The sequence below is a fragment of the Parafrankia irregularis genome, from assembly GCF_001536285.1.
Lineage (GTDB): Bacteria > Actinomycetota > Actinomycetes > Frankiales > Frankiaceae > Parafrankia > Parafrankia irregularis.
This window is the reverse complement of sequence record NZ_FAOZ01000025.1, coordinates 1-115343: the sequence shown is the minus strand read 5'-3', so window position 1 is coordinate 115343 and position 115343 is coordinate 1. Positions and strand designations below refer to the sequence as shown.

Here is a 115343-nt window from a genome sequence, read left to right as displayed (position 1 = left end):
CGCGGGTCGGTGGACGTATCTGTACCGGGCGGTTGACCAGCATGGCCAGGTCATCGACGTCCTCGCCAGTACCCGCCGCGACCAGGCCGCTGCCCGGCGCTTTTTCGTTCGAGCGTTGGCGCAGGGGCGCCGGCCGGTCGAGGTCACCACCGATAAGGCGCCGGTCTACCCGAAGATCCTCGACGAGCTGCTTCCCGAGGCCTGCCATGTCGACGGCGCCCGGGAGAACAACCGGATTGAAGCCGACCACGGCCGGTTCGAAGCACGGCTCCGGCCGATGCGCGGACTGAAACGGATGCGTTCGTTCCAGACCGTCAGCGCCGGACACGCCTTGGTTCAGAACATTCGCCGCGGCCACTACGAACTCGGAATCGACAGCAACCCGCAGCTCAGGCTGGCCGCCGCGTTCACCGAACTCGCCGCAGCCGTCTGACCTGCAGACGCCCGGGCCGCTGGCACGCCCAGCTTCCCCGTAACGCAACAGCGTCCTCCGGCATGATCGGCATGGCCGCCCGCCACGACGCCATCGAGCGCAACGTCGTCAGGGACGCAGGCCCCATCGCAAGCGCGACACCGAAGCGTGCGCCGCACGCGCTCACCATCGCCCAGCTTCGGCAGCTCCGCTGCTTCCTCACCTACGACGACGTGGCGATCCGCAGAGACATCCCTGACTTCGTGAACTTCCTGATGAGCACCGGCGTCCGGATCGGTGAGGCCGCCGGCCTCACCTGGGGCGCGGTCAACCTCGACGAAGGATGGATCGAGATCTGCTCAACGGTCGTCCGCATCACTGGACAGGGCCTCATCAACAAGCCGAAGCCCAAGACGAAGAGCGGATACCGGCGGCTCGTCCTGCCGGCCTGGATGCTCGCCACCCTGCGACGCCGCCATGACGATCAGTCCGCCGAGACGCCTGTCTTCCCGGCACCGCTCGGCGGACTATGAGACCCATCGAACACTCAGGCGGACCTGCGGGACGCCTTCCGCAAAGCCGGCATGGAGTCAGCGACGTCTCACGTCGTCGGACGGAAGTCCGTCGCTACAGCCATGGACATCAGCGGCCTCACTGCCCGTGCGGCAGCCGATCAGCTCGGCCATTCGACGCCCACCATCACACAGGACCGCTACTTCGGCCGCAAGGTAGCTGCCACCGGCGCCGCAGAAGTCCTAGAAGCGCTCACGTTCTGATCGCGGGAGAGCAGCCCTACAGATCCCCCAGCAGCTAGTCGAGCACTTGAAGCTCCGGACGAACAGACTGCTCCTGGCTGGAAACCTGCGCGCCAGGAGCTTCACCTTTCCCCGGCTCCGACATCCTAATCTACGCCGCCCTCAGTCGGCCGAGATGACAGAATCCACCGACAGAAACCATGATCGAGTGGCTGACGGTTTACTACAGTCTGGGCGACATTTATTAGAGCCGTCCCGCGCTAACGTGATAGGCGATGGGTTAGTGATCGAGTCAATCACGACGAGCCCGACGGGCGCTTCGAAGCGCGGTCGATCTCCTGCTCCACGTGGGTCGGCAACGCCTTCGCTGTCAGATTACTACTGTTGGCTGACTACTTACTGCCGTCGTGGACTGGGCCGCAGGTATTTCGATATGGCACATTCGACAGATATCGATCCCACTCTTTTTCATTTAGGCCGCCGCCGGCACGTTGGCAAGCAGTCTCCACCACGTCCGCCCGAAGCTGACGCAAACTACTGACGTCCCACAGCCGTACAGTGGTATCCCAGCTGGCGGTGGCGAGAAGGCCGTCGGGCCCGAACGTCAGCCAAGATATCGAGTCGGTGTGACCGGCGAGGGGTTTGCCGACTTGGTGAGGGTTAATTGGATCGGATACGTCCCAGAGTTGCACTGTCCTCTCATCGGCAGTCGCGAGGAGGCCATCGGATCCGAACGCCACCTTCGCATCAGCATTGGTGTGGCCCGTAAGAGAGCCGCCAACCTGGTGGGAGCTATCTAGATCGGACACGTCCCACAGTCGTACCGTCCCGTCATCGCTGGCGGATGCCAAGATCCCATTCGGTCCGAAAGTCACAGAGGTCACAGAGCTGCCGTAGGTGGTGGTAAGCGGCTCGCCGCGCTGGTAGGGATGATTTGGATCAGTGGCGTCCCACAGTCGTACTGTGGTGTCCCAGCTGGCGGTAGCGATGATACCGTTGGGTCCAAACACCAGTGTTGACACATCGTCGGTATGACCGGTAAGACTGCCGCCCCTTTGAGGGCTCGCCGGGTCGGTGACGTCCCAGAGCTGCACCGTCTTCCCGTTGACGGCGGCGAGGACGCCGCCGGGTCCGAATACCAGATCGTCTGCGGAGCCGATAAAAGAAGCGTCGAGTTGCTGGGGGTTGTCCGGATCAGTGACGTCCCAGAGCTGCGCTCCATTCTCGCCGACTGTGGCAATGAGTCCGTTGAGACTAAATGTCATTGCGGTCAGGCCGGCATCGCCAGTAGAGAAGCTGCCCACCTGGCGGGGGTTGACTCCGTCAGCGACATCCCATAGTAGGACCGTTCCATCATTAGCAGCGGAGGCAAGTATTCCATCAAGTCCAAACGCCGTCACCCAAACTTGGCTAGAGTGGCCAGTGATGGTGGTGCGCAGAGTCGGGGTGTCCGCCAAGATGCCGAGCAGATTGCCACGGATTCGGTCTCGGTGACTACGGGGGCCGACGTCGTAAGCGGCTACCACAAGACGAAGTGCCAGGGCCGGATCCTTAACACGGATACTGTCAGCGCGGACAAGCAGCTGATCGGCGATCCTAGCGCGGTCGCGTTCTTCCGCCGTATCCCTCATCTGAAGCCCATAAACCGCAAGAACGATGAGGACGACTAGGAGGCCGACAACCACGGTCCAATTACGGGTGCGCACGCGCCTGCCTTGGCGGCAGCTATCGATCAAAAAGGCATGGGTGATGGGTGTGAGGTCGTCTGAGTTGAAAGTAGCGAGGGCTTCACCGGCCAGGGGAAGGCTCCACAGCCGTTTGAGCGGACGACCATAATAATCCCAATCGGCGGCAGCCGTATCGGCCTGGCTGCGTAGCCGGAGTTGGTCGGACCTCTGGTCGATCGCTGTAGCGAGAGAGGACCAGTCGGCGAGGAGCCGCTCGTGGGCGATATCGATGGTCGCCGGGCCGCCGGGGGCAGCGTCAACGGTAAGCAGCCGGTGGGCGATGAACGGTGCGAGCGTACTGTGGATGCGATCGTTTAGGCCGTCTAGAGGAAGACGGTGGCGGGTGGGTCGCCCGTCGGTGTCGACGCTGACCAGTTGAAGCAGGCCATCCAGCACCTCGTCACGGCTGCGCCCAGTAGCGGTGGCGGCCTTGTCGAGGGCGACGTTAGCGTGCTCGATAAGCGCACTACGCACCCCGCCGGTAGTTTCATACAGAACATCAGACAGAGTGGTCGTGCCCGCCCGACAGGCTTGGACGTAGAGCCGTTGCAAGATGAAGGCGAGTAGCGGCAGGGCTTGCCCGTCTCCGGTGTCGGTAACCAGACGAGCGACCAACTGGTCGTCGATGGTCAGCCCGGCCAGTCGCGCCGGCTCGCTGACCACCAGACGGAGCATTTCTTGAGTCAATGGGAGGATCGCCTCAGTACGTACTGGAAGCCCTACCTGTGCAGCCTCCTCAACAAGCCTGCCGAGATACTCCGAACGCACAGTAGCGACCACTCGCACCAGTCCGGCACTTGCCGCAGCGAGCACGGCAAGAAACTCTTTCCTGCTGTTCGGGCTGGCTCGAACCAACAACTCTTCTGCCTGATCAATGACAATCAGAAGTCGCGGCGCGGGGCGAGCTGCGGCGAGGAGTTCTCGCGTAACCTCCGCGATTGCACCCGGCTCGGTCAGCTGGCTAGTCAGCTGTTTGCGATCCCAATTCAACCCGTGATCGCGGGCTACCTCGGCGAGGGCATCTGCCAGTGCTACCAGCGGCCGATTACCGGGAGCCAAGGAAGGTACCACTAGCCAGTGGTACGGATCTTCCGTCACAGTCGGGACAAGCCCGGCCGCGACCAAAGACGACTTGCCGCACCCGGACTGACCCACTACCGCCACCAGCCCCGTGCTGTCTCCTGCCGGGCTGGTCAAGGTGTCCACAAGCCGTCTGATGTCGGCATCTCTGCCCCTGAATACCGCGGCCAGGCTGGCATCGAAGGCAGCCAGACCGGGAAACGGTGACCTGCCCGGCGGCCAGGCCGAGCCCCGCTCCTGGTACTGACCTGGGAAGTATGGCGCCTTCCGGCCGACGCCGATATCCGGCTTGCCTGGGAACGCCGGGACGTATTCAGGCTTCTTCGCGCCGTGTACGGCCGCCAGTAGCCTTTCACGGGCGGTCGTCTCATCGATTCCGAAGAGGTCGGCACTGACCCGATCGAGAAGCAATCCTTGCAGGGAGAAGTCTTCTACCCGTATTGGCAGAAGCTTGGGACGATCTCCCGGCAGGCTCTCCGCCAACGCGGCTTGCCATTCCGGCGCCTTGCGTTTCGAGGCCAAATAGGAAGCCGAGACAACTGCTACGATCCGCTTTGCCTCCACCAAGGCGCGATGCTGCTCCCCAGTCCGGTGCATTCCAACCGAGAGGTCCCACGCCTCAAATCGAACCCTGAAGCCAGCCTCCTCCAACTGCCAGGCTATCCAGGCCGCCCACTCCTCGTCGGTTTCTATGTATGACACGAGAAAATCTACGCCGCCGCCAGGCTGCGGGGCAGCAGGTGCGTCAGCTTTGGTCACCACCCGTCCAGGGTCCCACACCACTCTCCAGTCAAAGAAGGCGGCCCGCAGCGGTCTCAATCTTCGCTCGGAGCAGCGCGTCACTGAGAAGCGCCCCGGGGCAGGAGGTGGGCCCGCGTCGGAGAACCGCTCCCAGGCCGCCTGCTTCAGGTACACCGAACGCTGTTCCGAAACGAGTCCAGCTGACACCCCGGCCGCGCAGTACGCCTACGTAGTCCCGGGCAGCCGCATCGGCCTGGGTAACCGCCTGAACCTCGGCCAGGCCGGTCAGCAGATCGTGGTCCGGCCAGGCGTCCCGCTGGCCGAAATCCGGGCGTGTCTCCGATGCGGCTTCGAACGAGCTGGTCGGGAGGTCGCCAAGGAAATGACAGGCCGGCGAGAGGTTCCAGACGACAGATCGGTGAGAACCGAGCTAGCAACCATAGCACGAGTTACGCGGCCTGATGGGGGATGGGAACCTACAGGTGACCAGCACTGGCTAGTCGTCCCCGGACTGTCTCCGACAATCCGCGCACCACAATGCCCACGTTAAACTGATTAACTTTTGCGAGAATAGCATGACTTCGATGGCCTGAAAAATTGGGCAAATAAAAGCATCAGGATGTCCCAATAGCCCAGATCGGGGTTAGCCGGCGCGCCATCCAGGGCGATTTGAGTCCAGCCATGCTTCGACGTCGATCCGTCGCCAGAGCCGCAGTCGCGGGTGGTCGATCAGGGGATCGGGGAAGCCTTTTCGGCTGGCCACCGATGTGGCGTAGCTCCGGCTGACGCGCTCCCGGCGGGCGGTGCCCGCGCCGAGGAGCGAGCGAAGGTCGTCGATGTCGACCAAGGTGCGGAGTTCCGCGCGGCTGATCATCTCGTCGTCGCTCTGACCAGACACTCAGCCGACGCTAGGAGCGTACCCACGTCCACAACGTGGGCGCTGTACTTACGCTTCAATAGTGACTACCGTGCGGTGTGTCAGGAACAGGTCGGGCCGGCCCGGTGTGTCACCACCGGAACCGGCCCTCGGCACCGGCCGACTTGGGAGGTCGACACCGTGTCCGACATGCTGTCAGCTCCACCGCACACCGGCCCTGGGAGAAGCGCCCGGGAAGGCGATCCCGTCGTTCGTGAGGAGGGCACCGGGCCGTTCAGGTGCTACTCGGTGTCGGTGCCGTCGGGTGTTCATCCGGCGGCGATCGCGACGACGCTCCGCACGCTTCCCCTCGGATGTGTGCTCACGTCGATGACCGACGGCGAGATGAGGTTCAAGCCGGCGGAGCCCCACCACGGTTCGGGACGGAACTCCGGACCGGCGACTCGCGAAGCCCCGCTGGATCGATCGTGACTTAGGCCAGCCGGATCCTCCGACGCGACGGCAACGCTGCCGTCCCGTTGGGGCATCCACGCGGTCGGCGCGGTCACAGCATGAGCAGGCCGGTCCCGAGGCATCACTCGGGACCGGCCCTTGTCATGTCAGGGCCACGTTCCGATGCGAGGCACGGCACCGCCGGTGCAACCTCGAACTCCACCGCGAATGTCACGGAAAGTTGCTAAATTGCGGCTGCCGCCCGGCGTGAGCACTGCTAGACCTAGCACCCCCATCTGTCTAGGTCTAGCAGCACCTCTAGCAGGAGAAAGTGCCTCTGACCTGGGGTCTAGAGGCCTAGCAGGGTGGTGCGGAGTACCAGCGAAACGCGCCGAATCCCGCCTCTCGGACCCTCCCGCCGGCGGCTAGGCACGCCACAGCAGCCGCGACACAGCGTTACTTTCGTCCGCCGTACCGCGTCGTCCCTGCCCGTCCCGCCTACCTGTCGGGCGCGCGCCTTCTACGCCCGGCGATCCGACCCAGCTGGGAAGAACGACGGCCCACGAAAGTCGACGATGGTCACTGACAGTGATGCAAACCGTGGGGTAACCGTGGGGTTTGAGATCTTGAGCGAGTGACCAAACGGCGAAAGTGCCTGTGCTACAGCCACTTTGGAGCCGGCGAGGGGACTCGAACCCCTAACCGCTCGATTACAAGACGAATCCCCGCGTATCGGATCATACCGGAACGTGCCGCCCCGTGCCGCAAAATCCGAGGTCAGGGCGATTTTCGTGCCGGAACGTGCCGGCGCATGCCGCGTCGTGCCGCGACATCCGCGCACACAATGCGCACACACGCCACCGGCGACCCCTCGACATAAGAGTCATATCAGTCGATACCGGACACGAAGGTGCGTCGATTACACCAGGTAACCGAACCCGAACGAGGAAGCGTCTACCTGACGTCCCGGCAACGAACGCAGCGGGCAACCGGCGACCGAATGCGGGCCGGACCGACGGTTACTGCTTGCGCTCGTCCACGGCGCCCCCAGCGAAGGCGCCCAGCTCGCCGGGCGTAAAGCCAGGACGGGGACCCCAGCGCCACACCTTCCGCGTCACGCTCCGATGCGATGCGGCCGGATGCGGGCTGACTGGAAACGGAGGCACGCGGCGCCGCGAACGGCCAAGAGCTGGTGGACACTGCGAGCGCACGAGCTGCGTGGCACCCTGTGGACGGCCAGCCGCGTTCCGAGACCGCGGATGCCAGGCGCCCGCAAGGGAGGAACCAGCATGGTGGATGGCACCGGTTCGGCACAGATTGCAGTGCTCATCGACGCGGATAACATCCCGCGGTGGGCCGTCGAGCCACTCATCACCGAGAGCACCCACTACGGGAAGGTCCGGATCAGGCGTGCCTACGGTGACTGGTCGAGCTCGCTGAGGAGCTGGAAGACGACCCTGCAGGAGCTGTCCATCCGGCCGGTGCAGGTCTTCGCCGCCGTCAAGGGGAAGAACGCGGCGGACCTGGCGTTGACGATCGACGCGATGGATCTGCTGCACTCCGGCTCCGTCGACACGATCTGCATCGCCTCCTCGGACAGCGACTTCACCCGGTTGGCCGAACGGATCCGCGAGAGCGGACTGACCGTCCACGGGTTCGGCGAGGAGACGAAGACGAACCCGGGCCTGCCCGCAGCCTGCGACACCTTCGTCTTCGTCGAAACCCTCACGGCGAACACGCCACCGACACGCACCACGAAGCCCGACCAAGCGCTCGTACCCGCCCAGGCCGCCCCGCTGCCGCGCCTACATGGGACGAGCGGCGCAACCGCGACGGCCATACCGAGCGTGGACACCGGCACGCCGCAGGTCACTGTCGCCGCCCCGCAGGCAAAGAAGAAGGGGCAGACCGTGCTGGTCGCGCCTCACACCCGGGCGACGACCGACGACCTGCGCGCGGACACCGCGCTTATCAGCCGGCTCCGCGACGCGGTAACAACGAACACCGGTCCCGACGGCTGGGCCCACCTGTCGGCCGTCGGCCTGGCCATCCGTAAGCACCCCGCGGTCGTCCTGAAAACCTACGGCTACTCCCGTCTCACGGACCTGATGGTCGCGACCGACCTGTTCGAGCTCCAGCGGCACGACCCTGGCACGTCCGGCCCCGTCCACGCACGCCTCAAATAGGCACTTCGAGCACCACGGCGACGGTGACCCGCCCACCGTGCTCGCAGCCGCACCAAGGGACCGGACCAGCTCCGCCTCCATGCCAGTAGACGCGAACCGCGAGTCCCGCACGAGCCGCCGGGGACAACGTCGACCTCGAAAGGGGAAATTACATGGTTCAGCCTTGATCACCACAGGCAAATGACCCTGTGAGGGCGGGGGCAACCTTCACCGCCATTCACGAACCGTATTGTTTCGGCCAGATCCCCACGCGTGCGGGGACGACGGAGGCTTGCTGGGTCGCCGCGAGACCCTGGTGGGAAATCCCCGCGGTGCGCCCGGACGACTCGCCCTCCCTGAGGCGTGCCGAGCGGGCTGGCAGAAGCCCCGTACCCAGCGTCCTCCAGCTCAGCAGCGAGACGGTTTCCGTCCCAGTCGGGATACACCTCTTCGCCGAGGTTGCGCAGCCCCACCAACAGGTCCTCGGTCCGCATCCGCGCACGCTGACCGAAGCCTTCCAGCACGTCACCGACGACGGCCGGGATGACGTGGCCGACCGCTGCCGCCGCCGGCCGGTGAGGAACGTGAACCCAGCCGTCCCGTCCGCGCCTCCAACAGTCGCGGCTAAGCAAAATTTGGTCGAATCCGCCCTCTAAGAGGCATGGGTTAACCGAGATGATATCTCTCGGTGATTTTTGCCCGCCGAAATTTCATTGGTGTGATGCTGGGTTTGCGCGATGGTGAGACTTCGTCACCTACACCTCCGGGGGGAGAGGCGTGACTGCGATCATGCACGGTCTGGGATGTTTGCTGCGGAAACAGAGAAAGCACAGGCCAGCCGCAGAACTCTTCTCCATCCACCGTCGCAGCATGAGTTCGGCGTGCGGACTGACGATGCCCGGACGCCGATTGTCGTCGGCGTGCGGCTACGATCCGCTCGCTGGTGGGCCCGCAACCGCTGACCGATCCGATCGGTGGGAAACGCCGTCCGGGACCAAGTCGCGGCGGCTCCTGGGACTGCGGGGACCTCGGTCGAAAGGCCTCACCACACATGCCCTCCGCCAATCGGTGCGGAGAAAGGCGACCTACTCCTGACCGGGAGAGGTTTCCCCACGCAACAAGACTGGAGATCACCATGCCGGACATCGACCTCGGACTGGCCAGCGACTGGGAGGAGGGTGACACCCACGGCCGGATCCGGCTGCGGGACAATCAGGTCTACCCCAACTCGCCCAAGAAGGACGTGCTCATCAGCTCGCCGGTGAGCATCGAGCTTTCGGTCAACACGAACTACTCCTCTTCCCAGGAGGCAGACAAGATTATCTTCACGACCCATCACGGTAATCAGAAGAAGATCATCGCGGTGCTGGACTCCCAGGGAGATCTGTACATCGCTGGCCGCGTGATTCAGGGACAGACCAATCTGTCCTACACGTAGGAACGAGCGCGCCACCAGCATGCTGCCTGCGACAGGGCCAGTGGCAGCAACCCCGGATCGAAGGCCAAGTCGGCGATCTGGTCTGGGTTGTCATGAAGGTCGTGTGTGGCCAGGACGTCGGTGAGGTAGGTGACGGCCTGGCCCCCGTTTATCGACGTGAATGTGCAGCCCGGTGTCCCCGGTGAGGCTTGCTTTCCTCACCGGGGACGCGTCAGCGTGTCAGGCCGCCGCCTACATGGCCGATCTTGAACTGGACTGCGCGACCTACCGCCACCGACTGGACAAGCGACCCGTAGCCTGCCAGCGCTGATACCGATACGGAAAGAGGTGGTACCCGATAGGAAAGCCTGCCGGACGGTCAGAGGGTAAAGCTGCCCCGGTCTCGTTCACAGGTAGGGCTTTGAACGAATGAGATATCCGTTGGCGGATTGGCGGCATCGCCGTTTGTAGAAGTCCTCGATGAAGTCGAAGATGGCGGTGCGAGCCTGGTCGTGGCTGGCGCAGCTGGTGCGGTCGAGGAGCATTTCGAGGGCGGCGAAGAACGACTCGGTGACCACGTTGCCTACTACACGGTGGCTACCGTGCGGGCTGGTAATCTTGGGGACCTCGGCGTGATCGGTCAGCGCTCGATTTCAAGTTTGGTGCTTATATCTTCAGGCGCGGCGCCGCGATCTCGATGTGCTCGGCCTGGCTCCGCTCGGTCTTCGCCAGCCGGATGGTGAGCACTCCGTCGGCCAGCGAGGCGCTCACCGACTCCGGATCAACGTCGCCCGGCACAGTGATGCGATGCTCGAACCGGCCGACCATACGGCTGCGGCGACGGGCCACTTCCGTGCGTTTCCGCTCTCTGATTTCGCCGGTAATGAACAGTTCGCTGCCGCGTAGCTCCAGGGAACGTCGTCCCGGGATACCCCGGGAAGATCAAGCTCGAGGACGAGCGCAAGTCTGTCACCACTGCGTTTGGCCGGCTCCACATTCCTGCTATCCGCATCCCACCGAACCAAAACTGCGGCGGGTGACCCGGTCAGTTGAAATCGGTGGCGGTCGTGCGCGGCGACCCTTGGAAGAACTGGGCGGAACGGACATGCCGGCTGGTGGTCCGCCGCCCCCAGCGGGCGGCATGTGATGACCGCCGGCGTGGTCGTGGCCGCCACGCCGCGGGTCCACGACGGCAGGGGGCGGCCCGACCCCCGGTGACCGCGAGGGGCTCCTCGGCCATCTACCTGCGATGGTGCCGCCGCTCCGCGAGAATCGCCGAGGCGGTGTTGTCGCTGCCTACCTGCACGGTCTGCACGGGCGATTTCGTCCCGTGTGAGGGCAGTGCCCCGGTCCGAGTGCCGCAGTGGCCGCCTCCACGGTGACCCGGCTGACAAACAGCTGGCAGTTGCCTACCAGACGTTCACCCATCGACCCGGCCGGCGTGGACTATGCACCCATCTGGGCGGACGGCATCCACGTCACCATCCGTCCGGACAAGGACCGGGCGTGCCTGCTCGTCCTCATCAGGCCGCGCCGACGCCGGCCCACTCGGCGAACAGTACGGTGGCGTCGTCCCGGAGGCGGCCGTGGTGGTAGTCGAGCAGGGCGCGCATGAGACGTCGCAGGGTTTCGGGAACAGCCAAACCGTCGGCGTGGTGACGCACGACGAAGTCCACGAACCGGGTCAGGCCGAACTCGCGGCCGGTGGGGTCTCGGGCTTCGATGACACCGTCGGTGTAGAGCAGTAGCCGGTCGCCGGGTTCGAGTTGTTCCTGGCACAGGGTGGTGGTCAGGCCGAGGTCAGTACCCAGCGGATGCGCGGGCGGGCAGGACAAGATGCCGACCCACCTCCCCCCACGGATGATGACCGGCGGGTGGTGGCCATGGTTCACCCAGCTCAGTAGTCCGCTGCGGGTGTCGAGGTCAGCCAGGACCGCGGTCACATACCGTCCGGGGTCGAACTGGTCGATCAGCATCCGCTCGATCGCCTGACCGACCTCTACCAGCTCCCTGCCCTGGCGGCGCTGGTTACGGCAGGTCGCTACCGCGAGGTTCGCAGCGAGTCCGGCGGAGGCGTCGTGACCCATCGCGTCGAACACCGCCAGGTGCAGGACGCCGGCGGCCATCGCGTAGTCGAACGCGTCCCCACCGATCTCATAAGCCGGTTCCATTCCCGCTCCCACCACCACATCCTGGTTGGCGAACGATGTCGGCGGCGTCAGATGCCACTGCAGCTCGGCGGCGATTGTCATCGGACGGGTACGCACCAACCGGGCGAAGGAGTCACTGAACTCCCGCTTGCTGACGAGCAGTAGTCCGATCAGCGCGGCGAGGTCGCCCAGACCCGCGAGAGCCTCGTCGTCACCGTCGACCACGCGGGCTTTGAGAACACCGAGTCGTTCCGTTCCGTCTATGAGCGGCGTCCAGTAGACCCATCGTGCGTCGGAGGCGGACGCGTGGCTGGGCAGGGTGCCTATGCCCTGGAACACCCGGCCCGGCAGTGTCCCTTCCACCGGGATCGTCTCGCCGCCCGCGCCTGCGTCGAGTCCGTGCCCCGTCAGTTCCCGCAGCACCTGTCCCTGCAGATCCACCAGATAGATCCGCGTATCCGCCAGACCCGCCACCTCGGCCTGCTCCCTGACCAGAGCCGGAAGCTGCTCCAGCACGGCCAGCCGGCCCAGTTCCAACAGCGAGCTGAGCATCCGATATGTCGCGGTGCACATTCCGCACCATCCTCGATAAAGGGCCACGTATACCCAATTGCCGACCACGCGACACTAGGTGCACCCACGCAACCATCAATCGGATGGCTGTCTCGCTCACCGTACCCGCAGGACCACGACCCCGACGACCTCATCGGCATGCCCACGGCACTGCCCACCAACCTCGCGCCGCTCTCATCGGAGACGCCGATCGCCGCACTCTCCCAGCTCCCTGACCACCCGCTCCCGCAGCCCTACGACCGGTAGGCCACCGGACACAGCATCCGTACCAGCGACCTACGTTGGGGCCGTCGCCGGGCTGCCGTGACCCGCTCGCCCGGCGGATCCGGCTCCTGTCACCATCGCCCACAACGTCGTCGAGGCCGTCGTCGCGCTGACGCTCGGCGCGGCAGCGTCATCCACCGCCTCATCTCCGCAGCGGCGGCCGTCTGGCGGTTCTCCGCTGTCGATCACACCGTTCGGGAAGCTCCGGAACACCTCACGCTGCGGATCATCGCGGTGCCGTTCGTCGCCGCGCGGGCCTTGGACCGGTGGGGACGATGCGGGTCGCTCGGTGCCCGAGATCGTCCTCGCCGCAGTGTCACTGGCGGTGGTGCCGCTCCTGCCGCCGCACAGCGCCGCGCCGGCAGCGAACTCGGCTCCGTCTCCGCGGTGGCGGACTCCGTGAGGGCAACGGTGTAACCCCGATCAAGGAGTGACACCTGATGACGATCATCACCGACGCGGCGGACACTGCTGTGGTGTCCCTGGAGGAGCCGACCACGGAGCGGCGCGGCGGACCAGAGGGAACGCGTTTCAGGTCGAGGCGTCGCTGGATCAGGATCAGGTGAATCGGTGGGCGAGGTCGCGCAGGGTGCGGGCGGCGGTCTGGGCGCGGTCACCGCCGCCCAGGGGCGCTGACTGTTCGATCCTGGCGGCGTAGCGCAGATGCCGGTCTCGGGCGTGCTCCCGGCACGGCAGGCAGGTGACGCGTTCGGGGCGTGAGGAGGTCGCCGCGTACGGGACGTGCTGGCCGCATCCTGTCCGTACGGTGCGCGGTGAATCGGCGACGAGCCCGAAGACCGCTGCCGTCACCGTGCGTACGTCGGCGCTGGTGTTCGGCGTGCTCCACTCGACATGCACATGCGGGTCGCCCATGGTGCGAGCCAACTGATCAACCCCCGGGGTGTGGGAATTCCATGAGTATGGCCGGCCCCGCAGTTCAGGAGTTCCTGGCCAGTGCTGGTGTGCCCTTTCTCGCCGTAGTTGGCCCACGCCGCCGGCGGCCGGCGGGCGTGGGGCCTGGTCGGTGGGTGCCGGACTCGGGTTCGTCGCCAGCGGGTCGGGGCGGGGTCAGCGGACGGTGATCCAGAGCCGGGGCGGTGGGTGGCTGTCCGTCACGTCGCCGAGGAAGACTGGTGGCCCGGTGTGCCAGGCGGACCGGGCTGGCTGGGAATGCTTCTGTGCGAGGCGGTCGTGGTCCCGCCGGGCGTGTGCGGCGCGGCTGGCGTCGTAGTCGGCTCGCTGGCTGGGGTCGCGCAGCACGGTGTAGGCGGCGATGACCTGTTGGAGAGCGGCGTCGTGGTTCTGGTGGGGGCCGGATTGCGCGGCCTGTGGCGCTGGCTTGCGGGTGTCCGGGTGATGGCGGCGTATCAGCGTGCGGTAGGCGTGGGTGATGCGGCTGGCCGAAGCCGAGGGCTCGACCCCGAGCACCCGATAGGGGTCCTGGTCAGTCGCCATGTGCCCGTGTCCTCTACCTGCGAGGGAGGCGGGCCGGGCCCCCGGTCAGTGGCCGGGGCCCGGCCCGCGCCCGCATCGATGTGCCGAGGGGTATTCCTAGGTGTCGTGAGCGGTGGCTATGACTCCCTTCTGTGCCGTGTGGTCGGTGTCGAGGGTCGGACGGCCAGGCGGCGCCCGCTGCCGCGCTCGGCGTTGGAGCCGCCGGCAGCCCTGCGCCCGGCAGGGCTGCGGGTGCGGACGGCGCGGGATCCTCGCTGGCCCCGGCGACGGTGGCCGCGGCGCGGCTGGCCGCTGTGGCCTGCCCGGCGGAACGTCGCTGCCCCACGCGGCCGAGATGATCGCGTCGAACTCGGCGTGCAGCAGGTCGGGGTCGGAGCAGATCAGATCAGCCAGCTGCGCACAGGCCGGCCGGACCGGCGCCGCCCCGCACAGGGTCGCCATCGGTCCCGCCCCGGGTCACGCGTGGATGGCCCGGCGGTCGTCGCTGGACACGTCGATCGCGATCTTCCGCGGCTTGGCCTTCTCCGCGACGGGAATCCGCAGGGTCAGCACGCCGGCGTGGTAGCTGGCGGTGATCTTCTCCGTGTCCAGGTTGTCACCCAGGATCAACTGGCGGCTGAACACCCCGCGGGGCCGCTCGGCGACCAGGACCTCGCGGTCCCCGTTCAAGGCCGGCCGTTCCGCCCGGACGGTCAGCACGTTGCGTTCGACGTCCAGATCCACGGTGGCCGGGTCCACCCCGGGCAGATCGAACTCCGCCACGAACTCCTCACCCTCGCGCCACGCGTCGATCGGCATCCCGGTCGGCCGGGCTGCCGTGCCCAAGGCGCCGAGCACCTGCTGGCTGAGCCGATCCAGTTCCCGGAACGGGTCGGTGCGCACCAACATCGGAACTCCACCTCCACGATCACGATCCTGTAGACCAGAGCGTTAGACCATCCACTTATCTGTGGTGGCTGGCCTAGATTTTTATATAGCACCGGTGGCAGACTGAGGCAAGTCCCCGGCCGGTCCGACCGGGCGGAGTCCTGGAGTCGCCCCGTGAGCTCGTCCGATGTCGACCCGGCCCGGGGGGTGTACGGCATCTCGGTCGCCGCCGATCTGGTCGGCATGGACCCGCAGAGCCTGCGCCTGTACGAGCGGCGCGGTCTGCTGGAGCCGGCCCGCACCGGCGGCGGCACCCGCCGCTACAGCAGCGACGACCTGGCCCGACTGCAACGGATCGGGTATCTGCTCGCGGCCGGGTTGAACCTCGCCGGGATCGCCAGGGTTCTCGAACTGGAGACCGAGAACGCCCAGCTGCGCGCCGACCTCGAACGGACACAGGCCACGGACATGGCGCCGGCTCCTCAGCCGGCCCCCGTCGAAGCACGGGCTGAGACAGGAAGACCACGCCCGAAACACCGACCGGCACGGTGAGCGTCGCGAGTACGAGCCCGAGGAAGCTCGCCCTCACCCCCGGTCGATCTTTCCGTCTCTCCCGCGCGAGCCAGCACGGTGACCGTACCGAGTTGAGGGTCGGGCGATATCGGAGGTTACTGGTTGAACTCATTCGGTTTCCCGTCGGTGAAGGCGTCCGGCTCGCCAGGTGTGCGGACCATGCCCTCCGCGACGCGTCGTTGCTGGAAAGAACGGGTACGCGGTCGCAAGAGCGCCCGGTGGCGGGTTGAGCATGCTGGCCGACCTGGACTGTGGAGCTCGACCTGCAGGTCTTTGCGTGAGCGGGCTTTCTGTTGGCCCTGTCGGCAGCCCAGGGCGCAGGCTACCGCCGCTGAGGCGCTCTCCGGGGCCCGTCACCGGACTGTGTGCAGCCGGGTCCGAGCAGCGACGGTCATGTGCTGCCGCTCCAGCTCGCAGAGGCGAGCCGAAGTCAACACCTCCCCACTCGTAGCGGCGAGGAACTGGTTGATGTCCCGGAAAGCGGCGGGTGCGATGAAGTCCATGCTGTGCTCGCCGGGCTCCGCGGCAGGCAGCATGCCGTCCACCGTGATGAAGTTTCCTTCTGGGGAAACATGGACTATGCGGGCAACTCCCGCGAAGTCTGGCTGTCCCCGCGCCGTGGCCACGACCAGGCGGGCGACGTCTCCGACCCGCGGCTTCGTATGGATGTAGTCGGAGTCGTGCGGCGTGATGTCGCGGTGCCGGGCGACCCGAACGATGGCTCTCACCAGCCGAGCTCCTTCAGCTTCTCGGCAAGCCGCGTGGTGGACTTCGACGCGGCATTTCCTGTTGTTCCCGTCGACGGGGCCGCTCGTCGGTCATCTTCGGCGATCGGACGCATCAGCGGTGGCGTCGAACGGCAGGACGTAGCTCGTACCAGTACCCGGCGGAGGCGCGCGGTCGTGTGGGAAGCCGAGGACGGACACCTACATCACCGAACTCGCTGACGAGCGTGGCTGCGGCGAGCTGACCCATAGTGATCATCGGGCGCAGGAATCGTGCGATCTCGCGGTCACGGCCGACTGGTCCGGGCGTCTCAGGCCGAGGTTGAGCCGCCGGGCGCGATCGAGCGGATCAACACCCTGATCGAGCGGGTCATGGAAGATCAAAGAGTTGGGGGCTCGACTCGCCGAGGCCGAGGCCAGGCCGAACATCCTTGGGTGTCAGCTGTCCTTGCCGTGTTCGGCTGTGCGTCGGGCGGTTGCCCGTAGGCGGTGGAGGGTGAAACGGGCTCCGGCGGTGAACAGAGTCACCGAGCGGCGGATGATGGGGTCTACCTGTGTCAGGGGGCGGGTCCACCGTACCGCGACGAAGCCGAGCAGACCGCCTTCGTCCGGCATCGGCACCACCAGCGCGGAACCGATGTCCAGTTGGCGTGTCCGACTGGACGGGATGAGCGGTGTGCCGGCGGGGTCAGCGATGAAGATCGGGGCCCGTAGGTGGGCCAACGCGGTGAGCGCGGCCTCGTCGTCGGGATTGGCCCGGGCTCCCACGTGGGTCAGCGGCTCGGTGCCCGGGGACACCGACGTGCCGGCCGCCTCGAACACCGTCGCACCCGGCATCGTCGCCAGCATCACCGCGACGGCGTCCGCGACGGCGAGGGAGCGGACGACATCGGCGGTCAGGCCGGCCGCGGCGGGAAGGTCGTCGGGGTACCAGAGCTGGTCGAGCCGCTGGAGCGCGTCTGCGACCTCCTCGTTCATCAGCCGTTCCCGGCGGGCGTCGCACAGCAGCATCGTCTGGGCCGCGAGATCGTGCAGCGAGCGGCGCTGCCCGGGTGTGAGCCGGCGGGGCATCCGGTCGCAGACGCACAGGGCGCCGAGCGTGCGTCCTTCGGATGTCCGCAGCGGCATCCCGGCGAAGAAGCGCCGCGGGGCGTTCGGGTCGGCGTGGACCGTGGGGGCGAAGCGCATGTCCCGTGCCGCGTCGGCGACCTCCAGATACTCACCCGACCCGACCGTGTGGGAGGCCACGCCCACCCTGCCTGCGACCTCGGCGGTCTTCAGGCCATGCCAGGATTTGATCCACTCCCGCTCGGCGTCCACGAGCACCACATGGGCGTCGGCGCAGGCGGTGAGCTCGGCGGCGAGGGCGGCGGCCTGGTCGAACTCGGGCTCCGGAGGGGTGTCGAGGAGCCGATGACTGCGCAGGGCGGCCAAGCGGTCGTTTTCGTCGGCGGGCACGGACGCGATCAGGCCACCCTCGCCCCAGCGGCCGTTGCCTTTCTCGGTGGCCATGGTGGTGTATGCGGGCCTGCCGTTGTCGTCCTTCGTAGCGCCGGCCTGCCGGGCGTGCCCGATGCCTTCGTCGACCGGCTGCCCGGTGCTCCGATCGCCCGGCGGCCGGGTATCCCGCGACAGTCCGGCGCGCGGCGCGGGCGGCGCCGCCAGCGCGGCGGCGGACGAGCCGCACCGCTTCGGGTCGGTGAGCAGGGGTGTGAGGTCCCGCGCCGGAAGTGGGGGCGAGAACGCGTAGCCCTGGAGGACGTCGCATCCGAGCTCGGTCAGGATCCGTTCGCTGGGTTCGTCCTCGATGCCCTCGCCGACGACGCGTAGCCCGAGTCGGTGGCCCAGGTCGACGACGGACCGCACGATCGCGACGTCCGGCAGGCTGCCGTGGGCGTCCGCGACGAAACTCCGGTCGATCTTGATCTCGTCGAGGGTCAGGGCCTTGAGGATCTCCATCGAGTTGTAGCCGGTCCCGAAGTCGTCCATCGACAGCTTCACCCCGGAGACCCGCAGGTCGCCGAGCATCGCGGCAGCCCGGGCCGGCTGGGAGACCAGCGCGTTCTCGGTGATCTCGAGGGTGAGGATGTCGGGGGGAAGATCGTGGGCTGCCAGGCGTTCGGCGACGATCTGCGGGAGCTCGTCGATGACCAGCAGGCGGGGAGAAAGGTTCGCCGAGACGGGCACCTGTATGCCTTCCGCCCGCCAGCGGGCGCACTGGCGCAACGCCTCTTCCAGCTCCCACCAGGTCAGCTCGACGATCAGTGAGGATCGTTCGGCCATCGGCAGGAACGACGCGGGCGGCAGCAGCCCACGGGTGGGGTGCCGCCAGCGCATCAGCGCCTCGACGCCGACGGTCCGACCGGTCGCCGCTTCCCGCATCGGCTGGTAGTGAAGCTCCAGCTCGTCCCGTTCAATCGCCGAGCGTAACTGGGCCTGCAGTTCGAGTTCCCACGGCTGTACCGCGGCCATCCCGGTCGTCCACACCCTGACCGGCTCACCGCGGCGTCTGGCGTCGGCGAGTGCCGTGTCGGCGCACGACAGGAGGTCGGTGATCCGGTTCCCGCAGGACGGTGCCGCGGCGAGACCCGCCGTCGCCTCCACCTCGACCTCGACTCCGTTGATCCGCAGACAGCCGTTGATCCGCAGACAGCCGTCGACCTGTCGCAGGAGGGCTCGGCCGAAGTCGGCAAGCGGGGGATCCGCCGACGACGGTGGACTTTCCCCGCCATCGGCTGCCACGGCCGCTCCAGGTACCAGCAGGGCGAACGTGTCGCCGCCGAGACGGGCGCTGAGCCTCGGGGCCGGCCTTACCAGGCGGAGCCGGCGCGCGAACCTCCTCAGCACCTCGTCGCCCGTCTCGTAACCCCACGCGGTGTTGATCTCCTTGAAGTGGTCGAGATCGACGACCATCAGTACGGCCTGACGCCCGGTCGCGAGGATGTCGGCGACAAGCCGATCACCGGCCTGCTTCAGTCCCACGCGGCTTGCCAGCGCTGTCAGGGGGTCAGTGAGGGTACGGTCCCGTGCCCGGTGGAGGGACGTGTGGGTGAGGACCGCGGCGGCCCAGATGCCCATCGCGCAGCCCGCTCCCGCGAGGGGAAACTCCGTGAACCACCCGTGCAGACTGAACGCGCCGAGCGCGACAGCCGCCACAACGGCCGCGTGCACCCCGACGGCGTCGAGCCGGGACCATGCGAGAGCTACCTGGCTGCCCGCCCACGGAAACCAGAACAGCAGGGTCAGCGCAAGCTCGGCGGACTCCGCCGTGGCCAACGCGACCGTGACCGCTGTGACGGTCGCCATGGAGGCGACCAGGGCCAGCGGACGCAGGTCCGTCGCCGCGGCGACGGACATCGCCGCGACGGTCGCCAGCCCGAGCCCGGCCCCCACCGCGACAGACGGGTCCAGGTGGCCCGGCGAGCCGGGGACAACCACCAGAAGCAGCAGAAGGACGGAGCCGACAAGGGGCGAAGCCACGAAGAACCCACGGTCGCCGACGGCCCTGATGCGACGCTGCCCATCCCCGCCCGTCGGGATGCCCCGACCAAACCGCTGGACATTCGGCGGCAGATCGCCGCGAACACGGGCGCGGGAGCGGCCCTCCGTGCCCGGGCGAGCGTTCGTCCACAGCCAGGCCATGCCCCTCCCATACCCGGTGACGAGTCGTCGGAGCGTGTACCCGGGATGAGTCGTTGGAGCGTGCAGCGGGCCGACTTCGAGGGGATTTACCCGCCAGCACCGCCGATGCGCAGTGGAGTCCACTGACGTGGTGTACGGATCGCGATCGTCTAGCGACTCGCCGGAGTGGCGGTCCGTGACGTAGAGCGACCACCGCGTGATCCTCACGAGAAACCTGCGAAAGCGACTCGATGAGGAGATACGCGATGGCCGTGCGTCCGACTGTGGCCGATGCCGAGGGGTTCGGCAAGGAACTGCTGGCGGCGAGTCCGGATCTGTTGGGCTCGATGGTGAAGGCGTTCGCGGAGGCGTTGATGAGCGCCGAGGCGGACAGTGCCTGTGGCGCCGAATACGGCGAGATATCACCGGATCGAACGAATCGCCGCAACGGCTACCGGACGCGCGAGTGGGATACCCGGGCCGGGACACTTGATATCGCGATTCCGAAGCTGCGGACCGGGTCGTACTTCCCGGAATGGCTGCTGACCCGCCGCCGGCGGGCGGAACAGGCCCTGATCTCGGTCGTCGCGACGTCATATCTTCTCGGGGTGTCGACCCGCCGTGTCGACAAACTCGTCGAGCAGCTCGGGGTGGCACACATCTCGAAGTCGCAGGTGTCCGAGCTCGCGAAGCACCTCGACGGCCAGGTCGAGGCGTTCCGGTCGAGACCGTTGGACGCCGGTCCGTACCGGTTCGTGCAGGCCGACGCGTTGACGATGAAGGTCCGCGAGGGCGGCCGTGTGATCAACGTGCACTGTCTGCTCGCGGTCGGGGTCAACGGTGACGGGCACCGGGAGATCCTCGGCCTGGACGTCGTGAGCAGCGAGGACGGTGCCGGTTGGCTGGCGTTCTTCCGTGGTCTGGTCGCCCGGGGCCTGTCCGGGGTGCGGCTGGTGACCTCGGACGCCCACCGCGGTCTGGTCAACGCGATCGGAGCGACCCTGCCCGGCGCCTCGTGGCAGAGATGCCGGACTCATTACCTGCGAGACCTGCTCGTCCTGACACCGAAATCGTCGCAGCCGTGGGTCGCCACCGTCGTGCGAACAATCTTCGATCAGGCTGACGCGAACGAGGTCGTCGTCCAGTTCGACCGGGTCGTCGACGGACTGGCCGAAAAACTTCCTCGCGCTGCGGAACATCTCTCCGAAGCGAAAGTCGACCTGCTCGCGTTCACCGCCTACCCGCGGGAGATCTGGCGGCAGATCTGGTCCTCGAACCCGCAGGAACGCCTGAACAAGGAAATCAGGCGACGCACCGACGTCGTGGGTATCTTCCCTGACCGTGGAGCCATCATACGTCTCGTCGGTGCGGTTCTCGCCGAACAGCACGACGAGTGGATCGAAACTCACCGCTACTTCGGCGTGGAAGTCCTCGCGAAAGTCGACGCCGCGAACAACCCATCCGACACACCCGAGATCCGCGTGACACCCGAAGCCCTCGCCGCATAACCTTCAGTCAGGATCACGCGGAGTCACTCTCCGTACACCACGCCCCTGGACGTGACCCGATGCGCCTTGGCGCGTACGCTCGCCCACGCCCTCGGCACGACGCTGTCGTGCCGTCCGGCAGTCCAGGCCGTCAGATAGCCAGGGTTCTTCGTCGGGGTTTCGCCCGCCTGCGCTTCGCGTCATACATACGGGTATCGGCCTGATGGAGTATCTGTTCGGCGGAGGTGGAGGGCTGCCGCCCGTCGGCGATCGCCAGACCGATACTGATCTGTATCCGCGCAGGGCGACCGGCCAGGGTGATGGGCCGGAGCATGCCGATCGCGATCCGTCGGGCGCACTGCTCGCCGACAGTGTGGGGGCTGGCGTCGGTACTGGTGCCGGTGAGGAGGACGGCGAACTCGTCGCCGCCGAGACGGGCGGCGAGGTCACCGTCGCGTATGGCGGTGTGCAGGCGGGCTGCGACCGTACGGAGGAGTTCGTCGCCGGCGGAATGGCCATACGTGTCGTTGACGGTCTTGAAGTGGTCGATATCGCAGAACAACACGACGACGGGTGTTCCGTGTCGGCGGTGCGCGGTCACCGCCTTCTCGAGCTCGCGGGTGAACAGGACGCGGTTGGCCAGGCCGGTCAGCCCGTCGTGATGCGCCTGGTACTCAAGCCGCTGGTGCGCACGCCGTACATCGCTGACCAGCCGGCGGTTCTCCGCGATTATGACGATCTGGCGGAGGCTGACCAGCATGGCGAGGCAGATCGCCAGGTAGAGGGGCAGCCCGTACAACCCACCGTCGCGCAGGGCGCTTGCCAGGACGAGCGCCGCGGCGACGCTGAGCGGCAGATAGGGCAGATAGGCGTGCAGCCAGTGACGGACCTCCTGCCCCGACCAGAGGAATCGGCTGGCTGTGGGGCAGGCGACCGCAGGCGCGGGTGGCCGGCTGTCCCGCTCGGGGGCGATCATGGCGAGGGCGACCAGCAGTGGACCCGCGGCCGCTCCGAGCCATGTCGGCATGCTGCCCTCCGCGCCGTCCGGGTCAGGCAGGCTGAGCTGGACCAGCACCGTTTCGGACGCGGCGAGCACGACGAGGCCGGCACCGAGCAGGGCGACCGCGCGGCCGTTGCGGGGCCGGCGGAAGGTCGCCACGAGTACCAGAACCACCACCGGCAGCGCCAAGACGACCACGAAGGTGACCGCGATGACGAACGACGTCCCGCTGATCCTGCTGTGGGTGATGTCCCGCAGCACAGCGAACCAAGCGATCATGAGGATGGACAGGATGATCATCAGGCTGTCCAGTGCGATGACCGCGTGGGAGTACCGCGGCCACCAGCCACTGTCCGGAGGCGCTCGGGTCGGCCCGTCGCCGGTGCGGGCGGGCACGCAGATCAGGCCTGCGACCGTGAGGAGCGGAGCGATCAGGAACAGGCTCTCGCTGGGCGTCAGCTGAAGTTCCAGCGGATCACCGGAAGAGTACTGGCGTGTCCATTCGACCGCGCTGGGAAGCGCGGAGAGTGGGCCGGCGGCGACCAGCACCCGCCACCTACGGCCGATGCCGCGTGTGCGCGCGATGCCGATGACCGCGAACACGGTCGACGCCACGCCGCAGACGAACAGAGCCGTCGCCTGGGCGACCAGCCGCGGCTGACCGGAGAAGGCCAGCTGGCCCGCGGCCGCTGGTACGAACAGCGCCGTCACCAGCGCCAGCAGGATATGGAAGGTCCGATCCGTGACGGGCCGAGCCCGCACGCCGCGCACCCGGCCCGCCGAGGGCGTCCTGTCCCCTCGGGTCTCGATGCCGCCATCCGTCAAGGGCCGGCCTCCTTCAGCCATGTAGGCCCACGATGACCGCTCCGGAGATGACGCGCATGTCCGACGATCACGTTGCGCGACGTACGTCGATATTCATGATCCTCTTTATCGGCTCTGGCTCGCCTTCGGTGGTGACGGAGCATGGTCCACGGCTAGGCCTCACGTTGGAAGGCGGCCGATCCGCTCGGCGTGAGGCGACACGATGGTCATGTCGGGAACGAATCGTCTGGTTAAGCTGGTGTTTCCGGGTCTGTCGCCGCTGGTCATCGAGGATGCGGCCGGCGAGGGCAGTCTGGTCCGGTCCGAGTGCGGGCCCGGACATCTGAGGGGCCGGTGGCCTGCCCGGGTTGCGGGGTCGTGACCTCGCGGGTGCACAGCTATCACGAGTGGACGCTGGCGGATGTCGCGATCGACGCCCGCCGGGTGCTGTGATCGTGCGGGTCCGTCGGCTAGTCTGCCCGACCGTGGCTGCCGGCAGACCTTCCGCGAACAGCTGCCCGGGGTGCTGGAGCGGGGTCTGTTGCGTTGGGGGAAGGCAGGGCATGGTTGCCCCTGTCGAGCGGGTGATCAGATCGCGAGGGTGAGCTCGGTAAACGCGGCTGTCAGCCGTGCGTGCGGGTCAGTGCCGATCCCAAGTTCGTAGTGGCCGCGGCGGATGTTCTGGACGAACGATGCGACGACGAAGTCGCACAGAGTGAGTGAGACCAGTGATGGAGGGCCGGTGATCGGTACTGAGTCTCCGGGCTAGTGCTCGGGAGCCCGTCCCCGCCCTGGCACGCGCGCCGCATGCACCCCATGCGGCTGGGTGTGAAGCCCGGGGAAAAGCCCAAGAACCGATGTCCATCCGTCGGGAACAGGCGAGGGGAAGGCCGGAAGGGTGAATAAGGTGAACCCTTGATGGAAGCCTCGTAATCAGAAGCGCCGGAGATGGAATACAAGACCGGCGTCCAGGGCCTGCCGCTGGGAGACGGCGATGGCGGCTGGGGTTCTTTCCTCTGGCCGTATGAGCACCATGGCCCCGGGGTAGAGAGGGCACCCAATCCCGGCTGTATCTCACATGTGTGGAACGCGGAAACCCCGTCGAGGTCCGGAGAGCTGACCGGCTCCGGTAAGCCGACCGTGAGGGGGGCTTAATACTGTGGCGGGAAAGGATGACTCAAGAAGCGAAGGGCGGCAGCCGAAAGGTGACAGGAAGGCGGGTGCAGATGGCGGGGCCTTCAACCGGCCGCGCCCGCATAACTGGCCGTATACCAGGCCTGACCCGTGCCTGGGCCCGAAAGGGAGCTGACGTGAGCCAGGTGGCCCTTTGAACACACCGATGACCAGGAACCGCCCGAGTCCGAGGGGCACGTTGGGCGCTTCGGTGAAGGACACGACCAGCACCGCCGTGGTGGCGGTATCGGCCGTGCCCGAAGCCGGGGTGAACGGACCCGAGGACCTACCGGACTGGGATGCCCTCGACTGGTTGTCTCAGGACAGGCAGGTAGCGCGGTTACGGCAGAGGATCTTCAAGGCGACGCAGGCAGGCGATATGAAGCGCGCCCGAAATCTACAGAGACTGATGTTGCGCAGCCGTGCCAACACGTTGGTCAGCGTGCGGCAGGTAAGCCAGCGCAACTCCGGCCGAAGGACTCCGGGAGTGGACGGCGAGGTCGCCATGACCTCTCGGCAGCGGGCCTCGTTGGCCCATTGGCTGCATCGCTGCGGATCGGGCACGGTCCCACTCCCCGTCCGACGGGTGCACGTCCCCAAGAAAAATGGAAAAAGCAGACCACTCGGTATACCCGTCATCGCGGACCGCGCCCAGCAGAACCGGGTCAAGAACGCGTTGGAACCCGAGTGGGAAGCCCGGCTGGATGCCAGCCAGTATGGCTTCCGGCCCGGACGAGGCTGCCATGACGCGATCGAGAAGATCTTCTCCCTGCTGGGAAAGAAAGGGGCGAAACGCGGGTGGATCCTCGACGCGGATCTACAGGCCGCGTTCGACAGAATCGACCATCGCCACCTGCTCGGCCGCCTCCGCGGATTCCCTGGGAAGGATCAGATAGCAGGGTGGTTGCGGGCAGGGGTGGTGGACAACAACCGATACGCCCCGACCCCGGAAGGAACTCCCCAGGGCGGGGTCATTTCGCCGCTGCTACTCAATATAGCGCTGCAGGGCATAGAGGAAGCCGTCGGGGTCAGATATCGGAAGAATGGAGAACTGGCCCGGGACTGCCCCGCCGTCGTCGTCTACGCCGACGACCTGGTCGTGCTGTGCCACAGCCGGGAACAGGCCGAAGCGGCGCGGGAGTGCCTTGCTGTGTGGCTGGCTCCGAAGGGTCTGCGTCTCAACGACGCAAAGACCCGGATCACCACCGACACCGAGGGCTTCGACTTCCTCTCATTCAACGTCCGCCGTTACCCGACGAAGGACGGCCCGAAAATTCTTATAAAACCCAGCGAGGAGGCGCTGGTCAGGATACGGCGGCGGATGAAGGCCGAACTGCGGGCGCTGCGGGGACAGCCCGCCTCGGCCGTGATAGGCAAGCTGAACCCCGTCATCAGGGGGCAGGCGGCCTACTACCGGACAGGGGTGGCAAAGAAGGCGTTCAGCGATCTGGACCGGGTCCTCTGGGTGCAACTCGACCAGTGGGCTCGGGGCGCCCACCCCAACAAAGGCCGACAGTGGATCATAAAGCGCTACTGGGGCCCATTCAACGAGTCCAGGAACGATCAGTGGGTGTTCGGAGACCACAAGACCGGCGCCTACCTGCATAAATACGCCTGGACTCCGATCATCCGGCACGTCATGGTCGCGGGCCGGTCGTCACCGGACGACCCGGCCCTTGCCGATTACTGGGCCGACCGACGTCGGCGGCAGACCCGTCACAGCCCACCATTGGCATCGTCCATCCAACACGCCCTGCGCGTACAGGACGGCAGGTGCCCGGGTTGTGGCCACAGTCTGCTGTTCGCCGACCGCACCCCGAACCTCCCCGGCGAATGGGAGAACTGGTTCCGCGCAATCCGCAAGGCGATCGAACGAAAGGACATCATCACAGGAAACGCGGACGGCCGGGCTGGACGCCACACAAGCACGACCCAAACCATGCACATGGGGATATACATGCACGCTGACTGCGCCCGCCGCCAACCCGGCAGCAGACGCAGTTGACACGGACAGCAACTGCAGAGACTGCAAAGCCAAAATGGGCTGCTTGAGCCGTGTGCGTTGGAAGGCGCACGCACGGTTCTGAGGGGACGGGGACGCAGCAATGCGCCCCCGTTACCCGACCATGCCCTACGCTGATCGTCTGGGCAGAGCGCAGGCGTTTCAACCCGCGCATGGGTCGGAGTCTGGCTTTCAGGCGGCTGTGGTCGGATTCGATCCGGTTGTTCTCCCGCGCGGCGTCGACGTGGCGGGCGCCGGGAAGCAGCTCGTCGAGGACCCGAGGGTAGACAGGGGCCTTGTCGGTGGTGACCTCGACCGGCCGGCGGCCGTGAGACAGCGCCGCGGTGAAGAACTTTCGGGCCGCGGCCTGGTCGCGTCGTTCGCTGGCGAGGACGTCGATGACGTGTCCGTGCTGGTCAACCGCCCGGTGCAGGTACGTCCACCGGCCGGAGATCTTGACGTAGGTTTCGTCGACGAACCACCTGTCCCCAGGGCGGTGCCGACATGGCCGCGCGGCGTCGACCAGCAAGGGCGTGAAGCGTTGGACCCATCGGTACACAGTTACGTGATCAACTTCGATGTCGCGCTCAGCGAGCAGCTCCTCGACGTCCCGGTACGACAGCGCGAACCGTAGGTACCAGCGGACCGCCAGCACGATCACCTCGGGCGGGAACCGGAACCGACGAACGCCGACGTCGGAACCGGTGGACGGACACGACGTCGGCGCATCGTTCGATCATGACTGATCCGCAGCCGCGTGATGGCGGACTTCGCCGATGCAACACTGCCGCGCGAACCACCTGCCCGTGGTTCTCGATGCCTTCAAGGCGTCGCGCTACCCGGAGTGGTTCGAGGCGCAGGAATACATCCTGAACAGGTTGTCGAGGGAGCACGCCGCCGGATGCGCCTGGCGTGATCTGCCGCAGCAGGCACGCGACCAGGCCAATACCATCGGGCTGATCTATGACGACCTTGGTAAACTCATCGCGCACCAGGTGATCAGCGAAGACCTGGTTATCGGCTCCTACGGCGAATCGATCGTGTATCTGTGGGACGCCCTGGCACCATACGTCTACGCAGAGCGAGAACATATACCAAACTTCTGGGTCTACTTCGAGGACCTCGCGGCACGGACCGCCAAGACGTCGACCCGGGCCGTTTACGCGAAACTACGTCTCCGCAAGCGCCCGCCACGCCGGCAACCAGATGCGGCCTGATTCAGCCAGGCACCAGTGTCGACCGGAACTCCCTTGCCGGCGGGGCCGGCGGACCCGACCCCTCACACCCCACCCACATTAATGATCCCTTTCGGTATCCCTTACCTCCTCCTCGATCGGCGAAGAAGACGTGATTCGTCCAACTGGCAATCTCCTGCGAGTTGTTTGCGCGTGTCTCCTCGTCTCTTCGCCCCGTTGACTCAAGGTCGATGGTCAGAGGCGGGTCGGGTGGCGCCCAGGTAGATGTCCGCACCCCAGGCGACCCCTACGGTCGGGAACGCCTCGACCCGGATGACGGCGCGCCTCGATGAGGCGCGTCCACCATCACCGGCCGGCCGTCCCGGACTCCCAGGTAGAGGCCGACATGAGTGACTCCGCCGGGCCGCCACCAAAGAACACCAAGTCACCAGGCCGCAGTTCGGCACCAGCCGGAAGGCGGGGCCATGCGTCGAACTGGCCCTGAGCGTGATGTACGACGCCTACGAGCGTGTGTGTTCACTCGCTGTGGGCTTCGGTTTCGAGCGGTGGAGGCCCACTGGGTCGTGCTCGTGCCGGCATTGCCCGGCTCGCACGCGCTGCTGCCGAGGCAACCCCTGCGCGGGTGGAGCGCCGCGCCGTCGGTCAGGCTCACGGTCGGTGATCGCGAGCGAATCGATGCCGGCAGGGACCGACCGCGGTTGCCTTTCTCGTGAGCGGAACGGGATGGCGCCCCGGCAGGTCGCGGAGCGCCATCCCCGTGGCGGTGGTGAAATCGGAGCTATCGCTTTTTCTGGTCACGGCCTCAGCCGAACTCGCCCTTTCGCGCGCCGTCCAGGAACGCCGTCCACTCGGCCTCGGTGTAACGCAGCATTGGGCCGTCCGGGTCCTGCGAGTGACGGACAGCCCGACCGCCGTCGGGCAGCTTAGCGACCTCGACGCATGCCCCCTTGTCGTTGGACGCGGTCGCCTTCACCCAGGTCAGCCCGCCCGGGAGTTCCGTGCTCATCCCCTTACAACTCCTTCATCACACTTGCGATCTTGTCGGTTGACGCCTCAGCCGACAGAGCCTCTGTCTGTAGCCGATCGAAGATATGCTGGTAGTGCCTCACTTCTTGCGGCTTCTCGATGTACAGGCTTCCAGTCGGGATCTCTATGTACACAACGTCAGGATCATCTTCGTCGGTGAACCCCAGATACGTGAAAGGCGTCCCGAGCGGGGGGTGCGCCCCGATGCTGTACGGCGCGACCTGGATCGTGACATCGTCACGGCTGCCCACATCCAGGAGGTGGCCGAGCTGGGACCGATGGACGTGCCGGCCACCGACTGGTCGCCGTAGTACGGCTTCGTCAAGGACGACATCCACCTTCGGCGGGTTCGTTCCGAGTACCCTCGCCTGCCTGTCGGCCCGCAGGTCGAGACGCTTCGCTACCTCCTCCTCAGCGGCAAGCCAGTCCGTACGGATCACGGCATTGGCGTAGTCCCGCGTCTGGAGGAGACCGGGCACGACCGCGGAGTGGTAGTCCTTGATCTCCGTGGTGTCGCCTTCCAACCCGATGTAGACCTGGAGCCACCGGGGCACGACATCACCGTACGGTCGCCACCAGCCTTGCTGAGTCGTGGTCTTCGCCAGTTCGAGAACGGCTTCGCGGGTCGCAGCGTCGGCGACGCGGTACAGGGCAAGAAGATCGTTCGCATCCTTCAGCCTGACCGACACCGCGCCATTCTCCTGGCGGTAGATCGTCTGTACGGAGCAGCGGAGCACCTCCGACGCCCGCTCCACGGATACGTTGGCCGCCTCGCGCAACCGGCGTAGCTCTCGACCGAGCCGGCGGCTGCGGACGGTAGTTCCCGACGCTTGACGCGCCAACGCTTCCTCCTGTCTGGAACGTCTGGGCTGACTTTCCCGTGCTGGGCGAGTCTCCCACCCCTCGTCCTCCGGCGTCGGGTAGGACCACACCGCCACAACTACAGTACAGATGCACTTGCATCTAAAGCTGTAGTGCTTCATCATTATGCTGTGAGCAGGTCCCCCTCAGCGCTCCGTTACCCCCGCTCGGTGGGATGGAGACAGCCGGGGTGCGCGCCGCCATGATCAGCCTCCCGGCCCTCACCGCGTGCCGTCCCCCGAGGGCTAGGAGCTGATCCCCCACCTCCACTGGCAAGGGCATGGCAGGGAGAGCGTGATGGACGACTCGGGAGAGACCAGGCAGGAACCTGCCAAGGCAGGCCGAGGGGAGAGGGCTAAAGATGATCGCCGGTTCGTGGTGTGGGAGCCGGACGCGCTCGGGGCGTTCGCCGACTTCGACAGCGCCCACGTGTCTGCGCACGGGCGAATGCGGCAGGCACGTACCCGTCTTTCCCTGACCGTTGATGACCATGTGGCGAAGGTCAGCCGCCGCCTGTCCCACGCGCGCTGTGAGCTGGTGGCCTGGGCTGAGTTCGTCGTCCTGCCTGGCTGTGACCTGCGGTCACTGCACGCGCCATCAACAGCGACACCGGCCAGTGCATGCATGAACGTCACGATCATCGGCATCCGCACCAGTCGTGCGCCGGCCGCAGCGTGAGGGGCTCGGCGTGACAGCGGCCGACCGGTCGCCGATGATCCGGGTGGCGGTGGCGCATTTCCCGCCGACCGTGGCCGCTGTGCCCGAGGTGCGCGCGAGGACCGCAGGCACGCTGATCGGGTGGTCGGTGGACACCGACGCCGTGAGCACCGTCGAACTCGTCGTGGGAGAGCTCGCCTCCAACGCCGTGAAGGTGAGCCGTCCGCAGGATGTGGTGGCCGTGCGGCTGACGGCGACGAGCGGGCAGGTCGTGGTGGAGGTGTGGGACAGCAGCGACGTCGGTCCCCGGATCGGGAGTCCGGAGGCGTTCAGCGAGGACGGACGTGGCCTGGTCCTGGTTGATGCGCTGTGCAGCACATGGTCGTGGTATCGGGTCAAATCGGGCGGAAAAGTCGTCTGGGGTGAGATACGGGCGGAACTGCAGCCGATGCAACCGGGGACCGAGGCGGGGCGGCTGGAACAGCGCACGGCACAGCCCACCCCAGATCCGATTAGGCCGGTGACCTTTGAGGAGAATCCGGCGCTGCTGCGCCGGGTCGTCGACGGGCTACGAGCCCTGGACGACTGGCACCTTCCCGGCGCCAGGGCCGCCCCGCCCAGGACGCCCCCACCCGCCACCGCGGTCGGACAGCCAACCCGCACGGCAGCGCGACGTGCGTGATGACCAATCCCAGTCCCACCACCCGTGCCCTGCCGCTCAGCCCAGGGGATGGGACGGCCCCGCCCGTGTCGAAGACCATCGACCATGACACCGGCGTCCACCGGGCGATACGGGCTGTGCGGATCGCGTGACCCCCCACGTTCCTCTCGTTCCAGTCGCCCTACGCCCGATCGTGCTCACCGCGCGCATGGCGGCCCTGCCCGAGATCACCCCACCGGGGGATATCGCCCGGATGCTCGCGCTGTTTACCCCGCCCATCGACCCGGCCTCACCGGAATGGACCGCGCTACGCGCCGCCCTCGACCGCTACGACGCCGCGCAGAACCAGGCCAGCCGCGACGCGGCCCGTACACAGATCCACATCGCCGCCGTCATCCTGCTCACCAGCGCGACCAGCGCGACCAGCCCGCACCATGTGCCGACACAGCGAACACCGCGGAACCCGGGAGTCGCACATGACCATTGATGACCCTCCGGTCATCAAGAGGAACCGCAATCTCACGGCGATGGCCGCCACCGACCTACGGCAGCCGCGTGCTACGGCCCTCAGCGAGTTTGCCTGTCTGACCATACCGGTCACCGGGTCCGCCGGCCCGCAGCTCTGCATCGGCTTGCCGACGGTGCCCTGGCGGCGGAGGTGCCTCCCGCAGCGGGGAGCCGAGATCTCGGTGTCCGTGTCGTCACTGAGGATACCGACCAACCCCGCCCACATGCCCGAGCGAGGCATGGATCAACCAGTCCCCGCGATCATCGGGACCGAAGCTGCTCCACCGACCAACCAAGCCGCCGCCTGATGTCTCACCGGGGTTGACAGGCTCTGCCCAGACTGACAAGGAGCGTGGAGACCATGGAAAGCCGCCTCGGCGTAGATGCACGCCGGGTCCATCACTCGCGCCGTACGAGGACCGCCGTTGTCGACCAGCACGCTACGTGGATCGCGGTGAACCCCATCCAGGGCTGTCCAAAGGCCTGCTCGTACTGTTTTCTGAATGAGCGCGGGCAGACCGCCGTCCGGCCCGAGCAGTTGGCCACTCCGGTGGAAACGGTCGACATGCTAACCGCCTCGCCGTACTACGCGCCGGATCGCCCGGTGGCGCTGTACACCTGGACCGATGTGATGGCGCTGCCGAGTTCCCGCGCGCACCTCGCCGACCTGCTGGCCGTGCTGGTAGAGCGGCAGATCTCCAACCCCCTCGTGCTGATCACCAAATGCCCGATCCCCGATGAAACACTCCATGTGGTGACCACGGCTCGCCAGGCCGGACTACGGACGATCGTGTATTTGAGCTATTCGGGCCTGGGGCGCGACATGGAACGTGGCATCCGGCATGACCAGTTGAAGGCCACCTTTCCTCGGCTGGCCGACGCGGACGTCCCCGTCGCGCACTACTGGCGGCCCGCGTTCCCGGAGTCCGCGACCACTGGCACGATGGAAGCGGTCTTCGACTGGGCGGCGGAGTACGCACGCTGCACCGTGGCTGCCGGTCTGAAGGTGGAGTCCGCCGCGTTGGCCCGACTCGCCGAGCTGTGGTCGGAGCTGGCCACCACGCCGGGTGTCACCGCGGCCGAATGTGTGTACCCCCAAGCGTTCTGGGACTTCATCCACGCGACTCATAGGCGCCGGCCCGGCTATCCGTTGTTCCACACGAACTCCTGCGCCCTGGCCTATGTACTCGACCAGTCGGACCGGTTCGGGGTGTTCGGCAGCAGCGTGTGCACGGCACGCAACCATTGCCCCGCCGCCCAACGCCGCCGCTGCGAAGCCGACCTTCTCAGCCGACCCGCCCTGACCGAGGCGGCCGTTCGCACCGCGTTGAACCGACGTGGCCACCCCGACACGCCGTTCACCCTCGACCACCCCCATGGAGAAGTCGTGATCCATGCGGTCCTGCCGACGAGCGCCGCCGCCGCGCTGACCCAAGACCTTGGCATGCGGGTACGCATCGCGCGCCAGCACAGCGACCCCTACTGGAGCAGCGGAACAGCCGGCGCCCTCCCACTGGTCATCGGTGATGCCCGATGACACCCGAGGACCTGGCCGGCGCGCTGACCGACGTGCGCCGGCTGCGGGCAGGGTTCGCGGGCACCGCGCCGCAGCCGTGGACCGCGACCACTGCCGCCGCCGAGATGACCGTCCAACTCGGACACCTGGCCCTGTGTCTGCTCCGCCGGCGGGGAGCCGACACCACCGGCCTCCACGATCCGCAGCGGCCGATCACGAACACCGGGGATGAACTAGCCGACGTGCTCTTGGCCGCGCTCAGCGTGCCCACGCTGGCCGGCACAGAGCCCGCCGCGCTTCCGACAGCCGGACCGGAAGGCCGTGACGGCGAGATCGAACATTTCCTGCGCCTGCTGATCACGGTGGGCCAGCTCGCCGAAGCCGCGATGATGCACGACGGATTCCGTCACCAGCCCACCGGCACACCGCCGTCGATCCCGGCAGCCAGCGCCAGCGCGGTCACGGCCGCCGGCACGCTGGCCAACCGCCTCAGGCTGGACCTGCTCGCGGAATTCCGCGCCATGGTGCTCGACGCCGACGCCTTCCTCCGCGCCAGGAATAGCACCCGATGACCGAGCAGGGTGACTTCGCCGCGCATCGCCGCGACGGCGACGACGTGATCAAAACGTTGAACGGACAGCACCCGGCGGGGTCCCGGTTCGCGGCAGTGGCGCAGAACGCCGGGGCGACCGGCATGAACGCCTACCTGTCCACGCTGCGAGCAGCCGGAGTCACCCTGCCATCCCGCCTGTCGGTGGAATCCACCCAGCCGCTCGCGGTACGGCATCGCTGGGTCACCGGCCCGACGCTGCTCGACCACGCCAGCATCAACCCGCCTCGTTTCATCGACGCGGTCATCGAGATCGCCGGATGGGTACGCGCCCTGGACGCCACGGATGCCCGCGTGGACACCAATCTGGTGAACTTCTGCCTCGCCGAGGACCACGTCGTGCTGGTCGACGTGCTGCCACCGCTCATCCCGAGCATGCGTCCGGAGCCGTCGAACCTGTTCGAGGAGCTGTTCGACGCCTTGTGCTTCGACACCACGGTGACCCTCGACGCGATGATCGGCTACGCCGCCCGCGCGCTCCTGCATCCCTCTGCCACCGCGGCGGCAGGCCAACGCGAGGATCTCGCATGCCTGGTGTCGCCGACAGCTACCCAGCCCGTCGAGTCGTTCTCCGCATGGTGGTTCCGGACGCGAGCCGTGCTGGCCTTGCGCGCGCTGGCCGGGCAGGCCGAACCTGCGAGCGCTCATACCTTCTTCGCCCTGACCTCCGTACGGGCGTTCCGGGATCTACCCGAAGCAGAACGGGCCCGCCGCATCCGGCAGGCCGACCAGGCAGTGAAGGAGCTTGCCCTGACATGAAACCGTCAGCCCATCCATCGGCGGCCCTGGCCAGGTGGGACTGTCACGCCGGAGATGTGGCGTTCGCGATCACAGCACCATCCACATGGCTGTCAACCCAGCAGACGTACCTGTCGGACTTCCTCACGACACCACCAGGGGAACTCGATCTGGCCGGGTTCAGCATCCGAGTGCACACCGACGACCTGGCATTTCACCAGGTCGTCGCGACCATCACGCGCTCGCCGACCACAAGCTTCATCGAACCGGTTCCGGGACTGCTGATGCAGACGGCCGACGACCCGACGGGCCGCCGTTGCTACGTCATCGCCACGGACAAGGTGGAACACCAGCCGGGCGCGTACGCCGTGACCGTGCACGGCCACGACATCGATCTGTTCACCCATACCGGGACCGTGCGCCCGCATCGCTACCCGATCAGGCTCATCCGGGAGGCCATGCTGCGCACCTACGAAGACGCCGGCGGTGTCATCTTCCACGCGGCTGGTGTCGATGTCGGCGGCACGGCCGTGATGGTCTGCGGACCCCGTGGGGCGGGCAAGACCACCGTGGCTGCGGCGCTGCTGCGGTTACCCGGCGCTGCTTTGATGTCCAACGATCGGCTTGTCCTCCACAAGGGTGATCACGCGGTCGCGGTGCCGCTTCCGGTGCCGACCGGGCGAGGCACCATCGCAGCGTTCCCCGAGCTGGAGAGCCTGGTTCGACGCACCGCCGGCACCGGCAGCGGGCTCGACAGGATGCCCGCGGACATCGGCTCGACGGTCAAGCACGCCTTCACCGCCCGCCAGTTCGCCGAGGCGTTCGGTGCCCGCCTGATCTCACGGTCGGCGCTGCGGATGGTCGTGGTGCCCCGGCTGGCCGATACGAGCAAGCCGGCACAGACACGCCGCCTGACCGCCCCCGAGACGCGCCGGATCGTCGCAGCGAACTGCTTCACCCCCCGCGACGAGTTCTGGGTCCGGCCCTGGCTGGTCCCCCGCCGCAGTACGGACGACCAGCTCGACCGCCACGCAAGGGCCGCGATCGAACACATCGCGGCGGCCGTGCCGTGCATCGAGGTGAACTTCGGCGCGCACAACCCGATCAGTGACCTCGCCCGCATCCTTGAGAGCGCAACGGGAGGTATTCGGTGATGCCAGAGGCCTGGACAGCGGTGGTCACCGCGGCGGGGCACGCGACACGGTTCCGGCCCTTCAGCACGATCGTCCCCAAGGAGATGCTGCCAGTCGGGCACCGGCCCGCCGTCGACCATGTCATCTCCGAATGTGTCCGAGCCGGAGCCACCACTGTCATCGTCGCCACCCGGCCCGATGATGTCGTCGTGCCCGCCTACCTGGATGTGCTGCGCGACGACGGTGTGCCCGTCGAGGCCATCGCCGAGGACCTCGGGCACGGTTACGGCAGCGGCACCCCGCTACTCACCCTGCGGGACAGACTCTCCGCGCAGAATTCCTTCGCCGTGGCGTTCGGCGACGAGGTGCTGCTGGGCGGACACGACCTCGCGGCGATGCGCGACCTCGCCAACGACGGAGCCGACGCGGTGATCGCCGCGCAACTCGTAGCCCCCGCCGACATCGCTTCGTTCGGTGTGATCGACACCCATCCCGACAACCCCGACCGCGTCCTTGGCATCCGGCAACGCCCCGATCCAGCCACGGTGGTAGAACCGCTCGCGGTCGTGTCCCGACTCATCCTGCGACCGTCGATCTTCGATCTGCTCGTCCCGACCGAACACGCCCGCGGAGAAGTCGATCTCGGAGTGGCCGTGGGTGAAATCGCCCGGATCGCCGACGTGCGTGTCCACCGGATCAGCGGACGCTGGGTCACCGTCGGTGAGCCACACCGATACCTCGAAGCCCTCCAAACCTACTGGCAACTCCAGACGAAACCCGCCGTTCACCCCTGAGGACAACCGTGACGCTGATCGATATTTTCAACGACCGCTACGAACCCGTCGGCACCGAGGACAAGAAGGCCGCCCACGCCACGGGCTTGTGGCACCGCACCTTCTCCGCACTCGCGATCAACCCCACCACCCGGCGCGTGCTCCTCCAGAAGAAGGCCCCCGGTCGCTACAGCTTCGACCGGCCCGACTACGCCGACATCACCGTCGGCGGCCACTACCAGGCCGGTGAGACCATCGCCGACGGCGTGCGGGAAGTCCACGAGGAACTCGGCCTGCCCGTCGCCTACGCCGACCTGCACCCGATCGGCCTGCGGCAGACCGCCGTCACCCTCGCCCCCGACTACATCGAACGCGAGTTCCAACACTGGCATCTGATCCCCTTGGACGTGGCGTTGGAGGAGATCCCACTCGCCGATGCTGAGGTATCCGGCCTGGTGGACATCGCCTTGGGCGACGCGATCAAGCTCGCCGACGGTGACACCGACACCGTGCCCGCCCGCTATGCCACCCGCACCGACATCGGGCTTGAGTACCGCGAGGCCGCCCTGACGACGGCCGACCTCATCCCCAACTACCTGAAACTGGATCAGCTTTACCTCCGCCTGTTCATCGCCGCGCGTCGCTTCTGCGCCGGCGAACGCGCACACCTGTTCTGGTGACCGCCGAGAACCGAGCCATCTGGCTTCGGACATGGCATCGAGCGCCAGATGCACGCGGCATTGAGCACGATCTGATCTCCGAAAGGAAGATCAGATGACGATCGATTTGAGCGCCAGGCGGCGCGTCCACCACACCGGTAGACAAGATCGGTGTCCTTTGACAGCGAACCTGCGCCGCGTGCCATCGAAGGCGACCCATGTCAACGGCCATTTCGTTCTCCCCGTAGGCGGCCTGCGGTTGTCCCCACATACAGGGATTTTTCACTGGCCACCGTCAATCAGCGATGGGTAACGTCGAGGAATGATTGGTCGGGGAGCCCGGGGGGATCACACCCCCGGGCTCCCACAGATCCCGGCGTGACGTAGGGTAGGCCGTCGGCGAGGTGCCAGTTGCCTGGTCCTTTTCCGACGGCCCCCCTCCGAACCAGCCGTGCCCGCTTTCCGTAGCAGCGGGCTCTCCAGTGCTCATCGTGGTCTGCGTGTGAGACGTCCGGCGTGGATGTCCTCGTGGCAGGCGCGGCAGACGCCGAGGGTCTTGCGGTTGGCTACGCAAGCGAGAACGGGATCTGGCCCCGGCCTCGTCGACGTGTCCGCCCCGGCCGACCTGGACTGGGACCCACCCATGCCCCCTCCTGGAGCCCTCGCCCAGGCCAACACCGCCCGGCGCGGGGCGGACGGCCCTGGCTGGCACTGCGGCCGGACCAACGGCCCACACCCGGCCTGTGTCCGCTGTGCTGCGCCGGTGGGACCCGCCACATCGACCTGCTGGCCGGCTTACCAAGCATGGCGACTGTGTTCACCACGGTGTCCGGCTCGTCCGAGCTGCCCATCATGATCGCGCACCGTGATGGCGGGCTGGCCGAGCCGGCCGACGACGCCGTGGCCATCCTCGGCCATTACGCCTGCCAGGGTCTGAAGCGATTGTCGCCCGCAGCACGCTCAGACTACTGCTGGCGCCCGAACCCGACCAGGCAGTCCGCCGGCGACGCGTCCCGCGCGGCCGTGCTGTGGCGCGAGGTGAAGCGGCCACTCGATGGCCGGGCGTGCTCGCGGAGATCGGCGGCGTCGTGCGTGTGGCGTTCGGCGCAGGCGATCTGCCCCGTCGCGATCGCGACCCGCGAGCATATCCGCGGAGGTGCCGGGTCCTTCCTGCAGACTGTCGACATCGCGTTCGACGACCGCCTCCTGCGGCGATCCTGAACCTCACGGTCACCGGGAGCGGCGGTCTGATCGCGATGAAACGAACGCCTCACGGCCACAGGTATCAGCCCTACGTCGGCGATGCAGAGCCAGCCCTTGCCGATTGGCCGCGTTGCGCCCGCCGCACGAGCAGATCAGGAGTAGCCCGTGAAACTCACCATGATCCTCTGCGATGCCGCCCAGGTCTCGGAAGGCAAGCTGTACATTCTCGGCGGCGGCTGGAACCTCATCGGGCCGTCGCCTGCTCCGTCCGCCCTCGGCATCCTGATCGAGGTTCCCTGGGACCGAGCGAACTCACCGTTCACGCTGCAACTCGAGCTACACGATCAGGACGGCGCACCAGCCGTCCAGCCCGGGCCGGCCGGGCCTCAGCCCGTACGGCTCGAAGCAATCATAGAGGCGGGCCGCACCCAGGACCTCGCCGAGGGCTCCCCCCTGCAGATCCCTCTCGCGATCACCCTACCGCCGCTGACACTGACCGCGGGCACGCGTTACCGATGGGAGGCCACCATGGCCGGCGAACCGGAACATGACGGCTGGAACGTCAGCTTCCAGACCAGGCCAGCCGCACGCCCGCTCACTCCGGAGACCGTCGGATTCGACGACTGAATCACGAGCACCTCGCGACGACACGAACCGCCGCTGCGCTCGGCGTGGCCTCCCTGCGACGGTTAGAGGAGCACGGCCTTGGTTCGGAGCCCATCGGTGGCTACCGACGGTCGCGGTCGTAGGGGGTTGGCTGCGGCGGCCCCATGCAGTTCATCCTGCCACGGCGATCGTCATGGCGACCGTGGCGTAGTTAGCCATCACGTGGCTCATCCATGATGACGGATAGGGCCGGGGATATCCCGATTCGGCGATTCGGTGGCCCCATCATCGAGACCGGCACCCAGTCCTACCGCCTCGCCCACACCACCCCCAACAGCCCACCCCAGACCCGACCCTCCTGCCCTCACCACCAGCGGCGCTCACTCCCGCTGACACGACCTACCAGCCGTCCGCGACCGGCAGACACTCCCCCCCACCGACAAACGGCGCCGACTCGCGTCATAGCCACGCTGGGTAGCTGACCAGGTGGCGATCGTGGTCTTACCGGTCCCGGTGGAACGGCTGACGAGGCCAACGCCGGTCTCCCCGCGAGCCATGCCGCGCGGGATGGGGACGCCGCGCCACGGACAGCTCACCGGCCCCTAAGTCGACCGGTCGCTGGTGACGCGGGTCCCGTCGGCCCGTGCCCGACCAAGGTCGGCCGCAGCGCGCGGGCGCGAGGGCGGCCGATGTCTTCCCCCGCGCCAGGTCAGTGGTCGTGCGGGTAGGTGTAGAGAGCGAGGCGAGCGATCAGCTTCTCGGGGGTTGTTCCCAGGGCTTCGGCGAGGGCGATGAGCAACGCGGTGGCGACCATGGTCAAGGTGCGCAGGATGCGCTGGGGGTTGCTCTGCACCGCGTGGAAGATCAGTTCTTGGCGTACCGCGTCCAACGGTGCCGTGGCCGGTGTCGTGTCGGCCATGTCGAGGCGGGCAGTCAGCAAGGCGACGGCCGGGTCTGCGTCCGTGCTTTGGCGGGCGTGGAGGACGGCGATGTCCTGGAGCGTGGTCTGCGGGGATGTGTGGGTGGTCTTGGCGAGCTGCAGCAGAAGTCCGACGGCCAGCCGTTCCACGCTGGTGATGGTCTCGATCGGGGCGCGGGTAGCGGCGTCGCGGATGATCGCGTCGAGGTGTCGCTGTGCGGCCCGCAGCGCGGTGGTGTCCGGGCCGCCTTCGTGGTCTGCGACGTGGAGCTGGCCGGTAAGCAGGGCCAACGTGCGCTGGGCGGCGCTCGCGGGATCGGTCACGGTCGCCCATTGTGAGCCTCGTGGTGCGACCCGGTCCACTCGCCGCCGCGACCGCGCCTGCCAGCGGTATCCTGGCGTGCGGCAGGCCGAGAGGAAACCGCGGGGCTCTTCGGGACCGCATCCCGGACCCGGTCCTCCGACAGGAACGTCCTTTCCGTGATCCGCGCTGGGGTTATAGCCGGCGCTGAGAACAGGGTCCTCTGCGCTCGGCGCCGCGTCACCCGGGCACGAGGATCAGCGCACGAATCCGCAACAGCTTCTCCTCTCGTCCGGGTCGATCTCCCGGACCCGCGCGCGTTCCGCCATGCCCCGGATCACCGAACCGGCAGCGGCGAGGGATCCGGTCTGGCGCGCCGCTCACCACTGCAGGCAAACCATGGCGGTGCCGCCCGGATCATGCGGATTGCACGTGCAGGATCGTGCGGCGGATCTCCTCGATGGTCTGGTCGAGGGCGGCGATGGCCGCGTTGAGTCGTGCGCTGATGAGGTCGCCGGCTACGCGGGTCAGGGACTGCAGATGCAGGCCGATGGCGAACAGGCGTTGCAGGACAAGGTCACCCAGGTCACGGGCGATGCGGTCGCGATCCTCGAGAACCGCGAGGCGTGCGTGTTCCTGGTGTGCCTCGGCCAGATCGAGGGCGAGCGCGGCGTCGGCGGCGAACGCCTCGACCAGCTCGATGTCGGACGCGGCAAGGTGCGGCGAGCTGGACCGGTACCCAAGGATCATGATCGGCGATGTGTTCCGGGTGAGGCGTAGCGGGACGGCCAGCGCGCCCGTGAGGGTCAGTTCCGGGGTGGGAACGGCCCGGTTGCCTCGCACGTGCAGACCTTTCAGAACGACGGTCTGGCCCGCGGTGGGCATGTCCGCCCCGGCGTCGGGGTCGCGGGTGACGGTCAGCCCTCGCAGTGCCTCCGCGTCGGCGGGCAGGTCGGGGGCCACGGCGGCGGCGGTCACGACCAGGGCGCCGTCTTCGTCGGGGACGGCGAGGATGCCCAGGTCTGCGGCGGCTGTGCGCCGGCCGATCCGCGCGACGAGACCGAGCGCGTCGCGGGGGTCCGGGGCGGCGAGCACGCTGGTCGTGATCTCGGCGCTGGCCGCCAGCCAGGCCCGGCCCCGCTCCGCCCGCCGGCAGAGCCGGTGTGCCTCCCGCTCGGCCCGACGCAGGTCGGTGATGTCGGTGAAGACGAGCGCGAGCATCTCCTCACCACCCCGCAGCCAAGGGATCACCGTGATTCGCACCGACCGGGCGGAATCGTGCTCCCCTCTCAGATCGAGATCGCCGACCTGGGCGTGGTGGGTGGCCAGCGCGGCCGCGATCATGCCCCATTCGCCGCCCAGGCAGCGCTGGTGCGGACCGGCCGGCGACAGCCGTTCCGTCAGCTGGTCGAGACGGTCCCCCACACACTGGGGCACGCCCACGATCTCGTCGATGACCGGTGAACCACGCCACAGCCGCAGGTCGGCGTCATACAGGGCCACCCCTACCGGCAGCTCGCCGACGGGAACGCCCGTGGACACCAGGTCCAGCAACGCGGCGTGCTCCCCGATGGTCTTCTCGTCTCGGCGGGCGGCAGTGACGTCCAGGATCGTCCCGATGTTGCCGACCACCGCGCCGGCCGTGTCCCGCACGACGGTGGCCCTGATCTGGACCCGGCGGTAGCTTCCGTCCCGGGTCCGATAGCGGGTCTCGTGGTGGCAGTGGTCGGCACCGCCCGCGACCACACTCATGAACAACGTGACGGTGTACTCGACCTCGTCAGGGTGGACATAGTCCAGGAACCGGGCACCCAGACTGGCGACGACATCGAAACCGGTCAGGGTCGTCCAGGCCCGGTTCAGGTAGGTCCAACGGCCCTCAGCGTCGGTCCGGAACACCACCTCACTTAGCGAATCCAGCACATCCTCGGCCTCGCGGCCTCGGGCCGCGTCCCCATCGCGCCCCGCCCCGGTCCGCCGCGAATCCCCGCGCTGCAGAGTCCCTCTCGACACAGACCTCACCGATGGTCGCCTCCCCCCGCGACGGCGGATCCCCTCACACAGACGAGCCCGCGCGGCCCGCCGATCGCCCCCGACCGGCAGGCGACGGCCGACGAGCACACCGCGAGACCCTGACGCTGTCCCACGCCCTATGCTCCACAGCCCCGGTAGCCCTTCTATCTGGCGTTTCCGCCCGCTATCTAGCCAACTCAGATGCACAAATCACATCTATGCAGCACCTGCATCAGCTTTCCACCGCAACAACGCAGCGGACCACACATGGCCACGACGTACACCGCGTCCCCACCCGAGGCCTGCGGCTGAGGTGGCCGCACCGGTACGGCGCGATCCAGGGCCTGCATCTGGTGACGGTGGGGACAACCGCAGGCCGCCTACGGGGAGAACGAAATGGCCGTTGACAGCTGATCGTGACGGAACCCGAAAAATTCGTCTAATAGGTTTCGAAACGAACAGATATCACTTTCGGTCCGTATGGGTCATAACGACATCTCGATCAGACCAAGGGTACTCCCGGGTATAGACTGAATCTAGGTTATCTGATCTTTCTGTGAAAGAAGTGGTTTCGATGACGGGTCGATCCACAGCGTCACAGTCAGGCGGCCGTGCATCGAGGTCCCGCGCACGAGAGCTTTTCCTCACCGGCGAGGACGGCGACCTTCGCGGGGTGCGGGACCCGATCCTGCAGTCGTGGCAACGGTCGCGGGATCTTACGGTGGCCCCCGATCGCCCGGAGCCGTCTTTTTCGGGCCTGGAACTCGATGCGCCCTTCATTCAGACGGCGGAACCAATCATCAAGGAGCTGGGTAACCGGTTGGAAGGCCAGAAGATCAGTATGATCCTGACCGATGCGGACGGGTTGATCCTCGTTCGGCGAACCGGTGACGCTGCCTTCGAGCGGCGGCTCGACCGGGTACCGGTGGCGCCCGGCTTCAACTTCGCGGAACGCTTCGTCGGCACGAACGGCGTCGGAACCGCCCTGGCGGGAGATGCCCCGATTGGCGTCTTCGGCGCCGAGCACTACGGCGAACCCTACAGCGACCTCGCCTGCGTCGGAGTTCCGCTGCATGACTTGGTGACCGGGGAACTCCTCGGCCTGCTGGACGTGACCTGCCCGAACCGGCATGCAGGACCCCTGCTCTCGGCGATGGCAAGTATCGCAGCCGGCGAGATCCGTCAAGCCGTGCTCGCTTCGACGAGCAGAGCGGACCGGGAATTGATCTCGCTGCGCACCGCGGACCCTGCGAAACTGCGGATGCTGGTGGCCAGCGAATGCCGCCAGCGCGAGCTGGCCGAAACCATTCAGAACATCACCGCCGCTGCGGCATCCACCCTCAACGCCCGCAAGGTTCTGCGCAGGGTCATGAGCGCTGCTGCCCACATGCTCGCGTTCGACACGGTCTGGGCGCTGGCCCGCGAACCGAGCGGAACGCTGCGGGTCGTTGCCGTTCATGGCGACGTGGACTCCCGTACCGTGGGCCAGAGGATCAGGCTGCGCCCGGGCTCGTCGCTGCTGGATGCCTACGCCGGGCAAGCGCTCGCCGACCCCCGCGGTGGCCCGCCCGAACCTCTCCCTGGCCAACGCCATCCTATTGGTAGCTGGTTGGCCGTCCCTGCGGCCTTCCGCCCGCATCCGACCGTTCTGATCCTGATCACCTGCCGGGAGGCCGACTGCTATGGACCCGAGCAGCTCGCAATCGCCCGCACCGTGCTCGGCCACGCTGCGGTTGCCTGCGAGAACGCCTGCCGATACGAGGAGGCCCAGCGCCTTGCCCAGATGGACCCTCTGACCGGACTGGCCAACCGCCGTCACCTCCTCGATCAGGCCGGGGCGATGACGAGACGACACCTGCGCAGTGGCCGGCCGATGGCCGTTCTGATGGCCGACATCGACCACTTCAAACGCGTCAACGACCTGCACGGACACGCCATCGGCGACACGGTACTCACCGAGGTCGCCCAGCGATTCCGCGCCACGCTACGCGCGCGGGACATCATCGGCCGGATCGGCGGCGAGGAGTTCACTGTTGCCCTCGACGCACCCACCGAAACCGCCCGCGCATTCGCCGAACGGCTCCGCGAGACTGTCAGCGCGACCCCGATCCCCACCTCTGTCGGCCCACTGTCGGTCACTGTCAGCGTCGGCCTCGCCACTCTCCATGCCGCTGACACAGGCCTCGACTCCCTTCTCGCCCGCGCCGACACGGCTCTCTACCACGCCAAGAACACTGGCCGTAACCGAGCCGTTGTCGCCGACGCCCTAGTTGACGACGACCGGTGGCGGGTCTGACCCGAGAAATAACGTGAGGTGACGGCGGTGCCCGGCTCGGGCGGCCTCGGGGATGGGGTCGAAGCGGACGGTGTAGCCGAGGGCGTCGGCTTGGCGGGTCAGGTGGCGTGTTCCGCTTCGACGCCCGGGATCTCTCCCGACGCCGGGAACCAGCTACCGCGGGTTCCGGCACCTCCGCAGACTGGACTTCCACCGGCTGGCCACCTCAAGCTTACGCCCGACTACACCTCACATAGTCGAACTCCTGGACACACCCGTCGCGAAGAAAATTGTGGCCTTGCGGAGGATGTCGCGTTCTTCGCGGAGCTGCCGGTTCTCCTTCCGGAGGCGTTTCAGCTCCTCGCGTTCCGCGGTGCTGATCTCGTCCGCTCTGCCGCTTTCGTCTCGGGAGGCTTCCCGGACCCAGTTACGGATCGACTGCCCTGAAGGGCCGTATTCCTTCGCTAGTTCCTCGAGTATCCGCCTAGCTCGAACCAGTTCCACCATCTGCCGGCGGAACTCCTCGGTGTACGGCGGTTTTGATCTCGGCACCTGCACTCCTCCCTGGGACCATTGCCCCAAAGAGCCCGGGTGTGAACAGGAACGGGTCAACTCTAAGTCGTTCTTCGCGGCCCTCAAGAACGAACACGTCCACCGCACCGTCTACCCCACGCGCGAACACGCCCGCCGTGACATCACCCGCTACATCGAACTCCGCTACAACACGACACGCCGCCACTCGGGACTCGGTTACCGTACCCGCGCCAGGTCCACGATGACTATCTGAAAAGACAGTCTGCGGCGTAAACTAGCTTAATTTCGCCTGTCCGGATTTAACGGGCACATCAGTCCGGATCTAGCGCTTTCCGGACTTTCCGGAGAGGAAGAAGGCAACCTGATCACTGATCCGGGTGGGACCGAACATCAGATGCGCCGGCCGCCGGCCAGGTGTCCAAGTTGCGGAGTCCAGATCTCGCGGGTGCACTGCTACCAGTACCAGCAACGCGCCGCAGCCGGTACCCCGAATGACACACGCCGCCTGACGTACCCAACCCGAGGCTACTGTCAGCGCCTTCGCCGAAGAGATGGTAGAGCTTTCAAGGCAGGAAACCTCGGCGCCGCGCCTCCGCAACTGATTCGCCGCGGCGGGCGACTCCTAGCTTGGCATAAATGTTTTTAAGATACCATTTGACGGTATTTATAGTCAAGCCGAGACTACGTGCGATTTCTTTGTTTGACAGCCCGCAGTTCAGGAGACGGAGGATGTCGATCTCGCGGGCGTTGAGCGGTTCTTCGGGCGGATTCCGCTCGCCCGGGCGATCGATAATGGGGATGGCTGCCCGCCCCGCGTCGATATGGGTCGCGGTGAGCAGCTTGTACAGGTAGTCCGACGGTACGGTGGGCAAATTCGCGGGCCATCGGCGACATCGACTAGCGTCTCGAAGCCCTCTGATGATCTTTAGGAGCTCCGGCCCCGCATCGATCATAGTGCGCACGAGACCGGAGCGGGCTCCGGCAACCAGCGCAGGCACCGCTGCACGGATCGCAGCGTCAGAGTCGCCGCCGAGAGAGAGGACCACGGCGAGTTCGACGCGTGCGGTCGTTTCAGCGTACCGCCAGGCTACGGAGCTACTCTCCTGGAGAATCTCGGACAGTAGTCGGAGTGCGCCTTCGTAGTCGCCCTGAGCAGACATTATTCGCGCGCGCATCGCGAGCTGGTAGTGGCGGGTGGCCATGGCGATGCCATCGTCGCCGCGTTCGATATCCTCGACTTGGCGGGCGAGTACGTTCTGTGCGCTCCTGATGTCCCCGAGGTCCAAATGCAGCCGCAGGCGTTCGTGATCGACGGCGGCCGACAAACGAGGTAGCGAGAGCTGGCTCGCCGCTTCTTCGCCTTCATTGAGAAATGACCAGGCGTCTTCGACGTCGCCTCGCAGCACTTTGATACGGGCCAGTGTGGAGTAAGTCGCGATCATGAAGTCGGCAACGCCGCTTTCGGCGCCAAGTTCATGGCACTCCTCAAGGAGCCGCTCGGCGGCGTTGATGTCGCCGCGCTCGTAGTACAGCCTGCCCAGTAGCGCTCCCGCCATCCGGGCGGCATGCGATTTTCCTCCAGCACCTCCGCGGGCGAGGACCACTGCTTCCTTATAGAGGCGCCCGGCGGTCACCAGGTCAAGTTGGGCGAATGCTGCTAGTCCGGCGAAGCAACGCCCGTACACGGCAGGGAAAGGCCCGTGTGTCGTCTCATGGAAGGCGTTGGCCCACTGCTGCCGTGTCTTCGCGGTGTCGTAAGCGAAAGTGTGGATATCAACAAATGTACGGATATTGGACGACACCGCGACTGGCCAGGGTCGGTAGCTCGGGTCGTCCGCGAGGTAGGGGGCGACCAGGATGGCGGCGCGGTCGATCCGGTCACCGTAAACATCTATGCAGGCTTGGACGACATCGGCCTCGCCAAGGATTTCCCTACTGGTGTCGTCGGCTACGGAGACCAAGGTGGCTCGTACGTGATCGAGCGCGGTCTGCGCGGGCTGTGCCCGTTGCAGGAGGCAGTTGGCCCAGGCGATGGCGATCTGCAGCCCCGGTCGGCCGGGTAGCAGAGTCTGCGGCAGCTTGTTGACCAAGCCGAGCAGAGTGGCCATGCGGCTGTGCTCTACCAGGGGCATGGCCTGCCGTTCCACCAAATCCACAGCTCCGGTGTCGTCGCCGGCGGCCAAGGCGTGGGTGACGGCCTCACCGAGCAGGTCATGATTGGCGAACCACCCTGACGCGGTGCGGTGGAGAGTGATGATCCGGTCCGCATGAGTGCGTTCCAGGTGCCGCCGCAGCTAGTCCGCGAAGAGGTGATGATAGCGGAACCATTCCCGGTTGTCGTCGAGCGGCCGCAGGAACATGTCTCGCTGTTCGAGCTCCTCCAACAGGGCCTGCCCACGCCGCTGTCCGCTGACCGCGGCGGCGAGGTCACCGCAGAGACGATCACAGATGGAGGTCGTGAGGAGGAAGTCAAGCAGGTCGGCGGGCAGCGTGTTGAGCACGTTCTCGGCGAGGTAGTCGCCGATAGAGTGATGCCGTCCGGAGAAGCCGCGGATCAGCGCTGACGGGTCATCGCTGTTGCGTAGCGACAGGGTGGCGAGTTGGAGCGCGGCAACCCAGCCGTCGGTGCTGGAGCACAGTCGATGAACGTCCTCGCTGTCGAGGTCCAGTGCGTTGAGGTCGAGGAGGAAGGCGGCGGATTCGTTGCGGTCGAAACGTAACTGGGTGGCGTCGATCTCGGTGACCTGGTTGCGGACCCTGAGCCTCCCGACAGCCGGCGAGCGGGTTCGACTGGTGACGATCAGGTGGAGGTTGTCAGGACCCACATCCAGCAAGAATTCCAGCGCGGCGGCAGCATTGGGGTTGTCGATGAGGTGCCAGTCGTCGAGAACGATCGCGAGGGGCAGTCGGTGTTCGGCAATCTGGTTGACCAGCTCGGTGAGCACGTAACGTTGAGCGTCACCGGAATGATGTTCGATGACATCGACCAATCCGCCAGCGAAGGTGGGTTCGACGCGACGCACCGCCTCGATGAGGTGGCTGAGGAACCAGACGGCGTCGTTGTCGTCGCGATCGAGACTGAGCCAGGCGACCGGCACACCTTCGGCACGCAGCACACGCTGCCACTGGACCGCCAGAGTGGTCTTACCGAACCCGGCGGGTGCGTGGATCAACGTCAGCCGCTTGGTTCGACCTTCGCGAAGCTGGTCGATGAGGCGGTCACGGCTGACCAGCCCATCGTCATAGCTCGGCGCCTGAAACTTCGTGGACACCGCCAGCATGGGACGTACCTCGGCGTCCATCCAGCTCGCCTCGCCTTCAAGGGCTCCCCGCCCACCTCCGCTGTCACATGCTTGTGACTTCCCCCACATGCTCTAGAGCAGAGTTTCCCACCGTCCACTCGGGCCCGCAATATCTCGGCGCCCCAGCCCGGCTAGCCCTGTCTTCCGTACGTGCGTGCGGTGGGACAGCTGCGTGATGTCTTGTTCGGATTACGTCGGGACGATCGTGATCGGTAGTGGCCGGTCTGGGACTGTTCGTGGCTATGTCGGTCGCGATGGACTACGTGCCGCCGAGCGTCGAGAAGCCGCTCGGTGCGCTGCCCGTCGTGCGTGACTACCTGGCCCGCCTCGATGTCGCGGGCACGATCGATCGGCTCGCCCCGATGCGTGACAAGGCCAACCGGGCGACTCACGGTGAGGTGATCGCCGCGCTGGTCGCCAACCGGCTGACGTCCCCGACCCCGCTGCTCCACGTCGAACGGTGGGCACGGGACTGGGCGGTCGAGGAGATGTTCGGCCTCGCGCCGGACGTGTTGAACGACGACCGGCTCGGTCGGGCGCTGGACGCGCTCGCCCCGGTCTGCGAGGCAGTCATGGGTTCGGTCGGCACCGCGGCGATCACCACGTTCGACCTCGACATCTCCCGGATCCACTCGGTCATGACGTCGATCTCGCTGCACGGCGCCTACCCCGAGGCCGAGGAGGACTACGCGACCCCGAGATACGGCCACCCGAAGGACCGCCGGCCCGATCTCAAACAGGTCCGGACCGGGCTCGCGGTCACTGGTGACGGCGGGATCCCGCTGGTCCACCGCGCCTACGACGGCGGTGCCGGTGAGGCAGCCAAGACCGCCCGCGCGCTGAAACTCGGCCGTGCCCGCGCCGACCTCGACACCCTCACCCGCACCGCGGGCAGCCACCACCTCTACCGCACCGAAGCCGCGGTGAAAGCCCGCCTCACCCTCCTGGCGACGAAACACCGCGTCACCCACTACCTGGTCGCCACCACCAACGTCGACCCGGACACCGGGAGACCGGACCTGACCTGGCACTTCGACGCCGCCGCGCTCGACGCCGAGGCCACTACCGACGGCTGGTACACCCTGCCACACGAGATCGGCCCCGGCGAGGTTCGCGCCCGCTACAAAGGACAGGAAGTCGTCGGACGTCGCTACGGCGCATTCAAGAGCCCACTCGCGGTCGAACCGATGTTCCTGCACTCCAACCAGCGGATCCACGCCCTCATCCACGTGATCTGCCTGGCCCTGCTCATCTTCTGCCTGATCGAACGCCAAGCCCGGCAAGGCGCCGGCCCAGACGGGAAGATCTCCGGCCTCTACGCCGGACGTCCCGCCCGCCCCACCGGGGCACTCATCCTCGGCACGCTCAGCAAGCTGCGCCTCGTGCCCGCGCAGGGCAGCCGACCCGCCTACATCCCGCGCCCGCCACACCTGCACCAGCACCTCCTCGACATCCTCGGCGTCGGCCCGACCCGACCCGACTACTTTGATCGACAACCGGCCCGAGTAATGCATCGAAACCCCATGCGCAAAAGACGGGGCTAGCCGGCCGCAGCATTCCTGCCGATCTCGCCGAACATGGTGGCTGGCAGCCTCTCAACGACGCGCACGACCTTGGGCTGGCTTGTAGCGGGCGAGCTCGCTGGGGCAGTGGGTGAGCAGCTTGGCCTCGTCGAGCGCGCCGGTACTGTCGGGCACGACGAACGCGACGTCGCCTTCGTCTCGGTCGGGGGGCCGCATTAATTCCCACGACCGAGACCCACCCGACTCCGGGGCAGGTTGCGGCGGCATTCTCCACCTCGGTGCTGTGGCCGTAGAGCTGCAGGAACAGCTGTGTCGAACACCTCGAAGCGCAAGGGATCTGCAACCCGCCGACCGGCCGATCCGCCATGGTGCGGATCACCTCCAGCAGACCTGTTGCGACGTCATCGAGCTCGTCGAAGCCGACCTCCGCACCGGACGCGAAGAGCCGGCGCGGGGACGGACAGCCGAGCACGATGTCGGCATGGTCGCCGAGCTGGTGGAGCAGGGCGTCGAGGGTGTCGGCCAGCACCCGGCGCGGCTCGGCCAACTCCAGCGCCGCGCACACCTCGGCAGCGTCTCCAGCCGGCCTCCCGGCTCGCCCATCTACACGCCAGCGCCCCGCCACGACGTCGGAAAGGCCACCAGACGAGAGCTCACCATGGCCACTTACCAACACACCATACAGGTTATAGATCAGGTTCAGATCGCGATCCAACCCTCGTCGATCGGTAGCTCCACGCCGGTGATCCAGGACGATACATCTGCCGCGAGGAAGCGCACGGTGTTGGCGATATCCCGCGGCAAACCCATGCGGCCGATCGGATGAGCCGCGGTGAATGCGGACCTAATGTAGACTTTCCATGGCCAGAGCCTGGTTCTTGCGGAAGAACTGCTCTGCCGTGTCGGTTTCCACAACGCCTGGATGGATGGATGGAATTCCAGTAAATGTCGTAGCCCAGCCTCCCGAATTCCACAGTCACATCCTTTAGACTCAGCGGTCTCCTTTCCGGCAGGACTCTACATCTGTCACCATCACGCTGGCGCCATCAGCTGCAGGAGCCCGCGCGCACTCGACGCCGATGCGACGGGTGCCACCCGTTACCAGCGCGACCTTGCCGTCGAGGCGGAATGACCCTTGGGGCTCATCCGTGGCCTCCTCATCCAGTTAGGGATTAAATCCGCCGCGCTATCCGCGCGACGGATGGTCGTGAGCTAGATATGCATAATGATTTATGCGCAGCGTGGCCATCGCGGCATGTAGACCGCAGCCGCCACATATAGGACATGGCTGTGGTGGGTGTTAGTTGACTGACCGCGTCCGGCCCTTCCAATACCTCGCTCGAATCGCCTTCTTGTCGACCTTGCCGACCGGCGTCGACGGGAGTGAATCGACGAAGTGCACGACCTTCGGCGCCTTCACCGAGCCCAACGTCGCCTTGCTGGTCGAGATGATGTGGCCAGCGTCGGCCCATCCCGGTTCGGCCGGGATTACCAGCGCACACACCGCCTCACCCCACTCGTCATCTGGAATACCGATGACGGCGCAGTCGCGGACCTCAGGCAGCGCCAAAATGGCCGACTCCACCTCGGCAGGATAGACGTTAAACCCGCCGGTGACCACCATTTCCTTCTTCCGGTCGACGATGTAGACGAAGCCGTTCTCGTCGAGGTAGCCGACATCGCCGGTGTGGTGCCAGCCGAACGTACGGATCGCGGCGGTGTCCTCCGGACGGTTGTGGTAGCCAGACGTGACGAGGCGACCGCGGACTACCAGCTCGCCCCGCTCACCGGGTGCCAAAAGGTTGCCCTGATCATCCATCGCCTCCACTTGGCAGGAAAGCGTCGGATGCCCGCACGACGCGAGCCTCTCCGGGTGGTCTCCCGCGACCGCGGCGGCCACCTGCTGAGGCGAGAGGTAGGTGAGCAGCATCGGCGCCTCGGCCTGCCCCCAGCACTGCGCGATGCACGGACCGAACGCGGTGACGCCCTCGCTGAACTTGTCCGGCGAGACCGGCGCGGCGGCGATCAGCAGCATCTTCAGGCTGGAGCAGTCGCGGGGCCGCGCCTTCTGGCCTTCCAGCATGCGGTAGTACGCCGTCGGCGGAAGAAACACATGCGTGACTCCGTCGCGCTCGATGCGGCCCAGTGCGTCCTCGGCGTCGAAACCCGGGCGGATGACGACCGTCGCGCCCTGGGCCGCCAGGATGACCGCCATGACGCCGGCCGCGTGCGTGATAGGCGCCACCATGAGGTTCACCGGGTGCTCGGACGCCGGCCAGTGCCGCGTGGACAGGTCGATGAGGTTCGCGAATACGTCGTTGGTCCAGATGACCGCCTTGGACCTGCCCGTCGTCCCGCCCGTGGGCCAGGTAGCACACACTGCGGTAGGTGCGCCGAAGGGGTCGCTCCAGTCCGGTATGTCCACCCCGTCGCCGGCGGCGAGGACATCGGCCATCGACTCAGCGCCGGCGAACGGCTTGTCCAGGCAGATGACGTGCTTGAGGGTGGGCACGTGCGCGAGGATCTCATCTACTTGGTCGGCGAAGCGTGAGTGCAGCAGCAGCCACCGCACCTTCACTTCATTCATGAAGTCCAGCGTCGCGCTCAACGCGTTGAGATGGTTGAGGGGTGCCCAGACGCCGCCGGCCCTCCAGAGGCCGAGCATCCCCAGGAGCCCCTCGCTGACGTTCGGGGCCAGCACGCCGACCCCATCACCGGGGGAGAAGCCTCGCGCGTACAGCCCGGCGGCCAGCCGCCGCGAATGCCGAGCGGCCTCGGCATAAGTCACGTTGCCCTCATCGGAGACGATGAAGAAGCGATCGCCGTTGTGCTGTGCGCCCTTGTCGAAGTAGTCGATGACCCGCATGGGGCGTCCTTCCTGCCTTGGTGAGGTGCGCTCGAGAACGGTCACGGAGCCAACCTTGGCGACCAGAACGTGGTGCCGAGCACCGCGGCGAGCTCCTCATCCGGCCTCCAGTACGAGGTCGGGTCGAGGTTGTCAGCCGCGGGCCCCGATCCGCTCCGGTGCCTCAGCCACTGGAGGACTGGGATCGTTCAATATGTCCGCGCCGACGGCCAGCGCCACCTCGCACTGATCGGACAGCGCGTCCACGTCTCGTGGAACGCCACAGACCCCGATGGCCCAACCGGCCTCCCCTTGAGCCAGCAGGCAGGAGGCCCTCCCACGCAAGCGCGGCCAGGCGGATATGGCGGCATTCGTCCAGGCTGTCGTCCGTGGCGCTCACCGTCACCGTGCGGCTTCGCCGAGCACCGCGATGCGGGCAACGACCGTTTCCGGGGGGGCGTCGGCCGGGATCTCCCCGAACCGGAACCGACGCTTGGCTGCCGCCTCGGCGAGCCTGGCGGCCTCGGCCGTGTCGGCCCACAGGGCGGGCGGGAGTCCGCCACCGTGGCGGCGATCATCAGGCAGCGCATCGGCCGCTACGCGGGGAAGGAGCAGTAGCTCACCGGCCAGCGGAGTGTCGACCTGGTCGGGGTCGGCGACGCCATCCAACCGGATCGCGCTGATCCAGCCGTAGTGCCCGGCTGCGGCCAGCAGACTCGACCAGACGTCAATTTCGTCGTCGTCGGGCCCTGACGGGGTATCACAGATGATCTGCAACCCGCCGACCGGCCGATCCGCCATGGTGCGGATCACCTCCAGCAGACCTGTTGCGACGTCATCGAGCTCGTCGAAACCGACCTCCGCACCGGACGCGAAGAGCCGGCGCGGGGACGGACAGCCGAGCACGATGTCGGCATGGTCGCCGAGCTGGTGGAGCAGGGCGTCGAGGGTGTCGGCCAGCACCCGGCGCGGCTCGGCCAACTCCAGCGCCGCGCACACCTCGGCAGCGTCTCCAGCCGGAACGAGGTGGCGGGAGAACGGACCTAAGACGTTGACACCGAACACATCGGACCGCAGTAACCGGTGTGCCTGCGCGGTGGCCGCGACCAGCGTGGCCGGATCGTCGTACCAGCGGTCCGGCGCGCCAGCGAACACCGACCACACGTACCGGTCGCAGTCCAACCAGGTCAGAGTGTCACGCCTGCCATGAACCCAGTCGTCCAAGGCCTTCATCGTTCTCCCGCCATCCTCGTCAGTACCCCACCGTCAGCCCTGCAGCTGCGCGAGCTTGGCCTCCAGCTCCGCGATCCGCACATCCTTCGGGTTGGGCATCATCACCGGCACGATCGCGTCCGCAGGGCAGGTGTCCTCCGGAGTACCTCGGAAAAGCAACCGAGGATCACCCCAGGAACCGAAGAACGGCACATCGGCTGGAGGCGTCTCGGTCTCCCAGTCCTTGACGAACTCCGCAAACGGCTTGCCCCGCTTCAGCCGAGCAGCCCGCTCGGCGTTCCTGGCCGCTGAGGTAGCCTCGGCATCGACCGCGGCAGTGTCCGGGTTGAGCACCACCTGGTAGATGTCGCGCGCGGTGCTGAGGGACACTAGGCCGTCGCGGTAGTCGGCGGCCACCGCCTCAGGGGCGCGTTCGAGCACGTCACCGTAGCCACCTCCGGCTCCCTGGGTGAGCATGTACAGCTCACCTCGTTCGGCGAGTTCGAACTGCAGGCCCATGTGGTGTGTCGAGTAGGTCGCGTCGGGGAACGGACGGTCGTTCATCAGTTCCTCGATGGTGTAGCGCAGCAGTTCGCGCTGGTCGTCCATCACCTTGAACATGTCAACATTCTTGATCTTGCACAATGGGAAGGTGCCGGGGCCGTAACCACCGAAGATGCCGTGCGAGCTGGGGAACTTCGAGCCGATGCTGCACACCATGAACCCCCACATGGCGCTGTCCTTGGCGGTGGCGATCTGCTGGTAGCCCTGGCCGCCGCGGAACTTGCCAAAGCCCTGGTTATCCCGCATCACCCTGTTCGGCACGATCTTCAGGATCGGGACTTCTTCCTCGATGAGCTCCTGCTCGCCTATGTCGGCCATGGGCGCGAAGATCGGGGCGACCGCGTGCTCACCGTCCCGGTTGGACCGCGCGGCCCCGCCCATTCCATTGAGGTCGGCACACACATTACCGACCAGCTCGCCATGCTGGTTGATGCCCCCGTAGATGAGCGTGACGATCATATTGTACCAGCCGGCGACGATGTCCGTAGAACGTTCACCCGCGCTGTAGAGGAATTTCGGCACCGCCAACTGGGCCGCCGTGAAGGAAGGGAAGAACGTCATCATGCACTGCGCGTTCGGCGCATCCGGGGAACAGTTCAGCGCCGACCCTGGGTCGGTGACGACGGTCATCGGCTCGAACACCGCCTGGTTCCGCGGCAGGTCCGGCCACACGAACGTAAGGAACTCCTGGGCCAGCATGCCCTTCATCGACGAAAGGATCGTGTTATTGGCCCGGTTAAGGAACTCCGGTGATGAGCCACGGAAATCCAGGATCAGCTCGTCGTCCTTCTTTGTCATCGCCAGCCTGATCTTGACCAGGCAGTTCTCCCGCAGCGTCCCGTCCGGGAAGACGTTCTGCCGCACGGTGCCATCCGGCCACGTGCGGAGCCTGCGGCGAACCTCGTCGGCGGTGTCGGTCAGGGTGCGCCGCAACGTGGCGATCACCGGGTCGACACCATATTCGGCGATCGCATCCAGAACCCGGTCCTTCATCCGCATGGCCGCATAAAGCTTAGCCTTCATGCCCTCCAGCTGCAACTTCGGTTCGCGCACCGAGTTCTGTAGGAATGTCATGATGTCGCGGCGGAACGTGTAGTTCTCGCCCACCTTGAGCGGCGGGATCTTCAGACCCTCGTCGAACGGGGACTCCGCCGCCGAGGGCATACCGCCGGGTTCGGTGGCTCCGTTCTCACCCTCATGCACGACCGCGCCGGTAAAGCAGATCAGCTGCCCCTCGTGGAAGACTGGAATGAGGAGACTCTGATCGGTGTTGTGGGCATTGCCGTAGCGGGCGTCATTGTGCATGAAGATGTCGCCCTCGTGGATACCGACCGTCGGCTCGTCGGCCCAGTACTTGACGATGAACTTGACAGGGTGCTGCGTGAGCACCGAGAACAGCAGTACACCGCCCATGCTGGACAGGGCCAGGTCACCCGAGGACGTCCATATCCCGGAGATCAGGTCGCCCCACTTCGCTCCCGGAGCCGCACCCATCTGCTCTACCATCTCGAACGACTCGTTACATGCGGTCTGCAGCTTGTTCCGCACCAGGTTGACCACTTCAGGGTCCGTGAACTGCGCCAGCGCCTGTGTCTCGCGCGGTGACTCGGGAGCGAGCTTGTGGTTTTTCATGATCTCGGGATCGGGCCCGAGGAACAGGACGTTGTCTTCGAGGAACCTCTCAACGAGCGACTTGTCGTCAGAATTTTCAGCTTGGCTCATAACGATACACCTTCCGGTGGGACGTTTCTGGCAAGGATGGCGAGCGGCTTCCCAGGCCCCGCATGGGCTACGCAAAACCGATGAGGGGTGTGATGACGCCTTCCTCGTTTACGCGTCAGCGTGGGCACCTACGGAAGTCGGATCACGGGGTGCTATCCGGAGATGATCGGCTTGCCGAGCGGGAACCCCTTCCCACCGGTCTCGGCGAACAAGATGCCGACGTACAGGTAGGTCGCCACGGCGACGACGGCGAACACGAAGTAGCCGCCGGCGTGGGTCAGGGCCGCATTGGTGTTGATGGTGCCGAGCAGTAGCAGCAGCAGCGCGACGTCAACGAGCCCGAGCAGCAGGGTGAAGCTGCTGGGCAGTCGTAGGAGTGCCACGGTGAGCACGACCACGGTGACCAGCCAGCAGATCAGCCACAGCTCGGTGGTCCTGGTCACCTGGTCGGCCGGGATGTTGTACCAGTTGTGGCCGAGGCCTAGGACGAACGCGGCGTAGCTGCCGAAAAACCCGCTGAACACCGCGAACAGGCTGGCTGGCGCGCTCTGCCCGAGCGCCGCCGCCCAGACCGCGGCGATCAGAAGACCGAGCGAGGTCGCGGTCACGATGACAGGGATGGCGGCACCAGTCGCTGCGGGCTCGATCCAGCCGGTGTCGACCAGCCCGAGTCCGACGGCCCCGGCTATGAAGCTGGGGATGCCGATTGCGCTTGGGTTGCCGCGCACCAGGTTGGCAGCCGGCTGAAGGGGTAATGCCCCGGCCTCGTTTGGCAACGGCGGTGAATCGGTCGAAAGAATGGAATCGTCGGTGGTAATGAGATCACCCTCCTTAACCGGGCGGACCGCTTCGAGCTGGTTGCTCGTGCGTACTGCGGATATGAGCGGCGGAGGAGGGCCGGGCGTGCCATGACGGGGCCACGCCGCCCAATACCCGTGAGGCGGTACCCGGCCCTCCTGGCCCAGCAGGCGTTGCTTGCCGTCGTGTCCTGCTGGACGGCTAGGGGTGTTCGAAGATTACGGCAGGGATGCGGCCGTGGGTCGCCCACGAGCCAGAAGAGGGTAAGCGGCTTCTCTAGCTAGCGCGGGCCACACCAAAAGAATGAAGTGAGCCCGGCGGGCGCGCCATTGACTGGAAATGACTTCGCCATGTTGACATCGCCTTGAGCGGTGAATTGTATGCGCCGAGCATTCCCTGACATTGGGACTGAAACCCTGCTGACAGGGAGAACATTGACAGTGCGGCGCGACGGATCCGATCACTACCCGTCCTCCGACGCTTCATTGGTGTCGGTGGAGCCCAGGTCGAGGATTACACCGACCGACTCGTGGCCGAGACCGCGAGCTTCGGAGCGGGAAGGTTACCCCTGACGGTGTGCACATCGGACGTGCATATGAGAGCCGATGTCGTCCGGACGGCCGGGGGTCAGTCGGCCCCGCCTTCGGTGCCTTGTTCAGATGGTCCTGGTGAGCACCGCGGAGCCGGTACGCCCGATCGTGATCTGCCAGCCCGGTTCGGCGAGGTAGGTCGTGCGCGGGGTTTCCACCAAGGCGGGACCCTCCACGACATGGCCCTCTTCAAGGCAGGCAACGTCGTAGACGGCGGTCTTGACCGCTCCATCGATGCCTGGGTAGTAGCACTCCCGCCACCGGGCGGGGCTCGGTGCAGGACGAGGCTCGGCCTGGGTGGGCCGCATGGCGAACTTGTCGTGATCGACATAGCTCACCACTCGGATGACGTTGATCCGGACACCTGCCTCGGGCGCTTGGCTGCCTTCGCCAAACCGCTGGGCGTAGAGGTTACTGAACAGGTCCAGCAACTCGACCACGTCCCGGTGCGAGGTGAGCCGCTCAAACGGACATACGACACCGATCTGGGCAAGCTGGTTGCCGTAGCGCAGGTCGACCTCCACGCGCGACTGGATGTCGGCGGGATCGACGCCCTGGCGGAGCAGGTCGTCGCGGCCCTTCGCGGCAAGTTCCGCCACGGTGTCGTTGAAGACCTGGTAGTCGTCCAGGAGCCGACGGCCGGTGGCGTCATAGACCATCATGTATAGCGAACGCTCGTGAATGTGCAACTGGTTCATGTTGCCCGCGCCCAGCGCCGAGAAAACCGAGCTGAACGGGGGGACAAGCACGTGCTTAATGCCCAGCTGCGCGGCATACCCACAGGCGTGCAGCGGACCACCGCCGCCGTAGCTGAGCGCGACGAAGTTCTTCGGATTGTAGCCCTTGACCGCGACCTCCTTGAAGATCGCATTGGCCATGTTGCTGTCCACCTTGCGCTTGATCGCCTTTGCCGCCTCGACCAGGCTCATACCGGTGGGCTTGCAGATATGCTCCTCGATGGCGCGCTGCGCCCGGCGCAGGCTGAGCTTGATCGTGCCGCCCGCGTAGTTGTCCGCATCGAGGTAACCCAGCACCAGGTTGGTATCCGTCGTAGTCGGGAGCCGCCCTCCCCGTCCGTAACAGGCCGGGCCCGGGTCGGAGCCGGCGCTTTCCGGGCCCACTTCGATGGCGCTCCACAGACGGTCGTAGCGGGCGATGGAGCCGCCGCCGGCGCCGAGGGTGTGCAGGTAGGTCATCGGAGTCGATACGAGCCAACGATCGATGACCGGGTTGAAGTCGTAGAACTTCACGCCGTCGGAGGTCACCAGGCCGATGTCGAAGCTGGTGCCCCCCATGTCGGTGGCGATGAGGTTGGGTTGGTCGTAGGTCTTCGACAGGTAGTGGGTGGCCTCCAGCCCGGCGACGGGTCCGGAGTGGATGGTCTGCAGCGAGGCGGTCGAGTTCAGCTGAGCCATGCCCCCGGTGTTGTGCACCAGCAGCATTGGCTTGGTGTAGCCGTTACGCCGCAACTCGATCTCCAGGGACGCCAGGCCGTGGTACATCTGGTTGTGCAGGTAGGCGTCGATGATCGACGACATGGTGCGGGCGTACTCGCCCTTGCGTCCGCTGACCCGGTGCGACAGCACGATCGGGATCGCACCGAGCAGATGAGTGGGATACTCATCGAGGACGATGCGCTCAACTTCCTTTTCGTGGGCAGGGTTGACCACCGCGTTGGTTAGCGCGACCACGAACGCCTGCGCACCCTCATCCACCAGCCGCCGCACCTGGCTGCGGACGTCGTCCTCGTCGACGGAGAGCACTACCTTGCCGGCGTAGTCAATGCGTTCCTGGATTCCTGCGATGCGGGTCACCGGAACCAGCGGCGCGGGCCGGTCCGCAGCAGGCAGGTCGGACTGCTCGGCCGCGGTCAGCCCGTCGCCGTAGCCGCGGGCCCGCATCAGCGGCACAGTCGATTCGAAGCCGGCGGTGGTGAGGATCCCGACGGACGGTCCGCTGCGCTCGATGAGCGCGTTCGTCCCCAGCGTGGTGGCGTAGCGCACCGCGTCGACGGACGAGAGCACCGCCTTCACATCGAGCTCGATCTGCGTGCACGCCTGCGCCAGCGCGTCCATGAAGCCGGAAGCGAGATGATGGTGTGTGGTTAACGACTTCGCCTCGACGTAGGCGTCGTCGTAGACGAGAAAGCAGTCGGTGAACGTCCCGCCGATGTCAACGCTTACTTGCCGCATTCTTTAGCCCTCCACAGCACTCAGGTGACGACGCTTCAGCGAGTCGATGTCGAGTTCGATGTCGTGCGTCAGCGGGTGGCCGGGCGGTAGGTACTCGTTCTCCACCAGTGTTCCGCAGCCCGGGCAGTAGAACTCGACGATCCGACACCAGGCGGGATCGGGGGCGTAGGTAAATTCGTAGCTTTCGTCGAGGATCGGCCGGTGAATCTCCCGGGGATCGCGGTCGTAGACCAGCATCCCAGTCTTGTAGTTCTCGCGGGCGTTCGCGATGTCGTGCCCGCACACCCGGCACATCCATCGCTCGGCCAACAGATCGATCGCGAGATACTCGGTGATGTTCACCGAGGACTGCTGGTCGCTCATCGCTGGGCCTCCATAATCAGGTCGGAGTTGCTGCTCACCCGGAACCCCCACCCGGGCTCAATCAAACAGGTCAGGTAGTCACCCGCGACGAGCGCCGGCCCCTGGGCCCCTTGTCCCGGCTCCAGGTTCTCCGGACGGTAGACCGGCACCTCCTGCTCCTCACCGTCGACGAGGCGGATGCAGCGCGATCCGTCCGCCGTCGCTGGCTGCACGGTGCCGCGCTGGTCGGCCGCTAGTTCGAAGGTCGGCAGCCGACGGGAGGCCCGCACGACCAGCCGGTCAGCCTTGCCTCCCGCGGTGTCAGGAAGCGAACCGCTGGTCCACGCCTCGTCCCGCAGCACGCCACCGGAAATGAATCGATTGCGTGTCTCGAAAGTGCATTCGTCGATGGACACTCCTTCGCCGAACATGTCACGCCGCGCCCGGGCCAGCAGATCGTCTCGGGCCGCACTCACACCGGCGCCGGTGCCGGGCATCGGGACGCTGTACTCGTGCGCCAGGCCGCTGAAGCCGATACCGAAGGCACTAAACACCGCCGACAGATGCGGCACGATCACTCGCGTGATCCCCGCTGCCGTGGCGATTCCGGATGCCAACACGGGGCCCGCGCCGCCGAAAGCCAGCAGCGCGGCATCGCGGGGCTCGCGGCCTGCGGAAGAGATCATCTCCTTGAGCGCGGATCCAGCCATTTCCTCGAACACCCGCAGCACTGCGAGCGCCGCGGCATGGGCGGGGATCGACAACGGCTCCCCGACACGGGTGACCAGGGCCCTCTCCGCACGGGCCAAGTCCAGCTTCAGATCCCCGCCCAGATAATTGTCCGGATCCAGCGCACCCACGATCAGCAGCGCATCGGTCACGGTCGCGTCGGTGCCGCCGCGAGCGAAGCAGGCCGGTCCTGGCGCGGCCCCGACACTGCGCGGACCAATCTGGATCCGACCGTCGACGACCTCGACCACCGAGCTGCCACCCAGCCCGACGCTGCTCAGATCTGGAATGGGCAGCGAGGTCTGCGCCGACTCGACCCGGCCGTGCGCGTGCACCGTTAGGGCCTTGTCCACCACGACCGACACGTCTGTGGTGGTCCCACCGACATCCATCCCGACGAGCACGTCCGCGCCGTAGAGCGAGGCGTAGGCGACGCTGCCCTCCAGCCCGCCACGCGGCCCGGAACCCCACGTCTTCAGCGCGGTCGTCTTGGCGACCCGGGCCGAGTCCCCGTCATTGCGGAAGATCAGCAACGGTCGTGTCAGCCCGTTGGCCTTGCACGCCTTCTCTGCCCCGTAGAGGAAATGCTCCATTCCCGGGTGGAGGTATGAGTTCAGTACCGCGGTCAGCACACGCCGCGCGTCGTCGACGTCGTGCACAAGCTCGTGGGACAGGGTAAAGGGGATAGCGCCCAGCAGGTGCCTCGGGTACCGCTCCAACAGCAGGTTCTTGATCGCCCGCTCTGCATCCACGCTCCGCAGTGCGATCACGATCCGCGATGTCGCCGTCGCCAGCAGCTCGTTGATCGCGGCCGTGAACTCCTCCAAGCCCACCGACCCATCGGCGTCCACCGCGATCCCGACCGGAGGGTGCGGCACCATGGCCTGCCACAGCGATGCGTCGACCAGATTCACAATCCCGTAGACATCCCCCTCCGCACCGCTGTCGACAAGCAATCCGACCGGTGCGCCCTTCCGCTCGACCACGGCGTTCGTGCCCGACGTCGTCGAGTAGCGGAGGTACTCCGTGTCACGCAATAGGCGAGCCATGTCCTCCTCGCCGTACAGACGGTCGGACACGGTCCGCAGCCCATCGACAAAACACTGCGTTAAATCGTGCGGCGTTGTCGGGGTCTTCGCATGCACGACGCGTTCACCGTCCGTCACACAGACGTCGGTGAACGTACCACCGTTGTCGATATTGACAAGGATTCCCATGGGCCCTCCGCCGGCTTGCCGTATGAACTCGGTCACAAGATTCCAGTCATCGAAGGGTGGTTGCACCACTCTTACGGGTGGCTCGCAGGAGGAAATCGGGTGGTCGAGGGCGCTCTACCCGAGGCTGCAGAGCGGCGCCCACCAAGCTCTTTCACGACTAGTGATCGTACGATGACTCGCCGGACAAGGTTCTCGTAGCGCGAGTCCGGAACTGCCGGGCTCAACGCCGAAGGCGGGTACCGGTCGATCACCCTGCGCCGGTGGGTAGCGAGCGATAACGGGGGGCCTCGAGGTCTCGGCCGTGGGTGTAGAGAGGCTCGACCCACACCGAAACCCACAGGCAAAGGTCCCCGACCTACCGGGACAATGAGACTCCGGCGTCGATCCTGGTCGCGTGGAATGCGGGGAGCGTCCGGCGGACGGAATGTCGGCGGCCACGAGATCCTGCCCGGTAACGGCCGTGTGGGTGCCCGCTGGTGGCCGTAGATCTGCCCGCCGGCGGCCCGTTGATCTGCCCGTTGTGGCTGTCTGTTCCGGCCTGTCGTGATCGGTCGGGGTCCCCTTCCCGGTGTGCTGAGCGGTGCCAACCGAGCTCAGTACTGGTCCCGGGAAGGGGACGAGATTGAAGTCTGCCGAGGAGATCATGGAAATTCTTGAGGCGTACGACCTGACAGGGTCGTCGCGTGACGCGGATGAGCTCGCGGGCTGTTCGCATCACACGGTCGGCCGGTATGTCGCGGCCCGTGCCGCGGGTGCGCTGGTGCCGGGTGCGCGGCCGGTCCGGGCGAGTGTGGTGGACCCGTTCCGGGGGAAGATCGAGGAGCTGGTTGAGCGGTCGCGGGGGAAGATCCGCGCGGATGTGGTCCACGACAAGCTCGTGGCCATGGGCTATCCGGGGGCGGCGCGCACGACACGCCGCGCGGTGGCCCAGACGAAGGCGGCGTATGGGGCGGGGCGACGGCGGGTGTTCCGGCCGTGGGTGCCCGAGCCCGGGATGTGGGCTTAGTACGACTTCGGTCAGGGGCCGCGGGTCGGCGGGGCGGGCACGGTGCTGTTCTGTCTGTGGCTGGCGTGGTCGCGGTTCCGGGTGGTGCTGCCTCTGCTGGATCGGGCGGCGCCGACGGTGTTCGCCGCGGTCGACGTGGCGCTGCGTCGGGCCGGTGGGGTGCCGACCTATCTGCTGACGGACAACGAGAAGACCGTGACGGTCGAGCATGTCGCCGGGGTGGCGGTGCGCAACCCTGCCGCGGTCGCGTTCGGCCGGCATTACCCGTTGACTGAACTACGACACGCGTTTGCGCAGGTAGACGGCCTGCGGCGGGGTTGGCTGGTTATGGTCACGGCTCGTGATCGAGGACGAGGAGCTCCAGCGGGACCTCGCGACGTTGGCGGTCGCGCCGGTGGGCGAGTTGCAGGCAACGGGCGACGGGTGGCTGCCGTTCCGGCTGGTTGATCCGGCCGGGGTGCCGGTGGAGGCGGTGTCGGTGTTCTTCCATGACTTGCAGGCGGCGGGGCGGTCGGAAGCGACACTGCGCTCCTATGGGATGGACCTGCTGCGCTGGTTCCGGTTCCTGTGGGCGATCGGTGTCGGTTGGGAGCGCGCAGGCCGGGTGGAAGCGCGGGACTTCTGCCGGTGGATGCAGGTCGCGGGTAAGCCTGCCCGAGCGCACTGGCGTCACCCGGAGGTCAGGCCGGCACCGGCCGCGACGGTGGTGCCCTATGCGCCGTCGGTGCGCGCGCACGCCGAGACGGTGCTGCGCGGCTTCTACGACTTCCACCTGGACGCTGGCAGCGGGCCGCTGATGAACCCGTTTCCGTTGGACCGGGCGCGGCGGGGCCGGCGGGCGCACGCGCATCACAACCCGATGGAGCCTTACCGCGACGAGCGCACGGGGCGGTATCGGCCAACGGTGCCGTCCCGCGTGCCCCGGGCGGTCCCGGACGCGGAGTTCAACGAGATCTTCGCGAGGCTGCCGTCGCACCGGGACCGGGCGTTGGTGGCGTTCTACATATCGACCGGGGCGCGGGCCTCGGAACTGTTGTCGGCCACCCAGGGTGGTGTCGACCCTGGCCGGCAGCTGATCGCGGTGGTCCGCAAGGGCAGCCGGGTGGTCCAGGAACTGCCCGCCTCGACGGACGCGTTCGTGTGGCTGCGGCTCTACCAGGCGCAGTTCGAGGGGCTGGTGCCCCGGGGGCGCCGGCAACCGCTGTGGTGGACGGTCCGCGCACCACTGACGCCGTTGAATTACCACGCAGCGCACCGAATATTCGAGCGGGCGGTCGCTGCGGCGGGCAGCGCGGCGACCCTGCACGCACTGCGGCACACGGCCGCCTACCGGATGGCCGAGGATCCGCACCTGCCGCTGACCGATGTCCAGTTCGTCCTCGGCCACGCGCTGCTGACCACGACCCAGATCTACGTCACCCCACGCCAGGAGGCGGTCGTCCGCCGGGTCCTGGCGCACCACGCGCAGCAGACCGCCAAGGCCGCCGAGCGGGTGATCCCGTCTCCGGCGCCGGGCTACCGGCCCGAGACGCTGCGGGTGCTCTTCGGCGGCGCGCCGTGACAGCCGCGACGGTTCTCAAGGAACCGGCGGCCGGTCCGGTGGCCCACACGACAGTGGCGCCGCTGCCCGGCCTGGGCACCGCCCGGCCGGTCGGGGCCGGCTGGCCGATGACCAGGCTCAGCCGCGATGAGGCGTGGGGATTGCTGATCGGCGCGCCGTTCGGCCCGGCCGATGCCGGCCGGGTGAAGGGCTATCAGGCCGGGGTGGGCCTGATGCTCGACTGGCTGGCCTCCCAGCCGGGCACCAGCTGGCAGGAACGCTGGCTGTCCAGCGGCGCTGGCTCCGACGGCCGGCGCTGGCGGCACCTCCCGACGGCCTGGCTGGCCGGGCGGGCCGGCTCGGGTTCCTTGCACGACTGGTTCTTCCGAGCGCTGTCGACCGCGATCGGCGCCGACCTTTTCCGGCCGTCGCTGGACTGGCTCGTCACCGCCAGCTTCCGCCGCGGCGCGCTACCGAACATCATGGCGCAGTGCCGCGACAGCGCGGGGTTCGAGCGACTGCGGTCGCTGTGCTCGGCTGAGCCGGACGTGGCACCGGCTGCGGCGACCCGCACCGCCTACCGCGCCGCGCTCATCCTCGCAGCCAAGGGCGGGACGATCGGCGACATCACCACCGGCGACGTCCTGGAACTGCTCGACATCGAGGCGCGGGAGCACGGCACCGCGGTCGGCGCGACGCACATGTTCTACCGGGTCCTGCACGCCATGGGCGTCTTCGGTGACCAGGCGCCCAAGAGCCTGCGGGAGTTGCGGACCTCCGGGCAACGCACCTGCGACCAGATGATCGACCGCTACGGGCTCGTCTGCCGCCCCGTCCGGGACCTGCTGGTCGACTACCTGAGGGAACGCCAACCCGCTCTCGACTACACCAGCCTCGAGTCGCTGGCGCATTACCTCGGTGGGCTGTTCTGGGCCGACCTGGAACGCCATCATCCCGGCATCGACAGCCTGAACCTGCCCGTCGAGGTCGCCGAGGCGTGGAAGCAGCGGCTGCGCACGGTCTCCCGGATGTCCAAGGGCGCTGATGGCCGCACCGTCGAGACCCGCGCCCCGCGGATCAACTACCGCGAATGCCTGACCCCGGTCCGTGCCTTCTACCTCGACCTGGCGCACTGGGCCGTGGAGGACCCGGCACGCTGGGGGCCGTGGGTCGCGCTCTGCCCGGTCGGCAGCGAGGAGATCAACCGGAAGAAGGACAAACGCCACCGCAAGTCCCGCATGGACGCTCGGACTCGCGAACGGCTGCCCGTCCTGCCGGTCCTGACCCGCACGGTCGCCGAGCGCCGCGCGCAGGCCGCGGCGCTGCTCGACGCCGCGCGCCCGACACCGGCTGGGAAGTCGTTCACCGCGGCCGGGCAGACCCTCATACGGATCGTCCCGCGCCGCTCCGCGGCCGCCAAGGTCTGGGTCGAGGACCCTGCCGGCGGCCGGCGACGCGATCTTGGCCGCGAGGAGGAGCACGCGTTCTGGGCCTACGCCGCCGTCGAGGTGCTGCGTCACACAGGCATCCGCGTCGAGGAACTGACGGAACTCTCCCACCACAGCCTCGTGCAATACCGGCTGCCGACCACCGGCGAGATCGTCCCGTTGTTGCAGATCGCTCCGTCCAAGACCGACGCCGAACGCCTGCTTGTCGTCAGCCCCGAACTCGCCGAGGTCCTCAGCTCGATCATCAGCAGGGTCCGCAGCGAACGAGGCGCGATTCCGCTGGTCGCCGCCTACGACGACCGCGAACGTCTCTGGTCACCGCCCCTGCCCCTGCTCTTCCAGCGCAGGGTCGGCTTCGAGCCCCGTTCGATCAACGCCGGGGCCATCCGCGACCTGCTCGGCGCTGCGCTGATCCACACAGGGCTGGTCGATCCCACGACCGGCCAGTCCCTGCGGTTCACCCCGCACGACTTCCGTCGGCTGTTCATCACCGAGGCCATCCTCGGCGGGCTGCCGCCACACATCGCCCAGGTGATCGCCGGCCACCGCGACATCAACACCACCATGGGTTACAAGGCGGTCTATCCCGACGAGGCGATCCAGTCCCACCTGGCCTTCCTCCGCCGGCGGCGCGCCCTGCGCCCGACCGAGGAATACCGCGTCCCGACTGACGAGGAGTGGCAGGAGTTCCTCGGCCACTTCGAACGGCGCAAGGTCTCCATCGGCACCTGCGGACGGGCGTTCGCCTCGGCCTGCATCCACGAGCACGCCTGCGTCCGGTGCGCGCTCCTCTGGCCCGATCCCGCGCAACGGACGCGCCTCGTCGAGATCCGTGACAACCTGGTCGCCCGCATCGCCGAGGCCGAACGTGAAGGCTGGCTCGGTGAGGTCGAAGGGCTCCGCGTCAGCCTCGCCGGCGCCCAGGACAAACTCGTCCAACTTGACCGCCAGACCCGCCCCACGGCAGCCACTCACCTGGGACTCCCCAACCGGCCAGCAACCCGCTGAGCAGCCGGGCATACGGGACAGGCACCCTTCGAGATCAAGTTCAGAGAATACGGGTTGACGGTGGCGACGTGTCTGCCGGCGGATCCGCAGACCAGGGGCGGGTCGGAGGCGACGGTGCGGATCGCGAAGGCGGATCTGGTCCCGACGGAGGCGAACCTGCGCGCGGGCTATGGGGCGTTCGCCGAGCTGGAAGCCGCCTGCGAGCTGTTCTGCGCGCAGGTCAACGCCCGGCCGCACCGGGCGGCCCGCCGTCCCCCCGCTCAGATGTTGGCTGAGGAGCGGGCGCGGTTGCATCCGCTGCCGGTCCGGCCGTTCGCCGTGCTGCTCGGGGCGGCGCGTCGGGTCGGGTCGACCACGGCGCTGGTCAGTTTCGAGGGTGGGCAGTACTCGGTGCCGCACGGGCTGGCCGGTCAGGTCGTGCGGGTCCGCCGGCACGGCGAGCAGATCGTCATCACCCATCTCGGCGGCGACGGGCCGGTCGAGGTCGCCCGCCACCGGGGCACCACGGCGGGCAGCCCGGCGTTGGACGAGACGCACTTCCCACCCGACCCGGCCAGGCCCGCCGCCCGGTCACCCCGTCCTCGTTCCGCCTGCGAGGCGGAGTTCTGCGCGTTGGGGGACGGAGCGAGGCTCTGGCTCGTCGAAGCCGCGACCGCGGGGACGTCCCGGATGCGGGTGAGATGGCCGAGGCCGTCACTCTCGCGGGTCTGCAAGGGCCCAGCGTCGTCGACCGGGCACTCGGCGTCGCCGCGACCGCCGGCCGGTTCACCGACGGCGACCTGGCCGCGATCCTCACCCACCAGGCCACCGCCGCCCCCGGCCCGGCCCGGCCAGCCAGGCCGGTGAGGGCCACGCCCTGGCCCAGGGCACCGCCGGCTGGAACGCCCTCGGCGCCGGAGGCAACCAGTGAACACCGTCTCCGCCCCACCGCTGCCCGACGACCTCGACACCCTGCTGCGCCGGCTGCGACTGCCGCACGTCCGCCGGCACGCCCCCGAGGTGCTGGCCACCGCGAAAGCCCAACGCTGGGAACCAGCAGAGGTCCTCCGCGCCCTGTTCACCGCCGAAGCCGACGGCCGTGACCGCGCCGGGCTGGCCACCCGCAGGGCCCGCGCCGGGTTCCCCACCGGCAAGACGTTCGACGCCTGGGACCCAGCCGCCTCCTCGATCCCCGCCCCGACCCAGCAGGCCCTGCAAACCCTGGAATGGGTCCACCGCCGGGAGAACCTCGTCATCGCCGGCCCCGCCGGCACCGGCAAGACGTTCCTGCTCGAAGCCCTCGGCCAGACCGCCGTCGAGGCCGGGCTGCACGTCGCCTGGTTCACCCTCGAAACCCTCGGTGTCCTCGTCCGCGCCCACCGCGCCGACGACACCGTCACCAAGGCCGTCGAGAAGATCCTGCGCGCCGACCTGGTCATCGTCGACGACATCGGTCTGCTCCCCGTCGGACCCGACGCTGCCGAAGGCCTCTACCGGCTCGTGGACGCCGCCTACGAGAAGCGCTCGATCGCGGTCTCCTCGAACCTGCACCCCGCTGGCTTCGACGAGATCACGCCCAAGACCCTCGCGACCGCGACCGTCGACCGGCTCCTGCACCACGCCCACCTCTGCCAGACCAGCGGCGACAGCGTCCGCCTCGCTCAAGCCCTCGCCGGCAAGGGGGCGAAAGCCCTGGCCTGACACAAAGGCCGCGCCGAAACGGTGGCCGCCAGTGGGCAGACCTGGTGGCCACCACCGGGCCGGAACCATGACCGCCACCGGGCCGTTCTCAATGGCCCTTGACAACGGAACGACTGACACTGTAACCATCCAGACACTCGTGGTAGCAGGGACCGCTGCCACCCGTTTTCCCGCCACTGGCCACCCGAAAGGGTGGTGCGACCATGCATGCCTACTGTCAGGATTGTGACCGACATCATCCGTCGTGGCGGCTTGGGACTCGCTTCCCCCTCCCACAAGCAAAAGAGGCCTAGGTGAGAGTAGACGATAAAAATCAATTTGACGGAAAGGTGCCAACCAACACATCAGGTGCGTACTATCGCATGCCCATTCAGTACCAAAAATTCTCGGTTTCGGCACTCCGTTCTTGCGCTTCACGCATCAACCAGCCCCAGCACGAGCGGGCTGAGCCGACCGCTATTTTCGGCGCAGTCCCTTCGATAGCCGAAATATCAGGTGTGAGGGCGGCCGGCAGCGACCCCGTCCCCCAATCACTACGAGGGGCCGTCTTTGCCGCTAGGATGAGCCAGCTCATTTCACCTTCACATCTGGCCGAGCTCCTTGGAGCGTTTTCCCCTCCCATCGACCCGGAGTCACCGGAGTGGTGCGCCCTGAAGGCCGCGCTCGACGCCTATGACCACGCCACATACACCTACATCGATCTCGAGGTGGCTCGTACTGCGGTCAACGTAGCCGCCAACGCCGTCATCGGCTGCTCACGGGGCTCTGTCGCGTCTGAAACCACAGTGCCGATAGCTACGGACTGAAATGCATCTCGACCGCGGAAAGAAGAACGACCACGACACGCGCTAGCTAGGTTGCCGCCCGCTGGCCCTTGCGCGACGGCGTGACCGCGTGGCGCCCCAGCGGTCGTGTTTCACATCAACCGCGGCGACGGCTTAGCCGACGAGCGGGAGCGGCTGTTCGGACAGCCCGATCACGGTCCGTTTTCGGTCCGACTGTCGGGCCCGTCTGGTGTTCTTCCAGCCGGCCGGGCTGTCAACGCCCACGTAACTGTCGTGGAGCCGGTTCGGAGAATGCGATCACGTCTGTGGGGAAGCGAAGCAAGGGAGATGACGGTGATGGTCGAGATCCGCAAAGTGGGCGTTGTCGGATGCGGTCTGATGGGTTCCGGGATCGCCGAAGTGTGTGTCCGTGCAGGGTTGGACGTGCTGGTGCGGGAGGTGGACGAGGCCGCCTGCCGGGCAGGCCGGGCGCGGATCACGGTATCGCTAGACCGGGGAGTGCGTGGCGGGAAACTTAGCGAACAGGACCGGGCTGCGGCATTGAAACGGCTCACGTTCACCGCCGACTTGGGGGACTTCACCGATCGGCAGTTCGTGGTCGAGGCCATCGCGGAGAACGAGCAAGTCAAGACCGAGGCCTTCCGAGTGCTCGACAAGGTCGTCGAAGACGATGAGGCCATCTTCGCGTCGAACACCTCCGCCATCCCCATCATGAAGCTAGGGATCGCGACGGCACGGCCAGAACAGGTGATCGGCGTCCACTTCTTCAATCCGGTGCCGGTGCTGAAACTAGTCGAGTTGGTGCCCTCTCTGCTGACTAGTGAACATACTCAGCGCCGCGCCGAGGAGTTCGTGGTCGGACCGTTGAGTAAGCGGATTATCCGCTCGCAGGACCGCGCTGGATTCGTCGTCAACGCGTTGCTGGTACCCTACCTGCTGTCTGCGATCCGGATGCTGGAGTCGGGGTTTGCCTCGGCGGAGGACATCGACAGCGGGATGGTCTTGGGCTGCGCCCACCCGCTGGGACCGCTGCGCCTGATCGACCTGATTGGGCTGGCAACCGTCAAGGCCATTGCCGAGTCGATGTACGACGAGTTCAAACAGCCTCACTATTCCCCGCCGCCGCTACTTCTGCGCATGGTGGATGCAGGTCTGCTTGGAAAAAAAAGTGGTCATGGTTTCTATAACTACTCCTCCTAGCATCCATCGACAATTCTTACGATCTTGAGGGCGTTTGCCATCGTGAACTCTGGTTTTGATCTGTATAGGCTGGCCGAGGAACACTGGGCGCTCCGTGAGGCGGTCCGCGCGCTCGCAGACAAGGAGATCGCGCCGCATTCGGCCGATGTGGACGAGCAGGAGCGTTATCCTCGCGAGGCGCATGAGGCGCTGGTCCGTTCTGGTTTCGCCGCGGTGCATGTTCCGGAGGCGTACGGCGGGCAGGGCGCGGACTCGGTAGCCACTTGCATCGTCATCGAAGAGGTCGCGCGCGCCTGCGCCTCGTCGTCGCTGATTCCCGCGGTGAACAAGCTGGGTACGATGCCGATCTTGCTTTCCGGGTCGGAGAGCTTGAAACAGCTGGTTCTACCCCCGATCGCCGCCGGTGAGGCGACCGCGTCGTACGCGCTGTCCGAACGTGAAGCCGGCTCGGACACAGCCTCCATGCGAACACGCGCACGTCTGGATGGCGATCACTGGGTCCTCAACGGCACAAAGACCTGGATCACGAACGCCGGCGAGTCCACCTGGTACACGGTCATGGCGGTCACCGACCCGGGCGCGGCGAAGCCAGCCGACGGCATCTCCGCGTTCGTCGTCCACGCCGAGGATCCCGGTTTCGAGGTGGGATCCAAGGAGCGCAAGCTCGGGATCAAGGGATCCCCGACCCGGGAGATCCATTTCGTCAACTGCACGATCCCGACCGACCGGATCGTCGGTGAGCCCGGCACCGGCCTTCGCACCGCCCTGGCCACTCTCGACCACACCCGGCCCACGATCGGCGCCCAGGCATTGGGTATTGCCCAGGGGGCTCTGGACGCGTCCATCGCCTACGTGAAGGAGCGCCGCCAGTTCGGCCGGGCGATCGCCGACAACCAGGCCGTGCAGTTCATGCTCGCCGATATGGCGATGAAGATCGAGGCAGCCCGGCACATGGTGTACGTCGCCGCCGCCCGCGCCGAACGCGGCGAGGCGAACCTCGGCTTCATCACCGCCGCCGCGAAATGCTTCGCCTCCGATGTGGCCATGCAAGTGACGACGGACGCTGTCCAGCTCTTCGGTGGCGCTGGTTACACTCGCGACTTCCCGGTCGAGCGCATGATGCGCGACGCTAAGATCACGCAGATCTATGAAGGCACCAATCAGATTCAACGGCTTGTCATGTCTCGCGCGCTCCTGCGCGGTTAGCGCCGTCTTCTGCGCGTGAGGCTGTGATTTGCGGTGATGGCCGCATCGATCCAGAGTTTTAGCCGCTGGCCTGGGACGGCGGGCCATCTATGGAGAACAAGGCCAGTTGTACTGCCCATGAGCCTGGCAACAGGGGACGACGGTGAAAGTAGGGCGAGCACTTGGGATCGGTGTGGATTTTCATATCTGCGCCGGCCGGGAGGAGGTCCTCTTGTTTTGCGCATCTTCCTGTTGATTTGGCCCCAAGCGCGAAGAGAAGATGCGCGACTATCCTTCTAGAATCTGCAGCTCTATCTATTCTCCCCGCGCTCGGAAGTAACGTCTGCCAGGAGGCAGAATGAGCATGAAGGACATCGTCGAGGTGATCTTGGCGCAGACCCTCCGCAGTGACGCCCGGGAAGTAGAGTTCAGCGCCCTTTCGGTGCCCGAAACCTACCGGGGAGTTGTTGTCCGCAAGGACGAGGTCGAAATGTTCGAGGGCCGGGCTTCCCGGGACAAGGATCCGCGGGAGTCCCTGCACGTGGACGAGGTGGCGACCCCGGAAATCGGGCCGGGTGAGGCCTTAGTGGCGGTGATGGCGTCGGCCGTAAACTACAATACTGTGTGGACGTCGATCTTCGAGCCGGTGTCGACATTCGGGTTCCTCGAGCGCTACGGGCGTACCTCGCCGCTGGCGCGGCGGCACGACCAGCCGTACCACGTGGTCGGTTCGGACCTAGCCGGTGTGGTACTACGGACGGGTCCTGGGGTGCATGCTTGGTCGCCTGGAGACGAGGTCGTCGCGCACTGCCTGTCGGTGGAGCTGGAACGCCCCGAAGGTCATAACGACACGATGTTGGACCCCGAACAGCGGATCTGGGGGTTCGAGACGAATTTCGGTGGGCTCGCCGAGCTCGCGTTAGTCAAGGCCAACCAGCTGATGCCCAAACCAGAGCACCTGAGTTGGGAGGAGGCGGCGGCGCCCGGACTGGTGAATTCGACCGCCTACCGCCAGCTCGTCTCGACCAACGGCGCGAACATGAAGCAGGGCGACGTCGTGCTCATCTGGGGCGCCTCCGGCGGCTTGGGCTCGTATGCAACTCAGCTGGCGCTGCGCGGCGGTGCGATCCCGGTCTGTGTGGTCTCGTCGCCAGCCAAGGCGGAGATCTGCCGTTCGCTGGGTGCCGAGCTCATCATCGACCGTGCCGCGGAGGGCTACCGGTTCTGGTCCGACGACGAGACCCCGGACCCGAAGGAATGGCAGCGGTTCGGCAAGCGGATCCGCTCGCTCACCGGAGGCGACGACCCCGACATCGTCTTCGAGCATCCCGGCAGAGAGACGTTCGGTGCCTCGGTCTACGTAGCGCGGCGCGGCGGCACGATTGTCACCTGTGCCTCGACCAGCGGCTTCCTACACAGCTACGACAACCGCTACTTGTGGATGAATCTCAAACGGATCGTCGGGTCGCACTTCGCGAACTACCGCGAAGCGTGGGAAGCGAATCGGCTCATCGCCCGGGGGCTGATCCACCCGACCCTGTCGCGGGTCTACCCGTTGGCCGAAACCGGGCAGGCCGCCCACGATGTCCACCGCAACACCCACCAGGGCAAGGTCGGTGTGCTCTGCCTCGCCCCGACCGAGGGACTCGGAGTCCGCGATGCGACCGCCCGGGCCCGTCACCTCACCGCGATTAACCGCTTCCGTGGCATGTAATTTAAATTTTGAATGTTCCACCGCTAACCCTGACGGTTTCTTCTCCAGCGAACGAACGGAATCGAAAGGAATGCGATCCTGCTATGCCTCTGGGTGTTCGCCGGTCCTGTCTGGCTGTTCCCGCTTCGAATCCGAAGATGCTCGGCAAAGCTCAGGGTCTGCCGGCCGACCAGATCTTCTGTGATCTTGAGGACTCCGTCGCTCCGCTGGCCAAGGAGCCTGCGCGCGGGAATGTCGTCGCGGCGTTGAACGAGGGTAACTGGACGGGCAAGACGCGGGTGGTCCGAGTGAACGACCTGACCACGAAATGGACGTATCGGGATGTCATCACGGTGGTCGAGGGTGCCGGGGAGAATCTGGACTGTGTGATGTTGCCGAAGGTGCAGACTGGTGCACAGGTGCAGTGGCTTGATCTGCTGCTTACGCAGATCGAGGAGGTGATGGGCCTGGAGGTCGGGCGGATCGGCATCGAGGCGCAGATCGAGAATGCGCTCGGTCTGTCGAACGTGAAGGAGATCGCGTTCGCCAGCCCTCGCATCGAGACGATCATCTTCGGTCCGGCGGACTTCATGGCCTCGGTGAACATGCCGTCACTGGTGGTCGGCGCGTTGAGCCCGCACTATCCCGGGGACCAGTTCCACTACGTCCTGTTCAAGATTCTGGAGGCGGCGCGGGCGCGCGGGGTGCAGGCGATCGACGGGCCTTACCTGCATATCCGGGACGTGGACGGGTTCGGTGAGGTTGCCAGGAAGTCCGCCGCGCTGGGCTACGACGGCAAGTGGGTGCTGCACCCGGGGCAGATCGAGGCTGCAAACGAGATCTACGCGCCCCGGCAGGAGGACTACGACCACGCCGAACTGATCCTGGACGCCTACGCCTGGCACACCTCCGCCGAAGGTGGCCTGCGGGGGGCGGTAATGCTCGGCGACGAGATGATCGACGAGGCGAGCCGGAAGATGGCCGAGGTCATAGCGGGCAAGGGCCGCGCCGCAGGACTGCGGCGCGCCGCCAAGTTCGAACCCCCCACCAGTTGACCGTTCTCTCCCCCTGACGGACCACCTCGTCCGGTGACCGCGGCCTAAGCCCCGGGACGCGGACCCACCGGGCGGGGTGGCTCCACTACCGGCGGTCAGCGGACTCCTCCGAGCGCACAGGTCTCGGGGCTAAAAGGACTGGAGTTTTCAGATGGGCAGGGTCGCGCAGACCGACGGTCTTACCGACACGCAGGCCGACATCCTGGCCGCGGTGCGCACCTTCGTGGACAAGGAGATCCTTCCGTACGCGAACGACCTCGAGCACAAGGATGAGTTCCCCGAGGCGATCGTGGCAGCCATGAAGGAGATGGGCCTGTTCGGGATTACCATCCCCGAACAGTACGGGGGACTCGGCGAGTCGCTGCTGACCTACGCCCTTGTCGTCGAGGAGATCGCCCGCGGGTGGATGAGCGTCTCCGGTGTCATCAACACTCATTTCATCGTCGCCTACCTAATTCTCCAGCACGGCACCGAGGAACAGCGCGCCCGCCTGCTGCCGAAGATGGCCACGGGTGAGATCCGCGGTGCGTTCTCGATGAGCGAACCGGGCTGCGGCTCCGACGTGGCCGCCATCACCACCAGAGCCGACCGCGACGGCGACGACTACCTCCTGACGGGAACGAAGATGTGGCTGACCAACGGCGCCCGCGCCGGTGTGGTCGCGACCCTAGTGAAGACCGACGAAGGCGCCGACTCGGTCTACCGGAACATGACCACCTTCCTGCTGGAGAAGGAACCCGGGTTCGGCACCCACGGCGGCATCACCATACCCGGCAAGCTCGACAAGCTGGGCTACAAGGGCGTCGAGACCACCGAGATGATCCTGGACAACCATCGAGTGTCGGAGGCGAGCGTTCTCGGTGGCCCAGCGGGTGCCGGCCAGGGTTTCTACCAGATGATGGATGGTGTCGAGGTCGGCCGGGTCAATGTCGCTGCCCGCGCCTGCGGGATCATGATCCGGGCGTTGGAGTTGGCGATCGCCTATTCCCAGCAGCGCCGTACCTTCGGCCACCGGATCGCCGACCACCAGGCCATCGCGTTCAGACTCGCGGACATGGCCACCAAGGTCGAGGCCGGGCATCTGATGATGGTCCACGCGGCCCGCAAGAAGGACGGCGGGCAGCGCAACGACGTCGAGGCCGGGATGGCCAAGTATCTCGCCAGCGAGTACTGCCACGAGGTCACCACCGAATCGTTTCGGATCCACGGCGGCTACGGCTACTCCAAGGAGTACGAGATCGAACGCCTTTACCGCGAGGCCCCGTTCATGCTCATCGGTGAAGGCACCTCCGAGGTCCAGAAGTTGATCATTAGTCGGGCGCTGCTCAACGAATACAGACTGCCTCGGTAGCTCATTCACCACGCCCGCTGCCCGTCCAGCGGCCCGGCCGGACCACTGGACGGGCAGCTGAGACTTCTCGCCGCCATGCTACTCCGAGAGAGAACGTGAGGGATTCATGCAGTTCGGCCGGTACTACGAAGACTTTGAGGTCGGTGTCGTCTACAAGCACTGGCCCGGAAAAACCGTGACTGAATACGATGACCACTTTTTCTGCTTGCTAACGATGAACCATCATCCGTTACACATCGACGCGAACTACGCTGAGCAGGCTACGCAGTTCAAACGCAACGTAGTGGTTGGGAATTACGTCTACTCCTTACTGCTCGGAATGTCCGTTGCTGACGTTTCGGGCAAGGCGATCGCAAACCTCGAGGTCACCTCGCTGCGGCATGTGGCCCCCGTCTTCCATGGTGACACCCTCTACGGCCGGTCGACCGTCCTGGACAAGAACGAGTCGAAGAGCAAGGGCGATCGCGGCATCGTGACGGTCGAGACCCGCGGTCACAACCAGGACGGCGTTCTGGTCTGCGTCTACAAGCGCAAGGTCATGGTGCCCAAGCGGGCGCACGGACAGAGGCGTGGCGGCGAGCAGCCCGGCCGTCCCGAGCCCCGTTCGGGAGGCTGAGGTGGCAGGTGCGCCTGAGGGTGGGCGTTCGGGGTTCGATCAGTCCAAGGCCGTCCGATCTGAGCGGGACCGGCCGTGGATTATCCGCACATATGCGGGGCATTCGAGCCCGGTGGAGAGCAATGCTTTGTACCGGCAGAATCTGGCGAAGGGGCAGACAGGGCTGTCGGTGGCGTTCGATCTACCGACCCAGACCGGGTATGATCCTGATCATGTTCTCGCCAGGGGCGAGATCGGGAAGGTGGGGGTGCCGATCGCGCATCTGGGTGACATGCGGGCGTTGTTCGATCGGATCCCGCTCGCACGGATGAACACGTCGATGACGATCAACGCGACGGCGATGTGGTTGTTCGCGCTGTACCAGGTCGTCGCGGAGGAGCAGGGCGCGCAGCCTGACGAGCTCACGGGTACGACGCAGAACGACATCATCAAGGAGTACCTGTCGCGGGGAACGTACGTGTTTCCGCCCGGGCCGTCGCTGCGACTGATCACCGATCTGATCGCCTACACCGTGGTCGAGGTCCCCCGGTGGAACCCGATCAACATTTGCAGCTATCACCTGCAGGAGGCCGGCGCGACACCGGTGCAGGAGATCGCCTATGCGATGTGCACGGTGATCGCGGTGCTGGACGCGGTCGTCGCGTCCGGCCAGGTGCCGCAGGACCGGATCGGCGAGGTGTGCGCCCGGATGTCGTTCTTCGTGAACGCCGGTGTGCGGTTCGTCGAGGAGATGTGCAAGATGCGCGCGTTCGGGGTGCTGTGGGACGGACTGTTGCGCACCAGGTACAAGGTGGTGGACCCTGCGCAGCGCCGGTTCAGGTACGGGGTACAGGTCAACTCCCTCGGACTGACCGAGGCGCAGCCGGAGAACAATGTCACCCGGATCGTACTCGAGGCCCTCGGCGTCACCCTGTCGAAGGGTGCCCGGTGCCGAGCGTTGCAGCTCCCGGCATGGAACGAGGCCTTGGGGCTGCCGCGGCCGTGGGACCAGCAGTGGTCGCTACGCATCCAGCAGATCCTCGCCTACGAGACCGACCTGCTGGAATACGAAGACCTCTTCGACGGCTCGGTCGTCGTAGAGAAACGGGTCGCCGAGCTGGTCGACGCCGCTACCGAGGAGATTGACCGGGTCCAGGCAATGGGTGGCGCGGTCGCGGCGGTTGAGAGCGGATACATGAAGTCCCAGCTGGTAAACTCCCAGGCTGCGCGGCGGGCACGGATCGAATCCGGGCAGGACACCGTGGTCGGCGTGAACCGGTACACCGAGACCGAACCGAACCCGCTATTGGCGGACCTAGACACGGCGGTGCAAACTGTCGACCCGGCCGTGGAGAGCGCCGCCGGGACCCGGATCGCCGCCTGGCGCGCCGGTCGGGACGCCACTGCAGTCGGTGAGGCTCTACTGAGGCTGCAGGCGGCTGCGAAGACCGACGCCAACCTGGTGCCTGCGACGCTAGCCTGCGCCCGAGCCGGAGTGACGACTGGAGAGTGGGCAGGGGTCTTACGCGAGGTGTTCGGAGAGTACCGGGCCCCGACCGGCGTGTCGGCCGCAGCCGCAACCGCGGGTGGCGCGGAACTGGCCGAAGTACGCGATCTCGTCGCCCGTACTAGCGATGCGCTCGGCCGGCGGCTCCGGCTACTCATCGGAAAACCGGGCCTGGATGGACACTCCAACGGAGCTGAGCAGATCGCCGTACGGGCCCGCGATGTCGGTTTCGAAGTCGTCTACCAGGGTATCCGGCTCACCCCAGCACAGATCGTCGCCGCCGCTGTCGAGGAAGACGTCCACCTGGTCGGCCTGTCCGTGCTCTCCGGATCGCACATGGATCTCATACCCGAAGTGCTCACCGGGCTTCGCACCGCCGGGCTGGGGGACGTGCCGGTCGTGGTCGGCGGGATCATCCCGACCAGCGACATACAGCAGCTGATCGCGATGGGAATAACGTCGGTCTACACACCCAAAGACTACGGCTTGACCAATATTATGTACGACATTGTTAATATCGTCCGCACCGCCCGCGGCCTCCACAGTGAGGTGCCACCTGTTTCTCGGATACCAGTGTAGGGGTCAACGCTATCTCGCTGCACCACCTGCGAGGCCAGGGCTCTTGGCCACCAACGGTGTCGCGCATCTTGCCGCCTGTCGGGAAGTGTCAGAATCACCTAAAGACTATGCTCCCATTCTCCCAGACCAGAACGACTAGTAAATGCGGTCGCGAAATTGGATAATGACAGGAAATTGCACCGGAACTCAGCGCAAGGTCGTCAGGAAATGCTTGAGGGAAGTCCGTCGACGCTGAACGTCACGATAGATCTGAAACAGAATTGTAGCACCGCCGCGATTGCCCTACCTGGACGGTCATCGCTATTACGGCTGACTGCGCTGATTCTTATTCTGTGTGGCTTGGTCGGACTGGCTGCGTGCACCGGTTCGGAGGACTCCGCCGGAGCGGCTACCTGCGCCGCACCGGGCATAACTGAGACCGAGATTAAGGCCGGCATTCTGTTCCCTGACACCGGGCCTTTTTCGCACAGCATGCATGCGTTCCGGGCGGGGATTGAGGCTCGTCTTGGTGAAGCGAACAGCGCAGGCGGCGTCAACGGGCGGAAGATTGTCGCCGTTTGGCGGGACGACGCCTCCACTCCCCAGCTGAATCTCACCGCGGCCCGCGAACTCATTCAGAAGGAAGAAGTCTTCGGCATCATGGAAGGACTGGGTGCGGTCTCCGGCTCAGCCCAGTACCTCGCAGATCTGGACGTACCGGTCATCGGACTAGGAGCCGAACCCGCCTGGGTGACCCACGAAAACATGTTTACATGGCATAATTATACACATTCGACCGGATCGTCGACCGTCTGGGGGGATTTTATCCGTAGTGCGGGGGGAACTCGGGCCGCCGTGGTGGACGTAGCGTTGAACGAAGCGGTACAAGAATACCATCGGCAGCTCGTTGAGAGTCTAAGGGTGGCCGGTGTCAGCGTGGACATAGACTCTGAAGTGACCGCCGAGACAACCGGCTTCGGGGCGTTGGCCAGACAGATGAAGGAGGCGAACATCGACGCCATTACCGGCGTCGTTACCCCGGACGTCCTCGCTCAGATCATCCCCGCGGTCCGTGCCGCCGGCGTGAACCTCAGGACGGTACTCCTCTCGCTCGGCTACGACCGGGATCTGCTAACACAATTCGGCCCAGTCTTAGCCGGCACGACAATCTACATCAGCTTCCTCCCGTTTGAGCTGAACACCCCCGCACATCAGCGGCTGCTCACCGCGATGGCTCACCACTCTTCGCAGAGCGAGGTGCCGGAGCAGGAAAGCGCCGTGTTCGGCTGGTTGTCCGCGGACCTATTTCTACGCGGGCTGCAAACCGCCGGCGCATGTCCGAACCGCCAGTCGTTCATCCAAGGCTTGCGCGCCGTGCACGACTACGACGGCGCCGGGCTACTCCCCGCGCCGGTGGATCTCGCAAAAGACCGGGACCAACTCGCCGACTGCTACTACTTCGTGCGTGTCAGCGACGACGGCAGACAATTCGTACCACTACAATCTGCAGCCCGTTGCGGTAGCCCGATCAACTGAACATTCAATAGATTGGTCAAGTGCGGTGCCCTGTAACTGACAATGCCACTTCCACCAACCGGATCCTGGCGATCGTCGGTGCGGCGGTTCCGGTTGTTCTGTCTGGTTGCCGGCACGATCGGAATGTGTGGCAGACATTGAGATGGTCGCGGGTAGCCGGCTGACGGACTAGATCTCTCGGGGGGTCCTGACATCGTTCGTTCCGCGTGATGCGGTCGACGAGGCGACAGGGAAGAACGCCCGGCGCAGCGACACGACGCTCACAGAGCAGGTCGTGGCCTACTTTGTGATGGGGCTCGCGCCGTTCCCCTATCCGCCGCGGGCGACGACTACGAGGTGAGGCGCCGGCCGGCTCGGCGCCAGGCTCACGGATCTCTACGTCGTGGGGCCGCGATGGGAGCGAACTCCAGGTGCCTGGCCGAAGCCCGCCAGCGGCACGGTTCCTCGCCGCTGGCCGAACTGTTTTGTCAGGTCGTGGCGCCGGTCGCGGACCTGGAAACAGCTGGTGCGTTTCTCAGACGGTGGGGACTAGGCCGTGTCCGGCCGATCATGGTGGTCGGAGCCAGAGCCGTAGGCCTGCGGCGGTGACGGTGCCGTGGAAGACGTAGGCGCGTTTGTCGTAGCGGGTGGCCACGGCCCGGTTCTGTTTCAGCAGGTTGATGCACCGCTCGACGGTGTTCCGTCGCTTGTACGCCTCGGCGTCGAATGACGGGGGACGCCCACCACGGGAGCCGCGGCGACGCCGGTTGGCTTGCTGGTCGGCCTTCTCCGGGATCGTCGCGGTGATACCCCGCCCGCGCAGGTAGGTCCGGTTCGCACGGCTGGAGTAGGCCTTGTCCGCCAGCACCCGGTCGGGTCGGGTCCTGGGCCGGCCAGGACCCGACCGGAGCATGTGGACCCGGTCCACGACCGCGGTGAACCGGGTGGAGTCAGCGACCTGGCCGGCGGTGATCAGCAGGCTGACCGGTCGGCGATACCCGTCGGCACCGAGGTGAATCTTGGTGGTGAACCCGCCGCGGCTACGGCCGAGTCCTTCATCGGGTGCATCGTTCACGGGCGCCTGGCTTTTCCCGGCACCCGGGGCCGCAGTCTCGGTGCCCCGGCCGCGTGTTGGTGGGCACGGCAGGTCGTGGAATCGACACTCAGTTCCCACCCGCCACCGGACCCGGTCGGCGGGTCGGTATCCCCGCCGCGGCGTAGTTCACCGGCCAGCCGGTCCCAGGTTCCGTCCGCTGACCAGCGGCGATGCCGCTCATACACGGTCTTCCACGGGCCGAACCGCTCCGGGAGATCCCGCCATGGCACCCCGGTACGGACCCGGAACAGGATGCCGTTCACGACCTGCCGGTGGTCCCGCCACCGGCCGCACCGCCCATTACTCACCGGCAGCAGCGGCGCCAACCGGTCCCATTCCTGCGCTGTCAGATCCCCCCGCCCCATAGGACGACCGTCCCGGCAAGAGATCCACATGTCCGGCCAACCAGATCACCGCCCACACCAGGACAACACCCACCAACCCATGATCGGCCGGACACGGCCTAGTGGCACCGACGGAATCGACCCGCGCGAGGAGACCGCCGCTGCCTTGGCCGGGCTTATCAGCAGCGGCGGGAACAGAACCCCCCGTGCCAGGTCAGAGCCCGAGCAGCCGGCCGCAGATCGACTCGATCGCGGCCGGCACGTCCGGGTTGTGCCGCAGGTGAGGGGTGCGGGCCGTGTCGTTGGCGACGGCGACTGCGGAATGTACGCGGATCCGGGCGGCGGTGGCCTCGAGCTCGGGGTACATGAGCTGGAGCAGGTGGACCCATTCGGTGAGGTAGTTGTGCTGGGCTCGACGGGCGGCGTGGCGTTCGACCTCAGGGAGGTGCTCGACCTCGGTGATCAGCAGCCCGATCAGGTCGTGGTGGACCTGAGAGAATCGGATGTAGGAGACGACCAGTCTGCGCAGCGCATCGGCTGCACCGCTCGAGGTTTGATAGATGGTGCTGACGTCCATCAACAGGGCGGCTGTGCCCCGCTGAAATGCGGTGCGCAGCATGTCCAGCTTGCTCGGGAAGTGGTTGTAGACGCTGGGGCCGGTGATTCCGACGGCGTTGCCGATGTCCTCCATGCCGACGCTGGCGAAGCCCTGGGCGGCGAACATCCGCACCGCCTGGGCGAGCAAAGCCTCCCGGCGTGACGCCGGCAGCAATACCGGTCCAACTGGTGGTGGCGACGGTGCGGCGAAGGCACTTGGCAGCGAGGTTTCCAGCACAAGGCCTGCAAGCTCGGCGAGCAGTTCGTCGTATGCGGGCCGGGGCATTTCAAGGTCGTGGAAGGACGGGCTCATCAGAACGGCAAGCGTCGCCCAGGTGACCAGGTCAGCGGTGCGGCGGTCGAGCTCAGGGCGGGCGGCGCGCACCCGGTCGGTGAGCCGGCGTCCGATCTCGCGGACCTCGGTGCGCACCCGAGCATAGTCGTTAAGCGAAAGGCGGCGGGCTTCTCGCTGCCAGAGCACGCCGAGGTGGCGTTCGTCGAGGCACAGGGCTGCGAGCTGGGCTGATGCCGTGGACTGGTCGGCGAGGTTGAGATTTTCGAGCAGTTGCCGCATCGGGGCCAGGCCTCCGATGATGACCTCGCGGAGTAGGTTCTGTTTGCTGGAGAAGTGTCGGTACAACGCGGACGGGCCGATCGCCACGGCCTCGGCGAGGTCGCTCATTCCGATCTGGTCGTAGCCGCGGCGGGCGAACAGGTCAGAGGCGGCGCCAAGGATCAGCGCCCGCCGGTTACGCGGACGGGTGCCACGCGGCGGCGCGAGCGCACGGTCCGGCACGTCAACCTCCTCAAGGTAGGTCGGCCCAGTCCCGGCGACCGGTCGAGGGTCTTTGCGGTGCCACTGTAGATCCGCAAGTCTGTCCAGGCTCGGGTACGCGACCATGTACCCGTAACCGCCGGTGCAACTGCGCGCGGGCGTCCGTCACGCGGCCCTACGGCTCGAAGCTCCTCCGCCTGGCTTTGGCCGTGTCGGCCGGGGACAGCCGGCAGGCGATCTGGCGGTCGACGTACTGCTGGGCGATGTCGATCTCAGTAGCCGACTCGATGAGCCAGTGCCGGGTGTTTCTGCGAGGTTCCACCGGGCTTGCCAGCGACACCTTCGAGAAGGTAGTCGACGGTCCAGCCGAACGCGGGACTTTGTGCTTTACATGACCGCGGACGTCGCGATTGACAATCGCTCCGCGGATGCTGCGGATCAGGCGGCGAGAATCCACCGCCTTTTGCTCGGCGATGTCCTGGGCATGCAGGCCAGCCGTTGTCGGATTGCGGCCCCTTTCTCGAAGCCGGGGTATCGTGTTTGAGGACCAGCCGCGGCAGCAGCCTCTGTGCGGGTTCCTCTGGTGCGCCCGCGCCGGAAGATCAGCGCCAACGGTGAGATTCTCGGTCACCTGGCTGGGGCGCCCCCGGCCCGGCCTGAGTGCGCGACGGGTGTAGAACTGGCTGCGGCGACCAGCCGTCGCAGGTGACGGCGGATCTCTTCACCGGGAACTCGAGCATGCCGCCTTCTTGAAGAGCGAATGTGGACAATGCGCGGCTACAGAGGGATCCGTATGCACGAGCACGCGGCGACTGAGCATCTGATCGTCAGGCTCGGAGCTTGTCGAGCGGCTCGCGGTCATCAACATGCCTGTTTGGCTGATGGCCTTGGTGAAGAGGAAGTCGACGGCGCTCCGTGGTGATAGTGATCGGCTCTCCCGCCTGCGCATCCGCGGTGTCGGTGTTGTTGGCCAGGCTCAGCCCGTCTTCTCGTAGAGAGTGACCACGGCGGCCCCGCCGAGGCCGATATTGTGCTGCAGCGCCAGATTCACGCCCTCCACTTGGCGCTTGTCGGCCTCGCCGCGCAACTGCCATACCAGCTCCGCGCACTGCGCCAACCCGGTCGCGCCCAGCGGATGTCCCTTGGACAGCAGCCCACCCGAAGGATTGGTCACCACGCGCCCGCCGTAGGTGTTGTCGCCGTCGGCGATGAACTTCTCCGCCGTGCCCTCCAGGGTCAGCCCCAGCGCCTCGTAGGACAACAGTTCGTTGACGGTGAAGCAGTCATGCAGTTCCACGACGTGGATGTCGCGTGGGTCCACCCCGGCCGCCTCATAGACCTGCCTAGCTGCGGACCTGGTCATGTCGTATCCGACTAGGTGCATCAGGTCCCCATCGAACGACGACGGGGTATCCGTGGTCATCGCCTGAGCGGCGATCGTCACGTCGGCCCGCAGCCCGTTGGCGCGCGCGAAATCCTCGGAGACGATCACCGCGGCAGCCGCGCCGCAGGTGGGAGGGCAGCACTGCAACCGGGTCAGCGGACCAAAGATCCGCGGTGAGGCAAGAACCTCATCCACAGTCAGCGGGTCGGTGAAGACCGCATACGGGTTGTGGGCTGCGTGCCTGCGAGACTTCACCGAGATCCGCGCAAACACCGTCGGGTCCATCCCGTACTTCTCACAGTAGGCTGCGCCCGCACCGCCAAAGTACCGCGGCGCGAAGGGCACCCCCTCGGCCTCGCCCTGCACCTTGGTAATCACCTCGTCGAACCGCCCGAAAGCGCTGGGTCGGTCGTCCCACTGCGTCCTCAGCGCACCGCGCTGCATCTGCTCGAATCCGAACGCCAGCACACAATCCGCCGCTCCGGAGGCCACCACCTGACGCGCCAGGAACAGAGCCGATGATCCAGTCGAGCAGTTGTTGTTCACGTTCAACACCGGCGCCCCGGTCATCCCTACCCGGTACAGCGCGTTCTGCCCGCTGGTCGAGTCGCCGTACACATAGCCGGCGTACGCCTGTTGGACTGAAGCGAGGACGATCCCCGCATCAGCCAGGGCCGCTTTTACCGCCCCTTCTGCCAGCACATCGTAGCTGTCGCTCCTGCTCGGCGTCGCGAACGGCACCATGCCGACACCCGCCACCACAACACGATCCCTCATCGGCGCTCCAATAGCTATCGACGGTTCACTTAATGAAGACGATCCCACTTCTACAGCAGCCGGGAGTACGTGTGTGATGTGTACCACACTTGTCGTGATTCACCAACGGCCATAGTGAAGGTGCGGGACGGGCGGGTCGGGAAGCGGCCGATCTACGCCGAGACCGGGGTCACCGCCGACCGGGAACGTGACCTGCTCGGCCTATGACCTGGCACCCGCGGTGATGGCGCGGTAGCGCCCGGTGCAACACGCCCCGGGACCGCTCGTACAGCGACATGCAGATCGCCTCGCGGGGTACGCGCATGGATGGATCATCCGGAAGTCGGCCTGCCGGCCGAGATCTACTCCGGGAACCAGCGCGTACGCAATAGCGTTTGCGTCCGCACCACGCTACTACCTGCCTGACGGGAGTGCCGACATCGGGTCGAAGGCTGGTTCCGCAGGCAACAATTCGGGTGCGCCCTGGGGCTCACCAGACGGCCATATACCCAAGTCAGATATTGCGCATACCGCAGCAAAGCGGACAGAAAACTTCCAGGATGACATTTCTCGGAGATTTCTGCACGGCGCCAACCTCGGCGTGTGATGCTACCTACGCGACGGCGCGATTCCACCGCAACCTCTGGAGGGAGATGTTGCGGCCGGTGCCTGCGACTCGCTGAGCCGAACAACGTGGACCGGGAAACGAAATATGTAAACTTAGCCGGTGATACCGTCCCCGTAGCCCATGGCTTCCCGAACACCCGGCCTCTGGTTCGGTTGGATAGACCGATAGAAGGGTGGCCAGCGAGGCGGCCAACGGTCGGGAAAAATCCGACTCGGCGGCACGCTATCCTTGCGCTCGGCTATTCGTAGGGATAATCCGGCACGGCCGGCTATCCCGATCTTTTGCGAGAAAAGCAGCCTACTCCATTCGGGAGAGGTTTTCCGCACAAGTATGAACGGAGTTCTCCATGCCGGATATTGATCTTGGGCTGGCGACGGACTGGGACGAGGGAGACACTCACGGCCGAATCAAACTGCGGCAGAACCAGCAGTACCCGACTTCCCCCAAGAAGGACGTGCTCATCAGCTCGCCGGTAAGCATCGAGCTCTCAGTTAATACTAACTACTCCACATCCCAAGAGGCCGACAAGATCTTCTTCACGACCCACCATGGCAGCCAGAAGAAGATCATCGCAGTACTGGACTCCAACGGAGACCTCTACATCGCCGGCCGCGTGATCGAAGGGCAGTCGAACCTGTCCTACCAGTAGTCCGGCAGCGCGGGGTGGTCCGGCGGCGCCTTCCCCGACGCGACGCGATGCCCACGCTCGACGGTCCGGCCACGGAGCCGGGCCGTCGAGGTCAGTGGCAATGCCCTGGTCGTAACAACTTTGACCGTCGGTGATGGCCGCTGTATCAGAACACCCAGTGCCGTGGACCCAATTGATCGGTTCGTGCCACTGATCCCTGGAGTGCCGCCAGTATTGCAACGGCCCTGCGAGCTCTTGGCAGGTCCGCAGGGCTGACTAAACTGAACGCATGTGCGACCTGTCGGGCCGCCGCCCGCGAGTCGCCGTCTGCCGGTCATGGCTGCGGCGCCTGCGCACTGAGCAGCCGGCCAAGGAGCGGTGGACCTGCACCGGACACTCAGTGTCGGCGTCCGCCACGACGGTGTCGCGAGGGTAGAGCGTCAAGGTGAGCAGTGCCGTCTCGGTGGCACGCCATCGTCGGTCGTTCTCGTCGTCGAAGTCCAGCTGAGGCCGCAGGGCCGCCGCGCAGCGCACTGTGTCCACGGTGGCCACTACCGACGTCTTGCCGGTCGCATGTGCAACCCCGGGATCGTACCGATCGCGACGGCGCATGGTCAGGCTTCTCACCAGCATCTTCTCTAACCTCGATCTTTCGCCAGGTGGCTGGGTCGGTTTGTCGGTCGTCCCGCCCCGTTTTTGATGTTGAGGTGTGTCGTCGGGGTGTGGCGGGGTGGCTCGCTGTCGCGCGGGCTGGAGCGCCGGTCCACGGCCGGGGGTGGTGCGAGGTCGTCGGGGCAGGGCAGGTCCGGGTGGCTATCCGGGGTCGGGTAGCGCGCGCAGTGTGGTCAGGGCCTGAAGGGCCAGCGCTGCCCATGGATGGTGCTCGGGCAGGTGGAGCACGGTGTGTCGTGCGTGACGGGCGATCCGTCCGGCGATGGTGAACAGCCTGTGCCGCAGGCGTTTCGGTTCCCACCGCCGGGCGGCGTGGCCGGCCAGGGCGAGCACCTGAGTCCAGGCGAGGAGGTCGAGTGCGAGGGAGACAACGGCGCACCAGACCCTGTTCTGGGCGAAGTCGTGTAGGGGCAGGTTCGTCAGGCCGGTGTCTTTGGCGGCGCGGATCCGGTCCTCGCAGCGGGCCCGGCGGCGGTGCCGTAGTTCCAGGTCGGCGAGCTGGCCGTGGGGGGTGTTGGTCGCGAACGCGGTGCAGCGGTTGCCGCCGGGGTCGACGATCCGGAGTTGGGCGCCTGGATGCGGGCGTTCGTTGCGCACGAGGACCCGCACGCCCGCAGGCCAGCTGGACAGGTCCATCAGCCCGGTGAGTTCGGCGACCCACGCGCCGTCGCGGGGCTGCCCGCCGGCGTTGTAGGCCGGTGTCCACGCCCCGGGCGGAACCTTCGCGATCGCCTCGGACGCGCTCTCGGGCAGGGTGAACCCGACCGAGTAGCTCAGCCGGCGGCGGTGCAGCCAGTCGAGGAACGCGTGCGTGCCGCCGCCGCTGTCGGTCCGGATCAGGACCGACCGGCCGCGACGCAGCCGCCGAGGTAGCCGGGCGAGTGCGACGGTGGCCAGGTGATGTGGTCGGCGCCGGTGTTCGCCCTGGCGTTCCCCGGTCGTAGCAGGACCGCCAGCGGCTCACCCGACCCGTCCGGGCCGTGGTCGGCGAACGCCCACAGCGGGTGGAACCCGAACCCTGGAGTTGACCTGTTCCTGTTCACACCTGGGCTCTTTGGGATAATGATCCCGGGGAGGAGTGCAGGTGCCGAGATCAAAACTGCCATACACCGAGGAGTTCCGCCGGCAGATGGTGGAACTGGTTCGAGCTGGGCGGATACCCGAGGAACTAGTGTCTTGTGATTCCGTTTCTTTTACGTTGACGGGTCGCCAGATAGAATGATCTTGTGGAGTTGGGGGATGCGGAACGGGCGGAACTGTCCGCGCTGATCAACAGTCGGGATGTTCCGGCGAACGTGGGTACACGGGCGCGGATCGTGCTGTGGCATGCGGAGAACACGCCGAAGGCGCGGATCGCCCAGCTGGCGGGGGTATCGCGACCCACGGTGGATCTGTGGCTGAGCCGGTACGAACGGGACGGGGTGGCCGGTCTGGTCGACCGGCCGCGAGGAGCCCCGCGGGAGCAGGTCCCCGCCGCGGTACGGACCCGGATCGTGGCGTTGACCCGCACGACCCCACCCGCGGAGACCGGACTGTCGCACTGGTCGAGCCGGGAGATGGCCCGCTACATCGGCCACACCGGACCGGTGCCGGTGTCCTGGCACTACGTGGCGAAGGTATGGAGGGAAGAAGGGCTGCGCCCGCATCAGTCCGGCACGTTCAAACTGTCCCGGGATCCGGACTTCGCGGTCAAGGTCGCCGACATCGTCGGGCTCTACCTCGAACCACCCGGCGGCGCGGTCGTGCTCTGCATCGACGAGAAGACACAGGTCGAGGCACTGGACCGCACCCAACCCCTACTCCCGATCAGTTTCGGACGCACCGAGAAACGGTAGGTGTCAAGTCAACTGAGACAGTTGATCGTTGGTCGGTTGGCTTGGAAGTGGCTGGTTGATCCACACGGTCTCGGGTAGCCGGGGCGGCCGTGGCCTGCGAGCGAACCGTTCAGGGTGCGCCGCGCGGGCGCGGTCGAGGATGGCCTGCCGGTGGGCCTGGACCTGCTCGGCGGTCCCGAAGTGGACCGAGGCGGGGGTGTGGAACCCGATCCCGGAGTGGCGATGGTCGTGGTTGTAGGCGGTGAAGAACCCCTCGCAGAAGGCACGGGCATCAGCCAACGACCCGAACCGGTCAGGGAAGTCGTAGCTGTACTTGAGAGTCTTGAACTGCGCCTCGGAATAGGGATTGTCATTCGAGGTCCGTGGCCGTGAATGAGACCGGTGGACACCGAGCTCGACGAGAAGGTCGGAGACCTGTTTTGAGACCATCGCTCCACCACGGTCCGCGTGGATCGCCCGCGGCGCGGCCCCGTTCCGGTTGATGGCGTCGGTGAGGAAGTCCTTCGCGACCACTGCGTCCTCGGCGGCGGCGACAAGCCAGCCGGTCACATACCGGGAGTAGATATCGAGGATGACGTACAACTTGTACCAGACACCCTTGGCCGGTCCTTTCAACGCGGTGATGTCCCACGTCCAGATCTCGTCCGGTCCGGTCGCGGACAGCTCCGGGCGGACCCGGGCCGGATGGGTCGCCTGCGCGCGGCGTTCCCGGGTCTGACCGGCCGCGCGGGCGATCCGGTACATCGTGGACAGCGAGCACCAGTACCGGCCGGCGTCCAGCTCCCGGGCCCAGACCTGCGGGATCGCCAGATCCTGGTACTCCGCCCGAGCCAGCACCGCCAGCACCTGGGCGCGTTCGGTGTCGCTCAACGCCGCCGGTGGCGGCTTCCTCGCCGGCCACGGGCCGTGCAGCCGGCCACCAGGAGCTGTATGACGGTAATGCGTCGCCCTCGACCTGCCCGTATATGCGCAGGCCCGTTTCACCGGCACCCCCGCGGCACGGAGCTCGTCGAAAGCACCGTTCAGGGTCTGGTCTACGGCTTCTCGGTGTCCGTGCTCTCGGAGATCTGTTCCAAGAGCACGCGCGCTTTTCCCATGATATCCAGCGCGGTTTCAGTCGTTGCGAGCTTCGCTTTCAGTCGTTCGTTCTCCCTGCGCAGCTTCTCCAGCTCGATCTGCTCCGCTGATTTTCCCGGCTTCTTCTCCGGAGAACGAGCCGCGCCACCGGATCCACCCAGCGCTCCCGCGTCCCGGGCCCGGGTCCACTCCACCACGTGTGAGGAGAACAAGCCCTCCCGGCGCAGGATCGCGCCTTTCTCTCCGTGTGGGGCGTTCTCGTACTCGGCGATGATCCGCAGCTTGTATGCCGTGCTGAACACCCGCCGCGACGGCCGCGGCGCTGGATCACGCCGCGACGGAGGACCGCCCGGACGTTCCTGCGACTCTGACTCCACGGGCACAAGGATCTCCGATCACGCCCTCTGTAGCCAACCCGCACCCAGCGGGTGTCTCACCCGAGACTGACACAGAGGGAAACGCACCCACGACTACGTCCGCCACGGCACCACGAACCTGTTCGCCGCCCTCAACACAGGCACCGGGGAAGTCCTCGGCGCCTGCCACCCCCGCCGGGACGGCGCCGCGTTCCTGACATTCCTGAAAGCCGCGGTCGCCCCGCACGACGGCCGGGAGATCCACGTCATCCTGGACAACCTGTCGACCCACACCACTCCCGAGCGTGAAGACCTGGCTGGACGCGAACCCGCACGTCCACTTCCACTTCACCCCGGTCGGTTCGTCCTGGATCAACCAGATCGTGCGACACGAGGTCGCATGAGAACAGTGGTACTCGTTGAGGAGGTTCGACTGATGTCTGCACGTCGACCGGGAGCCACAAAGCCCGCACGAGTGGGAACAGTGGCTCGCGGCCACCCGCACGGCGCCCGCAAACGCACACTGATCGCCTGGGGCGCGGGCACACCGGACGAACGCGTCGCAACCCGCCTCATACACGCCCGTTGCCACCGCCGCACCCTCGACGATGGCATTCGGGCAGCGCTTCTGCCCGCCTGCAAGCCCACAGGGCTCGCTTGAGCCGGTTGCCTGGAAAGCGGGCACGGCCGGTTCTGAGGGGGCCCCCGGCGCAGCAATGCGCCGGGGCTACCCGACGAGACCTGGTTCGGGATCATCACCCGCCAGGCAATCCGCCGCGGCACCTTCCCCTCCGTCCATGCCCTGACCCGCCAGATCCGCGACTACATCACCCACTGGAACAGCAACGCCCAGCCGTTCACCTGGACCGCCACCGCCGACGAGATCCTCGCCAAGGTCCGTCTCACCCAGACCAGCATCCGCAAACTCGTCGACAACAACCGAAACCGCAAGCGATAAGCAAACAGAATCACGGGACACTAGTGGACGGCGGCCGGGCTTCCGGTCATGCTCGGTTGCGTCTGAGCCTCCGTGAAGGTGCCGCGCACGACGACGACCGGGCAGGGCGCGTTACGCACGCAGTATGACGCGACCGATCCAAGACGCATACCGGGAAAATCGCGCCCGTGGCCGCCGACAACGAGCAGGTCCGCGTCCTCGGCAGTCCTGGTCAACGCCAGCGCGGGACGCTCGGGAACCAGGTACTTCTCTATGTGCACAGCGGGCACGTTCACCAACGCCTCGTCCACGGTCCGCTCCAACGCCCGCCGTGCGTCCTCCATGTAGTCGCCCTCGGTGTAGGTGCGCGTCACCAGGATCGTCGCAGGGACCTGCCATCCCGTCACGATGTCGATTATCGCGCCTGTGGCCTGGGCCTGTGGCACTGCCCAGCGCAGGGCGGCCACGCTCGGCGCCTTCCCGTCCGCGCCCACCACGATCCGTGGATGCGATCGCTGCTCGCCCACGACCCGCTCCTTCCTGTCCCCGTCCCGCCCGCCGCCTCGGAAGACCCTGCGGCGGGCGGCGTCTTCCACCGCCGATCCCGTCATACCCGCAGGGACAGTCCCCACGACCCGAAGTCCCCACTGCGCGAACCTGACCCGCGCCTTGGCAACGACCCCCGGTCCCGGGAGGTCCAAGCCCTGAACGTCATGAACGACCTGGTCGGGCCGCCGCCCGCGGGTCGCCTTGACAAGGCCACACCAGTGAGAAAGGGGCAACATGGCGGAGAACCCGAACCCGCGGAGCGGACACCCGGAACCAACCCGCCGAGCCCGTCGCGCCGCGTTCCGCGGCCACCATCGGCCCCAGACGCGCCGTAAACGTCCGAACCCGCCCCACGTAACCACGGGGCGGGATAGCGGACCGGCCACCGTCAGCCGATGCGTACCGCTCTACGAATATCCCATTTATACCCCCGGCGCCGCCGTGGGGATCTCCGCCAGCACCACCGCGGTGCTCGCCCTGTTCAACGGCCCGACCCGCGCCGTGCTCATCGCGGCGGTGGCCACCTCGACGCTGGTAGGTGCGGGTGCTGTCGTCGTCATCGGCCGGCTGGCCCGAGCAGCACGGTGAGATCCTCAGCCCGATAGGGGGTCGTCGCGTCGCCGGGGCCCGGCAGTGTCAGCGGCTCGTCGCGGCCGGCGAGATGGTCCCGTACTCGGCGGATGACCTGCGGGTCGTCTTCCACGAGGTAGGTCTCGGTCGTGGCCAGGTGAGCGTGTCCGAGGATCGTCTGCACGTCGCGCAGTGACAACCGAGCATCACGGATCATGCGCAGGGCGCAGGTATGCCGCAGGTCGTGCATGCTCCAGTTCGTGCCCAGCAGGCCGTTCGCGCGGCGCAGCACCGCCCGCAGCGCCTCGTAGCTCAACGGCACGCGACCGGGCGGGCCGCCGTCCCGGGCGCGACGGCGCAGCGTCTGCCAGACCGGCGTGTCAGCACCCAGTCGGCCGATCTCCTCCACGTGCAGGCGCAGCCACACGAACGCCTCCGGGCTGGCCGGCAGTCACTGCGGCGCCCGTGTCCCCTTGCGCCGGACCTGGATCAGCTGGTCGCCTCAGTCCAGATCGATACCGCGCATTCCCAGCAGTGCCCCGGCGCGAGCGCCGGTGCTGACCGCCAACGCCAGGATCGCGCGGTCACGGTCCGAACGCATCGCCGTGAACAGCTGCTCCCACCGCTCGTCCAGCATCGCCCGCGGCCGGCGTTTCGGTGCCGGCGGGTTATAACGCAGCCGCCCCTCCGGCCGGAACGACTCCAACGGGTTGTGATGCGTATGAGGACGCCGGCCCCGCCCCCGAGCCAGGAGCACCGGATTGACCAGCGGCCCTTCGCCCCGCTCGATCCAGAACGCATAAAACGACCGCACGACCGCGTTCGAAGCCGAATCGTGGCCACGATATAGCTGTCGGCCTGGAACCGTTTGCGGGTGATCGGGTTCACCGTTCCTGCCGTCATCGCGGAATCGGTTCGCGGCAATCGACGCCGCTTCCTGGTCCGCTGCAACCACAGCACGAAATCCCGCGCCTCCGCCGGACACGCCTTCGACCATTCCACCTCCACCGCCCGCAGGAACCGCTACCAACGCAGCAACGCAAACGCATAGCTGCGCACCGTAGCGGCCGAACATCCCTGCACTACCAGGTCACGCAGGAATCGTCGGACCGGCTCGACCGGCCGGTCCGCCTCGTCCACCACACAGAACGGTTCGACACCCGCCAGCGGGACCACCCGACCCCACTCCGGCAGATCGATCAGATCAATCACACGATCACAATTATCGGACATCCGCACGCAGTCCTCTCACTCGGAACTGGGTGACAGTTACCGACGGGCCACCACCCGCCGCCTACGACACGCTGATCGTCAGCCCAGTAGTCCGGTCAACGGTTCTGCTCGGAACCCGCCACCTCGCGCTACACCACGGATTCGGCAGCCTTCAGCGATCCGCCTGCCGCCTGCTCGTCTTCGCCAGCCTCGTCGACGCCGTTGACAGACAGCGACCGGAGCGGGCGCACTGACCAAGCGAGAAATGCCGATCGCGTCGAGCCGGGACTGCAACTGGTCGTCGCAGTGGCGGCGGCCCTCTCCGGCGTGCCAGAACTGTGGGGCCCTGTGGCTCTGGGCGAGGGCCGAGGCCGGGGTCCTACGATTCGGGGCATGTCGCCGGTCTCGCGTGGGCGTAAGCCGAAGAAGTCGCCGAAGCGGCCATCTGGACGGCCGGGTGCCGCTCTGGCGTCCCCAGGCGTGCCGTGGTCTGGTTCGCCAGCGGCGGTACTCGCCGACCTGCTGGGCGGTCCGCGAGAGGAACCGGAGTGGTTCGGGCCGGCGGTCGCGGCGGTTGTCGGCGGCAGTGAGGCGGTCCTGGCCGCGGAGAGCCCCCGCGCGCTGGAGGAGGCTACGGTCGCGCTGGTCGGCGCACAGGTCCGCCGAGCGGTGCGGGAGCACGGGCGGGGTCTGCGGTTCGACTGGTGGTACGCGAAGGTCTCCGAGGCGCTCGCGGCAGAGGTCCGCGAAGACCTCGACCGCGGTGGGGACAACTGGGTCGGTCCGTGGCGACTGCTGCACGGCCTGGCCGCTATTGGCACGCCGGCGCTTGCGTCCGCCCCGACGGGTTCGATCAGGAAGCTGTCCGCGGCCGTCGCCCGGGCGGGTGGCGCCAGCCAGCCGCCGTGGCTACGACTGGTGCCCAGAGTCGCGCCGGGCGAGGTCTGGCTGCTGCGGGACGCGTACGGAAGCCGGTTCGGGATCATCGCGGGCCTCTCGTCCGACAAGAGCGACCCGGTGGTGTTCCTCCTCGACATCGACGCCTGCGGGCCCGTCACCGTCCTCAACGCCGGCACATATGCCGACGTGTCCGAGTCCGCCGCGGCCTGGCGGTCGTTCGCGGGGGTGTCAGCCGACGGCGCGCGACCGCGGCGGGTCGAGACAGCCGACGAGGTGGCGGTGCTGGCGTACGCCGACTATGACGACAACATCCTGCACGGCGGGGAGTCCGATTCGGCACTGGACAACTGGTTCCGTGCCAACCGTCGTCTGCGTGATCTGTCAGACCATTTCCGGCGCCGTGGCACGCCACTGCCCCGGCCCCGGAGCCTCTACCGTGATCTCGACACGGAGCCGTTGATCGAGGACTTCACCGCCTGGTACGTAGACCAGCACGACGCCAAGCCGGACACGGAAGCAGTCGCCGCGATCGCCTACGAGTGGATCGAGGGCGCGCTCCCCGGGACCTGGAACGCCGTCTCGCCGCACCGCGTCCGTCATCTGCGCGCCGTGATGAGCGACTGGATCGACGACCGCGTCACCGCCGCGGCGCACACCCTGATCCCCGACTGGGTCCGCTGGCACACCGAGCAGTCCGACCTCCCCGAGCAGCTACGCGTTCTATCGTTCGCCGCCACCGACGGCAGCCACGACCGCCCGGATCTGGCAGCCCCCTGCGCGCCCTGACACCTCGGCGCCCGCGACGCCAGCCATCAGACCCGCGGCCCGTGACGAGACGCTCCCGTCACGGTGTCGCTGATCAGGGGTCAAGCTCGCCGGGTGGGGCCGGGAGTTCTGTCGCACCCCTCGCCTACCATCAGATCTGATTTTCGGGGGTGGTGGTGGACACGTCAGTGGACGGCTCGCTCGACTACGACACCGTTGACCTGTTGCGTCGGCATGCGGCGTGGCGGCTGCTGCGGGCCGATCACGCCCCACTCGTCGTCAGCTTCCTGGCCCGGGTGTTCGTGGCGGAGAATGTGCGGGAGATCGCGGCGTCGGCGTTGGTCGACCGGCTCGACGACACTCTGTATGCGCTCAATCAGCGGTTGGGCGCCGGTACCTATCCGCGGGCCGCCAAGGCGTACTTGGACGACTGGTCGGCGACCGAGCACGGCTGGCTTCGGCGGTTCTACCCGCCTGGCTCGGACGAGCCGCATTTCGACGCCACGCCGGCACTCGAGCAGGCCGTGTCGTTCCTGTCCAGCCTGCGTTCCAGGGCGTTCGTCGGCACGGAGTCGCGGCTGAACACGCTGTTCGACCTGCTGCGCCAGATGGCGTTGGGTACCGAGACCGACCCCGAACGGCGGCTCACGGAGCTGCGGCTGCGCCGCGACGCGCTCGACCGGGAGATCGAGCGGGTCAGCCGAGGCGAGCTCGACATGCTCGACCCCTCCGCCCAGCGGGACCGGTTCCAGCAGTTCGGCGACATGGCACGTGAGCTGCTGGCGGACTTCCGCCAGGTCGAGACGAACTTCCGCGAGCTCGATCGGGCCCTGCGGGTCCAGATCGCCTCCTTCAACGGCGCGAAGGGCGAGCTGCTCGACGAGGTGCTCAGCAGCCGGGGCAGCATCACCGACTCGGACCAGGGCAGGAGCTTCGGCGCGTTCTACGACTTCCTGCTCTCGGCTGACCGGCAGGCGGAGTTCAAGGCGCTGCTCGACCAGGTTCTGGGACTGGACGCACTCGCCGGAGCCGACGAGCGGCTGCGCGACATCCACTACGACTGGCTGGCGGCGGGTGAACGCACCCAGGCGACCGTCCGGTTGCTGTCCGCGCAGCTGCGCCGGTTCCTGGACGACCGGGTCTGGCTGGAGAACCGCCGAATCGGGGAAATCCTTCGTGGCATCGAGGCGCACGCCCTCCAACTGCGCGACGCCGCCGGGCCGCTGCCGGGAGCCGAACTGGAGGAGACCGCGCCCCGGCTCGTGCTGCCGATGGAACGACGGCTGTACACGCCGAAACGCCGGACCGCGGTCGACAGCGACGGCATCACGGCCGGAGAAGGTGACTTCGAGTCCGACGCGCTCTATGAGCAGGTCTACGTCGACCCGGCGGAGCTGGGCGGGGCGGTGCGCGACGCGCTGACCAGCCGACCGCGGGTCACGCTGACCTCGTTGGTCGCCGACCGGCCGCTGCGGCGGGGGCTCGCCGAGCTGGTCACGTATCTATCGCTCAGCGGCGACGGATTCACCGTGGTCTTTGATGAGGACAACACGGACGAGCTGAGCTGGGACGACGACGATGGCACCCGCGTCGCCACCGTGCCCAGGGTGACCTTCGTCCGCGCTGGATTCGCCGCCGTGGCCCCCGACGCGAACGATGACGGTGAGGAGCGCAGGGATGACTGACGCCGCGTCTGCTCGTGGTTCCGCGCGGGGCGCGGCACCGCGCGCCGAGCTGGATCTTCCTCTGGTCCTGACCAGCCTGATGAAGGGTCCCGTCTACCGGGACCAGCACGACAAGGTGTGGCGTCACCTGCTCGGTCTGCGGGCCCAGGTGAGCGACTACGTCGACGTCATCGGACTGCAGGTCATCGTCGACGAGGCCGAGGGCTATGCCTTTCTGCGCTCGCGGCCGGACGACGAGGCGCAGGACGGGCCGCCCCGGCTGATCGCGCGGCGGGCGCTGTCGTTCCCCGTCAGTCTGCTGCTGGCTCTGCTGCGCAAGCGGCTCGCCGAGTTCGACACCGACAACGCCGACACCAGGCTCGTGCTCGCGCGCGCCGACGTCGTCGAGATGATGCGCATGTTCCTGCCGGCGGGGCGCAACGAGGCCCGGCTCGTCGACGAGATCGACACTCACCTCGGGAAGGCCGTCGACCTAGGATTCCTGCGCAAGCTGCCGGGCTCCGAGGAGACCTTCGAGGTGCGCCGGATTCTGAAGGCGTTCGTGGACGCGCAGTGGCTTTCTGGATTCGACGAGGGCCTCGCCCGGTACGCGGCGTCGCTGGCCGGCCCCACCGAGGAGACCGCGTGACGACGCGACCAGCGGCTCCAGCCGAGGAGACCGAGCCCGCGCCTGGCCGTGTCGGATTCCGGCTCGACCGGCTGGAAGTCCTCAACTGGGGGACGTTTCACCAGCGGGTCTGGACGCTGCGGGTCGGTGGCGACAACGCGCTGCTCACCGGCGACATCGGCTCCGGTAAGTCGACGATCGTCGACGCGGTCACCACGCTTCTGCTGCCCGCCCAGCGGATCTCCTACAATCGGGCCGCCGGCGCCGAGGCTCGCGAGCGCACGCTGCGCTCCTACGTCGAGGGCCACTACAAGTCCGAGCGCAACGAGTCCACCGGTGGATCCCGCCCGGTCGGGCTGCGCACCGACGGGACGACATACTCGGTGCTGCTCGGGGTGTTTGTCAACGAGGCCGTGGACGCCACCGTCAGCCTCGCGCAGGTGTTCTGGCAGGCAGCCGACGAGCCGGGGCAGCCAAGGCGGTTCTTCGTCACGGCCGGACGCCACCTTACGCTCGCGGCCGACTTCGGCGACTTCGGCGCGGACATCACCGCGCTCAAACGCCGGCTGCGAAAATCCGGCGCGGAGGTCAACGACGAGTTCCCGGCCTACGGTCGGACCTTTCGCCGGCTGCTCGGCATCGAGTCCGACCAGGCGATGGAGCTGTTCCACCAGACCGTGTCGATGAAGTCGGTCGGCGACCTGAACGAGTTCGTCCGGTCGCACATGCTGGAGAAGCAGGACGTCCAGCGGCGGATCGACGAGGTGGTGGCCCACTTCGAAGATCTGACCAGGGCGCACACCGCCGTCCGGCGCGCACGCGACCAGCTGGCGATGCTCACCCCGCTACTCGCCGACTGCGACGAGTACGACGCCCTTGGAGAGCGGGAGCAGGCGCTGGGCGCCGAGGCCGGCGCCGTGCGCTACTTCGTCGCCGACAGGACCGCGACGTTCCTACGTGGTGAGCTGGCGCAGCTGGGCGTCCGGATCACGGCGGGCCGTGGCGAGGCCGCCCGGTTGGACCAGCAGGTCACCACTTTGCGTGACGAGGACGTCCGGCTGCAACTGCAGCGCGCGGGCCTCGGCGGTGGCCGGCTCGGCGAGATCGAGAAGGACCTGGAACGCGCGGGCAGGGAACGCGCCCAGCGAGCGGCCAAGGCCGAGATCTTCGAGGGTCGACTCGCGACGCTCGGCCTGGCGGCCGTCGTCGACGAGGCTCGGTTCGACGAGCGCCGCCGCGAGTTTGCCGCCCTGGCCAGCCGGCTCGCCGAGGAGCGCGGCACGCTCGAAACGCGTCGTTCCGAGCTGGACGTCCAGCTCGCGGCCCGCCGGGCGGAGTCGGATCTGCTGGGTGAGGAGATCGCCAGCCTTCGGCAGCGTCGCAGCAACATCCCGGCGCAGAGCCTGGACCTGCGTCGCCGGTTGTGCGCCGAGACCGGGCTTGACGCCGGCGACCTTCCGTTCGCGGCCGAGCTGATCCAGGTCTCGTCCGAGCACCGTGCCTGGGAGGGCGCGGCCGAGCGGCTGCTGCGCGGCTTCGGCCTGTCTCTCCTCGTGCCGGAGCGGCACTACCGGGCGGCATCGGAGTGGATCGACCGCAACCATCTGCGAGCGCGGCTGATCTACTTCCGCATCCCGCAGGCGCCGCCGCCGCGGCAGCAGCAGTTCACCGGCGGCGACGTGCTGCTCGTCGACCGCCTCGACCTGAAGGCGGATTCGCCGTTCCTCCCGTGGCTGCGCCGCGAGCTGGAGGTCCGCGCCGACTACGCCTGCGTCGACAGCCTCGACGACTTCCGCCGGGCGACGAAGGCGGTCACCCGCGCCGGGCAGATCAAGCACACCGGCGGCCGCCATGAGAAGGACGACCGGTGGCGGGTCGACGACCGGACGAAGTACGTCCTGGGATGGAGCAACGAGCAGAAGATCGCCGCGATCATCGCCCGCGCGACGCAGGTCCAGACGGACCTGACCGCGATAGCCGGGCGTCGCGAGAAGCTCACCAAGGACATCGCCGCGCTCGGCCGCCAGGAGCTCGATCTGAGCCTGCTCGGCGAGACCCGGGCATGGCTCGAGATCGACTGGCGTTCGGCCGCCGCCGAACTCGACGCGTTGCGGGCGGAGAAAGCCCAGCTCGTCGCCGCGTCCGCGGAGCTCGCCGCGATCGACCACCGGCTCGAGAGGGTCCGGCGCGACCTCGCGGCGGCGGTGCGGGACGGCGACGCGATGCGCGAGCGCGTCGGCGGTCTCACGACGCGCCAGTCCAACGCCGAGACCGAGTTCGCCCGGTCCGAGGCGCTGACCGCGTTACCCGCGTACGCGCTGGCATGCGCCAGCTTCGCCAGCCTCGGCGAGCGGCTTCCGACGCCGCCGCCGACGACTCCCCTCGACTGGGCCGACGCCGGGCGCGACCTCGACGACGCGATCCGGACGGAGTCCCGGCAGGTGGCGGAGCGGCGCGCGCGGGCCGGGCAACGGGTCGTGGCGAAGATGGGGAGATTCCGCCAGGGGTACCCGCTGGAGACCGTGGAGCTGGATGCGTCGGTGGCCGCCATCGGTGGGTACCGCGAGCTGCACACCCGGCTGATCCGTGATGATCTGCCCCGCTTCGAGCAGGAGTTCAAGAACTACCTGAACACCAACACGATCCGCGACATCGCGATGTTCCAGGCCAAGCTGCTCGAGCAGCGCGAACAGATCCGTACACGGGCCGAGATCATCAACGCGTCGCTGACGTCCATCGAGTACAACGCGGGTACCTTCATCCGCCTCGAGCTCGAAGACACCCCGAATATGGAGGTTCGGCAGTTCCGCGCAGACCTGCGCGCGTGTACCGAAGGCTCGCTCGGATCCGGGGGCGAGTCGGACCAGTACTCCGAGGAGAAGTTCCTTCAGGTCAGCCGGATCGTCGAGCGGCTGCGCGGCAGAGAGGGCCAGACCGACGCCGACCGGGTCTGGACCCGCCGGGTCACCGACGTCCGCAACTGGTTCGTCTTCTCCGCGTCGGAACGCTCGGCGGCCGACGACACCGAGCGCGAGCACTACAGCGACTCCGGCGGCAAGTCCGGCGGCCAGAAGGAGAAGCTCGCCTACACAATCCTCGCCGCCTCACTGGCCTACCAGTTCAGGCTCGACTCCGGCCCGCGGACATTCCGGTTCGTCGTCATCGACGAGGCGTTCGGCCGCGGCTCCGACGGGTCGACCCGGTTCGCCCTGGGCCTGTTCGCGCGGCTCGGACTGCAGCTGCTGATCGTCACACCCTTGCAGAAGATCCACGTCATCGAGCAGTACGTCTCGTCCGTCGGCTTCGTCGACAACCAGTCGGGCAGCTACTCCCGCCTGCAGAACCTGACCGTCGTGGAGTATCGGGCGCGCCGCGCGCACCGGCTCGCGGCTGAACTCGTGACCGTCCGGTGACCCGGAGACGGGCGGTCGGATGGACGACGCTCGCCGACGTACGCACACATCTGCGCCGCCGCTGGGACGACGGACAACTGCTCGCCGCATGGGCCGCGGGCCAGCCGTTCCATCCGGTTGACGTGACTCTGCGTGGGCCGGTGGGCCGCGACCTCACCGACCGGTTCGACGAGGTCCGCGCCTGGCGCCAGGAATGGCTCGCCGTGGTGGACCGCTCGGCTGACCTGCAGCTCGTGATGAAATCGGTCGGCCGTCGCAGCATCGGCGCGAACGAGCTACCCGCCCGGCTTGTCGTCGACGGCGGCTGGGAAGCGCTCTGGCGGCTTCTCCAGGTGACCGCCGAGGTGCGCCGGTTCACCCAGCTCCGGGACTCGGTTCCGACGGGCGCACACGCGGCGATGCTCGTGAACTGGATGAACGCCCATCCCCTGCGAGTGCTCGCGCATCAGCCGGACGCCGAGTGGACGCGAGTTCTCGCGACGGTGCGCTGGCTGGTCAGCGAGCGAGGCCACAGCCGGTACCTGCGACAGGTTCCCGTGCCGGGCGTCGACACCAAGTTCATCGAGACCCACCGGGCGGTGCTCGCCGACCTTCTCGACGTTGTTCTTCCCGCCGACACGATCGACCAGACGGTTCCGAAAGCGCAGTTCGCCCGGCGGTACGGCTTCCGGATACCACCGCTCTACGTCCGATTCCGAACACTCGGCGCGACCCCGCCCCGGCTGCCAGGTGTCCCCGAAATGACCGTGCGGCTCGACAGTCTCGAAGCCGCCGCAGCCGACGTCGGCACCGTGTTCGTCCTGGAGAACGAAATCACCTACCTGGCGTTCCCAGCCGTGCCCGACGCGATCGCGGTCTTCGGCGGCGGTTATGGTTTCACGGCCTTCGCCGCGCTCCCCTGGCTTTCCGCCCGCCGCGTCTACTACTGGGGCGACCTCGACACCCACGGTTTCGCGATCCTCGACCGGCTGCGCGCCACGGCCCCCACCGTCGAGTCGTTCCTCATGGACCGCGCCACGCTGCTGGCCCATCCCGAGCAGTGGGTTCGTGAACCCACCCAGGCCCGCGGCCCCCTTTCCCACCTCACCCCGGCGGAGGCCGCCCTGCACGACGACCTCGTCGCGGGCACCTACGGCGCCGCGATCCGACTCGAGCAGGAACGCGTCGGATTCCCCCACCTCGAGGCCAGCCTTACCCGCCTGCTGAGCTGAGCTCAGGCTCCCGGCCCTGGTGCCGCCGTCGCGGTCCACCCCACGCCGCACCACGCGCTGTAACTTCTGCGGACCCAGCACGGCTTTCGACTGGCTCTCGCCGACATCTCGCCCGGAGGACGCGAGTGCTGACGTCCTTGCCCCGGTCTCCTTCGACCGCCAAGCGTGCTTAACGCACCGAGATCAGCGGCCAGTGAACCTGGATTCACGACCTCAAGGCTCCGTCGCGGCACGGCGTGCCACGGGGTGCTACGCTGTCAAAGTGAGTAGTCCTGAGATCACGCAGCGGGACCTGCGGTCAAGGTCGCGGGAGATCATGGACGCTGTCGAGCATGGGCAGACATTCACGGTCACGCGGGATGGCCATCAGATCGGGCAGCTCGTCCCGATCCGGCGTCGACGCCGGTTCATCTCTCGGCAGGAGTTCGCCGCGATGTCGCGCAACGCCCCTGCGGTTGATCCTGATGCGTTCCGCTCCGACCAGGAGGCGGCGGCTGACCACGAGGCGACGAGCGCCTATGACCACTGAGCCCGTCCGGCAGGGCCTGTTGGACACCAACATCCTTATACTGCGCGGCTGGGTCAGCGTTGCTGAGCTTCCAGACGAGATGGCGATCAGCGTGGTGACGCTCGCGGAGCTGTCCGCCGGGCCGCACCAGGTCCGCCGCAACGACGAGCAGGACCTGTACGACGAGCATGAGGAACGCGCCCGGCGGATGGACATCCTCCAGCGCGTTGAGAACGAGTTCGACCCGATCCCGTTCGACGCCGAGACCGCGCGGGTCTACGGCCGGGCGTCCGCGGCTGTCGTCGCTGCGGGTCGCAAGCCGCGGCGCCGGATCGCGGACCTGATGATTGCCGCCACGGCGATCGCGGAGGGTCTTCCGCTGTTTACCACCAACCCCGACGACTACGCCGGTTTGGAAAGGCTCCTGCGCGTGGTCCCAGTCACCAGGCCGCCTTTGCCCCACGATAAGAAGCCCTGATCCAGCCAGGGGTACCGGCAAACAGCCCTTGGGTCGAAGGCGGATGCAAGGGCTCACCCGCGGCCGGCCGAGAGGATCGCCACCAGACCGAGTATCTGAAGGCCACCGTCAACGTCGTCGTGCCTGGTCAGGCCGGTGAGCTCGGAGACGCGCAGCCCGGTCTGGACGTCGAGCAGAAGCAGGGACAGGTCGCGGCGGCCGTGCCAGGTGCTGCGGTCGGGTGCCGCGACCAGCGCATCGATCTCCTCGGTGGTGAGGTAGCTGACGATCGCCCGTTCGCGCCGCCGCGGTGGGATCGCCAGAACCTGGCTGATCACGGCGGCGTGCTCGGGAGTTCTGGGGGCGGCGTAGGTGAACAGGGAGTGGATCGCGGCCAGGCGGGCGTTGCGGGTGGCGGTTCCGTTCCCAGGCTGTTGTTCAAGGTGATGAAGGAACTCGCCGATGAGCGTGGCGTTCGGGTCAGCGAGGCTGAGCTGGCTGTGCTGTGTGCCGGTCGTGCTCTGGGCGAAGGCGAGTAGGAGCCGGCAGGTGTCACGGTAGGCGGCGACGGTGTGGGGGCTGGCGTTCTTCTGCCGGGTGGCTATGAAGGTGGAAGTGGGTCGGGTCGCCCGGGGGAGTTTCGCCCCCAGGCGCCCACGGATCCGGACGTGAACCTCTCGGCTCATCCGGCTCTTGCCGCACAACACGGACTCGCCACGGGTTGTAGCTCATCCCACGGAGGTTGGCCGTAGCCGTCGGCGTCCGCACCGCCCCACGGGACGGTCAGTACCGCAACGCCCAGTGCGCAAACAGGTCAGGGGCCCGTTCCCGGACGCCGCTGAGCCATGCCCGCGCCCTGTGCTCGCTTCCTGTCTGGCTGTGACGCTGGGAGTGGGCACCGTTTGGCGGTGGGAGTGAGCGCCGGTCGTGGAGGGCTGGTGGGTCGTGTCGGTGAGAGTGAGCGCCACCGACGGTGGGGGGTCTGGGCGTCAGTTCTGGGGTGGGCTGTTGGGGGTGGCGCGGGCGCGGGTGTGGGCGAGCCGGTAGGACTGGGTGCCGGTCTCGATGATGGTGCCGCCGAAGGTGAGCCGGTCGACGATCGCGGCGCAGAGGCGGGGGTCGGTGAAGGTTTTTGTCCAGCCGCCGAAGCTTTCGTTGGAGGCGATCGCGACGCTGTTCTTCTCTTCGCGTTCGGTGAGGACCTGGAAGAGGAGTTCGGCGCCGTGGCGGTCGAGTTCCATGTAGCCGAGTTCGTCGATGCAGAGAAGATCGACGCGGCCGTAGCGGGCGATGGTTTTGGTGAGTTGTTTCTCGTCGGCGGCCTCGACGAGTTCGTTCACGAGTTTCGTCGCGAGGGTGTAGCGGACACGGTGGCCTTTCATCGCGGCTTCGGTGCCGAGCGCGATGAGGAGATGGGATTTCCCGGTTCCGGAATCTCCGATGAGGCAGAGGGGCTGGCCTTTGGTGACCCAGTCGCAGGCGGCGAGGGTGTGGATGGTGGCGGGATCGACGTGGGGGTTGGCGGTGTAGTCGAACTCGCGCAGTGCTTTCGTGCGGGGGAACCCGGCGGCTTTGATCTGCCGGTCGGAGCGGCGCCGGTCACGGTCGTCGCATTCAGCGAGGAGGAGTTCCGCGAGGAATCCCAGGTAGGTCATCTGTTCGCGGGTCGCGGCCTGGGTGAGGTCGGGGAACTGGCGGCGGATCGTGGGTAGGCGTAGCAGGCGGCAGGCCTGGTCGATCGCGGCTTCGGCGGCCTGGTCGGTCATGCCACGGGGGCGGGTGGCGGTCATGAGGTTCCTCCTGCTCCGGGACGTGGATGGCGCAGCAGCTGGTCGTAGGCGGCGACGGAGGGCAGGGGCCGGGTGTCCGACGGCAGCGCGGTGAGCCGGCGGACGGTCAGGGAACTGACGGTGGCCTTCGGACCGGTGGCGGTCGGGGGTTCGTCGGCTGGGGGATGCTGGTCGGCTTCGGCGGCCTTGCGTGCTTCCAGCGCGACCGCGTCGACGGTCAGTGCGCCAGCGCGTAGCGCGGTGGCCAGGCCGGCGACGAGGTGCTCGGCGGGCAGGTGTCGGCCGAGCAGGAGTACCCCGATCAACGCGCGGGTGCCCTCGGCATCGCCGTGGGTCTTGCGGGCGGCGGCCCACCAGGCGTCGTGGACCGGGGTGAACTTCCCCGCGGCGCGGGCCTGTTCGAGGACCGTCGCGCCGGGCAAAGCACCGGGTTTGCGGAGCAGGATCTCCAGGTAGTGGTCGAGTTCGAGCCGTGTCGACATCCGGCCGGACAGCCGTTCGTGGCGGGCGACCTCGGCCCGGCCGTCGTAGATGACGATCTCGGAGGCGCCGGCCTCGACGCGTAACCGCCGGCCGATCAGCCGGGCGGGCACCGAGTAGCGGTTCGTGCGGACCATGACCTGGGCGTAGCGGTCGACCCGGACCGTGGCGACCAGCGCCGTGGGGAACCGTTCGTCGGGTAGCGGGGCCAGCAGCGGCGCCTCGGTGGCGAAGTCGTCAGCGACGGTGCGCGCTCTGGCTCCGATCCGCCGGCCGTCGTCCTCGGTGTCCCAGCGGTCGATCATCCCGTTCAGTTCGGCGAGGGAATCGACCTCGGGCACCGGGACCAGGTGGTTGCGGCGGAACCAGCCGATGTCGCCCTCGACGCCGCCTTTCTCGTGGGCCCCGTCGAGTCCGGGCCGGCAGTAGAACGCCTCGACGCCGTAGTGCGACCGGAACGCGGTCCACCGCGCCGCCTCGACCCGGCCCCGGTCCGGGCCGAGCACGGTCGCGACCGCCGCCTTGAGGTTGTCGTACCGGATCTTCCCTCGCGGTACTCCACCGAGCACGTCGAACGCGTGGACATGCCCTTCCAGGAAAGCTTCCTGCCCGGCCGAGGAGAAAACCCGGTGAACCGATTTTCCTGAATACGACATCCGGAGTGAGAACAACGCGCACTTCACCAGCTCTCCGCGGAGCCGGATCGCGACCTCCCCGAAATCGACCTCCGCTTCCATTCCGGGCTGGTGTGATTGGATGATGAAACCACGCTGCGGTCCACGTCCTGCCTCCGCCCAGATCTGTGGGCGTCGCTCGGAGACGTAGAGCCGCACCATCCGATAGGTCACTCCGACCGCCCCATGCTCCGCCACCAGTCGATCCGTGATACGCGTCGCCGTGTGCCGCTGCTTGCGGGGTGCGTCCAGATCCGCGCGCAACATCTCATCGATCACAGCCGCGTACTCGTCCAGCCGGCTTCCACGCGGCGGTGGTTTCTTCCGTGGCTCCGGCCACGCCGACGCCGCGGCCGCGGCCACCGTGTGCCGGCTCACCCGATACTTCTGCGCGATCGCCCGGCTCGACATTCCATCACGGAGATCACGGCGAATCGCCGCGAACAACGCGACCCGGTCGGCCTGCGACGCCATAGCAGCCTCTTTACGGCGAGTAGTACCGCCGATACTCCCACCGCCGCGTCGCGGTCGGGACCGGGCGCACCACACAGATGCCACAGCCCGGGCCACGCCAGCACCACCGGCACCCCGGCCCGCGGGTGGCGCTCGAACTCACCGACATTCGATCTTCACCGTAAGATCGAATGGTGCTCGATGCCGCGTACATCTGGCGCTCGATGCCATGTCCGAAGCCACTTCCTGTCAGTCGTTTGTACTTCTTCCTGGCCCAGCGCACGAGATGGCTGTCAATGCGCCTGCCGACGGGGAGCACCACGCTCGGATAGAACATGGTGAAATACGCCATCCAGCCCGCCACTCTCGGGTTGATGTTTGCGGCGAGTTGATCCAGTGTCAGGTTCGTTCGCCTGTGCAGTCTCAGGTCGTGCATTTCGCGGCTGAACGAAGTCACCCGATCCGGCGCGGCACCCGGGATGAAGCTGGTGAAGCGCTTCTTCTGGGTCTTGTTCCACGCTACTCGTGGCCGGAAGGTGTAGGACAGGAACGTGAACGACGTGTTTTCATGGTCGCCGCCACGGTTGCTGTCCTTGCAGTACACGATCCGGGTCTTGTCGGGGTGAGCTTCTAACCCGACTTCGACCAGCCTTGCCGCCACCGCGTCCCGTACTTCCTTGGCCTGCTCCAGGCTTACACAGTGAAACACAACATCGTCCGCCCACCGCTCGAAAGGAACGGCCGGGAACTCGCGCGCCATCCAGGCGTCAAGGCCCCAGTGCAGATAGATGTTGGCCGCTAGCGGGGAGAATGGACCACCCTGAACCGTGCCCATGGTTCTTTCTTCCAGGGTTCCGTCGGCATGCTTCATCGGCGCTTTCAGGCAGCGTTCCACGTAGATCAGGACCCATTTCTGGTCCGTGTGGTACGCCACCGCCTTGAGCAACTGTTCCCATGGCACTGTGTCGAAGAATTTCCGCACGTCCAGGTCGACGACCCAGTCATGCGACCAGCACCGCTTGCGGCAGACCTCGAGTGCTTGGCGCTGCGAGCGGCCTGGTCTGTATCCGAACGAGTTCCGGTGGAACACCGGCTCGACCGTCGGCTCCAGGGCCAGCTTCAGCACCGTCTGCGCTACGCGATCTGCCACGTTGGGAATACCTAGGACCCTTACCCCTCCTTTCCCGTCGTTCTTTGGAATCTCCATCGCCCGGACAGGCCCGGGGAAGTACGACCCCGACGACATGCGGTTCCACAGCACATACAGGCGGTCTTTCACGTTCGCCTCGAACTGCTCAACCGTCACACCGTCGACCCCAGGTGCCCCACCGTTTTCCTTCACTTTCAGCCAGGCATCCCACACCAGCTGTTTGGGGACCTTGAACGACTTGCCCCGCGATGCTGGTCCACTCACACGCATCCTCCCCTTAAGACGGTTGCGCGCACTTGTGTTCCACGCAGCCCTTCCCCTTGGCTCCAACCCGACCGCGAAAATCCGGCTTTCATAGCTACTCGGGAAGGTCCGCCCGCGCGCTTCGCAACCGGTACCTGCTCCTTGCGGATTCCGCCGCTTGGCGCGTCCCTTCTCGCCTCCGACCAACCCGGCCGTAGTCACTTTCGCCGCACGCGTTCACATGTTCCGTACGAGAGCAGCAGATCGGTCTGATGCCACCTCTACGCCGGACGCCACCCGGGCAGTAAACGGGTATCCCCCGAGCTCATCCCAGGATGCAGATCAGACCCTGGTTTCGACGTCATCTAAATCAGTTGCGACGCTTCAGACGGCAGTAGGCTTACACCCTTTCGCTCATCTTACCGATCCCTACCTGCCCGGGTTCACCCGGGCTTTTCCCAGACCGTTCAATACCACAGTCTTCAGCTAAGGCACCGCTGGGTGGTTTGGAGCCTCCCCCCGCAGGGCGACTCCGAAGGGCCTCACGGTGCTCGCTACGAAGGAGCGCCGCACCCTCCATCTCCCGCACAGCATTTCAGAAAGTAAGGCCGCCATCACATAACGCTCACCTTCCGTTTTCATGTTCACACGATCTGGCGCAGATCTTGTTTGCGCCGTGAGATGCTGAGGATCGAAGGAGGTGCGAGACCTCCTCGCTGGGCTGTCGCAGCAGTCCGGTGGGAGCTGAGCGCAGTCCGACCCGGGAGACGCCGGGGAGGGCGGGAAGCAGCGCTGACAAAGCTGGGACTGCTCGGGACTGCCAGACGGGCCGGGTCCGGCGAGCGAGACCAGAGGGTGTACGAGAGGAACCAGTGGTAAAGCTCCGTAAGCGTGGCACCGGCTTAAATCTGGTGGATAGGCCGGGATGCAGTGCACGGTCCGCCTGGCGGGCGGGCCGACTCCGTAGCCGACTTGGCGTGTCGGTGGGGAGGCCACGGTGAAAGCCTGCGGCGTAACCGTGGCGATGCTGCCGGGGCAAAGCTGGATGCCGGACTGGTCGATCGATTCTCAGTGAACACGGGAACTGTCCCGTGTCGTTCCCTTTTCCCGGGAGCCACCCCGAGTAGCGGGATAGACACGTCGTCTGTCAAAGGCGCGGGACGGGGCGGAGGCCCCGTAGAAGTCCGAGCGGGCGAGAGGCCCGCGCATGGCGAAGGGGGCCAGCAAGTCGGCGGTGGACGTGCTGGAACGCCAGGAGGTCGTCGGTGAACACCGACGAACCGGCGGCCGCTCTATTTGAGGCGGAACGCCGGGTACTGGAGATCCAGGCCAAGCTGCACCGTTGGGCCGGTGACGACCCTCGTCGCAGGTTCGACGACCTCTCACCATTGCGGATGCCGCATAAGCCGGATAAGGTTCCTACTACGCAGGTGTCCGGGAAACGGGGCTCACCTCATCCGATCAAACCAGCCCGGCACCATGCCGAACCGCCGATCAGTGATCGTCGGCGTGTTATGCGCAGCACTCAAGCCCCGGTCGGGCCCTCACCAGGCCCGACAGGCCAGCACTGCGCATAATCCAGCGCTGCTCATTAGGCGGTTTATGCTCAGCTAAACATAACGACCCTTGTGGGGTTCCCCGGTTTCGGGCCTGAAACGACCCGTCAGGAAGCACCAGCGGGGCAGTGAGACTGCCGTAAGCGGTTCGTCATCACCGACACCCTCGGGCTCCTGCTGGTCGTGCTCGTCGTCCCGGCCAGCGTCCAGGACCGCCGCGGCGCCCGCCAGCTGCTGGTCGACCTCTACTTCGATCACCGCCACTGCCGGCACCTGTTCACCGACGCGGGCTTTCCGGCACCCTCGTCGGGTGGGCGAAAGACGTCCTCGCCACCACGGTCGAGGTCGTGAAATAGATCAAGATTCCAAACAGGCTCTTACGCACCGGCAGACAGCCGGACGCCAATGGCCAAGTTCCGGTACTGCGACGTTGACTCGCTTGGCGTTGTCATCCCACCGACGCAACGCGAGGGCGAGGTCGGCATGTTGCAGGCGAAGGAAGTCATCGACTTCTTTACCAGTCATCGGGCCACCTTGGACGCGTAGGCTTCGGGTAGAGGCCTCGGACAGGCTGTTGGCGTAGGCAGGGTCGGTGGCCACGAGATAGCGCTTGGCTTTGACGTGCAGCGCCGCCGGAGCGCCGAGATCGGGGCCGAACCATCGGGTCAGGTAACGTGCTCCGACAATTTCGTGATGGAGGTCTTCGACGAGGAAGTCGCGGTGCGCGTCGTGTTCGTCGAGGAGGAGATGGCCGATGTCGTGCAGCAGCGCGGCGACCTGTGCAGGCTGGTCGTAGCCGTCGGCTTCGGCGAGAGCGGCGGTTTGCCGGGCGTGTTCGAGTTGGGTGACGGTTTCGTCGTATTGACTTTGGCCAACGGCGGTGAGGTAGGCGAACAGTTCGTCGCAGAACTCGTCCGCGTCAGTGAAGGTGCCGTGGAGGAGCCTGTCGGTATTCATACAGATTCCTGGGTGTCCTGGGTGCTGACGTGGCTGTCGCCGGTGAAGTGGCCGATGAGGCTGATTCGGTCGGTGCCGGCGGCGAGGCGGTGCCGCTTTTCCTGGTAGTAGTGGTGGCGATGGTCACCGTCGGAGGCTGCGTTGTAGGTGAGGTAGATGGCCCGGCGACGATGGGGTGAGATGTTGGCTCCGGAGCGGTGAGGAACGTACCAGTTGAACCAGAGCAGCGACCCAGCGCGGACTGGGACGGATTTCCATGGGAGGATCTCGGCGAGATAAGCGGGGATGCAGCCGACATCATCGGTAGGCAGGGGGTCGTGGTGCATGCCTTCGACGATGTCCAGACAGCCGTTGTCGGTGGTGGAATCGTCGATAGCGATCATGCAGGTGATGGTGCACCGGACAAAGGGGTAGGCGGGCGCGTCCTGGTGCGGGGCGAACCCGGCACCGCCGGATTGCTTGTAGTTGATCTTTTCTTTGTAGAGGACGGCGGGCTCGCCGAGCAACGTGCTGGCAATGTCGATCAGCGCGCCCCGGGTGAGCAGGGCACGCATACCGTCATGGCAGGGCACGATGTTCTCGGTGCGGCAGCGCACCGAGAACCCGTCCCCGGTGGTCTCGTCATACTGCAGCAGACCATCCTCGCCGCCCGGCAAAGCCTCGATCTCATCGACCCAGCGCCTGACCTCCCGCAGGCGCTCCGGGCCGAGGAAGCCGCCCATGAGAAGAACGCCGCTGCCCCGCCAAGTCGCGAGGTCAAGAGGGTCGACCAGCAACGTGATCCTCCAAAGGGCCGGTAAACCGTAACGTTTATGAAACTCATATATCATGAATAGACTTCGCGATGCAACTTTGTTACAGCGATTGAGTCAGGATACGAGAGGTCTACCGAGAGGAAGTCCGCGACCACCGGTCTCGCTCCACATAAGATCGACATACAGGTAGACGGCGACGGCGACGAAGGCGAAGACCACGTACCCGCCGAGATGGACAAGGGTGGTGTTGGCATCCAGGGTGCCGACGAGCAGCAGGAGGAGGGCGACGTCGACCAGGCCGAGGAGTAGGGTGAAGCTCCAAGGCAGCCGTATGGTGACCAGAGTGAGCATGGCAATGGTGACTAGCCAGCAGATCAGCCAGATGGCTTGCGTGTGCACGATCTGGTCATCGGGGATGCCGTACCAGTTGTGCGTGAGTCCGAGGGCGAGCGCGGCGTAGCTGGCGTAGAAGCCGAAGAAGACGGCGAACAGGCTGGCCGATGCGTTTTGCCCGAGCACGGCGGCCCAGACGGTAGCCAGTAGCAGCCCGATCGAGGTTGCGGCGAGGATGGTCGGGATGCCGGCGGCGGCGGCCTCGGCGGGCACGTAGCCGGCGTCGACAAAGCCGAGTCCGAGCGCGCCAGCGATGGTAATCGGGATGCCGACGATGCCGGGGTTGCCTCGCAGCGGGTTCGTGACCGGCGGGTCGGGCGGGGCCTCGGCCTCGGTCTGTAGCGGTACATGCGTTGCCACCGATGTGGGCGGGGCATCAACGGTCATGGCGAGGTCCCTAAGGTCGATGTTGTTCGGGGTGGTGCCCCGGATGCCCGGGGTGATGGGGTGTGGCTTGTGGCGTGTCTGCCGCACGGCGGCTCGGAAGGAATGGCCGCCCCGTCGCTCTGGACGCCCTGGCCGCTGATTCAGATCTGATGCGGACCGTCGCTGTTAAGGGACCTGCTGGCGGGGCTGTCCGTGGGGTTGACCTGCGATAACAGGAGTACGGGCGTAGTGGATCGGCCGCTGGTCTGGGTCGGTGTGGATGTGGGCAAGGCGACGCATCACGCGTGCGCGATGGAAGCGGCCGGCAAGGTGGTGTTCTCGCGGAAGGTGGCCAACGACCAGGCCGTGATCGAGCAGCTCGTCACCCGCGCCGGGCAGGTCGCCGGCGAGGTGCGCTGGGCGATCGATCTGACCGGCAGCGCCGCGGCGCTGCTGACAGCGGTGCTGGTGGCGAGTGGGCAGCAGGTGGTCTACGTGCCCGGCCGGGTCGTCAACCGGATGGCCGGGGTGTTCCGCGGGGAGAGCAAGTCCGACGCCAAGGACGCCCGTGTGATCGCCGAAACCGCCCGGATGCGCGCTGATCTGACCCCTGTGACCGTCACCGACGATCTGGTGGTCGAGCTGCCCCGTCTGACCGCACACCGCGAGGATCTGATGGCGGACTGGGCGCGCGGCGTGAACCGGCTCCGCGACCTGCTGACTGGCATCTTCCCTGCGCTGGAACGCGCCTTCGACTACTCGACCCGTTCCGCGTTGGTCCTGCTCACCGGTTTCCAGACCCCGCAGGCGATCCGCACGGCAGGCGAGGGCGGCGTCGCGGCTTTCCTGCGGGAGAACGGCGTCTGGCCCAAGGGCATCCTCGCCATGGCGGCCTCGGCAGTGGCCGCCGAGGCGCAGACGGTGCGGCTTCCCGGTGAGGTCACTACCGCTGTGCTCGTCGCACGGCTGGCTTCCTACCTGCTGGATCTCGATCGGCAGATCAAGGACAACGACAAGCTGATCACCAGCCGGTTCCGGATCCATCCCAAAGCGGAGATCATCGAGCCGCTGCCCGGGATCGGGCCGATCCTCGGTGCGGAGTTCGTCGTGGTCACCGGTGGCAGCCTTGCCGGGTTCACGACCGCCGGAGGTCTGGCCTCCTACGCGGGACTCGTGCCCGTCGCCCGTGACTCCGGCCGCGTCACCGGGAACCTGCGCCGCCCCAAGCGTTACAACCGCAGGCTGCGGCGGGTGTTCTTCATGGCGGCCCTGTCCAGCATCCGCGTACCAGGGCCGTCGAGGACCTTCTACGACCGCAAACGCCACGAGCGGCTGATCCACATCCAAGCACTGCTCGCTCTCGCTCGCCGCATGGTCGACGTCCTGTGGGCGCTGCTGCGCGACGGCCGGACGTTCACACCGACCGTGCCACAGCCCGCTACCGCAGCGGCTTGACATGGCGTTCAAATTCCTTTCTGTCCGGGGGATGACTGGGCGCCGTGGGGGCCGTGGGGGCCGTGAGGCGCATGGGCGACGGGGCGCGTGGGCGAGCCCGAAGGCGCGTCGCGATGCGCCGGTGGATCTGGTCAGTTCTCGGCGGCGAGCAAATCTGCGTGGTGGAGTTGCGCGACGTCGGCGTGGGCGCGCAGCCGCACCTTGAGGATGTTCTCGCCGTAGGTGGCGAGGATGGGGTTGTCCGGGTCAGCACTGTGTCCGCCCGTTGCCTGGGTAGCGAGTTCGGCCGGCAGGTCGATGGGAGTGAGGGTGGCGTCCAGGCGCGGGTTGAAGAAGTAGATGACCGAGAATCGCTGCATGCCAGCGGGCGGGCTGATGACGCGGTGGACGGTGGCCTTGAGGTAGCCGTGGGTGGCGAGCTGCAGCATTTCGCCGAGATTGACGACCAGGGCGCCGGGCAGGTGCGGGACGTCGAGGAAGCACCCGTCGCGCTCCACCTGCAGTCCACCGACGGCGTCTTGCAGGACGAAGGTGAGCAGCCCGAAGTCGCGGTGGGTGCCAACGCCTTGCTGATCGCCGCCAGGTCCGGATGGAGGATAGTGGATGGCTTTGATGGTGGCCTCAGGGTCTGGGTCGACCCAGCTGTCGAACTGGTCGTCAGGTTGACCGAGGCTAGTCGCGAGGGCACGCAGCAGGCGGTGCCCGACGGTGTCCATCTGCTCGTGCCAGGTGAACATCGTGGCGCGGAACTGCGGTATTGCGACTGGCCACTGGTTCGGACCGAGTAGCCGCCGCCATGGCGGATCGGCAACCGTCAGTGCCGGGGTGGGGCGTTCCGGGCCGAGGTCGATCTCCTCGCGCCGGTCGGCCCGACCGTTCGTGAGTTCACCACCCAGTGGGGTGTAGCCACGGAAGTGTGGCGACCGGGTCATCGCGATCGACATTCGATCAGCTTCGGGCAGAGCGAAGAACGCTCGGGTGACCTCCTCGACCTCCCGGAACAGGGTGTCATCGACGCCGTGCCCCACCAGGTAGAGGAAACCCACGTCATGGCAGGTCTCGCGCAGCCGCTCAAGGAACAGGCCGCGCACCGCGGGATCAGCGCCAGGGTCGAACTCACGCAGGTCGAGCACCGGCAGCGCCGCGTAGCGCTCGGTCGTGCTGTGGGTCGGGGTGGTGCGGGTCATGACCACAGCCGATCGCTGGCCAGTCGAGCGCCGGCGGTGAGGGATTCGAGTTTCGCCCAGGCCAGGCTCTCGTCGACGGCGAGGAAGGTAGCGAAGGACGCGAAGCCGCAGTCGGTTCCGGGGATGACGCGCTCGCGGCCGACGATGTCGGCGAAGCGGGTGATGCGCTGGGCGATGAGTTCGGGGTGTTCGATGTAGACGCTGGAGGTGTCGATGACACCCGGGATGAGGACCTTCTGCTCGGGGATCTTCGCGTCGGCCAGCACCTGCCATTCATGTGCGTGGCGGTGATTGGCGGCCTCGAACACCAGTCCGTCGGCCTTAAGCTGAAGGATCGTGTCCAGGATGACGTCCAGGCCGACGTCCTTGTGGTGCGGGCCCTGGTAGTTACCCCAGCACAGGTGCACCCGCACCCTCGCCGGATCGATATTGCGGAGCGCGTGGTTGACCGCCTCAACGTGTACGCGCAGCCGGTCCAGGAATCCCTGCTCGGACAGGTGCGTGTACTGGATGTGCCGACCCATCGCCAGATCCGGGGCGTCGATCTGCAGGACCAGCCCGGCTGCGGTGATCGCCTCGTACTCGACCCTCATCGCTTCGGCCAACGCGAACAGGTACTCATCCAGGCCGGCATAGAACTGGTTCGGAAGATAGAGTGCGATCACTCCAGGTGAAGCGGCATTCATGAACCGCTCGGCCGGCTGACCCGATCCTGCTGAGATTGAACCGACGCCGGCTGCGAAGCTGGCCAGGTCGGTATCGAGCAAGGCGCTGCCGGTGTAGCTGATCGGGCCGGTACAGGTGGGTGTCGCGGTCTCCAAGCCGGCCAGGGAACGTTCGGCCATGCCAGGGTAGTCGTCCAGATCGGCAATCGACAGGCCGCCGCACTCAGGCACGGCAACGTCCACGTCGAAACCGGTGAGGCGTTCCTTGACGTAGGTGGCGTACCCGATCTTGCTCATCTCGCCGTCGCTGATCACATCCAGCCCGACCCGGGCCTGATGGTCGACGACCACGCTAACTGCGTCCGCGATCCGGTCGGGCAGGTGCTCGGCGTCCGCGACTGAGAGGGTCTCCTGTTCCCGGGCCCGGATCAGCTCGGCCAACCCGGCCGGTCGGGGCAGGCTGCCGGTGTGCGTGGTCAGGATGCGTTCGCTGCTGAGTTTCATGACAGTTCCTCCATCAAGTGGGCTAATACTGAGTCGAAAATGACTCAGGGTGAGGCTGTCAGGGTGACCTGGTGGCCGAGCTGTTGGAGCTGGTGGACGAGCT

Annotated in this window: 97 protein-coding genes and 5 pseudogenes (1 of these 102 running past the window's edge); 52 read left to right on the top strand and 50 right to left on the bottom strand. The window is 66.8% G+C overall.

Annotation, left to right across the window (positions count from 1 at the left end; genetic code table 11):
• The 3 genes from AWX74_RS28470 to AWX74_RS41620 all read left to right on the top strand — a co-directional run.
• Positions 1 to 433, top strand: partial view of an IS6 family transposase gene (locus AWX74_RS28470; RefSeq protein ID WP_091283138.1) — the 3' portion only. The gene continues 278 nt to the left of window position 1, outside the view; 433 of the gene's 711 nt are visible here — the last part of the coding sequence; the start codon falls outside the window, past its left edge; the stop codon is at positions 431 to 433.
• Positions 434 to 495: 62 nt separating this feature from the next.
• A complete protein-coding gene (locus AWX74_RS41625; protein WP_226931217.1) occupies positions 496 to 945 on the top strand; it encodes a site-specific integrase in 450 nt (149 codons plus the stop codon).
• 102 nt (positions 946 to 1047) lie between these two features.
• Positions 1048 to 1188 (top strand): hypothetical protein, encoded by a 141-nt coding sequence (locus tag AWX74_RS41620; RefSeq protein ID WP_226931216.1) that lies wholly within the window; start codon positions 1048 to 1050, stop codon positions 1186 to 1188.
• Positions 1189 to 1559: 371 nt separating this feature from the next.
• Here AWX74_RS41620 and AWX74_RS28460 read toward each other — a convergent pair whose 3' ends face one another.
• Positions 1560 to 4733, bottom strand: coding sequence for an nSTAND1 domain-containing NTPase (locus tag AWX74_RS28460; protein WP_242666454.1), 3174 nt, complete (start codon positions 4731 to 4733; stop codon positions 1560 to 1562).
• A 625-nt stretch (positions 4734 to 5358) separates the two neighbouring features.
• On the bottom strand, positions 5359 to 5589 hold the full coding sequence (locus AWX74_RS28450) for a hypothetical protein (protein ID WP_226932710.1): 231 nt from the start codon (positions 5587 to 5589) through the stop codon (positions 5359 to 5361).
• 1724 nt (positions 5590 to 7313) lie between these two features.
• Here AWX74_RS28450 and AWX74_RS28440 point away from each other — a divergent pair.
• On the top strand, positions 7314 to 8210 hold the full coding sequence (locus AWX74_RS28440) for an NYN domain-containing protein (RefSeq protein WP_226931215.1): 897 nt from the start codon (positions 7314 to 7316) through the stop codon (positions 8208 to 8210).
• Positions 8211 to 9324: 1114 nt separating this feature from the next.
• On the top strand, positions 9325 to 9627 hold the full coding sequence (locus tag AWX74_RS28430) for a DUF6342 family protein (RefSeq protein WP_054571052.1): 303 nt from the start codon (positions 9325 to 9327) through the stop codon (positions 9625 to 9627).
• A gap of 386 nt (positions 9628 to 10013) precedes the next feature.
• On the opposite strand, the gene AWX74_RS40250 is transcribed toward AWX74_RS28430, so the two are convergent.
• From AWX74_RS40250 to AWX74_RS28395, 7 genes are all read right to left on the bottom strand, one after another.
• A complete protein-coding gene (locus AWX74_RS40250; protein ID WP_161934840.1) occupies positions 10014 to 10184 on the bottom strand; it encodes a hypothetical protein in 171 nt (56 codons plus the stop codon).
• A gap of 88 nt (positions 10185 to 10272) precedes the next feature.
• Positions 10273 to 10455 (bottom strand): Hsp20/alpha crystallin family protein, encoded by a 183-nt coding sequence (locus AWX74_RS41615; RefSeq protein WP_235498439.1) that lies wholly within the window; start codon positions 10453 to 10455, stop codon positions 10273 to 10275.
• Positions 10456 to 11129: 674 nt separating this feature from the next.
• Complete coding sequence (locus AWX74_RS28420; RefSeq protein ID WP_235498440.1) at positions 11130 to 12329, bottom strand: PP2C family protein-serine/threonine phosphatase; 1200 nt, start codon at positions 12327 to 12329, stop codon at positions 11130 to 11132.
• A gap of 822 nt (positions 12330 to 13151) precedes the next feature.
• Complete coding sequence (locus AWX74_RS28410) at positions 13152 to 13478, bottom strand: hypothetical protein (protein ID WP_235498441.1); 327 nt, start codon at positions 13476 to 13478, stop codon at positions 13152 to 13154.
• Between the two features lie 183 nt (positions 13479 to 13661).
• Positions 13662 to 14048: a J domain-containing protein gene (locus tag AWX74_RS28405; protein WP_054571054.1), complete on the bottom strand. Its 387-nt coding sequence runs from the start codon at positions 14046 to 14048 to the stop codon at positions 13662 to 13664.
• A 96-nt stretch (positions 14049 to 14144) separates the two neighbouring features.
• Positions 14145 to 14489, bottom strand: coding sequence for a hypothetical protein (locus tag AWX74_RS28400; RefSeq protein WP_091283130.1), 345 nt, complete (start codon positions 14487 to 14489; stop codon positions 14145 to 14147).
• A gap of 15 nt (positions 14490 to 14504) precedes the next feature.
• Positions 14505 to 14936: an Hsp20/alpha crystallin family protein gene (locus AWX74_RS28395; protein ID WP_091283128.1), complete on the bottom strand. Its 432-nt coding sequence runs from the start codon at positions 14934 to 14936 to the stop codon at positions 14505 to 14507.
• 153 nt (positions 14937 to 15089) lie between these two features.
• On the opposite strand from AWX74_RS28395, the gene AWX74_RS28390 reads away from it, so the two are divergent.
• Positions 15090 to 15467 carry a MerR family transcriptional regulator gene (locus tag AWX74_RS28390; protein ID WP_091283126.1) on the top strand — a complete coding sequence of 126 codons (378 nt, stop codon included), beginning with the start codon at positions 15090 to 15092 and terminating at the stop codon, positions 15465 to 15467.
• A 374-nt stretch (positions 15468 to 15841) separates the two neighbouring features.
• Here AWX74_RS28390 and AWX74_RS28385 read toward each other — a convergent pair whose 3' ends face one another.
• Both AWX74_RS28385 and AWX74_RS28380 read right to left on the bottom strand, forming a co-directional pair.
• On the bottom strand, positions 15842 to 16216 hold the full coding sequence (locus AWX74_RS28385) for a hypothetical protein (protein ID WP_091283125.1): 375 nt from the start codon (positions 16214 to 16216) through the stop codon (positions 15842 to 15844).
• Positions 16217 to 16651: 435 nt separating this feature from the next.
• Positions 16652 to 19693, bottom strand: coding sequence for an EAL domain-containing protein (locus AWX74_RS28380; protein ID WP_235498442.1), 3042 nt, complete (start codon positions 19691 to 19693; stop codon positions 16652 to 16654).
• Between the two features lie 407 nt (positions 19694 to 20100).
• On the opposite strand from AWX74_RS28380, the gene AWX74_RS28375 reads away from it, so the two are divergent.
• Positions 20101 to 21342: an IS256 family transposase gene (locus AWX74_RS28375; RefSeq protein WP_054571059.1), complete on the top strand. Its 1242-nt coding sequence runs from the start codon at positions 20101 to 20103 to the stop codon at positions 21340 to 21342.
• A gap of 130 nt (positions 21343 to 21472) precedes the next feature.
• On the opposite strand, the gene AWX74_RS28370 is transcribed toward AWX74_RS28375, so the two are convergent.
• A complete protein-coding gene (locus AWX74_RS28370) occupies positions 21473 to 23146 on the bottom strand; it encodes a diguanylate cyclase (protein ID WP_161934841.1) in 1674 nt (557 codons plus the stop codon).
• A gap of 202 nt (positions 23147 to 23348) precedes the next feature.
• On the opposite strand from AWX74_RS28370, the pseudogene AWX74_RS41610 reads away from it, so the two are divergent.
• A pseudogene (locus AWX74_RS41610) lies at positions 23349 to 23660 on the top strand (transposase family protein); the annotation flags it as partial.
• Between the two features lie 53 nt (positions 23661 to 23713).
• Here AWX74_RS41610 and AWX74_RS41605 read toward each other — a convergent pair.
• Positions 23714 to 23818, bottom strand: a pseudogene (locus AWX74_RS41605) (IS6 family transposase); the annotation flags it as partial.
• 691 nt (positions 23819 to 24509) lie between these two features.
• On the opposite strand from AWX74_RS41605, the gene AWX74_RS28365 reads away from it, so the two are divergent.
• On the top strand, positions 24510 to 26303 hold the full coding sequence (locus tag AWX74_RS28365; protein ID WP_200931445.1) for a reverse transcriptase domain-containing protein: 1794 nt from the start codon (positions 24510 to 24512) through the stop codon (positions 26301 to 26303).
• Positions 26304 to 26423: 120 nt separating this feature from the next.
• Here AWX74_RS28365 and AWX74_RS28360 read toward each other — a convergent pair.
• Positions 26424 to 27029: pseudogene (locus tag AWX74_RS28360) on the bottom strand (IS6 family transposase); the annotation flags it as partial.
• A gap of 47 nt (positions 27030 to 27076) precedes the next feature.
• On the opposite strand from AWX74_RS28360, the gene AWX74_RS28355 reads away from it, so the two are divergent.
• Positions 27077 to 27517, top strand: a complete 441-nt coding sequence (locus tag AWX74_RS28355) for a DUF4760 domain-containing protein (protein ID WP_054571063.1) — start codon at positions 27077 to 27079, stop codon at positions 27515 to 27517.
• A 781-nt stretch (positions 27518 to 28298) separates the two neighbouring features.
• Here AWX74_RS28355 and AWX74_RS28350 read toward each other — a convergent pair.
• Together AWX74_RS28350 and AWX74_RS28345 are read right to left on the bottom strand one after the other, a co-directional pair.
• A complete protein-coding gene (locus AWX74_RS28350; RefSeq protein ID WP_054571064.1) occupies positions 28299 to 28502 on the bottom strand; it encodes a DUF397 domain-containing protein in 204 nt (67 codons plus the stop codon).
• Positions 28503 to 28506: 4 nt separating this feature from the next.
• Positions 28507 to 29364: a DUF5753 domain-containing protein gene (locus tag AWX74_RS28345; protein ID WP_054571065.1), complete on the bottom strand. Its 858-nt coding sequence runs from the start codon at positions 29362 to 29364 to the stop codon at positions 28507 to 28509.
• A gap of 316 nt (positions 29365 to 29680) precedes the next feature.
• Here AWX74_RS28345 and AWX74_RS40910 point away from each other — a divergent pair, with 316 nt between their 5' ends.
• From AWX74_RS40910 to AWX74_RS28290, 11 genes are all read left to right on the top strand, one after another.
• Positions 29681 to 30061 carry a hypothetical protein gene (locus AWX74_RS40910; RefSeq protein WP_193209800.1) on the top strand — a complete coding sequence of 127 codons (381 nt, stop codon included), beginning with the start codon at positions 29681 to 29683 and terminating at the stop codon, positions 30059 to 30061.
• Positions 30062 to 30071: 10 nt separating this feature from the next.
• A complete protein-coding gene (locus tag AWX74_RS28335) occupies positions 30072 to 30722 on the top strand; it encodes an ATP-binding protein (RefSeq protein ID WP_083473917.1) in 651 nt (216 codons plus the stop codon).
• A 127-nt stretch (positions 30723 to 30849) separates the two neighbouring features.
• Positions 30850 to 31188, top strand: coding sequence for a hypothetical protein (locus tag AWX74_RS28330; RefSeq protein WP_235498444.1), 339 nt, complete (start codon positions 30850 to 30852; stop codon positions 31186 to 31188).
• Between the two features lie 381 nt (positions 31189 to 31569).
• Positions 31570 to 32745 (top strand): hypothetical protein, encoded by a 1176-nt coding sequence (locus AWX74_RS28325; RefSeq protein ID WP_054571068.1) that lies wholly within the window; start codon positions 31570 to 31572, stop codon positions 32743 to 32745.
• The gene (locus AWX74_RS28320) at positions 32742 to 33296 is read left to right on the top strand and encodes a hypothetical protein (RefSeq protein WP_054571069.1); all 555 of its coding nucleotides are present in this window, start codon (positions 32742 to 32744) and stop codon (positions 33294 to 33296) included. The genes AWX74_RS28325 and AWX74_RS28320 overlap by 4 nt, the downstream gene beginning before the upstream one ends.
• Positions 33293 to 34093: a hypothetical protein gene (locus tag AWX74_RS28315; protein WP_054571070.1), complete on the top strand. Its 801-nt coding sequence runs from the start codon at positions 33293 to 33295 to the stop codon at positions 34091 to 34093. The genes AWX74_RS28320 and AWX74_RS28315 overlap by 4 nt, the downstream gene beginning before the upstream one ends.
• Positions 34090 to 35226: a hypothetical protein gene (locus AWX74_RS28310; RefSeq protein ID WP_063793341.1), complete on the top strand. Its 1137-nt coding sequence runs from the start codon at positions 34090 to 34092 to the stop codon at positions 35224 to 35226. The genes AWX74_RS28315 and AWX74_RS28310 overlap by 4 nt, the downstream gene beginning before the upstream one ends.
• The gene (locus AWX74_RS28305; protein ID WP_091283123.1) at positions 35226 to 35999 is read left to right on the top strand and encodes a sugar phosphate nucleotidyltransferase; all 774 of its coding nucleotides are present in this window, start codon (positions 35226 to 35228) and stop codon (positions 35997 to 35999) included. Before AWX74_RS28310 ends, AWX74_RS28305 begins: the two co-directional genes overlap by 1 nt.
• 8 nt (positions 36000 to 36007) lie before the next feature.
• The gene (locus AWX74_RS28300) at positions 36008 to 36658 is read left to right on the top strand and encodes an NUDIX hydrolase (protein ID WP_054571073.1); all 651 of its coding nucleotides are present in this window, start codon (positions 36008 to 36010) and stop codon (positions 36656 to 36658) included.
• Between the two features lie 792 nt (positions 36659 to 37450).
• Positions 37451 to 37858 (top strand): hypothetical protein, encoded by a 408-nt coding sequence (locus AWX74_RS28295; protein ID WP_131799554.1) that lies wholly within the window; start codon positions 37451 to 37453, stop codon positions 37856 to 37858.
• A gap of 147 nt (positions 37859 to 38005) precedes the next feature.
• Positions 38006 to 38467, top strand: a complete 462-nt coding sequence (locus AWX74_RS28290) for a DUF6941 family protein (protein WP_054571075.1) — start codon at positions 38006 to 38008, stop codon at positions 38465 to 38467.
• Between the two features lie 688 nt (positions 38468 to 39155).
• Here AWX74_RS28290 and AWX74_RS28285 read toward each other — a convergent pair.
• A complete protein-coding gene (locus tag AWX74_RS28285) occupies positions 39156 to 39689 on the bottom strand; it encodes a hypothetical protein (RefSeq protein ID WP_054571076.1) in 534 nt (177 codons plus the stop codon).
• Positions 39690 to 40083: 394 nt separating this feature from the next.
• On the bottom strand, positions 40084 to 41688 hold the full coding sequence (locus AWX74_RS28280; protein WP_054571077.1) for a PAS domain-containing protein: 1605 nt from the start codon (positions 41686 to 41688) through the stop codon (positions 40084 to 40086).
• 712 nt (positions 41689 to 42400) lie between these two features.
• Between AWX74_RS28280 and AWX74_RS28275 the strand changes: the two genes are divergently transcribed.
• Entirely contained in the window at positions 42401 to 43975 is a 1575-nt protein-coding gene (locus AWX74_RS28275; protein WP_161934842.1) for a diguanylate cyclase, read from the top strand.
• A gap of 228 nt (positions 43976 to 44203) precedes the next feature.
• Here AWX74_RS28275 and AWX74_RS40245 read toward each other — a convergent pair whose 3' ends face one another.
• On the bottom strand, positions 44204 to 44506 hold the full coding sequence (locus AWX74_RS40245) for a transposase (protein WP_054571135.1): 303 nt from the start codon (positions 44504 to 44506) through the stop codon (positions 44204 to 44206).
• Between AWX74_RS40245 and AWX74_RS42685 the strand changes: the two genes are divergently transcribed.
• Positions 44481 to 44741 carry an integrase core domain-containing protein gene (locus tag AWX74_RS42685; RefSeq protein ID WP_161934844.1) on the top strand — a complete coding sequence of 87 codons (261 nt, stop codon included), beginning with the start codon at positions 44481 to 44483 and terminating at the stop codon, positions 44739 to 44741. The genes AWX74_RS40245 and AWX74_RS42685 overlap by 26 nt on opposite strands.
• Before the next feature lie 310 nt (positions 44742 to 45051).
• Here AWX74_RS42685 and AWX74_RS40905 read toward each other — a convergent pair whose 3' ends face one another.
• Both AWX74_RS40905 and AWX74_RS40900 read right to left on the bottom strand, forming a co-directional pair.
• Positions 45052 to 46596, bottom strand: coding sequence for a LuxR C-terminal-related transcriptional regulator (locus AWX74_RS40905; RefSeq protein ID WP_207550435.1), 1545 nt, complete (start codon positions 46594 to 46596; stop codon positions 45052 to 45054).
• 186 nt (positions 46597 to 46782) lie between these two features.
• Complete coding sequence (locus AWX74_RS40900) at positions 46783 to 47790, bottom strand: winged helix-turn-helix domain-containing protein (RefSeq protein ID WP_207550434.1); 1008 nt, start codon at positions 47788 to 47790, stop codon at positions 46783 to 46785.
• A gap of 242 nt (positions 47791 to 48032) precedes the next feature.
• Between AWX74_RS40900 and AWX74_RS28260 the strand changes: the two genes are divergently transcribed.
• Positions 48033 to 49334 (top strand): DUF4277 domain-containing protein, encoded by a 1302-nt coding sequence (locus tag AWX74_RS28260; RefSeq protein ID WP_226932700.1) that lies wholly within the window; start codon positions 48033 to 48035, stop codon positions 49332 to 49334.
• A gap of 678 nt (positions 49335 to 50012) precedes the next feature.
• Here AWX74_RS28260 and AWX74_RS42680 read toward each other — a convergent pair.
• From AWX74_RS42680 to AWX74_RS28220, 8 genes are all read right to left on the bottom strand, one after another.
• Positions 50013 to 50123, bottom strand: coding sequence for a hypothetical protein (locus AWX74_RS42680; RefSeq protein WP_083473902.1), 111 nt, complete (start codon positions 50121 to 50123; stop codon positions 50013 to 50015).
• Between the two features lie 490 nt (positions 50124 to 50613).
• Positions 50614 to 52224, bottom strand: a complete 1611-nt coding sequence (locus tag AWX74_RS28250; RefSeq protein WP_152991630.1) for an AMP-binding protein — start codon at positions 52222 to 52224, stop codon at positions 50614 to 50616.
• Positions 52225 to 52560: 336 nt separating this feature from the next.
• On the bottom strand, positions 52561 to 53391 hold the full coding sequence (locus AWX74_RS28245; RefSeq protein WP_054571082.1) for a hypothetical protein: 831 nt from the start codon (positions 53389 to 53391) through the stop codon (positions 52561 to 52563).
• Between the two features lie 33 nt (positions 53392 to 53424).
• Positions 53425 to 55656, bottom strand: a complete 2232-nt coding sequence (locus AWX74_RS28240; protein ID WP_054571083.1) for a hydantoinase B/oxoprolinase family protein — start codon at positions 55654 to 55656, stop codon at positions 53425 to 53427.
• 152 nt (positions 55657 to 55808) lie between these two features.
• Positions 55809 to 56432, bottom strand: coding sequence for a GPR1/FUN34/YaaH family transporter (locus AWX74_RS28235; RefSeq protein ID WP_054571084.1), 624 nt, complete (start codon positions 56430 to 56432; stop codon positions 55809 to 55811).
• Between the two features lie 677 nt (positions 56433 to 57109).
• Positions 57110 to 59236, bottom strand: coding sequence for a hydantoinase/oxoprolinase family protein (locus AWX74_RS28230; RefSeq protein WP_054571085.1), 2127 nt, complete (start codon positions 59234 to 59236; stop codon positions 57110 to 57112).
• A 3-nt stretch (positions 59237 to 59239) separates the two neighbouring features.
• Positions 59240 to 59599 (bottom strand): acetone carboxylase subunit gamma, encoded by a 360-nt coding sequence (locus AWX74_RS28225; protein ID WP_054571086.1) that lies wholly within the window; start codon positions 59597 to 59599, stop codon positions 59240 to 59242.
• Positions 59596 to 61524: a hydantoinase/oxoprolinase family protein gene (locus tag AWX74_RS28220; protein ID WP_054571087.1), complete on the bottom strand. Its 1929-nt coding sequence runs from the start codon at positions 61522 to 61524 to the stop codon at positions 59596 to 59598. The genes AWX74_RS28225 and AWX74_RS28220 overlap by 4 nt, the downstream gene beginning before the upstream one ends.
• 622 nt (positions 61525 to 62146) lie before the next feature.
• On the opposite strand from AWX74_RS28220, the pseudogene AWX74_RS28215 reads away from it, so the two are divergent.
• From AWX74_RS28215 to AWX74_RS28155, 14 genes and pseudogenes are all read left to right on the top strand, one after another.
• Positions 62147 to 62794, top strand: a pseudogene (locus tag AWX74_RS28215) (transposase); the annotation flags it as partial.
• Positions 62795 to 62870: 76 nt separating this feature from the next.
• A complete protein-coding gene (locus tag AWX74_RS28210; RefSeq protein WP_054571089.1) occupies positions 62871 to 64091 on the top strand; it encodes a tyrosine-type recombinase/integrase in 1221 nt (406 codons plus the stop codon).
• Complete coding sequence (locus AWX74_RS28205) at positions 64088 to 66526, top strand: site-specific integrase (protein WP_200931447.1); 2439 nt, start codon at positions 64088 to 64090, stop codon at positions 66524 to 66526. Before AWX74_RS28210 ends, AWX74_RS28205 begins: the two co-directional genes overlap by 4 nt.
• Before the next feature lie 60 nt (positions 66527 to 66586).
• Positions 66587 to 67372, top strand: a complete 786-nt coding sequence (locus AWX74_RS28200; RefSeq protein ID WP_226931209.1) for a Mu transposase domain-containing protein — start codon at positions 66587 to 66589, stop codon at positions 67370 to 67372.
• 60 nt (positions 67373 to 67432) lie between these two features.
• On the top strand, positions 67433 to 68206 hold the full coding sequence (gene istB, locus AWX74_RS28195) for an IS21-like element helper ATPase IstB (RefSeq protein ID WP_054571091.1): 774 nt from the start codon (positions 67433 to 67435) through the stop codon (positions 68204 to 68206).
• Between the two features lie 362 nt (positions 68207 to 68568).
• Positions 68569 to 69012, top strand: a complete 444-nt coding sequence (locus AWX74_RS40895; protein WP_131799551.1) for a hypothetical protein — start codon at positions 68569 to 68571, stop codon at positions 69010 to 69012.
• A 315-nt stretch (positions 69013 to 69327) separates the two neighbouring features.
• Positions 69328 to 70191 (top strand): 3-hydroxybutyryl-CoA dehydrogenase, encoded by an 864-nt coding sequence (locus AWX74_RS28190; protein ID WP_054571137.1) that lies wholly within the window; start codon positions 69328 to 69330, stop codon positions 70189 to 70191.
• A 42-nt stretch (positions 70192 to 70233) separates the two neighbouring features.
• Positions 70234 to 71397, top strand: a complete 1164-nt coding sequence (locus AWX74_RS28185) for an acyl-CoA dehydrogenase family protein (RefSeq protein ID WP_054571092.1) — start codon at positions 70234 to 70236, stop codon at positions 71395 to 71397.
• Positions 71398 to 71740: 343 nt separating this feature from the next.
• On the top strand, positions 71741 to 73090 hold the full coding sequence (ccrA, locus tag AWX74_RS28180) for a crotonyl-CoA carboxylase/reductase (protein WP_054571138.1): 1350 nt from the start codon (positions 71741 to 71743) through the stop codon (positions 73088 to 73090).
• An 8-nt stretch (positions 73091 to 73098) separates the two neighbouring features.
• The gene (locus AWX74_RS28175; protein WP_479724503.1) at positions 73099 to 74124 is read left to right on the top strand and encodes an HpcH/HpaI aldolase/citrate lyase family protein; all 1026 of its coding nucleotides are present in this window, start codon (positions 73099 to 73101) and stop codon (positions 74122 to 74124) included.
• Positions 74125 to 74275: 151 nt separating this feature from the next.
• Entirely contained in the window at positions 74276 to 75475 is a 1200-nt protein-coding gene (locus AWX74_RS28170; protein WP_054571094.1) for an acyl-CoA dehydrogenase family protein, read from the top strand.
• Positions 75476 to 75581: 106 nt separating this feature from the next.
• Entirely contained in the window at positions 75582 to 76091 is a 510-nt protein-coding gene (locus AWX74_RS28165) for a MaoC family dehydratase (RefSeq protein ID WP_054571095.1), read from the top strand.
• Position 76092: 1 nt separating this feature from the next.
• The gene (locus AWX74_RS28160; protein ID WP_054571139.1) at positions 76093 to 78156 is read left to right on the top strand and encodes a protein meaA; all 2064 of its coding nucleotides are present in this window, start codon (positions 76093 to 76095) and stop codon (positions 78154 to 78156) included.
• A gap of 207 nt (positions 78157 to 78363) precedes the next feature.
• The gene (locus tag AWX74_RS28155) at positions 78364 to 79671 is read left to right on the top strand and encodes an ABC transporter substrate-binding protein (protein ID WP_083473905.1); all 1308 of its coding nucleotides are present in this window, start codon (positions 78364 to 78366) and stop codon (positions 79669 to 79671) included.
• 547 nt (positions 79672 to 80218) lie between these two features.
• Here the strand turns inward: AWX74_RS28155 and AWX74_RS28150 are convergent.
• The 4 genes from AWX74_RS28150 to AWX74_RS28140 all read right to left on the bottom strand — a co-directional run bounded on the left by AWX74_RS28150 (position 80219) and on the right by AWX74_RS28140 (position 84623).
• Positions 80219 to 81111, bottom strand: a protein-coding gene (locus tag AWX74_RS28150; RefSeq protein WP_479724502.1) for an IS5 family transposase whose coding sequence is annotated in 2 segments (ribosomal slippage) — positions 80219 to 80722 and positions 80725 to 81111 — 891 coding nt in all. Because the reading frame shifts where the segments join, the coding sequence is not laid out codon by codon here.
• A gap of 193 nt (positions 81112 to 81304) precedes the next feature.
• On the bottom strand, positions 81305 to 82588 hold the full coding sequence (locus AWX74_RS28145) for a TetR/AcrR family transcriptional regulator (RefSeq protein ID WP_083473907.1): 1284 nt from the start codon (positions 82586 to 82588) through the stop codon (positions 81305 to 81307).
• A gap of 49 nt (positions 82589 to 82637) precedes the next feature.
• Positions 82638 to 83093, bottom strand: coding sequence for a hypothetical protein (locus AWX74_RS39605; protein ID WP_131799550.1), 456 nt, complete (start codon positions 83091 to 83093; stop codon positions 82638 to 82640).
• A gap of 345 nt (positions 83094 to 83438) precedes the next feature.
• A complete protein-coding gene (locus AWX74_RS28140; protein ID WP_054571099.1) occupies positions 83439 to 84623 on the bottom strand; it encodes a lipid-transfer protein in 1185 nt (394 codons plus the stop codon).
• Positions 84624 to 85576: 953 nt separating this feature from the next.
• On the opposite strand from AWX74_RS28140, the gene AWX74_RS28135 reads away from it, so the two are divergent.
• The gene (locus AWX74_RS28135; protein WP_054571100.1) at positions 85577 to 85879 is read left to right on the top strand and encodes a DUF6342 family protein; all 303 of its coding nucleotides are present in this window, start codon (positions 85577 to 85579) and stop codon (positions 85877 to 85879) included.
• Between the two features lie 792 nt (positions 85880 to 86671).
• On the opposite strand, the pseudogene AWX74_RS28125 reads toward AWX74_RS28135, so the two are convergent.
• Positions 86672 to 87549 (bottom strand): annotated as a pseudogene (locus AWX74_RS28125) (IS1380 family transposase); the annotation flags it as partial.
• Positions 87550 to 87756: 207 nt separating this feature from the next.
• On the opposite strand from AWX74_RS28125, the gene AWX74_RS28120 reads away from it, so the two are divergent.
• Complete coding sequence (locus AWX74_RS28120; RefSeq protein WP_200931448.1) at positions 87757 to 88365, top strand: IS630 family transposase; 609 nt, start codon at positions 87757 to 87759, stop codon at positions 88363 to 88365.
• A 3-nt stretch (positions 88366 to 88368) separates the two neighbouring features.
• On the opposite strand, the gene AWX74_RS28115 is transcribed toward AWX74_RS28120, so the two are convergent.
• Both AWX74_RS28115 and AWX74_RS28110 read right to left on the bottom strand, forming a co-directional pair.
• On the bottom strand, positions 88369 to 89349 hold the full coding sequence (locus AWX74_RS28115; protein ID WP_054571141.1) for an IS3 family transposase: 981 nt from the start codon (positions 89347 to 89349) through the stop codon (positions 88369 to 88371).
• Positions 89350 to 89399: 50 nt separating this feature from the next.
• Positions 89400 to 89744, bottom strand: a complete 345-nt coding sequence (locus AWX74_RS28110; protein WP_091283117.1) for a hypothetical protein — start codon at positions 89742 to 89744, stop codon at positions 89400 to 89402.
• A gap of 193 nt (positions 89745 to 89937) precedes the next feature.
• On the opposite strand from AWX74_RS28110, the gene AWX74_RS42880 reads away from it, so the two are divergent.
• A complete protein-coding gene (locus AWX74_RS42880) occupies positions 89938 to 90459 on the top strand; it encodes a transposase (RefSeq protein WP_200931451.1) in 522 nt (173 codons plus the stop codon).
• A gap of 317 nt (positions 90460 to 90776) precedes the next feature.
• Here the strand turns inward: AWX74_RS42880 and AWX74_RS28100 are convergent, their stop codons facing one another.
• On the bottom strand, positions 90777 to 91262 hold the full coding sequence (locus AWX74_RS28100) for a universal stress protein (RefSeq protein WP_063793346.1): 486 nt from the start codon (positions 91260 to 91262) through the stop codon (positions 90777 to 90779).
• A gap of 463 nt (positions 91263 to 91725) precedes the next feature.
• On the opposite strand from AWX74_RS28100, the gene AWX74_RS40235 reads away from it, so the two are divergent.
• Positions 91726 to 91872 (top strand): hypothetical protein, encoded by a 147-nt coding sequence (locus tag AWX74_RS40235; protein ID WP_161934845.1) that lies wholly within the window; start codon positions 91726 to 91728, stop codon positions 91870 to 91872.
• On the opposite strand, the gene AWX74_RS41585 is transcribed toward AWX74_RS40235, so the two are convergent.
• The 3 genes from AWX74_RS41585 to AWX74_RS41575 all read right to left on the bottom strand — a co-directional run bounded on the left by AWX74_RS41585 (position 91841) and on the right by AWX74_RS41575 (position 93066).
• Positions 91841 to 92281, bottom strand: coding sequence for a site-specific integrase (locus tag AWX74_RS41585; protein WP_235498447.1), 441 nt, complete (start codon positions 92279 to 92281; stop codon positions 91841 to 91843). The two genes, AWX74_RS40235 and AWX74_RS41585, sit on opposite strands and share 32 nt — an antisense overlap.
• Positions 92282 to 92356: 75 nt before the next feature.
• Complete coding sequence (locus AWX74_RS41580; RefSeq protein ID WP_226931203.1) at positions 92357 to 92851, bottom strand: site-specific integrase; 495 nt, start codon at positions 92849 to 92851, stop codon at positions 92357 to 92359.
• A 26-nt stretch (positions 92852 to 92877) separates the two neighbouring features.
• Entirely contained in the window at positions 92878 to 93066 is a 189-nt protein-coding gene (locus AWX74_RS41575) for a hypothetical protein (protein ID WP_226931202.1), read from the bottom strand.
• Between the two features lie 50 nt (positions 93067 to 93116).
• On the opposite strand from AWX74_RS41575, the gene AWX74_RS39595 reads away from it, so the two are divergent.
• The 8 genes from AWX74_RS39595 (at position 93117) to AWX74_RS28060 (ending at position 102633) form a co-directional block, all read left to right on the top strand.
• Positions 93117 to 93320: a hypothetical protein gene (locus tag AWX74_RS39595; RefSeq protein WP_131799548.1), complete on the top strand. Its 204-nt coding sequence runs from the start codon at positions 93117 to 93119 to the stop codon at positions 93318 to 93320.
• 226 nt (positions 93321 to 93546) lie between these two features.
• On the top strand, positions 93547 to 94752 hold the full coding sequence (locus AWX74_RS28090; protein WP_054571106.1) for a hypothetical protein: 1206 nt from the start codon (positions 93547 to 93549) through the stop codon (positions 94750 to 94752).
• A 155-nt stretch (positions 94753 to 94907) separates the two neighbouring features.
• Entirely contained in the window at positions 94908 to 96416 is a 1509-nt protein-coding gene (locus AWX74_RS28085) for a DUF3375 domain-containing protein (protein ID WP_235498448.1), read from the top strand.
• Positions 96409 to 97044, top strand: a complete 636-nt coding sequence (locus AWX74_RS28080) for a DUF4194 domain-containing protein (RefSeq protein WP_054571107.1) — start codon at positions 96409 to 96411, stop codon at positions 97042 to 97044. Before AWX74_RS28085 ends, AWX74_RS28080 begins: the two co-directional genes overlap by 8 nt.
• Positions 97041 to 100436 (top strand): ATP-binding protein, encoded by a 3396-nt coding sequence (locus tag AWX74_RS28075; protein WP_054571108.1) that lies wholly within the window; start codon positions 97041 to 97043, stop codon positions 100434 to 100436. The genes AWX74_RS28080 and AWX74_RS28075 overlap by 4 nt, the downstream gene beginning before the upstream one ends.
• Entirely contained in the window at positions 100433 to 101647 is a 1215-nt protein-coding gene (locus AWX74_RS28070; RefSeq protein WP_054571109.1) for a Wadjet anti-phage system protein JetD domain-containing protein, read from the top strand. The genes AWX74_RS28075 and AWX74_RS28070 overlap by 4 nt, the downstream gene beginning before the upstream one ends.
• 262 nt (positions 101648 to 101909) lie before the next feature.
• A complete protein-coding gene (locus tag AWX74_RS28065; protein ID WP_200931449.1) occupies positions 101910 to 102176 on the top strand; it encodes a type II toxin-antitoxin system Phd/YefM family antitoxin in 267 nt (88 codons plus the stop codon).
• A complete protein-coding gene (locus tag AWX74_RS28060) occupies positions 102166 to 102633 on the top strand; it encodes a type II toxin-antitoxin system VapC family toxin (RefSeq protein ID WP_054571111.1) in 468 nt (155 codons plus the stop codon). The genes AWX74_RS28065 and AWX74_RS28060 overlap by 11 nt, the downstream gene beginning before the upstream one ends.
• Positions 102634 to 102686: 53 nt before the next feature.
• On the opposite strand, the gene AWX74_RS28055 is transcribed toward AWX74_RS28060, so the two are convergent.
• From AWX74_RS28055 to AWX74_RS42670, 5 genes are all read right to left on the bottom strand, one after another.
• A complete protein-coding gene (locus AWX74_RS28055) occupies positions 102687 to 103298 on the bottom strand; it encodes a tyrosine-type recombinase/integrase (RefSeq protein ID WP_226931201.1) in 612 nt (203 codons plus the stop codon).
• 303 nt (positions 103299 to 103601) lie between these two features.
• Positions 103602 to 104402 carry an IS21-like element helper ATPase IstB gene (istB, locus tag AWX74_RS28050; protein WP_054571112.1) on the bottom strand — a complete coding sequence of 267 codons (801 nt, stop codon included), beginning with the start codon at positions 104400 to 104402 and terminating at the stop codon, positions 103602 to 103604.
• The gene (istA, locus tag AWX74_RS28045) at positions 104399 to 106030 is read right to left on the bottom strand and encodes an IS21 family transposase (RefSeq protein WP_054571113.1); all 1632 of its coding nucleotides are present in this window, start codon (positions 106028 to 106030) and stop codon (positions 104399 to 104401) included. Before istA ends, istB (AWX74_RS28050) begins: the two co-directional genes overlap by 4 nt.
• A gap of 10 nt (positions 106031 to 106040) precedes the next feature.
• A complete protein-coding gene (gene ltrA / locus AWX74_RS28040; RefSeq protein ID WP_235498449.1) occupies positions 106041 to 107423 on the bottom strand; it encodes a group II intron reverse transcriptase/maturase in 1383 nt (460 codons plus the stop codon).
• Positions 107424 to 109012: 1589 nt separating this feature from the next.
• Positions 109013 to 109222, bottom strand: a complete 210-nt coding sequence (locus AWX74_RS42670; protein ID WP_054571114.1) for a hypothetical protein — start codon at positions 109220 to 109222, stop codon at positions 109013 to 109015.
• On the opposite strand from AWX74_RS42670, the gene AWX74_RS42665 reads away from it, so the two are divergent.
• Positions 109142 to 109309 (top strand): hypothetical protein, encoded by a 168-nt coding sequence (locus tag AWX74_RS42665; RefSeq protein WP_369812949.1) that lies wholly within the window; start codon positions 109142 to 109144, stop codon positions 109307 to 109309. The two genes, AWX74_RS42670 and AWX74_RS42665, sit on opposite strands and share 81 nt — an antisense overlap.
• Positions 109310 to 109315: 6 nt before the next feature.
• Here AWX74_RS42665 and AWX74_RS28025 read toward each other — a convergent pair whose 3' ends face one another.
• The 3 genes from AWX74_RS28025 to AWX74_RS28015 form a co-directional block, all read right to left on the bottom strand.
• Positions 109316 to 109915: a phosphonate degradation HD-domain oxygenase gene (locus AWX74_RS28025; RefSeq protein WP_054571115.1), complete on the bottom strand. Its 600-nt coding sequence runs from the start codon at positions 109913 to 109915 to the stop codon at positions 109316 to 109318.
• Positions 109912 to 110691, bottom strand: coding sequence for a phytanoyl-CoA dioxygenase family protein (locus AWX74_RS28020; RefSeq protein ID WP_054571116.1), 780 nt, complete (start codon positions 110689 to 110691; stop codon positions 109912 to 109914). Before AWX74_RS28020 ends, AWX74_RS28025 begins: the two co-directional genes overlap by 4 nt.
• Positions 110692 to 110784: 93 nt before the next feature.
• Complete coding sequence (locus tag AWX74_RS28015) at positions 110785 to 111450, bottom strand: GPR1/FUN34/YaaH family transporter (RefSeq protein WP_054571117.1); 666 nt, start codon at positions 111448 to 111450, stop codon at positions 110785 to 110787.
• Positions 111451 to 111678: 228 nt separating this feature from the next.
• Here AWX74_RS28015 and AWX74_RS28010 point away from each other — a divergent pair, with 228 nt between their 5' ends.
• Positions 111679 to 112884: an IS110 family RNA-guided transposase gene (locus AWX74_RS28010; RefSeq protein ID WP_054571118.1), complete on the top strand. Its 1206-nt coding sequence runs from the start codon at positions 111679 to 111681 to the stop codon at positions 112882 to 112884.
• A gap of 131 nt (positions 112885 to 113015) precedes the next feature.
• Here the strand turns inward: AWX74_RS28010 and AWX74_RS28005 are convergent, their stop codons facing one another.
• Both AWX74_RS28005 and AWX74_RS28000 read right to left on the bottom strand, forming a co-directional pair.
• Positions 113016 to 114071 carry an isopenicillin N synthase family dioxygenase gene (locus AWX74_RS28005; protein ID WP_054571143.1) on the bottom strand — a complete coding sequence of 352 codons (1056 nt, stop codon included), beginning with the start codon at positions 114069 to 114071 and terminating at the stop codon, positions 113016 to 113018.
• Positions 114068 to 115240: a cobalamin-independent methionine synthase II family protein gene (locus tag AWX74_RS28000; protein ID WP_054571119.1), complete on the bottom strand. Its 1173-nt coding sequence runs from the start codon at positions 115238 to 115240 to the stop codon at positions 114068 to 114070. The genes AWX74_RS28005 and AWX74_RS28000 overlap by 4 nt, the downstream gene beginning before the upstream one ends.
• Positions 115241 to 115343: the final 103 nt, after the last annotated feature.

What these genes read in the sequence shown, in the direction of transcription:
- AWX74_RS41625 (WP_226931217.1), top strand. Translation starts at nt 496, where the DNA reads ATGATCGGCATGGCCGCCCGCCACGACGCCATCGAGCGCAACGTCGTC.
- AWX74_RS41620 (WP_226931216.1), top strand. Translation starts at nt 1,048, where the DNA reads ATGGACATCAGCGGCCTCACTGCCCGTGCGGCAGCCGATCAGCTCGGC.
- AWX74_RS28450 (WP_226932710.1), bottom strand. Translation starts at nt 5,589, where the DNA reads ATGATCAGCCGCGCGGAACTCCGCACCTTGGTCGACATCGACGACCTT.
- AWX74_RS28440 (WP_226931215.1), top strand. Translation starts at nt 7,314, where the DNA reads ATGGTGGATGGCACCGGTTCGGCACAGATTGCAGTGCTCATCGACGCG.
- AWX74_RS28430 (WP_054571052.1), top strand. Translation starts at nt 9,325, where the DNA reads ATGCCGGACATCGACCTCGGACTGGCCAGCGACTGGGAGGAGGGTGAC.
- AWX74_RS28420 (WP_235498440.1), bottom strand. Translation starts at nt 12,329, where the DNA reads ATGTGCACCGCGACATATCGGATGCTCAGCTCGCTGTTGGAACTGGGC.
- AWX74_RS28405 (WP_054571054.1), bottom strand. Translation starts at nt 14,048, where the DNA reads ATGGCGACTGACCAGGACCCCTATCGGGTGCTCGGGGTCGAGCCCTCG.
- AWX74_RS28400 (WP_091283130.1), bottom strand. Translation starts at nt 14,489, where the DNA reads ATGGCGACCCTGTGCGGGGCGGCGCCGGTCCGGCCGGCCTGTGCGCAG.
- AWX74_RS28395 (WP_091283128.1), bottom strand. Translation starts at nt 14,936, where the DNA reads ATGTTGGTGCGCACCGACCCGTTCCGGGAACTGGATCGGCTCAGCCAG.
- AWX74_RS28375 (WP_054571059.1), top strand. Translation starts at nt 20,101, where the DNA reads ATGGCCGTGCGTCCGACTGTGGCCGATGCCGAGGGGTTCGGCAAGGAA.
- AWX74_RS28355 (WP_054571063.1), top strand. Translation starts at nt 27,077, where the DNA reads ATGCAACACTGCCGCGCGAACCACCTGCCCGTGGTTCTCGATGCCTTC.
- AWX74_RS28350 (WP_054571064.1), bottom strand. Translation starts at nt 28,502, where the DNA reads ATGAGCACGGAACTCCCGGGCGGGCTGACCTGGGTGAAGGCGACCGCG.
- AWX74_RS40910 (WP_193209800.1), top strand. Translation starts at nt 29,681, where the DNA reads ATGGACGACTCGGGAGAGACCAGGCAGGAACCTGCCAAGGCAGGCCGA.
- AWX74_RS28325 (WP_054571068.1), top strand. Translation starts at nt 31,570, where the DNA reads ATGGAAAGCCGCCTCGGCGTAGATGCACGCCGGGTCCATCACTCGCGC.
- AWX74_RS28320 (WP_054571069.1), top strand. Translation starts at nt 32,742, where the DNA reads ATGACACCCGAGGACCTGGCCGGCGCGCTGACCGACGTGCGCCGGCTG.
- AWX74_RS28315 (WP_054571070.1), top strand. Translation starts at nt 33,293, where the DNA reads ATGACCGAGCAGGGTGACTTCGCCGCGCATCGCCGCGACGGCGACGAC.
- AWX74_RS28310 (WP_063793341.1), top strand. Translation starts at nt 34,090, where the DNA reads ATGAAACCGTCAGCCCATCCATCGGCGGCCCTGGCCAGGTGGGACTGT.
- AWX74_RS28305 (WP_091283123.1), top strand. Translation starts at nt 35,226, where the DNA reads ATGCCAGAGGCCTGGACAGCGGTGGTCACCGCGGCGGGGCACGCGACA.
- AWX74_RS40905 (WP_207550435.1), bottom strand. Translation starts at nt 46,596, where the DNA reads ATGGCCACTCTGCTCGGCTTGGTCAACAAGCTGCCGCAGACTCTGCTA.
- AWX74_RS40900 (WP_207550434.1), bottom strand. Translation starts at nt 47,790, where the DNA reads ATGGACGCCGAGGTACGTCCCATGCTGGCGGTGTCCACGAAGTTTCAG.
- AWX74_RS28260 (WP_226932700.1), top strand. Translation starts at nt 48,033, where the DNA reads ATGTCGGTCGCGATGGACTACGTGCCGCCGAGCGTCGAGAAGCCGCTC.
- AWX74_RS42680 (WP_083473902.1), bottom strand. Translation starts at nt 50,123, where the DNA reads ATGGGTTTGCCGCGGGATATCGCCAACACCGTGCGCTTCCTCGCGGCA.
- AWX74_RS28245 (WP_054571082.1), bottom strand. Translation starts at nt 53,391, where the DNA reads ATGAAGGCCTTGGACGACTGGGTTCATGGCAGGCGTGACACTCTGACC.
- AWX74_RS28240 (WP_054571083.1), bottom strand. Translation starts at nt 55,656, where the DNA reads ATGAGCCAAGCTGAAAATTCTGACGACAAGTCGCTCGTTGAGAGGTTC.
- AWX74_RS28230 (WP_054571085.1), bottom strand. Translation starts at nt 59,236, where the DNA reads ATGCGGCAAGTAAGCGTTGACATCGGCGGGACGTTCACCGACTGCTTT.
- AWX74_RS28225 (WP_054571086.1), bottom strand. Translation starts at nt 59,599, where the DNA reads ATGAGCGACCAGCAGTCCTCGGTGAACATCACCGAGTATCTCGCGATC.
- AWX74_RS28220 (WP_054571087.1), bottom strand. Translation starts at nt 61,524, where the DNA reads ATGGGAATCCTTGTCAATATCGACAACGGTGGTACGTTCACCGACGTC.
- AWX74_RS40895 (WP_131799551.1), top strand. Translation starts at nt 68,569, where the DNA reads ATGCCCATTCAGTACCAAAAATTCTCGGTTTCGGCACTCCGTTCTTGC.
- AWX74_RS28190 (WP_054571137.1), top strand. Translation starts at nt 69,328, where the DNA reads ATGGTCGAGATCCGCAAAGTGGGCGTTGTCGGATGCGGTCTGATGGGT.
- ccrA (WP_054571138.1), top strand. Translation starts at nt 71,741, where the DNA reads ATGAAGGACATCGTCGAGGTGATCTTGGCGCAGACCCTCCGCAGTGAC.
- AWX74_RS28170 (WP_054571094.1), top strand. Translation starts at nt 74,276, where the DNA reads ATGGGCAGGGTCGCGCAGACCGACGGTCTTACCGACACGCAGGCCGAC.
- AWX74_RS28165 (WP_054571095.1), top strand. Translation starts at nt 75,582, where the DNA reads ATGCAGTTCGGCCGGTACTACGAAGACTTTGAGGTCGGTGTCGTCTAC.
- AWX74_RS28155 (WP_083473905.1), top strand. Translation starts at nt 78,364, where the DNA reads ATGCTTGAGGGAAGTCCGTCGACGCTGAACGTCACGATAGATCTGAAA.
- AWX74_RS28145 (WP_083473907.1), bottom strand. Translation starts at nt 82,588, where the DNA reads ATGGTCGCGTACCCGAGCCTGGACAGACTTGCGGATCTACAGTGGCAC.
- AWX74_RS28140 (WP_054571099.1), bottom strand. Translation starts at nt 84,623, where the DNA reads ATGAGGGATCGTGTTGTGGTGGCGGGTGTCGGCATGGTGCCGTTCGCG.
- AWX74_RS28135 (WP_054571100.1), top strand. Translation starts at nt 85,577, where the DNA reads ATGCCGGATATTGATCTTGGGCTGGCGACGGACTGGGACGAGGGAGAC.
- AWX74_RS41580 (WP_226931203.1), bottom strand. Translation starts at nt 92,851, where the DNA reads ATGGTCGAAGGCGTGTCCGGCGGAGGCGCGGGATTTCGTGCTGTGGTT.
- AWX74_RS28080 (WP_054571107.1), top strand. Translation starts at nt 96,409, where the DNA reads ATGACTGACGCCGCGTCTGCTCGTGGTTCCGCGCGGGGCGCGGCACCG.
- AWX74_RS28060 (WP_054571111.1), top strand. Translation starts at nt 102,166, where the DNA reads ATGACCACTGAGCCCGTCCGGCAGGGCCTGTTGGACACCAACATCCTT.
- AWX74_RS28055 (WP_226931201.1), bottom strand. Translation starts at nt 103,298, where the DNA reads ATGAGCCGAGAGGTTCACGTCCGGATCCGTGGGCGCCTGGGGGCGAAA.
- istB (WP_054571112.1), bottom strand. Translation starts at nt 104,402, where the DNA reads ATGACCGCCACCCGCCCCCGTGGCATGACCGACCAGGCCGCCGAAGCC.
- istA (WP_054571113.1), bottom strand. Translation starts at nt 106,030, where the DNA reads ATGGCGTCGCAGGCCGACCGGGTCGCGTTGTTCGCGGCGATTCGCCGT.
- AWX74_RS28025 (WP_054571115.1), bottom strand. Translation starts at nt 109,915, where the DNA reads ATGAATACCGACAGGCTCCTCCACGGCACCTTCACTGACGCGGACGAG.
- AWX74_RS28015 (WP_054571117.1), bottom strand. Translation starts at nt 111,450, where the DNA reads ATGACCGTTGATGCCCCGCCCACATCGGTGGCAACGCATGTACCGCTA.
- AWX74_RS28005 (WP_054571143.1), bottom strand. Translation starts at nt 114,071, where the DNA reads ATGACCCGCACCACCCCGACCCACAGCACGACCGAGCGCTACGCGGCG.
- AWX74_RS28000 (WP_054571119.1), bottom strand. Translation starts at nt 115,240, where the DNA reads ATGAAACTCAGCAGCGAACGCATCCTGACCACGCACACCGGCAGCCTG.